The sequence below is a fragment of the Leptolyngbya sp. NK1-12 genome, assembly GCF_032598965.1.
Classification (GTDB): domain Bacteria; phylum Cyanobacteriota; class Cyanobacteriia; order Elainellales; family Elainellaceae; genus Elainella.
On record NZ_CP053586.1, the window covers coordinates 5629318 to 5744660 of the forward strand.

97 protein-coding genes, 2 tRNA genes and 1 pseudogene (2 of these 100 only partly in view) are annotated in these 115343 nt (G+C 50.7%); 48 read left to right on the forward strand and 52 right to left on the reverse strand.

From position 1 onward, the window contains the following. The 3 genes from HJG54_RS24000 to HJG54_RS24010 form a co-directional block, all read left to right on the forward strand. Positions 1 to 1290, forward strand: the 3' portion of a protein-coding gene (locus HJG54_RS24000; protein ID WP_316431748.1) for a caspase family protein. Its footprint begins 447 nt before the window's first position; only the last 1290 of its 1737 coding nucleotides appear in the window; its start codon lies off the left edge, out of view; it ends in the stop codon at positions 1288 to 1290. 103 nt (positions 1291 to 1393) lie between these two features. Further along, positions 1394 to 2554 (forward strand): hypothetical protein, encoded by a 1161-nt coding sequence (locus HJG54_RS24005; protein ID WP_316431749.1) that lies wholly within the window; start codon positions 1394 to 1396, stop codon positions 2552 to 2554. Beyond that, positions 2551 to 6552 (forward strand): WD40 repeat domain-containing protein, encoded by a 4002-nt coding sequence (locus tag HJG54_RS24010; RefSeq protein WP_316431750.1) that lies wholly within the window; start codon positions 2551 to 2553, stop codon positions 6550 to 6552. Before HJG54_RS24005 ends, HJG54_RS24010 begins: the two co-directional genes overlap by 4 nt. An 898-nt stretch (positions 6553 to 7450) precedes the next feature. Here the strand turns inward: HJG54_RS24010 and HJG54_RS24015 are convergent. Further along, positions 7451 to 7630: a hypothetical protein gene (locus HJG54_RS24015; protein WP_316431751.1), complete on the reverse strand. Its 180-nt coding sequence runs from the start codon at positions 7628 to 7630 to the stop codon at positions 7451 to 7453. 31 nt (positions 7631 to 7661) lie between these two features. On the opposite strand from HJG54_RS24015, the gene HJG54_RS24020 reads away from it, so the two are divergent. The 4 genes from HJG54_RS24020 (at position 7662) to HJG54_RS24035 (ending at position 14110) form a co-directional block, all read left to right on the forward strand. After that, a complete protein-coding gene (locus HJG54_RS24020) occupies positions 7662 to 9248 on the forward strand; it encodes a M10 family metallopeptidase C-terminal domain-containing protein (protein WP_316431752.1) in 1587 nt (528 codons plus the stop codon). Positions 9249 to 9406: 158 nt separating this feature from the next. Next, entirely contained in the window at positions 9407 to 9988 is a 582-nt protein-coding gene (locus tag HJG54_RS24025; protein WP_316431753.1) for an NADPH-dependent FMN reductase, read from the forward strand. A gap of 549 nt (positions 9989 to 10537) precedes the next feature. After that, complete coding sequence (locus HJG54_RS24030; RefSeq protein ID WP_316431754.1) at positions 10538 to 12007, forward strand: hypothetical protein; 1470 nt, start codon at positions 10538 to 10540, stop codon at positions 12005 to 12007. Between the two features lie 210 nt (positions 12008 to 12217). After that, complete coding sequence (locus tag HJG54_RS24035; protein WP_316431755.1) at positions 12218 to 14110, forward strand: response regulator; 1893 nt, start codon at positions 12218 to 12220, stop codon at positions 14108 to 14110. 63 nt (positions 14111 to 14173) lie between these two features. On the opposite strand, the gene HJG54_RS24040 is transcribed toward HJG54_RS24035, so the two are convergent. After that, positions 14174 to 16555 carry a PAS domain S-box protein gene (locus tag HJG54_RS24040; RefSeq protein ID WP_316431756.1) on the reverse strand — a complete coding sequence of 794 codons (2382 nt, stop codon included), beginning with the start codon at positions 16553 to 16555 and terminating at the stop codon, positions 14174 to 14176. Between the two features lie 286 nt (positions 16556 to 16841). Between HJG54_RS24040 and HJG54_RS24045 the strand changes: the two genes are divergently transcribed. The 12 genes from HJG54_RS24045 to HJG54_RS24100 all read left to right on the forward strand — a co-directional run bounded on the left by HJG54_RS24045 (position 16842) and on the right by HJG54_RS24100 (position 29600). Next, complete coding sequence (locus tag HJG54_RS24045) at positions 16842 to 17219, forward strand: response regulator (protein WP_316431757.1); 378 nt, start codon at positions 16842 to 16844, stop codon at positions 17217 to 17219. A gap of 356 nt (positions 17220 to 17575) precedes the next feature. Next, the gene (locus tag HJG54_RS24050) at positions 17576 to 18100 is read left to right on the forward strand and encodes a PRC-barrel domain-containing protein (protein WP_316431758.1); all 525 of its coding nucleotides are present in this window, start codon (positions 17576 to 17578) and stop codon (positions 18098 to 18100) included. 167 nt (positions 18101 to 18267) lie between these two features. Beyond that, entirely contained in the window at positions 18268 to 19116 is an 849-nt protein-coding gene (locus tag HJG54_RS24055; protein WP_316431759.1) for a hypothetical protein, read from the forward strand. 54 nt (positions 19117 to 19170) lie between these two features. Next, positions 19171 to 21702: a glycoside hydrolase family 31 protein gene (locus HJG54_RS24060; RefSeq protein WP_316431760.1), complete on the forward strand. Its 2532-nt coding sequence runs from the start codon at positions 19171 to 19173 to the stop codon at positions 21700 to 21702. 21 nt (positions 21703 to 21723) lie between these two features. Continuing rightward, entirely contained in the window at positions 21724 to 23142 is a 1419-nt protein-coding gene (locus HJG54_RS24065; protein WP_316431761.1) for an Nramp family divalent metal transporter, read from the forward strand. Between the two features lie 124 nt (positions 23143 to 23266). Beyond that, a complete protein-coding gene (locus HJG54_RS24070) occupies positions 23267 to 23827 on the forward strand; it encodes a hypothetical protein (RefSeq protein ID WP_316431762.1) in 561 nt (186 codons plus the stop codon). Positions 23828 to 24025: 198 nt separating this feature from the next. Beyond that, complete coding sequence (locus HJG54_RS24075; RefSeq protein ID WP_316431763.1) at positions 24026 to 24916, forward strand: haloacid dehalogenase-like hydrolase; 891 nt, start codon at positions 24026 to 24028, stop codon at positions 24914 to 24916. Between the two features lie 425 nt (positions 24917 to 25341). Next, entirely contained in the window at positions 25342 to 26298 is a 957-nt protein-coding gene (locus HJG54_RS24080; RefSeq protein ID WP_316431764.1) for a metallophosphoesterase, read from the forward strand. Between the two features lie 352 nt (positions 26299 to 26650). Next, positions 26651 to 27286, forward strand: coding sequence for a hypothetical protein (locus HJG54_RS24085; protein ID WP_316431765.1), 636 nt, complete (start codon positions 26651 to 26653; stop codon positions 27284 to 27286). Between the two features lie 117 nt (positions 27287 to 27403). Then, positions 27404 to 27694, forward strand: coding sequence for a WGxxGxxG family protein (locus HJG54_RS24090; RefSeq protein WP_316431766.1), 291 nt, complete (start codon positions 27404 to 27406; stop codon positions 27692 to 27694). A gap of 119 nt (positions 27695 to 27813) precedes the next feature. Beyond that, positions 27814 to 28839 carry an AI-2E family transporter gene (locus HJG54_RS24095; protein WP_316431767.1) on the forward strand — a complete coding sequence of 342 codons (1026 nt, stop codon included), beginning with the start codon at positions 27814 to 27816 and terminating at the stop codon, positions 28837 to 28839. Positions 28840 to 28940: 101 nt separating this feature from the next. Then, entirely contained in the window at positions 28941 to 29600 is a 660-nt protein-coding gene (locus HJG54_RS24100; RefSeq protein ID WP_316431768.1) for a DUF3611 family protein, read from the forward strand. A 671-nt stretch (positions 29601 to 30271) separates the two neighbouring features. On the opposite strand, the gene HJG54_RS24105 is transcribed toward HJG54_RS24100, so the two are convergent. Both HJG54_RS24105 and HJG54_RS24110 read right to left on the reverse strand, forming a co-directional pair. Continuing rightward, entirely contained in the window at positions 30272 to 30478 is a 207-nt protein-coding gene (locus HJG54_RS24105) for a hypothetical protein (RefSeq protein WP_316431769.1), read from the reverse strand. 96 nt (positions 30479 to 30574) lie between these two features. Further along, positions 30575 to 30648: transfer RNA gene (locus HJG54_RS24110), tRNA-Pro, on the reverse strand. A 172-nt stretch (positions 30649 to 30820) separates the two neighbouring features. On the opposite strand from HJG54_RS24110, the gene HJG54_RS24115 reads away from it, so the two are divergent. Beyond that, positions 30821 to 32425 carry a gamma-glutamyltransferase family protein gene (locus tag HJG54_RS24115; RefSeq protein ID WP_316431770.1) on the forward strand — a complete coding sequence of 535 codons (1605 nt, stop codon included), beginning with the start codon at positions 30821 to 30823 and terminating at the stop codon, positions 32423 to 32425. 51 nt (positions 32426 to 32476) lie between these two features. On the opposite strand, the gene HJG54_RS24120 is transcribed toward HJG54_RS24115, so the two are convergent. Continuing rightward, entirely contained in the window at positions 32477 to 33904 is a 1428-nt protein-coding gene (locus HJG54_RS24120; protein ID WP_316431771.1) for an FAD-binding domain-containing protein, read from the reverse strand. A gap of 197 nt (positions 33905 to 34101) precedes the next feature. Between HJG54_RS24120 and HJG54_RS24125 the strand changes: the two genes are divergently transcribed. Then, positions 34102 to 36228, forward strand: a complete 2127-nt coding sequence (locus HJG54_RS24125) for an ATP-binding protein (RefSeq protein ID WP_316431772.1) — start codon at positions 34102 to 34104, stop codon at positions 36226 to 36228. 147 nt (positions 36229 to 36375) lie between these two features. On the opposite strand, the gene HJG54_RS24130 is transcribed toward HJG54_RS24125, so the two are convergent. Both HJG54_RS24130 and HJG54_RS24135 read right to left on the reverse strand, forming a co-directional pair. Then, complete coding sequence (locus HJG54_RS24130; RefSeq protein ID WP_316431773.1) at positions 36376 to 36807, reverse strand: hypothetical protein; 432 nt, start codon at positions 36805 to 36807, stop codon at positions 36376 to 36378. A 587-nt stretch (positions 36808 to 37394) separates the two neighbouring features. After that, positions 37395 to 37946 (reverse strand): dihydrofolate reductase family protein, encoded by a 552-nt coding sequence (locus HJG54_RS24135; protein WP_316431774.1) that lies wholly within the window; start codon positions 37944 to 37946, stop codon positions 37395 to 37397. A gap of 77 nt (positions 37947 to 38023) precedes the next feature. On the opposite strand from HJG54_RS24135, the gene HJG54_RS24140 reads away from it, so the two are divergent. The 7 genes and pseudogenes from HJG54_RS24140 to HJG54_RS35555 all read left to right on the forward strand — a co-directional run bounded on the left by HJG54_RS24140 (position 38024) and on the right by HJG54_RS35555 (position 46172). After that, on the forward strand, positions 38024 to 40027 hold the full coding sequence (locus HJG54_RS24140) for a cation:proton antiporter (RefSeq protein WP_316431775.1): 2004 nt from the start codon (positions 38024 to 38026) through the stop codon (positions 40025 to 40027). Positions 40028 to 40124: 97 nt separating this feature from the next. Further along, a complete protein-coding gene (locus HJG54_RS24145; RefSeq protein WP_316431776.1) occupies positions 40125 to 40772 on the forward strand; it encodes a hypothetical protein in 648 nt (215 codons plus the stop codon). Between the two features lie 579 nt (positions 40773 to 41351). After that, positions 41352 to 41858 (forward strand): globin domain-containing protein, encoded by a 507-nt coding sequence (locus HJG54_RS24150; RefSeq protein ID WP_316431777.1) that lies wholly within the window; start codon positions 41352 to 41354, stop codon positions 41856 to 41858. After that, the gene (locus HJG54_RS24155; protein ID WP_316431778.1) at positions 41855 to 42178 is read left to right on the forward strand and encodes a hypothetical protein; all 324 of its coding nucleotides are present in this window, start codon (positions 41855 to 41857) and stop codon (positions 42176 to 42178) included. Before HJG54_RS24150 ends, HJG54_RS24155 begins: the two co-directional genes overlap by 4 nt. Beyond that, a complete protein-coding gene (locus tag HJG54_RS24160) occupies positions 42172 to 42327 on the forward strand; it encodes a hypothetical protein (protein WP_316431779.1) in 156 nt (51 codons plus the stop codon). The genes HJG54_RS24155 and HJG54_RS24160 overlap by 7 nt, the downstream gene beginning before the upstream one ends. 93 nt (positions 42328 to 42420) lie before the next feature. Beyond that, complete coding sequence (locus HJG54_RS24165; protein WP_316431780.1) at positions 42421 to 44175, forward strand: Rieske (2Fe-2S) protein; 1755 nt, start codon at positions 42421 to 42423, stop codon at positions 44173 to 44175. A 504-nt stretch (positions 44176 to 44679) separates the two neighbouring features. Continuing rightward, a pseudogene (locus tag HJG54_RS35555) lies at positions 44680 to 46172 on the forward strand (SulP family inorganic anion transporter). Here the strand turns inward: HJG54_RS35555 and HJG54_RS24180 are convergent. The 4 genes from HJG54_RS24180 to ltaE form a co-directional block, all read right to left on the reverse strand. Then, on the reverse strand, positions 46169 to 46654 hold the full coding sequence (locus tag HJG54_RS24180; RefSeq protein ID WP_316431783.1) for a DUF411 domain-containing protein: 486 nt from the start codon (positions 46652 to 46654) through the stop codon (positions 46169 to 46171). The pseudogene HJG54_RS35555 and the gene HJG54_RS24180 overlap by 4 nt on opposite strands. A gap of 348 nt (positions 46655 to 47002) precedes the next feature. Continuing rightward, on the reverse strand, positions 47003 to 47782 hold the full coding sequence (locus tag HJG54_RS24185; protein ID WP_316431784.1) for an ABC transporter permease: 780 nt from the start codon (positions 47780 to 47782) through the stop codon (positions 47003 to 47005). Continuing rightward, on the reverse strand, positions 47779 to 48825 hold the full coding sequence (locus HJG54_RS24190; RefSeq protein WP_316431785.1) for an ATP-binding cassette domain-containing protein: 1047 nt from the start codon (positions 48823 to 48825) through the stop codon (positions 47779 to 47781). Before HJG54_RS24190 ends, HJG54_RS24185 begins: the two co-directional genes overlap by 4 nt. Positions 48826 to 49397: 572 nt before the next feature. Further along, positions 49398 to 50471, reverse strand: a complete 1074-nt coding sequence (ltaE, locus tag HJG54_RS24195) for a low-specificity L-threonine aldolase (protein ID WP_316431786.1) — start codon at positions 50469 to 50471, stop codon at positions 49398 to 49400. Here ltaE and HJG54_RS24200 point away from each other — a divergent pair. From HJG54_RS24200 to HJG54_RS24210, 3 genes are all read left to right on the forward strand, one after another. Continuing rightward, complete coding sequence (locus HJG54_RS24200) at positions 50470 to 50598, forward strand: hypothetical protein (RefSeq protein ID WP_316431787.1); 129 nt, start codon at positions 50470 to 50472, stop codon at positions 50596 to 50598. The two genes, ltaE and HJG54_RS24200, sit on opposite strands and share 2 nt — an antisense overlap. 398 nt (positions 50599 to 50996) lie before the next feature. Beyond that, positions 50997 to 51203 carry a hypothetical protein gene (locus HJG54_RS24205; protein ID WP_316431788.1) on the forward strand — a complete coding sequence of 69 codons (207 nt, stop codon included), beginning with the start codon at positions 50997 to 50999 and terminating at the stop codon, positions 51201 to 51203. Between the two features lie 1408 nt (positions 51204 to 52611). Beyond that, a complete protein-coding gene (locus HJG54_RS24210; protein ID WP_316431789.1) occupies positions 52612 to 52782 on the forward strand; it encodes a hypothetical protein in 171 nt (56 codons plus the stop codon). A 176-nt stretch (positions 52783 to 52958) separates the two neighbouring features. Here HJG54_RS24210 and HJG54_RS24215 read toward each other — a convergent pair whose 3' ends face one another. The 9 genes from HJG54_RS24215 to HJG54_RS24255 form a co-directional block, all read right to left on the reverse strand. Continuing rightward, a complete protein-coding gene (locus HJG54_RS24215; RefSeq protein ID WP_316431790.1) occupies positions 52959 to 53813 on the reverse strand; it encodes an MIP/aquaporin family protein in 855 nt (284 codons plus the stop codon). Further along, positions 53758 to 56475 (reverse strand): MGH1-like glycoside hydrolase domain-containing protein, encoded by a 2718-nt coding sequence (locus HJG54_RS24220; protein ID WP_316431791.1) that lies wholly within the window; start codon positions 56473 to 56475, stop codon positions 53758 to 53760. The genes HJG54_RS24215 and HJG54_RS24220 overlap by 56 nt, the downstream gene beginning before the upstream one ends. 63 nt (positions 56476 to 56538) lie before the next feature. Beyond that, positions 56539 to 57360: a hypothetical protein gene (locus HJG54_RS24225; RefSeq protein WP_316431792.1), complete on the reverse strand. Its 822-nt coding sequence runs from the start codon at positions 57358 to 57360 to the stop codon at positions 56539 to 56541. A 248-nt stretch (positions 57361 to 57608) separates the two neighbouring features. Then, positions 57609 to 58586, reverse strand: a complete 978-nt coding sequence (gene egtD, locus HJG54_RS24230; RefSeq protein WP_316431793.1) for an L-histidine N(alpha)-methyltransferase — start codon at positions 58584 to 58586, stop codon at positions 57609 to 57611. 19 nt (positions 58587 to 58605) lie between these two features. Continuing rightward, entirely contained in the window at positions 58606 to 59880 is a 1275-nt protein-coding gene (egtB, locus tag HJG54_RS24235; protein WP_316431794.1) for an ergothioneine biosynthesis protein EgtB, read from the reverse strand. 86 nt (positions 59881 to 59966) lie between these two features. Further along, positions 59967 to 60452, reverse strand: a complete 486-nt coding sequence (locus tag HJG54_RS24240; RefSeq protein WP_316431795.1) for a DM13 domain-containing protein — start codon at positions 60450 to 60452, stop codon at positions 59967 to 59969. A gap of 115 nt (positions 60453 to 60567) precedes the next feature. Further along, on the reverse strand, positions 60568 to 61365 hold the full coding sequence (locus HJG54_RS24245; RefSeq protein WP_316431796.1) for an SDR family NAD(P)-dependent oxidoreductase: 798 nt from the start codon (positions 61363 to 61365) through the stop codon (positions 60568 to 60570). A gap of 101 nt (positions 61366 to 61466) precedes the next feature. After that, on the reverse strand, positions 61467 to 61691 hold the full coding sequence (locus HJG54_RS24250; RefSeq protein ID WP_316431797.1) for a hypothetical protein: 225 nt from the start codon (positions 61689 to 61691) through the stop codon (positions 61467 to 61469). After that, a complete protein-coding gene (locus tag HJG54_RS24255) occupies positions 61688 to 61819 on the reverse strand; it encodes a hypothetical protein (protein ID WP_316431798.1) in 132 nt (43 codons plus the stop codon). The genes HJG54_RS24250 and HJG54_RS24255 overlap by 4 nt, the downstream gene beginning before the upstream one ends. 160 nt (positions 61820 to 61979) lie before the next feature. Here HJG54_RS24255 and HJG54_RS24260 point away from each other — a divergent pair, with 160 nt between their 5' ends. Continuing rightward, positions 61980 to 62165: a hypothetical protein gene (locus HJG54_RS24260; protein ID WP_035999744.1), complete on the forward strand. Its 186-nt coding sequence runs from the start codon at positions 61980 to 61982 to the stop codon at positions 62163 to 62165. Positions 62166 to 62613: 448 nt separating this feature from the next. Further along, on the forward strand, positions 62614 to 62799 hold the full coding sequence (locus tag HJG54_RS24265; RefSeq protein WP_316431799.1) for a DUF559 domain-containing protein: 186 nt from the start codon (positions 62614 to 62616) through the stop codon (positions 62797 to 62799). Between the two features lie 234 nt (positions 62800 to 63033). Here the strand turns inward: HJG54_RS24265 and HJG54_RS24270 are convergent, their stop codons facing one another. From HJG54_RS24270 to HJG54_RS24325, 12 genes are all read right to left on the reverse strand, one after another. After that, positions 63034 to 65241: a sensor histidine kinase gene (locus HJG54_RS24270; RefSeq protein WP_316431800.1), complete on the reverse strand. Its 2208-nt coding sequence runs from the start codon at positions 65239 to 65241 to the stop codon at positions 63034 to 63036. A gap of 56 nt (positions 65242 to 65297) precedes the next feature. Continuing rightward, positions 65298 to 65768, reverse strand: coding sequence for a LuxR C-terminal-related transcriptional regulator (locus HJG54_RS24275; protein ID WP_316431801.1), 471 nt, complete (start codon positions 65766 to 65768; stop codon positions 65298 to 65300). Between the two features lie 177 nt (positions 65769 to 65945). After that, positions 65946 to 67142, reverse strand: coding sequence for a hypothetical protein (locus HJG54_RS24280; RefSeq protein ID WP_316431802.1), 1197 nt, complete (start codon positions 67140 to 67142; stop codon positions 65946 to 65948). Between the two features lie 66 nt (positions 67143 to 67208). Continuing rightward, positions 67209 to 68927: a DUF5995 family protein gene (locus tag HJG54_RS24285; protein ID WP_316431803.1), complete on the reverse strand. Its 1719-nt coding sequence runs from the start codon at positions 68925 to 68927 to the stop codon at positions 67209 to 67211. Between the two features lie 345 nt (positions 68928 to 69272). Beyond that, on the reverse strand, positions 69273 to 69722 hold the full coding sequence (locus HJG54_RS24290) for a hypothetical protein (protein WP_316431804.1): 450 nt from the start codon (positions 69720 to 69722) through the stop codon (positions 69273 to 69275). A gap of 11 nt (positions 69723 to 69733) precedes the next feature. Continuing rightward, entirely contained in the window at positions 69734 to 70357 is a 624-nt protein-coding gene (locus tag HJG54_RS24295; protein ID WP_316431805.1) for a hypothetical protein, read from the reverse strand. Between the two features lie 122 nt (positions 70358 to 70479). Beyond that, positions 70480 to 71385 carry a hypothetical protein gene (locus HJG54_RS24300; RefSeq protein ID WP_316431806.1) on the reverse strand — a complete coding sequence of 302 codons (906 nt, stop codon included), beginning with the start codon at positions 71383 to 71385 and terminating at the stop codon, positions 70480 to 70482. Between the two features lie 106 nt (positions 71386 to 71491). Next, positions 71492 to 72220: a hypothetical protein gene (locus HJG54_RS24305; RefSeq protein WP_035999723.1), complete on the reverse strand. Its 729-nt coding sequence runs from the start codon at positions 72218 to 72220 to the stop codon at positions 71492 to 71494. A gap of 339 nt (positions 72221 to 72559) precedes the next feature. Continuing rightward, on the reverse strand, positions 72560 to 72811 hold the full coding sequence (locus tag HJG54_RS24310; protein WP_316431807.1) for a hypothetical protein: 252 nt from the start codon (positions 72809 to 72811) through the stop codon (positions 72560 to 72562). A 41-nt stretch (positions 72812 to 72852) separates the two neighbouring features. Further along, positions 72853 to 73209, reverse strand: a complete 357-nt coding sequence (locus HJG54_RS24315; protein ID WP_316431808.1) for a hypothetical protein — start codon at positions 73207 to 73209, stop codon at positions 72853 to 72855. A gap of 14 nt (positions 73210 to 73223) precedes the next feature. Continuing rightward, on the reverse strand, positions 73224 to 74207 hold the full coding sequence (locus tag HJG54_RS24320; protein WP_316431809.1) for a transglutaminase-like domain-containing protein: 984 nt from the start codon (positions 74205 to 74207) through the stop codon (positions 73224 to 73226). 293 nt (positions 74208 to 74500) lie between these two features. Further along, positions 74501 to 76153 carry an AAA-like domain-containing protein gene (locus tag HJG54_RS24325; protein WP_316431810.1) on the reverse strand — a complete coding sequence of 551 codons (1653 nt, stop codon included), beginning with the start codon at positions 76151 to 76153 and terminating at the stop codon, positions 74501 to 74503. Positions 76154 to 76366: 213 nt separating this feature from the next. Here HJG54_RS24325 and HJG54_RS24330 point away from each other — a divergent pair, with 213 nt between their 5' ends. The 3 genes from HJG54_RS24330 (at position 76367) to HJG54_RS24340 (ending at position 77871) form a co-directional block, all read left to right on the forward strand. Next, positions 76367 to 77209 (forward strand): DUF1206 domain-containing protein, encoded by an 843-nt coding sequence (locus HJG54_RS24330; protein ID WP_316431811.1) that lies wholly within the window; start codon positions 76367 to 76369, stop codon positions 77207 to 77209. Positions 77210 to 77267: 58 nt separating this feature from the next. Beyond that, positions 77268 to 77771, forward strand: a complete 504-nt coding sequence (locus tag HJG54_RS24335) for a GNAT family N-acetyltransferase (RefSeq protein ID WP_316431812.1) — start codon at positions 77268 to 77270, stop codon at positions 77769 to 77771. A gap of 27 nt (positions 77772 to 77798) precedes the next feature. Then, positions 77799 to 77871: transfer RNA gene (locus HJG54_RS24340), tRNA-Arg, on the forward strand. A gap of 104 nt (positions 77872 to 77975) precedes the next feature. Here the strand turns inward: HJG54_RS24340 and HJG54_RS24345 are convergent. The 3 genes from HJG54_RS24345 to HJG54_RS24355 form a co-directional block, all read right to left on the reverse strand. After that, positions 77976 to 78452, reverse strand: a complete 477-nt coding sequence (locus tag HJG54_RS24345; protein ID WP_316431813.1) for a T3SS (YopN, CesT) and YbjN peptide-binding chaperone 1 — start codon at positions 78450 to 78452, stop codon at positions 77976 to 77978. Positions 78453 to 78492: 40 nt separating this feature from the next. Continuing rightward, positions 78493 to 79068 carry a zinc ribbon domain-containing protein gene (locus tag HJG54_RS24350; protein WP_316431814.1) on the reverse strand — a complete coding sequence of 192 codons (576 nt, stop codon included), beginning with the start codon at positions 79066 to 79068 and terminating at the stop codon, positions 78493 to 78495. A gap of 106 nt (positions 79069 to 79174) precedes the next feature. Further along, positions 79175 to 79381 (reverse strand): hypothetical protein, encoded by a 207-nt coding sequence (locus HJG54_RS24355; RefSeq protein ID WP_316431815.1) that lies wholly within the window; start codon positions 79379 to 79381, stop codon positions 79175 to 79177. 485 nt (positions 79382 to 79866) lie between these two features. Here HJG54_RS24355 and HJG54_RS24360 point away from each other — a divergent pair, with 485 nt between their 5' ends. Beyond that, positions 79867 to 80823: an aldo/keto reductase gene (locus HJG54_RS24360; RefSeq protein ID WP_316431816.1), complete on the forward strand. Its 957-nt coding sequence runs from the start codon at positions 79867 to 79869 to the stop codon at positions 80821 to 80823. Positions 80824 to 80856: 33 nt separating this feature from the next. Here HJG54_RS24360 and HJG54_RS24365 read toward each other — a convergent pair whose 3' ends face one another. The 4 genes from HJG54_RS24365 to HJG54_RS24380 all read right to left on the reverse strand — a co-directional run bounded on the left by HJG54_RS24365 (position 80857) and on the right by HJG54_RS24380 (position 83800). Further along, positions 80857 to 81414, reverse strand: a complete 558-nt coding sequence (locus tag HJG54_RS24365) for a hypothetical protein (protein WP_035999696.1) — start codon at positions 81412 to 81414, stop codon at positions 80857 to 80859. 427 nt (positions 81415 to 81841) lie between these two features. After that, the gene (locus HJG54_RS24370; RefSeq protein WP_316431817.1) at positions 81842 to 82075 is read right to left on the reverse strand and encodes a hypothetical protein; all 234 of its coding nucleotides are present in this window, start codon (positions 82073 to 82075) and stop codon (positions 81842 to 81844) included. A 204-nt stretch (positions 82076 to 82279) separates the two neighbouring features. Beyond that, positions 82280 to 82897: a lysozyme gene (locus tag HJG54_RS24375; RefSeq protein WP_316431818.1), complete on the reverse strand. Its 618-nt coding sequence runs from the start codon at positions 82895 to 82897 to the stop codon at positions 82280 to 82282. Between the two features lie 114 nt (positions 82898 to 83011). Beyond that, positions 83012 to 83800, reverse strand: a complete 789-nt coding sequence (locus HJG54_RS24380) for a lysozyme (protein ID WP_316431819.1) — start codon at positions 83798 to 83800, stop codon at positions 83012 to 83014. Positions 83801 to 84074: 274 nt separating this feature from the next. Here HJG54_RS24380 and HJG54_RS24385 point away from each other — a divergent pair, with 274 nt between their 5' ends. The 4 genes from HJG54_RS24385 (at position 84075) to HJG54_RS24400 (ending at position 93141) form a co-directional block, all read left to right on the forward strand. After that, a complete protein-coding gene (locus tag HJG54_RS24385; RefSeq protein WP_316431820.1) occupies positions 84075 to 85487 on the forward strand; it encodes an AAA-like domain-containing protein in 1413 nt (470 codons plus the stop codon). 302 nt (positions 85488 to 85789) lie between these two features. After that, positions 85790 to 89569, forward strand: coding sequence for an AAA-like domain-containing protein (locus tag HJG54_RS24390; protein WP_316431821.1), 3780 nt, complete (start codon positions 85790 to 85792; stop codon positions 89567 to 89569). A gap of 318 nt (positions 89570 to 89887) precedes the next feature. Then, positions 89888 to 90751: an inositol monophosphatase family protein gene (locus HJG54_RS24395; RefSeq protein ID WP_316431822.1), complete on the forward strand. Its 864-nt coding sequence runs from the start codon at positions 89888 to 89890 to the stop codon at positions 90749 to 90751. Positions 90752 to 90912: 161 nt separating this feature from the next. Further along, positions 90913 to 93141, forward strand: a complete 2229-nt coding sequence (locus HJG54_RS24400) for a sensor histidine kinase (protein WP_316431823.1) — start codon at positions 90913 to 90915, stop codon at positions 93139 to 93141. Here the strand turns inward: HJG54_RS24400 and HJG54_RS24405 are convergent. The 7 genes from HJG54_RS24405 to hpxO form a co-directional block, all read right to left on the reverse strand. Beyond that, on the reverse strand, positions 93134 to 94246 hold the full coding sequence (locus HJG54_RS24405; RefSeq protein ID WP_316431824.1) for an aromatic ring-hydroxylating oxygenase subunit alpha: 1113 nt from the start codon (positions 94244 to 94246) through the stop codon (positions 93134 to 93136). The genes HJG54_RS24400 and HJG54_RS24405 overlap by 8 nt on opposite strands. 163 nt (positions 94247 to 94409) lie before the next feature. Then, complete coding sequence (locus HJG54_RS24410) at positions 94410 to 95183, reverse strand: DUF3865 domain-containing protein (protein WP_316431825.1); 774 nt, start codon at positions 95181 to 95183, stop codon at positions 94410 to 94412. Between the two features lie 514 nt (positions 95184 to 95697). Beyond that, positions 95698 to 96561, reverse strand: a complete 864-nt coding sequence (gene ylqF / locus HJG54_RS24415) for a ribosome biogenesis GTPase YlqF (RefSeq protein ID WP_316431826.1) — start codon at positions 96559 to 96561, stop codon at positions 95698 to 95700. 50 nt (positions 96562 to 96611) lie between these two features. Then, positions 96612 to 98942, reverse strand: coding sequence for a xanthine dehydrogenase molybdopterin binding subunit (xdhB, locus tag HJG54_RS24420; RefSeq protein WP_316431827.1), 2331 nt, complete (start codon positions 98940 to 98942; stop codon positions 96612 to 96614). Positions 98943 to 98988: 46 nt separating this feature from the next. Next, a complete protein-coding gene (xdhA, locus tag HJG54_RS24425; RefSeq protein ID WP_316431828.1) occupies positions 98989 to 100605 on the reverse strand; it encodes a xanthine dehydrogenase small subunit in 1617 nt (538 codons plus the stop codon). Positions 100606 to 100616: 11 nt separating this feature from the next. Then, the gene (gene uraH / locus HJG54_RS24430; RefSeq protein WP_316431829.1) at positions 100617 to 100979 is read right to left on the reverse strand and encodes a hydroxyisourate hydrolase; all 363 of its coding nucleotides are present in this window, start codon (positions 100977 to 100979) and stop codon (positions 100617 to 100619) included. Between the two features lie 508 nt (positions 100980 to 101487). Beyond that, the gene (gene hpxO, locus HJG54_RS24435; RefSeq protein WP_316431830.1) at positions 101488 to 102648 is read right to left on the reverse strand and encodes an FAD-dependent urate hydroxylase HpxO; all 1161 of its coding nucleotides are present in this window, start codon (positions 102646 to 102648) and stop codon (positions 101488 to 101490) included. A 397-nt stretch (positions 102649 to 103045) separates the two neighbouring features. Here hpxO and HJG54_RS24440 point away from each other — a divergent pair, with 397 nt between their 5' ends. Next, the gene (locus HJG54_RS24440; RefSeq protein WP_316431831.1) at positions 103046 to 103465 is read left to right on the forward strand and encodes a DUF29 domain-containing protein; all 420 of its coding nucleotides are present in this window, start codon (positions 103046 to 103048) and stop codon (positions 103463 to 103465) included. A gap of 22 nt (positions 103466 to 103487) precedes the next feature. Here HJG54_RS24440 and HJG54_RS24445 read toward each other — a convergent pair whose 3' ends face one another. Further along, the gene (locus HJG54_RS24445) at positions 103488 to 103772 is read right to left on the reverse strand and encodes a helix-turn-helix domain-containing protein (RefSeq protein ID WP_316431832.1); all 285 of its coding nucleotides are present in this window, start codon (positions 103770 to 103772) and stop codon (positions 103488 to 103490) included. Positions 103773 to 103807: 35 nt separating this feature from the next. On the opposite strand from HJG54_RS24445, the gene HJG54_RS24450 reads away from it, so the two are divergent. After that, positions 103808 to 104047, forward strand: coding sequence for a hypothetical protein (locus tag HJG54_RS24450; RefSeq protein WP_316431833.1), 240 nt, complete (start codon positions 103808 to 103810; stop codon positions 104045 to 104047). A gap of 6 nt (positions 104048 to 104053) precedes the next feature. Here the strand turns inward: HJG54_RS24450 and HJG54_RS24455 are convergent, their stop codons facing one another. Next, positions 104054 to 105979 carry a cyanophycin synthetase gene (locus HJG54_RS24455; RefSeq protein ID WP_316431834.1) on the reverse strand — a complete coding sequence of 642 codons (1926 nt, stop codon included), beginning with the start codon at positions 105977 to 105979 and terminating at the stop codon, positions 104054 to 104056. A gap of 314 nt (positions 105980 to 106293) precedes the next feature. Between HJG54_RS24455 and rpsP the strand changes: the two genes are divergently transcribed. The 3 genes from rpsP to HJG54_RS24470 all read left to right on the forward strand — a co-directional run bounded on the left by rpsP (position 106294) and on the right by HJG54_RS24470 (position 108219). Next, on the forward strand, positions 106294 to 106545 hold the full coding sequence (gene rpsP, locus HJG54_RS24460) for a 30S ribosomal protein S16 (RefSeq protein WP_035999665.1): 252 nt from the start codon (positions 106294 to 106296) through the stop codon (positions 106543 to 106545). A gap of 83 nt (positions 106546 to 106628) precedes the next feature. After that, the gene (locus HJG54_RS24465; protein ID WP_316431835.1) at positions 106629 to 106988 is read left to right on the forward strand and encodes a KH domain-containing protein; all 360 of its coding nucleotides are present in this window, start codon (positions 106629 to 106631) and stop codon (positions 106986 to 106988) included. Positions 106989 to 107253: 265 nt separating this feature from the next. Then, a complete protein-coding gene (locus tag HJG54_RS24470) occupies positions 107254 to 108219 on the forward strand; it encodes a PhoH family protein (RefSeq protein ID WP_316431836.1) in 966 nt (321 codons plus the stop codon). Positions 108220 to 108249: 30 nt separating this feature from the next. Here the strand turns inward: HJG54_RS24470 and HJG54_RS24475 are convergent, their stop codons facing one another. Both HJG54_RS24475 and HJG54_RS24480 read right to left on the reverse strand, forming a co-directional pair. After that, positions 108250 to 108684: a hypothetical protein gene (locus HJG54_RS24475; RefSeq protein WP_035999656.1), complete on the reverse strand. Its 435-nt coding sequence runs from the start codon at positions 108682 to 108684 to the stop codon at positions 108250 to 108252. Between the two features lie 187 nt (positions 108685 to 108871). Further along, positions 108872 to 110236, reverse strand: a complete 1365-nt coding sequence (locus tag HJG54_RS24480) for a lipid-A-disaccharide synthase (protein WP_316431837.1) — start codon at positions 110234 to 110236, stop codon at positions 108872 to 108874. 127 nt (positions 110237 to 110363) lie between these two features. On the opposite strand from HJG54_RS24480, the gene HJG54_RS24485 reads away from it, so the two are divergent. Next, a complete protein-coding gene (locus HJG54_RS24485) occupies positions 110364 to 112643 on the forward strand; it encodes a DUF4912 domain-containing protein (RefSeq protein WP_316431838.1) in 2280 nt (759 codons plus the stop codon). 220 nt (positions 112644 to 112863) lie between these two features. Here HJG54_RS24485 and HJG54_RS24490 read toward each other — a convergent pair whose 3' ends face one another. Both HJG54_RS24490 and HJG54_RS24495 read right to left on the reverse strand, forming a co-directional pair. After that, a complete protein-coding gene (locus HJG54_RS24490; RefSeq protein ID WP_316431839.1) occupies positions 112864 to 113415 on the reverse strand; it encodes a DUF937 domain-containing protein in 552 nt (183 codons plus the stop codon). Between the two features lie 215 nt (positions 113416 to 113630). After that, positions 113631 to 113885: a hypothetical protein gene (locus tag HJG54_RS24495; protein WP_316431840.1), complete on the reverse strand. Its 255-nt coding sequence runs from the start codon at positions 113883 to 113885 to the stop codon at positions 113631 to 113633. A 547-nt stretch (positions 113886 to 114432) separates the two neighbouring features. On the opposite strand from HJG54_RS24495, the gene HJG54_RS24500 reads away from it, so the two are divergent. Continuing rightward, positions 114433 to 115343: the 5' portion of a site-2 protease family protein gene (locus tag HJG54_RS24500; protein WP_316431841.1), read on the forward strand. The gene runs 214 nt beyond the window's last position; only the first 911 of its 1125 coding nucleotides appear in the window; its start codon is at positions 114433 to 114435; the stop codon falls past the right edge of the window.

Consider the following 115343-nt stretch of genomic DNA (forward strand, 5'->3'; position numbering starts at 1 on the left):
AAGGCTCCGCTGCCTCCTGAAGCCCAAAAGCTGTTTGTCAAAGGCGGTCGGATTATGATTGGCTCTTCTCAACCGGATGAGTTGTCCTACGCAGGTAAGCCCTATAGCGCCTTTACCTATGCATTGATCAAGGGGCTGTGTGGAGCTGGAGCCGTCAAGCCAGAGGGATACATCCAGGCAGCGGATTTGGTCAGGTATGTCAGTCAGGTTGTACCAGTATTGACCAATCAGAAACAGCATCCAGTTCTGGATGTTGAGCAGGCAGATAATTTTATCCTGGCGTATTACGCAGGGGGGCAATTGCAGCCGAAGCGCCTGCCGCAGGAATTGGAGGAGCCGCTCAAGGTGGAGTCCACACCTGGCGAGCTTAATGCTCAGCTTGTACATAACCCTAATACTGTGGCTTCAGGGAATCGGGCTATTGCAGTTGGTGGGAACGTCAGCGGCGGTACTCTCGTTACGGGCGATGGCAATGTGGTTGGCAGTGGTAATGTGGTTGGCAGTGGTAATGTGGTACAGCACGGAAAATTTAACTTCAATGCTTACTCTGTAAGTGACTTACACATCGGCGATACCTATTCCTACCAATCACCGAAGCAACAACCTGATAGCCAATCTGGTCAAACCAATGATAATGAAAATGAGAAGTCTAATTCTGTTCGTCGCAAAACGATTCTAGTCCTAGCCGCTAATCCGATCGAGTCAACCCGACTGGCTTTAGATCAAGAAGTGCGTGAAATTGAGGAAGGTCTGCGGCGTTCTAAACATCGAGACTTATTCAAGGTAGAGCAACGTTGGGCGGTTAGAACCTATGATCTGCGTCGGGCGCTACTGGATGTAGAGCCGCAAATTGTCCACTTCTGCGGTCATGGCACTCACCACTCAGCAGCAGGCAGCACTACCGATGCGTCCAGAAAGCTGAGCGTCGTCTCTGAAGAGGTAGATGAAGGCGGTATTGTGTTAGAAGATGAAACTGGCAAGGCCACGCTGGTCAAAGGGCAGGCGTTGACCAATTTATTTTCTCTGTTTAAAGATCAGTTGGACTGTGTAGTGCTGAATAGCTGTTACTCAGAGGCCCAAGCGGAGCTGATTGTGCAGCAGATTCCTATCGTGATTGGCATGAAGCGGGAGATTGGCGACCGGGCTGCGATTGAGTTCTCCAGAGGCTTTTATGATGCTCTAGGAGCTGGACGATCGATTGATGCGGCCTTTGAATTCGGGTGTAATGCGATCGATTTACAAAACATTCCAGAACATTTAACTCCTGTGATTAAGCATCGTAATTGCTAGCGAATAATTCGAGAATTTAAGTTGATCTGTAGTTTCCGGAATTCAGGCTATGTTCATTGGTATTTTCTAAATAAGGGCAATCGAACTCCCCCAGGTGCACCCTATGCCTGTAGATGACACCCTATCCAATCCGATCGACCAGAATGTGCAACAGTCCGGTAAGTTTGGGGTGAATGTTGGCCAGGGGCAGGGAATTCATATCGGTGATGTTTACCAACAGATTGACCCTGAAACCATTAAGCAAATTGTTCGAGAAGAGTTGCGCCTGCCCCAGAAGGAATATGGTAATTCGGTCGGTCGGGGTTTGGCTGCTCTGGCTGAGCTGATGCATCATTCCGAGGCTCGTTCCGCTGTAATTACCTTCGGAGCAGATTTTCGAGCTGCCTGTGAACAGATTGATGTGATTGCGAATTACAAAGAATTACACGATCTGCTTCATACACTGGAGTTTCAATGCTACAGCGGTATTATCCAGGAAGCGAAACGGTTCTCGGATCCTGAGGATGAAACTGCACTGGAGATTCTGATGGAGCACGAATTGACGTTGCAGGGAATTTCAAGGGCAGTTAAGAATGTTGCCGGACGGGAAACCATTGCCACTAGCGAATTGCTGTGGATAAAGCGGCTGGACCATGCTCAGGAAGAATTGCACGCTGCGATCGAAACATTAGACACCCGAAGACTCCAACGAACCATCTGGCTATTAAACCGAATTCTGGCGATTCAACCGTCACGAATCAACACCAATCTTAATGCAGCCGCGAAAGCCCTAAGACTTCCGGCCCTGGTCAACGCGATGCAAGCGATTTGGAACAGCCTGGTAGAAGCCAACTTGGATCAAGAGAAGATTCAACAATTCCAGACGGGTGTTGCAGTGCTGGCAGAGTTGAATCAGCGCTTAACCGCACTGGTCTTCGGACACGACTGCTGGCAGGAATTCGATCTAGAGTTGCGCCGAATTGAAATAAATTTAGACAAAGACTTGATTGAGCTGGAAATGTCTTGGCCCGATCTCAAGGAACGAACAGAGGCCTTGTTTGACCCTACTGCCGATCAGTGGACGCTGGCATTTCAACAAGATAGCCAGAATTTGGATGCAGCACTTCGTGCCAATAATCCTGCCAAAATCAAACGATATTTTCGCATGTATCGTAGACGAGCCAGCGAGCGCTTTTATCAAGTCGATGTCACATTAAGACGGTTGTGTGAAGAACTTCGAGAAGTGGGTGAACCACTCGCGTCTGTGTTGAGGATGATCGAATGAGTAATACAGAAACTACAACTAATCCCACGGTGGATGATATTCGCTTCCCATCCTTATCCTCTCTGCGGGTCGCCCACAGTGAGTTACTCAAGCTCCATCGAGAACAGGGGAACCAGGCGGATGTTTTAACCCAAATTGAGCAGTTTATGCTTAAAGGACGGGCAACCGGAGCCGTTCTAGATAGTGAGGACGATCGCTGGGCGGCGCAGGGCATTCTCGATTACTGGAGTTCGCTCCTCTATCGGGCTGGGCAGGAGCCACCTGACACAACTCTGGTCGATTTCGATCCGTCCCTGGCTCCTGACTTGAGTGACGATCGTTGCCCGTATATGGGCTTAGAGGCATTTCGAGAGCAGAATCAACAGCTCTTTTTTGGGCGGCAACGGCTGGTTGAAAGACTGCTTAGCCACTTAACAACGAACCGCCTGCTGGTTGTGGTTGGCTCGTCTGGTAGTGGCAAGTCGTCGGTGGTTTTGGGAGGCTTGTTACCCAGGCTAAAAGCTGGGGCATTGCCAGATAGCCAGGACTGGATATATTACGAACCGTTAGTTCCCGGTTCCGCTCCTTTAGGGGTGCTGGCGCAACGTTTGCAGCCCCCTGAGAGCGTACCAACGACATGGATTACACAACAGGTCGCGGCCTTTAAACAGAATCCCAATCACCTTGTCCAACTGCTGCAACCGGAGAAGCATCCAGCCGTGTTGGTAATTGACCAATTTGAAGAGGTGTTTACCCTCTGCCAGGATGATGAAGTCCGTCAGGCGTTTATCAGCAATCTGCTCAATTTTGTTCAAACGCCGGAGGCTCAGCATGTCCTGATTTTGACGATGCGGACCGACTTTGAAAGTTACGTTGCCCGGATTCCGAGGCTGTGGGAGCACTTTGAACAATCTGCGGTGCGAGTGTTTCCGCTCGATGCCAGCGAACTGCGAGAAGCGATCGAGAAACCGGCTGAACTGGTGGGTTTAAAGTTTGATGCAGGACTGGTCGATAAGCTGCTGAACGATGTACTGGGTGAACCTGCCGCCCTGCCGCTCTTGCAATTCACCCTGCTCAAACTCTGGGATCACCGTGAACATAATCGCATTGTTTGGGATGCTTACCAGCGGTTGGGCGGTGGACGTTCGGCCCTGTCAAACAGTGCGAATGAGTTTTATAACCATCTGATTCCTGAAGAACAGCTAACGGTAAAGCGGATCCTGCTGCAGATGGTACGCCCTGGCGAAGGGTTGGAAGTGACCAGCAATCGCATTCCCCGCAAAGAGCTATATCGCAAAGGGGAAGCGATCGATCGGGTTGATCGGGTTCTTGATAAATTGGTGGCTGCTCGCTTGGTGCGCCTCACGGACAGTGATGTTCCTGAAAATGCCCAGGTCGAGGTGGCCCATGAAGCCTTAATCCGCAATTGGTCGCGCCTGGTAGATTGGCTGGAGGATGAGCGGGTCACCCTCCGGCAGCGGCTCGATCTAAGGAGAAAGGCAGAGCGCTGGCAGGCTCAAGGGAAGGACCGGAGCTGGTTACTGCGGGGAAGTGCGCTTCAGGAGGCTTTGGGCTATGAAGACCTCAATGACCTCGAAACGCGGTTTGTTCGATCTAGTCGCCAGGATGAACAGCGGCGAAAATTCCTCTCCCAACTTACAACTGGTCTGATTATTGCCCTCTCAATGAGTGTTGCGGTTGTCTCAGGGGGTGCCGCCTGGTTTGCTGATAGAGCACGCAAAAACACCGAAATTCAATCCCTAAGCCTATCTGCCAATAACCTTTGGCTTTCCCAGCTCCAGATCGAGGCTTTGACCAAGGCGCTGAGTGCTGTTCAGCAGTCAGAAGACTACGGAAAAGTAATCGAACCTGAGATCAAATTGCAAGCAAAGGTGACGTTGCAACAAATCCTCTATCAAATTCGCGAGCATAATCGCCTTGGAGGCCAACAAGATATAGTTCGGGCGGTACAGTTTAGCCCCGATGGCGGAACTTTAGCCGTGGCTAGTGATGACGGAACTGTGAAATTGGGGGAACGTGATGGTAAACCGATCACTACGCTTCAGGCTCATCAAGACACGGTTACGGCAATTCAGTTTAGTCCGGATGGGCAAACGCTAGCTTCCGCCAGTTCTGATCAAACCATAAAGCTTTGGAGCCGCACGGGTGAACCGATTGCGACCCTCCAAGGACATCAAGGAAAAGTTCGAGCCGTCCAGTTCAGTCCGGATGGGCAACGCTTAGCCTCGGCCAGCGATGATCAGACGGTGAGGCTATGGACAGGTGATGGCAAACCGATTAAACCACTGGAAGGCCATCAGGGGAATGTTGGAGCTGTGCAGTTTAGCCCCGATGGTCAGGTGCTCGCTTCGGCTGGTGATGACAAAACCGTGAGGTTGTGGACCCGCGATGGTGAACTGGCGGCTACACTTCCAGGACATCAAGATGCAGTGCGAGCCGTGCAGTTTAGCCCGGATGGAAAAATCCTGGCGTCGGCCAGTAACGACAAAACGGTGAAGTTGTGGAGCCGCACGGGTGAACTGATTGCTACACTTTCAGGCCATCAAGAGGGAGTCTCGGCAGTCCAATTCAGCCGCGATGGACAAACACTGGCTTCAGCGAGCCTCGATAACACCATAAAGTTGTGGAGCCGCACGGGTGAGTTAGTGGCCACTCTTCAGGGGCATCAAGGGCCAGTTCAAGCTGTGCGGTTCAGCCCGGACGGACAAACACTGGCTTCAGCAAGCTTCGATAAAACGGTGAAGTTGTGGAGCCACACGGGTGAGTTAGTGGCTACTCTCCAGGGACATCAAGATCCAGTCCTGGACGTGCAGTATAGCCCGGATGGACAAACCCTGGCTTCAGTTGGCCTTGACAGAACAGTGAAACTGTGGGGGGTACACAACAATCATCAGAAGATAGTAGTGCTTCAGGGCAATCAAAGCGAAGTCAAAGGACAGCAAGAAGAAGTTTCAAAAATGCAGTTCAGCCCCGATGGCCAGACTCTAGCTTCAGCCAGCCCTGATAAAACAGTGAAGTTGTGGACCCGCGATGGAAAATTGACTAATACGCTTCAAGGGCATCAAGGAGTAATCCAAGCAATGCAGTTCAGCCTTGATAGCCAAATATTGGCCACAGCCGGCTTTGATGGGATTGCTAAGTTGTGGACTCGCGATGGCAAACCGATTGCTACGCTACCAGGACATAAAAATCTGATTTGGACCGTGCAATTTAGTTCAGATAGCCAAACGTTGGCCACGGCCAGCTTTGATGGAACTGCTAAATTGTGGACTCAGGATGGCAACCTGATTGCTACGCTGCAAGGGCATCAAGGCCAAGTCTCAGATGTAGAGTTTAGCCCCGATAGTAACACTATCGCTACAGCTAGCCTCGATAAAACCGTCAAACTATGGACCCACGATGGCAAACTGCTTGACACGCTTGCAGGGCATCAAGGTCGAGTTTGGGTTGTACAGTTTAGCCCGGATGGCAAAATTTTAGCTTCAGCCGGTGAGGACAAAACCGTGAGGTTGTGGTCCCGCGATGGCAAACCGATTCAGACGCTTGCAGGGCACCAAGGGTTGGTTTGGGCTGTGCAATTTAGTCGGGATGGCCAGACCCTAGCCTCAATCAGCCAAGACCGGACGGTGAAGTTGTGGAGCCGCACTGGGAAGTTAATTGCTACCCTCCAGGGCCATCAAGGGTCGGTCCTGGATGTGCAGTTCAGCCCAGACGGGAAGTTCCTAGTTTCAAATAGTAAGGACGGAACCGTGAAGTTGTGGAGACGCGACGGGGAGCTGCTTGGCACCCTTCAGGGGCATGAGGGACCCGTTTGGTCTGTGAAATATCTCAGCCCAGAGACCTTAATCTCAGCAAGCGCTGATAATACAATCAGGCTATGGGAACTCAATTCAGATCCTCTCAAGCAAACGAGTTGTGATTGGTTGAACAGTTATTTTGCCATTAATCCTGACGCTAATCATCGTGTTCATGACCAAGCTGCAAAACTTTGCCCGTGAGATGGTGCTGCTCTGAAATGATCTACAAATCGCTGGACAAAAGCCAGAGACAAACTATTGGGAGGGAAGCCATTCACCATTTATACAGATATAGTCACCAACTCGGCTGCCGTGAGGATAGGATTCCCCATTGAGGTAACACGGACTGCCATCGCCAGAGGCATAAACTGCTGCAGTATTTGTAGTAAGGGTCAGTAGCAAAAGGAAGATGAGTTGAAGATTTGAAAATTTTGTCATTACCCCAACCTCAATAATGATTTGAATAATTTCAACTTTGATTTTCTACGTGTATCTTATCGATCCATTATCAAGAAGGTGGAACTGGAATCCATTCACCGTTGTTACAGAGTTGATCCCCAAGCCTTGTATTGTGCGGATGCAATTTCCCATCCTTGGGACAAGGTCGCTCACGATTTTGAGGAGGTCTTCCAGAGTCTTGAGGAGGTCTCCTGGGATTTTGAGGATTTCTCTGACCTGCAGGATATTGCCCCTGCTTACTGTCTACTACCAGTTCTTGAGAATATATGGGTGAAATGCCCTCAAGAAACAAGAAGAGCATCACAAAGGCGAGTATTTTCATAGATCAACATAGAACAAAAGTACTTGGATAATATGTAAACAATCTATACGAAATACCGAAAAACAGTTAAGACCACACTTTTTGTAGCGGATGGTTAGGTGTAGCAATCTATGAATCTGAAACCGTATCTGCAATATCTAGCTAAGTGTTAGAAAAATTTGATAAGAAATATTTCAGGCCAGACTTTTTCTATTCAAATAATACAGCCCGACAATACTACTTTACAAGATTGTCAAGTCGCTGAATAGTACCCGCGTGGGGGATGAGCTTTACAAAACTTCTACGTAGATGGGTAGCCCATCGGCAATCCTGCGTTGATTAACGGTGCAGCAGCAAGTTTGCCCTAATGAGTGCGACTGCATCCCACCAAAAACGATCTTCATCGCCTACATTCGCTTTTTTCCGGTCAAAATTTTGTTGTTTTGGCTGAAAATTACCTGTCTGGGTACTGCCAAAACCGATTACATCTTTTATGCTGAATTTATCTCCCCAATTCATAACCCGAATTGCTTGAACCTTAAAAACCGATATGAGTACGAATTCTTTTCAGGGCGCTTTGCAGTTTGATGATTTGCTTTACCCCTATACTCATCCGTTAGAGTCAGAAACCACCTACTACTATGACGATATTCTGCTAACGGGCGCGAAAGCTGGACAGCAAGTCACCCTCACGCTGGAGTCACAGCAGTTTAGGCCCGAACTAGAACTACGCAGAGCCGACAATCTGAGCCGAATCCTTCAGTTTCAAACAGGTCAGGAAGCAGCCCAACTTACATTTACTATGAAACCAGGAGTAGACTATGTTCTACGTGTCACCAGCGAGAACCCACAAGCAATAGGAGCGTATACATTAAAAACTACTGCTGGCACCTTTAATCCGGTTCCGCAATATCAGGCAGAAACATTATCTCAGCAAGGACGACACAGTTGGCAGCCCTATCGCTTAGGCCAGCCAATTACTCTAACCTATAGCTTCATGGAGAAATTACCGTCCTACTACAAGCCAAATCGCAAAGGCCAGTGGGATGATACGACCAGCGTCTTTAAGCCGATGACCCCAGCGCAAAGAGATGCAGTACGATTGGCTCTGCAAGCCTGGGAAAAAGTCTCAGGAATTACATTTAAGGCCGTTCCCGACGACAATTCGGTTCAGTTTCGCTTTGGTACGGCCAAAGAACCGGGTCTCTCTGGTTGGGCTTATTACCCAGACGCAGGTCCTCTGAGGAGAGGAGATACATGGTTGAATCATGCGGATCGTTCAAACCGCAACCCTCTGCCGGGATCCTATGGATTCTCTACAGTTTTGCACGAAGTCGGTCACGCGCTCGGACTCAGCCATCCCTTTGATGAGGACGCCACGCTACCGCTAGCCAAACAAACAGTGCAATATACAGTAATGGCCTATGACAAGCATCCTAATTTACCAGTCGATTATCAACCTCATACTCCAATGCTGTATGATATTCCAGCGATTCAGCAGCTTTACGGCAAGAATCACAAAACAGGCCAAGGCGACACCGTTTATCAATGGAGAGCTAATAAACCGTTTATTGAAACTATTTATGATACAGGCGGTATAGATACCGTGAATGCCCGTAATCAGCAGCAAAATACATGGATTAATCTCAAGCCAGGGCAGTTTAGCTCAATCGGTCAGTTTCATGCTCAGCCCATTTACGAGAATGTGGCGATTGCGTTTGGAGTAATAATTGAACATGCAATCGGGGGAGCGGGAAATGACATCCTGAGTGGTAATCAGACGAATAATAAATTAATCGGAGCTTGGGGCGCAGATATTCTAATCGGTCTGGGTGGCAACGACCGACTAACCGGTGGAATTGGAGCCGATATTTTTGTTTTTCAATCTACCAAGGATGGGATAGACACGATTACTGATTTTGCTCGAGGTCAGGATAGGCTCAATGTCAGCCGCTTGCTCAAGTCAGTCGGTTATGTTGGTGCTGATCCATTCTTAGACGGCGTGCTAACCGCAACCATCTCGCAAGGCAACACGGTAGTCTCATTCGATCGAGATGGCTTTAGAGGAGTTGCCGATGCTGTTCCTTTTGCAATCTTGGAGAATTTCACAAACTTACAAAAGCTTAGCCATGCCTAAAAACAGGTTTGTAGCAGCTTGGCTCTCACAGCGACCAAGGCTATAGATAATCTCAGGGCATTGTTGCGAAAGATACACTCATACTTCACCTCGGGAGTTGGATGCAGAAATTGCATCTGCTTCTATAATCAAAGCAGCCTTCACTCCTTCCCCCTCGTATGAGCTATACTCCTCGAATTTTGGCGTTCGCAGGCAGTGCCCGCAAAGACTCGTTCAATAAGCGCGTGGTGCAAATTGCAGCCAATGGGGCCAGAACAGCCGGAGCCGACGTCACCTACCTCGATTTTCGCGACCTGCCATTACCGCTGTATGACCAGGATCTAGAAGCAGAGCAGGGCATCCCTGAAAATGCGCTCAAGCTGAAGGAGCTGATGAAATCGCACCAGGGTTTGCTGATTGCTTCGCCGGAGTACAATAGCTCGGTAACGCCCTTACTAAAAAATGCGATCGATTGGGCTTCGCGTCCGGTCGCAGGTGAAGCTCCGTTAGCGGCCTTTGCTGACAAAGTTGCCGGCATCATGAGTGCATCACCAGGCGGCTTGGGCGGTCTACGGGGCCTAGTGCATCTACGCTCGATTCTCGGCAATATTCGAGTTTTGGTTTTGCCGGAGCAGGTCGCTGTTATGAAAGCCCACGAAGCATTTAACCCGGATGGAACGCTGAAGGATCCACAACAACAACAGACGGTTGAACAAATTGGGGCAAAGCTGGCGATGGTGGTGGCAAAACTGAATGTATAGATTCTTTTACTCGGTAAGGAACTGCTATGTTCAGTCAATTACCTAACTGCATTGCCCATCCGCCGTGGTAGCAACCGTGAACTGGATTGCTACCCTTTGCCACCAGAATGGATCAATATGACCGATTCGCCCTTGCGCTCCAGTATATTACTAGATCAACTTACTTAAGAATGCCAGCTTTTCTATTTGTTTAGTTTTAAAGCCCGATGGATTCAGATTTTGCTTCAATCCACAATAAATGAGTGTCTCAAGACTTGAAGGATTCCCTTAACTATCAGCTCAGTTACACTACAAGTTACTACAGTAGATCTGAAAAGTGGAGAACTGGTAGAGATTTTGGATAGTTTTTATTAGCGACGATCGAAATAATAAACCTTCTTTACTAAATTGTATTTTGTCCTACCGCAGTTAATAGAAGGTTCGGACAATTTGCTGTTGAATCAGCCAGCAGAATGATTCTATGACGAAAATAAATGCGATAGTGTAGCGACAAATGCTCAACTGAGATGGCTAGATTGATTAGTCGTAAATCCGATTGCTAAGGTACATATGCAGTTTTCTTCAATTGGGTTGAACGTTAACGATATTTTGGCAGCGTTCGGACATAAACCTGGATACATTATCAAGCTTGACTCAGCAACAGCCGCGTTTCAAGGGTTAGGTAATTATCTTAAGGGCAAAGATCTCCCTGCTGGAGGCAGTACCCCTTCTGCGAAAGCATTGGGCGGAGAGGCAATTAGCCACCTTTCTCAGCAAGCGGTTGCAACCGTATCTACCTGGTCAGGTTGGTTTAATGCTTCATCACCGGATGTGATCGATGATGTGCGGGTAGAAACAATGATTCGCTGGGTGCTCAGTCAGTACCCCCGCCGCCGCTATCCTGGGGCAATGATTGGATCTACCAATGGAGCGGCCGTGCATTTAGGGGCAGCACTGGAAATTCCCTGGCTGCCGCAAACGCTGCTGGTTTGTTTACAACATTTTCAGGATCCCGATGAGCCGAAACAGGTGCTGGAGTGGGCAAAACCACTGGTTCAACGTCTGCTTGCCAATAATCCTGATGTTTCTGTTTATCAGATGCACGATCCCAACCAGGACCGGGTGAAAGTGCCTCGCGTTGCGTACTTTCGGCTAAAGCAAACTCGACTGAGCGAGCGATACAAGCAGTTTCTCGTCGAAAACCTGTCGCCCGGTGCGACCCTCTTTTTGCTGGAGTGTCAGTACACCTGGCTATCCACTCGTGTCAGCGATCGCCATTACTTCCAGTTCGGCGGTGCAGGAATGCTCGCGCCAGAGGATTACTTTAACCATAGCGAACAAATCACTGAGTTTCTGACACAGCACGGTTCAAGCCATCAATCCTGGGAACCGCCTGCACCCGACGGCAGATTCCCGGAATCCGAGTGGGGATTTGATCCGGCTTTGCGCGAGGATGTGGAGGCGTTTGCGCGTGAACATGGCTATCGCGTTCGTCGGATTGTCTTTGAGGCTCCGCAGGATTTAAGCCCACTGGTCGCAGATCTGCATCGGTGGTGGTATGCAGATACAGGGCTACCCACCCATCGACTGCTGGTTGAATCCTTCGCATATCTCCAACCCTGGTGGACTCGTCGTCTAGGTCTCGTGCCCTACTGGGCAGTATTCAACGACCAGCGATCGGCAAATGAACTCGATCGCTATCTGGATGGTGCCGAACCATATGACGAAATCTATATGAATCTCTTCTCAAATGGAATTCAAGCTCTGGGACAGGCTCCGATCGAGCGATGGCGATCGATCCTGAATCGGGCAAGGCAGGAGGGTCAGTTTATCGGCGTAGATGAGGATACCTATCCTGCCGATCTCGCTTCCTTTCCGCGCCACTACACAGAATTAAAGAAGCTGAACGGGAACTACTCGATTCCAAAGCCATTGACGCTAGAGCAACTCAATCGGTTTGTAACGCAGGCAGAGGATCGGTATGCAGTGAAGTGGATTGAAGCCATTTCGCCTCAAAGTTATCAACCTCAACCGCGATAAGGAGGAGCAACGCGCGCCTTCTGAAACGCCAATAGGCGGTATGGAAAAAGCAAAAACCGTGATTGACTTAATGCACCCTGAGACGGATAGCAGCTTGCTTCAGCAAAAGTTCATAATAGATCCTGCATCAATAAAGATGAGAGGTTGGGCAGCACTGAATTAGTCCGCCTTCAAATTCTAGACGGCTTCCGCTAATAGCAGGGATAGGATATGAAAATTCTAGCGGTGGAAGATGATGTATGGATGGCGAGTGCACTGGCTGACACGCTGACGCAGCAGAACTACACCGTTGAAATTGCGGCGGATGGTCAAGCTGGATGGGAACTTGCGATTGGAACAGATTATGACCTGATTCTGCTGGATATTACGCTGCCCCGCTTGGATGGCATTACCCTTTGCCGCAAACTGCGCCAGGAAGGAGATCAAACGCCGATTCTACTGCTGACTGCGAAAGATACACAATCGGATAAGGTGATGGGGCTGGATGCTGGAGCTGATGACTATCTAGCAAAGCCGTTCGACTTCCAGGAGCTATTGGCTCGCGTTCGTGCCTTACTTCGTCGTGGGAATTCTGCTCTGCCGCCAGTGTTGGAGTGGGGTAATCTGCGGCTCGATCCAAGTCTGTGTGAAGTCACCTGTAATGGTGAAACCCTGCATCTGACTCGAAAGGAGTATGGTCTGCTGGAGCTTTTTCTGCGCAACCAGCACCGTATCTTTAGCCCCAGTGCAATTATTGAGCGGCTTTGGGCGTTTGAAAACTCACCCAGAGAAAGCACGATCAAATCTCACGTCAAGGCACTGCGGCAAAAGCTGAAAGCAGCAGGCATGGATCCCGACTGTATTGAAACGGTGTATGGTTTAGGCTATCGTCTCAAGCCCTCAGAAGAGGACTCCCAGGAGAATTCCCGGAAGAATTCCCGGAAGAATGCCCAGGAGAATCGGCAATCCGATCGGTCAGCAGAAGCCACGCCGAACGACGTTGAACAGAAAATTACAGCAGCCGTCATGCAGGCACGAGACGCATTCAAAGCCCAGATCGGCGCTCGTCTGACTGTACTGCAACAGACGGCTGAAGCCCTTGCTCAGAGTAACCTCAGCGAAACGCTGCGAAACCAGGCAGAGCAAGAAGCGCATAAACTGGCAGGCACACTCGGCACCTTTGGATTAGCTGAGGCATCGGGTCTGGCAGAAGCGATCGAAGATTTACTGCAAAGCAGACCGCTGACCCAGCAGAATGCAGATTCCCTCCAGCAGCTCGTGACTCGCCTGTATCGGGAATTAGAGCAATCTCCTCCTGCATCCATTTCCTTGCCTGCTCCTCCCGATCCGGCGACTGGCGAACTTCCTCTGCTGCTGATCATCAGCCAGGATGAGCAGATGGCTGAACAGTGGCTCAAGGAAGCTTCGCAAGGAATGCGGGTTGAAGTCATTTTCCCTCCCATTGCCGCAGGCATGAACGGACCTGAGTTGAACCCGATCGTCTTGAAAAAACCGGACGCGATTCTCCTGGATCTGGACGCTGGCGAGCGAAAACAGGACAGCTTGCAGCTTCTATCCGCGTTGTCCAAACAACTGCCGTCTGTTCCCGTCCTGGCGTGGACTGAGCAGGATAATTTATCCGATCGCCTGGAAGTAGTGCGGCGCGGCGGACACGGCTTTTTGCATCCGTCCATGCCCATCGCCCAAGGTATAGAGCATATTGCCCAGGTTCTGCAACCGGTTCATGCTGATGAAGCAGAAATCCTGGTGGTTGATGATGATCCGGTCGTGCTCAATACGGTTCGCGCTCTACTACAGCCCTGGGGGATGCAAATCACGACCCTGGATACCCCACAGCAATTCTGGGAGGTGTTGAACAATGTTTCTCCAGACCTCCTGATTCTGGATGTACAAATGCCCGACATCAACGGCATCGAACTCTGTCAGGTGATTCGGGCTGATCCGCAGTGGAGCAAACTTCCTGTGCTGTTTCTGACTGCTCACACGGACACGAACACCGTGCATCAAGTCTTTATCGCAAAGGCCGATGATTGTGTCAGCAAGGCGAGTATGGGAGCAAAGTTAGTTCCTCGCGTGTTGAGCTGTTTAGAACGTTCGTTCTGACTTTTAAGTATTTTTCTGATCTTCGCATTTTTCTGAAAAGGTTTGCTGCATGGCGTAAAGCGATTATCCCTGGGGAAACTGGGAAGCGATCGCTGTAATCAGGTCACTTGCTGCAACGGGCTTCATAAGGTAACGTGCAAAGCCTGCGGCGATCGCGGCGGCTTCAGCCTCTTCGGTTGCATAGGCAGTCAGCGCAATGGCTGGAATCTGGATTTTTCTCTCAATTTCAAATGATTTGAGATAGCGCATGAGCGCATGGCCATCTTCGTCGGGTAGGGCAATATCGCTAATCAGAAGATTGGGCGTAGTCTGTTGCAGTACCTCGATCGCAGCTGCCACAGAGTGAACTGCAATCACTTCTGCACCGCGCGATTGCAGCAAGGTACTGAGCCACGATCGCACATCTGGATCGTCATCAACGACTAGAATCAGCAGTCCAGAAAGGTCAACCGTTTGGTAATCCTGGGGGAGTTCAGCACTGACGGCGCGTCGTTCATTGCTTTGGAGCAAGGGGAGTCTCACGGTGAAGGTTGCCCCCTGTCCCTCTCCTGAACTTGCCGCTGTAATGGTTCCGTTATGTGCTTCCACCAGATAGCGGGCGATCGCTAGTCCTAAGCCTAAACCTGTGTACGAGCGGGTGCTGGTACTGTCTGCTTGCCGAAAGCGATCGAACACATGGGGGAGAAAATCCGCCCGAATCCCAATTCCGGTATCTGCGACAGTGATTTGTGCCAGCGGTTCCGCCTGCTCGATCCGCTCAAGCTGCACGGTGACTCGTCCTCCTTCCGGCGTGAATTTGACCGCGTTGGCAAGTAAATTCCATACCACTTGCTGCAATCGATCCGCGTCTCCCCACACTAAAATATCGGGCGCGGCAGACTCCTGATTCTCCATTTTGCCAGCAGATGAGTTGAGCAAAAGCTCGAATTGAAGCTGTTTCTCACGGATTTTGGGGCATACTGCTTCCGCTGCGGCGGTAATCACCTCAGCCAAACTGACCACAGCACACGCTAGCCTCAGTTCGCCTCGGATGATCCGCGAGATATCCAGCAAGTCTTCGATCAATTGGGCTTGCAGATTGGCGTTGCGCTCGATCGTCTCTAATGCAAGCGTGGCTCTCTCTTCATCCAGCATTCCCGTTCGCAGCATTCCTACCCAGCCAGCGATCGCAGTCAGGGGAGTGCGAAGTTCGTGGGAGATGATCGCCAGGAACTCATCTTTAGCGCGATTTGCAGCTTCTGCTTCAGCACGGGCAGCCTGTTCATCCTCCAGCAGTTGAGCGCGTTCCGTTTCGGCTCGTTTGCGTTCGGTCACATCTCGCATCACTTTAGAAAAACCTCTCAGCCGCCCTGTCTCGTCGCGCAGAGCGGTCATCACTTCGCTTGCCCAGAACCGAGTACCGTCTTTACGAACGTGCAACCGCTCCTGCTGCGATCGACCTTCTGTGACTGTCATTGTCAATTCCTGCTCAGGCAACCCTTGAGCGATTAATTCAGGGGGAAAAAAGTGGGAGAAATGCCGACCTAAAATCTCAGATTCCGGATAACCTAAGACGGCTTCCGATCCCCGATTCCAGCTTGCCACTCGCCCTTCTGGATCCAGCATAAAAATAGCGTAATCTTGAACGTTCTCAATGAGCGACCGAAATCGTTCTTCACTTGCCTGCAATGCGTCTTGTGCCTGTTTCACTTCTGTATTGTCGCGGAGAATTTTTGAAAATCCTCGCAGGTTGCCCACTGTGTCGTAGAGGGGAGTAATCACTCCGTTTGCCCAAAACAAGGAGCCGTCTTTGCGAACGTGCCAGCGATCGTCCTGTGCCTGACCTTCATTAATTGCAATTTGCAAAGCTTCATCCGGTCTGCCACTGGCAATGTCTTCGGAGGTAAAAATGCAGGAAAACGATCGACCGAAAATTTCTGCTTCCGAGTAGCCCAGAATTCGCTCGGCTCCGGTATTCCAACTGACAAAGCGCCCTTCTGGATCAAGTGCAAAGATCGCGTAGTCGCGCACACCTTCAATCAACAAGCGAAGACGTTCCTCACTTTCACGCAAACGCTCCTGATTTTGAAGCAAAAGAGCTTGAGTGCGTTCGGCTTCGAGTGCGTTTGACTCGGCGTGTCGCTGTGCCGACCGCACCCTAACATTCAGCACACAAATCAGGACAGCCACCAGCACAAAATAAAGGGTTCTCCCAAGATTAGCGGGACTTGCTCCTATGGAAAAAGCTGTCGTTAAGAAGAAGTATTCACTCAAGCCTGTTGTTAAAACCGTCGCAACGAGTCCCGGCTTCAATCCACCGTACCAAGACGAGATGATTACAGCTGCAAGGAAAAATGGATAAATCGTGGGCTGAATTTGCTCCCACAAAAGACGGGTCAACAGAAATGCTGCGATCGAAGACAAGATAGCAACACTATAACGGAGTAGCGGAGTGCGTTGCTGCATCAGCATAGAGACTGTTGATGAAGGGAGACTGCCTGAGCAGTTTGCCTAAAACATCTCTTTTGAGTTTCCCAGGTTTCAGGCATACACTACTATTTCAAATATTAAATTTCAAATATTAAATAGAACTGCTCTAAGTAGGTACTGCCCGATCATATGACTGGTGAACATCGAGAACTGGCTCAAATATAGTCTATCTTAATAAGAGGAGACAAACCGAGAAATCTTAGCAAATCTGGATTGTGCGCGTTAGTTCAGGAGGAACTGAAGAACCTGGAGGAATACTTGCATGATTAGAAAAATACTGGTTGTGGATGACGAAGCTGACTTGAGAAATCTGATTCAGACCTGCCTGGAGCTGATAGGCGGATGGCAAGTGGTAACAGCAGGTTCAGGAGCTGAAGCCCTACGAGAAGCTCAGAATCGTCAGCTTGATGCAATTCTCCTCGATCTGATGATGCCAGGGTTAGACGGGCTGGCGATTCTACAACAACTGCGATCGAGTGACAAAACAAAGCAGATTCCCGTCGTGCTGCTGACTGCGAAAGGGCGGGCGATTGAAACAGGACAGTTTGATGACCTCAATGTACTTGGAGCTATCAAAAAACCGTTCAATCCAGTGAAGCTTGCAGGTCAAATCGAGGCATTGTTGAGCAATGCTCAATGAGTACAAGAGAGCACAAGAAAAATATCATCTATGCTGGGCGATATTTACTCAATTTGGTAGTTGACATTATCTATCCATCCCTATTGCTCTTCAAGCAGATATACTTCCATTGATAGAATTCCTTTAAATTCTGGATTTGTCTACCAGTTCTCCACCTTTGCCCTCTACTGTGATTTATGTGAGCATTACAAGCATTCCCGAATTGCTGTAGCCGGTTAAGCCTGTTTGTTGTTACCGGAGCGTGTCACCTAGAAAGGTTTATTTGCACCCTGCGAACCTGCGAAGGGATGCAAAAAGCAGAGGCACTTGTAGCTCAACGGTAGAACAGGAGAATTACAGTTAATGGAGAAATAAATATGGCACTGATGAAACTGAGTGATTACTATCCCAATCACACAAAAGAGTTGTTTGATGGGCATGATATCACTAACTTTTCTGTGTACGCTAATGATTCTGATAGTAATGATCAGGATAAGGTTGGCTCAGTCGAGGGCGTGATGGTTGACGAGAAAGATGGCCGCTTTCGGTATTTCATTGTGGATACTGGCTTTTGGGTGTTGGGCAAGAAAGTTCTGCTTCCGGTTGGGGTAGCTCGGCTTGACTATGACAAAGAGCGCATCTATGTTGCAGGACTGACCAAAAATCAGGTAGAAGATTTGCCGGAGTTCAATGACGATTTGCGAATTGACAATGACTATGAAGAGCGGGTGCGATCGTCCTATCGCCCTTTGATTTCAGGTCCGACCATTGCCCAACCTCCTGCGGGTGTAGCCTACGACTATATGCAGGAGCCTTATCTTTACAATCAAAATGACCCTGCATTCCGTAGCTATGAGCAGCGGTTGCGCGATCATCGAGCGACACAAGTATCCCGTTTCTAGCAGTTTCCTTCCTCGTGCAGAGTTGATTGTTGTTACTGGGGCGAATCATCTTCGCCCTTTCATTACCCTGCTAACAAGGACCTCATCTATTTAGAAACAGCGACAAAGAAGCCAGTTGAGGTCAGAAAAAATTATTCACAGTTCTGTAGTTTAGGAGATTCACAGCCATGCAATTTGAAGAAACAAAGAAACCTAGTTCTAAAAATTCTTTTGCGAAAGGATGGGCAGTCCGCAGCACGTTGGCGCTGACATTGGTGACTGCCCTGCTAACAGGTTGTGAAACACCCGAACGTCAGGCAGCCACACCGGGGCAAACTAATGTCACAACTGAAGACGTGGCTGAAGATACGAATCGGTATATTGGTCAAATCGTGACAATTAGAAGTGAGCCGATTGACAAGATTGGTCCGAGTACTTTTACCCTTGAAGATCAACAGTTCTTTGGCAGTGAACCAGTTTTGGTGGTAAATGCATCTGGTCGCCCCTTTGTGCTTCCAGAAGATGGAGTGGACATTCAAGCTACAGGTGAAGTTCGCAATTTTGTAATTGCAGATGTGAATCGTGAATATAACCTCGATTTGGATGCAAATGCTTACACAGAGTATGAAAATAGACCTGCGATCATTGCCCAATCACTTGCGGTTGCACCAGAACCGGGTGAGCTAACCAGCAATCCGCAGCAGTATTACGGTCAACAGCTTGCCGTAACGGGTGAAATTGAAGAGATTCAGGGAGCCAATGCTTTTACGCTAGATGAAGATCAGCTTATCGGCGGACAGGAGCTGCTAGTGATTCGAGCCAATCCTGCCACTGCAAATCAGCCTACCATTGAGGATGGCGAAACGGTTGCAGTCACAGGAACGCTGCGTCCGTTTGTGGTGGCTGAACTGGAGCGCGAATACGGCTTCAGTTGGGATACAGGAATTCAACAGCAGTTGGAGGCAGAATACACAAATCGACCTGTGCTGGTCGCTGATGGTGTTTATCCTTCCGCAATTCCTGATGGCGCACTGTAAGGCAATATGAAGCTCTCCTGAATCAGCTTCTGACCAGGCTTTAACAGACGGGTGATGATGAACATTCTCAAGCAAGTATCTCTCAAGCTGCGTTTAATTCGCGTCGAACGATTCCTGGGAGCGATCGTCTATTCGCTGCGGCGATCGTGGCTGGAATATCAATCGCGCCAGCCAGGACTGAAGGCGATCGAATTACCAGGAGCCATTCAAACGGTTAAACAAACAGCAAGGGGTGGACATTTTAGTTTTGGGCATCTGGAGTTAGAGCTAGAATTTCTAGCTTCCGATTTTGTGCGCGTTCACTGGATACCCGGAATTACACCTGTTTCCTATGCCATTGCCAAGTCGGAATGGGAACCTGTTGAGGTAACGTTTGAGGATAGGGGCGAGGATAAGAGCGATTCCCAAGGGAATGGCGAAGCCGAACGTTGGATTGTCAGTAGTTCTATGCTCAAAGTGATTGTTAATCAGAATGGTAGCTTGGAAATTCAAGATGCGAATAGGCAGGTTATAAGAAAAGAACGATCGCCTCGACGAGAAACTATTCTGCATTCTCAAGAACCTGATAAAGGAGTGGGTTGGATACACGAAGCAGAACTACAACCCGAAGAAAAAATTTATGGTTTGGGAGAACGTGCCGCACCACTCAATTTGCGAACTCCTCTGACTCAAGCGGAAAAAACCAGCCCCTACCGGATGTGGAATTACGATCCGGGTGGATACCATACCTCAGGAACCGATCCCCTTTACATGGGCATTCCGGTTTACCTAGGGGTGCATTCGCAGGGCAGCTATCTCGTCTTCTATGAAAATTCGTATCCAGCAACATTTAGCTTCAAAGAAATGGCAATCGCCAACTTTGAAGGCGGGGCACTGCGCTACTACATCAGTGTGGGTTCTTTGCCTCATCTCCTGGAGCGGTACACCGAATTAACAGGTCGCCCGCCTTTGCCGCCACGCTGGGCGTTTGGCTATCATCAATCACGCTGGGGATATGAATGGGAATCTGCTTTACGCAAAACGGCAAATCGATTTGTCACGCATGATCTACCGATCGCTGCAATGCATCTGGATATTGATTGTCTGGATGGGTTTCGCGCCTTTACCATTGACCCTGATCGCTTCCCAAACATGGCAGAATTTGCTCAGGAGTTAGCCGAGCGGGGAACTCGTTTAATCACCATTATTAACCCTGGCATCAAAGCAAGCCGTCAAAATCGCCTGTTTCAGGAAGGGCGAGAACAGAAGATGTTCTGCACTCAGCCGAATGGGAAACCTGCGCTGGCTCCAGTTTGGGCAGGAATGTGTGCCTTTCCCGATTTTACGAACCCGCAGGCAAGACACTGGTGGAGCCGTCAGTGTCAGGATTTGCTGGATCTAGGCATTGCCGGATTCTGGCATGACATGAATGAGCCAGCTGTTTTCGCGCTATGGGGAGATCCTTCACTGCCAGCGCGCTCGACCTATCACAATATGGAAGGGAGGGGAGGGGCTCATCGAGAAGCTCATAATCTCTATGGTTTCCTGCAAGCGCAGGCAGGCTATGAAGCTCTACGAACCTATCGCCCAGAGCATCGGCCGTTTATTGTGACGCGATCGGGCTGGGCGGGAATACAGCGGTATGCCTGGTCATGGACGGGTGATATCGAAAGTAGCTGGCAGGCGTTACGCCAAACCATCCCCACCATGCTAAATCTAGGTTTATCGGGAATGCCCTACAGCGGACCCGATATTGGTGGTTTTCAAGGCAACCCCTCGGCAGAACTCTACATTCGCTGGTTTCAAACTGCTGCCTTTTTCCCGTTTTGCCGCACCCATTCTGCCAATAGCGTCAAACATCGCACGCCCTGGAGCTTTGGAGAACCAGCCCTCAGCATTGTTCGGGATCTGCTGAAACTGCGAGAAAGGTTAATCCCCTACTTCTATACGCTGGCGTGGCAAACCAGCCAAACCGGACATCCTCTAGTTAGACCTGTATTCTGGGCTGATTTCACCGATCCAGAACTGTGGAGTATTGATGATGCGTTTCTGCTGGGTGACGCGCTGCTGGTTTGTCCAATCGTCCACCGCAACACAGAAACTCGATCAATTCGGCTGCCGAAAGGACACTGGTATCACTTCTGGACGGATGCGATCGAAGCAGGCTCAAACGAAATTCAACTGCAAGCTTCACTCAATCAAATCCCGCTTCTAGTTCAGGCAGGTCGTATGCTGCCTATGGTCGAAAATCAGCAGCTTGTGTTGTACTTCTATCCGTCTACGGAAGGAATGGGTGAAGGAGCAGTATACAGTGACGCTGGCGACGGGTATGGGGAAGGGCGAGTCGATCGATTTTATTTAACTCGTCATTCCACCAGGTTTGATAGTTTTGAACTCGTTCGGCAGCAGGAGGGACAGTACCCTTTTCCCTACCAGGGATTTCGGATTTGTTTGCACGGCATTAGGATTGCTCAGGTTCAAACGAATGATACTGCGATTGTCTGCAACGGAGATTGGTTTGAAGTGGATAATTTTGATCGCATTCAAATTCAAATCGATGAAGCCTCAGGAACGACTGCACTTTCAACGATGCTCATTCACCGTTAAACAGAGCCAGGAGTCAATTAGATGAACCAGCGGCAAGTTCAAACTTCAACGAAAGCATCGCATTTAGAGTTCCATTCAGATTCACAAAATCAGCAAATTCCTCAGCCGCCAAAGGGTGCGGAACAGTTGAAATGGCTGGGTCCTAGCTTTATTTGGATGCTTTCTGCTGCGGGTTCTGGTGAGCTTTTATTTACACCCAGAATTGCTGCCTTTTATGGCTATACGCTGCTCTGGGCACTCCTTGCAGCCGTAACCCTAAAGTGGTTTATCAATCGCGAGGTGGGACGCTTTACCGTTTGCACAGGCGCAACAATTTTAGAAGGATTCAAACAGCTTCCCGGACCCAAAAATTGGGCAGTCTGGCTGATTCTTGTGCCTCAGTTTGCGGTTGCCATTTCGACCGTAGCAGGCATGGCAGGCGCGGCAGCTACAGCACTGATTCTAGTAACCGGGGGAACCGCTCAACTCTGGACGGTGATTATTATTTTGGTGGCGGCGGCGATCGTGTTTCTGGGACAGTACGATGTGGTGGAAAAATTCTCCTCGTTTGTCGGCATTGCCCGCACGCTTGCCGTCGTCACAGCTGCCGTTTTTGTCTTTCCTAATGTCCGCGAATTAGCCACTGGTATAGTGCCACAGATTCCGCAGGATGTGCAGTATCAGGAAATTCTCCCCTGGTTGGGCTTTATGCTGGCAGGCGCAGCCGGAATGATGTGGTACTCCTACTGGGTCGATGCACGTGGATATGGAGCAACGGCATTAAAACAGGAACAGCCACTAGAAGTAAAACAGCTTGACTCCGAGCAGCAGCAGCGGTTGCAGGGCTGGGTTCAGCTGATGACCTTCTCGAATACGCTGGCGGTCGTGGGTGCACTGCTGGCGGCACTGGCATTTTTGATTCTGGGCGGGGAGCTGCTGCGCCCTCAGGGACTGGTACCCCAGGAAAATCAGGTAGCGGAAACGCTGGGCAATCTGCTGGGCGACATCTGGGGACCGTTTGGCTTCTGGTTCATGATTGCGATCGTCTTTATCACCTTTTGCAGTACCACGCTCTCGGTGCAGGACGGCTTCGGGCGGATGTTTGCTGACGGGACACAGATCTTGCTGCAAGGGTTTGGCGTGCGGCAGGGCCGTTGGACGAACGAGAAGTTTCTGCGGAAGTTTTATATTGCCGCTCTGCTGGCAATTTTGCCGATTGCCGTGTATCTCCTCCTAGGTAGACCTGTGGTCTTATTGCAGACGGCGGGCGCGATCGAAGCTGCCCATATTCCCGTTGTTGCCGGGTTAACGCTATTCCTGAATCGTCGGATGCTGTCTCGCAAGTTACGCCCCTCTGGATTTACCTTCTGGGGAACCGTGCTTGCAGGGGCATTCTTTGCAGTGTTTGCCGTGATTTATTTGCTGCAACTGGTCGGAGTTCTTGGCTCTGGTGGCACTTGATTAGCAAGTGCGAGTTTCCAAGTCCGCTCAACATTTCTTTCTGTTCATCAATTTCTTATTGTTTAGAGGGTTAATCGGTATGAAATCACAAATTTCAAATTCCAGGAAACTGCTTTCATTCGCTTTGGTTCTTTCCCTGATTCCGCTGGCATCCTGCCGAGTAGAGCAAGAACAAGCCGGGGAGCTACCGGATGTGGATGTGAGTGTTGAACCCGGACAGTTACCCCAGTACGACATTCAGGGTCCTGATGTCAACGTGGGCGTGACAGAGCGCACTGTTACCGTGCCCAAAGTTGTCGTGGTGCAGGAGGAACAGACCGTTCAGGTTCCTTACATTGATGTCGATGTTCCTGGGGCAGAACGGCAAGAGCGCACTATTACGGCTGAAGTAGAGGTTCCTTCTGCTGGCTACAATCTAAGTGTTCAGGATGTCTATACGGTTAATAATGAGCTATGGGTTATTTCTCGTCTTGAAGAAACGGATCCAAATGCGCCAAGAGCTGTAACACGAGTTTCCGATCGGATTGTGATTAATGCTCCCACTATTCCTGTGCGTCATTACATTATTGGAGAACGTCCGAGCGGAGTCTTCAACGAACAATATGAGTTTATTGGTAATCGTCAGCAGATTCTTCCTCAGCTTGAAGCGGGACGACAACTATACGAGCGGGAAGCAACAGGCTAAACCATGCTTGACTGGATCACAAACACGATCAATGCTCTAAACCACTGGGAATCACCCTGCTGATGCTGCTGAAAAATATTTTCCCGCCTATATCTTTCGGAGGTGATGATGCCGCTGGAGGATTTACGGTGACGCAGGGCCAGCTAAATTTCGTTGGTGAAATCCTATTGAAGTCACAAAATGGAGCGATATGAAGCCATGACTCAAGTTAAAAAAACAGACTTTAGGAAGCCTCAAGCGACAAAGCCTGTCTGCAACCGAATCGCGGTAGTTTTCGATTTTGATGACACCCTTGCACCCGATACCTTTGATGAACTGATCAAACGATTAGGGCTAGATGTCAACGAATTCCGCCAGCAGCATTATGAATCGTTGAAAGAAGCCGGATGGGACCACGTTGCAGCTCGATTTTATTGCTTGATTCAGGAATCTAAGCGGCGAAAGGAGAAAATCACGAAGGATTATTTGGTTCAGTTTGGACAAGACCTCCAGCCCTTCAAGGACGTGACGGAGATGTTCGATCGCTTGCAGCAGAAAGTGCAGGAACTCAATCCACAAATTGAACTAGAGTTTTACATCATTACCGGTGGATTTGCTGAGGTCGTTCGGAATACCTGCATTGCCTCCTACTTCAAGAAAATTTGGGGATGCGAGTTTCACTATGCTGAAAACAGTGAAATCGAATTCCTCAAACGCAGCATCAGCCACACCGAAAAAACTCGCTATCTCATGCACATTGCGAGCGGAGCAGATCAGGTTGACGGGGATGGACGATCGTTTGCCTATCGGGATGTGTCAGAGAACCAGCTTCACGTTCCCCTTTCGCAAATGATTTATGTAGGCGATGGGGCATCAGATGTTCCCTGCTTCTCAGTGCTGAACGATGAAGGCGGTATTGCGATTGGGGTTTACAAAGGCGATACCGTCGAGAAGTGGAGCCAGCATATTGAGGTGACAGAAAGCCAGCGAGTCACAAATCTTGCTCCCGCAGATTATCAGGCAGAATCAGAGTTAATGCGATCGCTGAACCTGGCAATCGAAAGCCTGTGTAAACAAATCTCGCTCCGACAGCTTAGTAAAGGAGAGTAGGAGTAGACACTGTAGATCGATTAAGACTGAGGAATTGACTGGGTTTGAACGTTGTTATTTTTCTGCTCCTATTCGTGATTCACCTGGCACTTCCCGCGTTATCTCTGGTATTGCAAGTTCCGTCTTTTGCTTTAGGTCGTGAGAGTTGGATTCTTCGCTGGCAGAATGATGCAGGCTGATCCACTTTTCAGTTTAGTTTATTATTCTTTTCATAATCGCGGCTGTTCTTGAACTAGCGATAACTTTGTTCAAACCAAATCGAAAAGTTTGATTTCTGAATTACAGCCTTTTTCAGGCTAGTGAAGTACGAAAAACGGGGTGCCAGCGCCCCTGCATGGGGGCGAAGCCTCCACGCCCCATACCCCACATGAGTGAAAAACGCTGTATTTAAGACTGATGAAATAGAAGAAGTAAGCGATCGACCGATGATTAAGTACTTGTGGCGACGAATAAAGTATCTTCTGTTCGGTGTGGCAGCCTTCCTACTCGCACTATTAATCTGGAGTGTGATAGAACCCTACTACCTCGACCGAGAAGGGGTCACTGCCGAAATCCCTTCGTTGCCGCAGTCCTGGCAAGGAAAGAAAATTGCGGTCGTTGCAGATTTTCAGATTGGCATGTGGATGGCAAACACCAGAACGGTGGCAGAGGCGATCAATCAAATCATTGCGGAGCATCCGGCGGCGGCTTTAATTGCGGGTGATTTTGTATACAAGCCTAGTGACAATTTAACACCGGAACTCGATCGGGTTATTCAGCTTGTGCGCCCCCTGATTGCTGCTCAAATTCCCACTTATGCGGTTCTGGGCAATCATGACTATGGGGCGAAGACCCTGACCGAAGCCAGCGCAGCAGGCAAACAGCGAGCCGCTCAAATTCAGCAGGCACTAGAGGCGATCGGTATTCAAGTATTGCAAAATGAGGCGATTGTCCTTCCGAACGCGGGTCAAGCTTCTGAACATGAAAGTCTCTATTTAGTTGGTATTGGAGCCTACCTTCCAAAACAGTCTCAGCCGCAACAGGCAATCGCCCAAGTTCCTGACAGTGCAACTCGCTTTGTCCTGATGCACAATCCCGCATCCTTTGCGGAACTTCCTCCTGGCACAGCCCCGATCGCAGTTGCAGGGCATACCCATGGCGGACAGATTCGGATTCCGTTTCTGCCGCAGTGGTCATGGATGACTCTGGTAGAGGATAAGCCGAGCTGGTCATGGCTCTCCCAAATCAGAGGAGATATTGTGCGCGTATCTGGTTGGATTCCAGGTTATGGCAATGCAGACAATCGTCTCTACGTTAATCGTGGAATTGGGTTTAGCCATCTGCCGATTCGTTTCAACTGTCCACCAGAGTTAACCGTATTCACCCTGCAACCTAAAACATAAATCTAAAGCTTATTCAGTGATCAAGCTTCTATATTCAATGAATCTCAATCGATGGACAGAGATGAATTCCACACTTGTCTTTTATTCTAATACTAAGCATCTAGCCAAATTGCAAATATCAGGCTGTAAAAGAAGTTTTCACAAATTCATAATATTCAATCGATCAAACCTTTTGGCACGAAAATTGGATATCCATTTCAGCTCCAATCCACAGATATGTCTGGGCTGATTGGTTAGCGCCCTGCTGAATCGATTGGTTCAATTTATGTCTTTAATCTATTCCTACGTTTGGTTACTTCGTTTTTGTGAATCATCTTTGCGGATCAATTGTTGAATTTAAAGGAGTATAACTATGTTGCAGAATCGCATGAGTATGAAGAACATTGTAGTTGCAGGAACGATTGCAGGAAGTACTTTGGCTAGCCTTGCCGCATTGATTGCTCTGCCCAAAGCAGTTGCTTCTCCCTTAAATCCTTGCCCCGGGATTTACTACGAGGAGCCGTTCAACAGCACACGTATTTCTCCCCAGGGTTGCCCACCGAACGCGGCTACTCAGGGATTGACTCCGAGCGAAGCACAAACTCCCGCAGCACTTCCCAACCGCACAATTCCATTGGAAGCAGGACCAACTCCCCTACAGCCACCACTGCCTGAGAATCGGGCGGAACCTGTCGCAACGGTCGCTTTATCAAACAACTCTTTTGACGTAAGACTAACAAATAGAACGAATGCTTTAGTTACCTTTGAAGTTGTTGGTCAGACGCAACGCCGCTATCTCGAAGGAGGGCAAGAAGTCATTTTACAAGGCATTTCAGCCCCTGCCACAATCACTTTTGTTCGTCAAGATGACGGTTTTGTAGAGGTAGTTCCTATTTCTACTTCAGAGCCCGGTTTGCTGGCGGTTCAGTTAGATGAAGATGCAAGTCCGCTTGACGCAAATCAGGGAGTTTTGCGGATTCAACAGGATGGGCAAGTTTTTCTGAACTAGTTTCTAGATATTTGCCGTGAACAAAAAGTGATTGCTGTAGAAGCAGTGGATTTCTTCAAATTGAATTCTTTCAGTAGTTGACTCAATAATCAAGCTCGTTTCTTAAGGAGAACCAAGATGAAAAGCTCAAACATGTTGAAGTTGATCAGTGCAGGTGTTGTAGCATGCACCGCCGCTATTGCCCCTTTGTCATTGCCAACTCAAGTACAGGCTACAACGAATACAGCTCCAGTCATTGAGCGTGAAGGTGCATATGAAAATGATGGCTTTGACTGGGGCTGGCTGGGTCTATTTGGCTTGATTGGCTTATTTGGTTTGGCAGGGTTAGGAGGCAGAAGCCATCAAGATACAACCATTCGTCGGGAAGAAGCACCTACCTATCGAGATCCCAATTCAACGCGATACTAACGAACGGCTGTTGAGGAAACTGAGTTCGAGGAAAGCGGGGAGAGGAAACGCGGAAGGACTGTGAGGGCAAACAGCTTCCGCATCTTAACATTCCCGCATTTTTTACAGGAGGTGGAGCTTTGACACTGACACGGTGGCTAGGCTTATTCGCAATCATTGCCTCTCTCTACATCCTGTGGCAAATCCGCATGGTTGTATTCCTCTTTCTTGCCGCAGTGGTGGTTGCCACAATACTAAACCGTTTAGTAAGACGGTTCAGGCAGTCCCACGTCAAGCGGGGCTATGCAATCTTGTTGTCGATTGGCATTATTCTTGCTCTATCTAGCATCCTGATCGCATTGATACTCGTCCGATTCATCAATCAGTTCGACCAGCTTCTAAGTTTAATTCAGCTCTCAATTAGCCAGCTTCAGTACTGGAGTTATGAATTTCAATCCAGCATTCTAGATGGGATGCTGGCAAATCTTCCGAGTTTGTCCATCTTTACCCAGCAATTACAGACTGCTGCCAGCTGGATCATCACAAATGTTTACGCTTTTATATCAGATTCACTGACCCTCATCCTAAATGCATTGTTTGTATTTGTATTGTCGATTATGCTGCTTGCAAACCCACAGCGATATCGACAGGGATTAATCCATATTTTTCCTGCCTTTTATCGTCAGCGTGCTGATGAAATTTTGTCTAGATGCGAAGTAAAGTTGGTGCATTACGTCGCAGGCATCGCGTTAAGCATGGTTTTTGTTGGCATTACTTCCACGATCGGGTTACTGATTCTGAAAGTTCCGCTTCCCGTTGTCAATGGCCTACTGGCTGGATTATTTGCTTTTATTCCTTATATCGGTGCGATCGTCAGTGCCATCCCCCCAATCCTATTGGCGTTGCTGGATACACCCTGGAAGGCTGGAGTTGTTCTTCTTCTGTACTTCATCATTCAACAAGTAGAAGGAAATTTTGTGACACCAATCGTCATGCGGCATCAGGTTGATTTGCTCCCAGCCACAACATTAGCTTTATTAACCGCTTTCGGAATCTTCTTTGGTCCTTTAGGCTTATTGCTAGGATTACCAACTCTAGTGATTGCTCAAACCTGGTTAGAAGAAGCGGTTGTGCATGACATTCTAGACCACTGGAAAAGCGAATAGAAGTGCCGCTAATTTCCGACATTAGGCAGACGTAGCTAAGTTCATAGTTCGATAGTGTGATGTGTGGAGAAGCTAATTTAATTAAGGTAGATATACAAACGATGCAAACTAACCTGGAAATAAAATCCCCCAGTAATCATCTTGAGCGAATTGCGACGATTCTACGAATCACTGGATGGTCAAGCTTTGTGGTTCAAACTGCGCTTGCTGCTGCCTCCAGTGTATTACTGATATTGGCGATTTCTGGACGAACATTTAATCAAGCGATCGTCGCTCCACCTGGAATTCCTGGAACTGCGATTCCAACTCCAGTGACTGAAGCAACAACGCCTGGCTTGGGTATTGGCATTTTTTGGGCAGTGTGTGCGGTTGGGGTATTGCTGTTCGGGATCTATCTTGCTTTTCGCCTGATTCGTTTCTCCAAGCGCCTTCGTCATCCTGACCCTGCGATTTACCCTCATCGAGCGAAGGTGATGCAGGTACTGCGGCTTGCAGTTGTTACGGGACTGATAGGAATACTATTGGCGATTCTGGGAACGGGAACGACGCTTGCGGTGCTGCTGGCAAAATCGATTGCTCAGCCCCAAGGGGTTGCCATTTATGACCCAAACCGAATCATTCGATCGTTGGATGTCTTCGTAGCTGCTGCCAACACAACGGGGATAACAGCGCATTTTGTGGGAGTCATTACTTCGCTGGGAGTATTTAACTGGCTGCATCGTCCTTCAGATCCCGCTTCACTGAGCGTATTCAACTGGTAACATTGTCCTTACAGATCTCATTGTCCTTACAGATCTCGTTTAAATTAGCTTATGGTGCTAGTGTACAGCCTCGTCTGATGCCTAGCGTCTATCAAAAAAACAGTCTCAACGCTCTATTCGGTCTGTTTTTGGAAGAAGGTCATCCCTTGCCACAGCAAACTCAACTCAAATCTGCCAGTTCTCTCAGTGGGAGTCTACCTGGTTCGTCTGGAACGCAAAAGGTGGGCGATTGAGTGCTTTTTCAGGACCATCAAACATCGCTTTGGACAATCGACCTGCCTGTGAGTCTACCGTTGGTTAGTCTTGACTTTAGTTGCCTATCTCTTGGCGCATTGGATGGGCCCATGGTTATTGCCACCTCAACTGGACTGGGCACAGGCAAGTGATTTAGCGTTGTCCATCTTGTTCCCCTCTGTGGTCTGGTGCCAATTGCTGAAGTTGATTCAACGTCGAGGTGATCTTGCAGGGCAATTTGGGTTTGAAATTATTCTCAAACGCCTACCTGATTGGGCTTACCGATAATGGTGCAAGGTGGTGAAATAGTCAACTAGACAGCAAATTGTCAAACTCAATCAGTTTCTGGAGATGAGCTGCTCTACTAAACGAGTGAGGCGGTTAGCGGTATCAGTTTGCTGCTTAATATTCTCGGCCTGAAGCTTGGCGGTTTCTGCCTACTGTTCCACAATGCCCGCGATCCGCTCTACCCGTTCACCCAATCGCTCAAGCTGAATTTCGCTGCGCGTCAGATTTTCTGAGAAGTGTCCCATTTGAACCGTTAGTGCTTCGATGCTCTCGCTCAAGCGAGTGAGGCTCTGACGATGAATATCGGCAAAGTCTACCAGAGCTTCCAAAGTGCGTTCCATATTGGTTTTTGCCATCAGTCAAGCCTGACGTTGCAGTTGGTGCGGTGATTTCCTGACGGCTTCAAACTTTTTAAAATGCTAAAACCCGCTAATATAGCGGGTCTCATTCAATCGGAGCGGCGGGATTTGAACCCACGACCCCTACTACCCCAAAGTAGTGCGCTACCAAGCTGCGCTACGCCCCGATTTCTTATGGTTTGAACCATTATAGGGTTTGAGCCATCAGTTTCACACCTGGTTGAGCAGGCATGGCACTAAAGCTCTACCAGTTTAGCTCACAAAGGACATTTGGATCAAATTGACCGAACTTTCTCATTGCCTCTACGATCAGCAGATGCCGTATTCCTGACTCTTGCCATGCGTTTTGATAACTTAACAACCTATCCCTACTCTGCTGGCCGTCGGGTGGTGATGGGGCAGCGATATGCGGCGGCTACCAGTCAGCCTTTGGCAACCCTGGCCGGGATGGAAATGTTTTGGGCGGGCGGGAATGCGGTGGATGCGGCGATTGCCATGGCGATTACCCTGACGGTGGTGGAGCCGACCTCGAATGGAATTGGCTCGGATGCGTTTGCTCTGGTTTGGGACGGGCAACTGCATGGTCTAAACGCTTCGGGGCGCAGTGCTGAAGCGCTGGGTCAGGTGCAATTCAACGAGTTGCAGGCCATCCCGGCCTTGGGTTGGCTACCTGTGACCGTGCCGGGAGCCGTTTCAGCGTGGTGTGCGCTGTGGCAGCGGTGGGGCAAGTTGCCGTTTGAACAGTTATTTGCGCCCGCAATTCGCTACGCCGAGCAGGGATTTCCGGTTTCGCCGGAGACGGCTCGCGCTTGGCAGGCGGTGGAATCAGTGTATGTGCCCCTGACGGGTCGAGAGTTTCAGCCATTCAAACAAGTGTTTTTTGCCGCCGATCGTGCCCCTAGAGCTGGAGAGATTTGGGCCAGCCCAGCCCATGCCGCCACCCTGCGAGAGATTGCCGCCACGGGTGGAGAGAGCTTTTACCGAGGCAAGTTAGCCGAAAAAATGATCGCCTTTGCCAGCGATACGGGCGGCCTATTCACTCCAGCCGATTTATCCCAGCACCAGGCGGACTGGGTTGGGCCGATTTCAACCACCTACCGCGACCTGACGGTATGGGAAATTCCGCCCAACGGCCAGGGCATTGCCGCGTTGATGGCGTTAAATCTGCTGGAAGGGGTGGAGTTGGCTCGCTATCCGCGCGAATCGGCCACAAGCTTTCACTGGCAAATCGAGGCCATGAAGCTAGCCTTTGCCGATGTCTATCAACAGGTCGCCGACCCGGCCTGGATGCGGGCCAGCCCTGCTGCCCTACTAGATAAAGCCTATGCTGCCCAACAGCGTCAAATCATCCGCGATCATGCCAGCCCTATCTCAGCGTCCATTCCCAGCAGCGATACGGTCTACCTGGCGACTGCCGATCAAGACCTGATGGTGTCGTTTATCCAGTCCAACTACGAAGGATTTGGCAGCGGCATCCTGATTCCCGAAACGGGGATTGCCTTACAAAATCGCGGCCTCGGCTTTAGCCTCCAACCCGGTCATCCCAATCAAATTGCACCGCGCAAACGCCCCTTCCACACGATTATTCCGGCATTCCTGACCCAGGACAATCGACCCCTTGGTCCGTTTGGTGTCATGGGTGGTCACATGCAGCCCCAGGGTCACGTTCAGGTTGTTGTCAACCTCACCGACTATGGCCTCAATCCCCAAGCGGCCCTAGACGCCCCCCGCTGGCAAGTCAAGCTCGGCTCCGACGACTGCATCATTGTGCTAGAGCAAACCGTCCCCCGCTCCCTGGTGTTGGAGTTAATCGAACGCGGCCACACCGTCCAGCTCACCGCCGAACCCCGCACCTTCGGCAAAGGCCAAATCATCCTCCGCCACAACAACGCCCTGATCGCCGCTTCCGAACCCAGAGCCGACGGCCTCGCCCTAGCCGGCTAACTCCCCCATCTCCCTCGTTCGGCGAGGCTCACGAGCCGCCCCCCCATCTCCCTACGTCTGCTTTTGCTGCTGATAAAGCTGCTTAAACTGCTGCTGCTGCTGCTTGTGGTCCACAATCGGGGCTGGGTAGCCGCAGCGTTCGCGGTCGGAGCTGGAGATTTTGCCGCTGACTAGGTCTGCGGTATCGAGGCTGCGCAGTTCGGGCAGCCATTCGCGGATGTATTCCCCATCGGGGTCAAACTTTTGGGCTTGACTGGCGGGGTTGAAGATGCGCAGGGGTTTGGGGTCCATGCCGCTGGAAGTGCTCCATTGCCAGCCGCCGTTATTGGCCGATAAATCTCCGTCAATCAAGCGCTGCATGAAGTACTTTTCGCCCAGGCGACCGTCTACAATCAGGTCTTTGGTGAGGAAACTGGCAACAATCATGCGGCAGCGGTTGTGCATCCAGCCGATGGTATTCATTTGCCGCATTGCGGCATCGACGATTGGGTAGCCGGTTCGGCCTTCACACCAGGCTTGAAAGTAGTCGTCGTTGTTGTCCCAGGGAAACTGCTTGAACTGGGCACGGTACGACCCTTCGGCCAGCTCTGGGAAGAAATACATGGCGTGCTGGTAGAATTCGCGCCAGGCTAACTCTTGCTGCCAGGTTTGGATGTTCTGGCGAGTTTCGTCACTGCGGCTCTCGACAGCGGCGGCTTCGGTGGCGGCCCAAACGGTGCGGATGCCAATCGTGCCAAATTTGAGGGCAGCACTCAGGCGCGAGGTGCCATCTATCGCCGGAAAGTTGCGCTGCTCTCCATACTCTTGAATGGCGCGGCTACAAAAGGCGTTTAGTTTTTCCTGGGCGGCGGCGGTACCAGGTGCGAGGGGCAGTTCGGTGTCCCAGAGGAAACCTAGATCCTTGGCGGTGGGGAGGGCAATTGTCTCGGCTTTGGCGGTGGAAATTTCGGACTCAGATAATCCGCTGGCTTGAGTCAGGCCGACTACTGGCTCGGCTTTGGGCTGGCTTTTCCAGTTGCGCCAGAAGGGGGTGTAGACCGTGTAGGGCTGGCCGGAGCCGGTCATTACCTGCGTTGGGGCGTGCAGCAACTGGTCCCAAAACGCCTGGACTTCTACCCCCGCTTCCCGCAGAGCGGCGGCAACGGTGCGGTCGCGTTCTCGGCCATAGGGTTCGACATCGCGGTTCAGGTAAACGGCTTGGGCCGAAAGCGCTTTGGCTAGGGCGGGCAATCGCTCGATGGGCTGGCCTTGCAGAATCAGCAACTGGCTGCCTGCATGGGCGTAGCTTTCCTGGAGTTTGGCTAAACTGCCGATTAGATAGGTAACTCGTGCCGGGGCCACATCATCCCGCTGCAAGATGTTGGGATCGAGGCAGAACACACCGATTACTTTGGAACTACGCTGACGCGCGGCATCTAGACCGATATTGTCTACTGTGCGCAAATCACGGCGATGCCAAAACAAAATTAAATCAGTCATGGGGCAGGCGGAGAACAACTTTATTGCAAACTCTATTCAGGATAAAGCGACTCGGCTGGGTTGGGATGCTGCGCCAGAGGGAGAAGCCATTGTCTTAGAACCATTGTCTTGGAACCTTTATGCTTTGGCTGCGTCACTCGCAGGTGGGGACGCTATTCTAAATTAGAGCGGTGTTTCAGCGCCCGCTCAACGCCACTATGCCCAAGCCCCCTGTCCGCCATTTTCTATCCTTCTTTTCTTCGAGGCTGCCACTGCGGGCCGTGCTGATCATCCCGTTTGTGCTGCAAATTTTGCTGATAGCCGGGTTGATTGGGGTTCTCTCGTTTCGCAATGGGCAAAGCGCGGTGAAAACGCTGGCGATGGAGCTAGAGTCCGAGATTGGGCAGCGGATTGAACAAACCCTGGAAACCTATCTAAAAATGCCGCAGTTGGCAAACCAGGCTACTGCTGATCTCGTCCGGCAGGACCTGTTGGATGTCCAGGATATTGAAGCACTGCGGGTGTATCTGTGGAATCAGTTCAGTCGGTTTAATAATCAATTTTTAGCTACCGAACCGGGCAATCCTTCTCCCAGCCAGCAGCCAGACGATATTTCTTTTCTGGCGATTGGTACCCAGCAGGGCAACTATGTGGATGTGGGCTATGACCCCCAGAACGGCCAGTTGACCCTGAGCATGCTAAACCGGCAGCAAGATGAAACCCTGCGTACCTGGAAGTTGAACCAGTGGGGCAGAGAGGTAGATGCCAAGCCAATCGACGAAGTTACGCCTTACGATCCGCGCAGTCGTCCCTGGTACCAAGATGCTGTGAAGGCAGGTCGTTTGATTTGGGTTGGTCCTTACACCACAGTTGGCACAGAAGATTATGTGATTTCAGCCGATCAACCCCTTTACGACCGCAGGGGCAATCTAGTGGGTGTCACCGATGCCACCCTCAGCCTACTCAACATCAACAAGTTTTTAGGCAGCCTCAAGGTGGGTAAGACCGGCCAAGTTTTTGTCATGAAGCTGAATGGTGACCTGTTGGCTACGTCAATGAAGGAAACTCCATTCAAGCATGATGGCGGTGAGCTGCGCAGCATTCGGGCCAGCGAGAGTACCGATCCCCTCACCCGCGAGACGGCTGAATTTCTCCGCCGTCGATTTGGTGGGTTTGACCAGATTAGCTATCGGTTGCAACGTCGCCCGCAGCAGTTGGAGTTTCGCACTTCGGCTGGGAAACAACAGTTTGTGCGCATCGAGCCGTTTCGCAACCAGGAATACCGAGGGGTCGATTGGCTGGTGGTGATCACGGTGCCGGAAGATGATTTCATGGCGCAAATCCGAGCCAATACCTTGACGACGGCCTTGCTTTGCCTGGTGGGATCCTTGGGAGCAATTGCCTTTGGGGTTGGGGCGGGTCGCTGGCTGACTAAACCAATCATCCAATTGAGTCGGGCAGCAGATGCGCTCGCTCAGGGAGACTGGGACCGTCCGGTGACGATTCAGCGCTCTGGTGAGTTGGGCGTGCTGGTGTACGCCTTCAACCACATGCGGCAGCAACTCAAACAATGGCACCGGCAGATTCAGGAATACTCGCGTGGCCTAGAGCAGAAAAACGACCAGCTCGAAACTCTAGAAGCCGAGCTGCGACGGCAGTTGAATTTGTTTTTGCACGCCGTTTCCCACGATTTGCGCAACCCGGTGTTGGGCACTTCAATGGTGTTGAATAACCTCAGCAACCAGCCCGGTGACACGATCACGCTGCCGCGCAAAGTGCTAGAGCGGATGCAGGAAAGCAATCAGCGCCAGTTAGACCTGATCAATTCGCTAATCGACACCCACGCCGCCGAAATTTGGGGGATTACGCTGCATCCCAAACCCCTAACCCTGAGGCCGCTGGTGACTTCGGCAATTGCCGATCTGCTGCCCATGATGGAACGCGAGCACACCCAGCTCGAAAACCAGATTCCTGAAGATCTGCCCTTGGTTGAGGTGGACCCCTTGCAATTGGCGCGAGTCTACCAAAACCTGCTGGCCAATGCCCTCAAACATAATCCACCGGGGCTGAAGATTGTGCTGGATGCCCAACCAGAGGGTGACTGGATTCGCTGCACCGTCGCAGACGATGGGGTTGGGATTGAGCCAGAACAGTGCGAGCGGCTGTTTGACCCTTATTTTCGCGGCAAGTCAAAACCCAAATCGGTGGGGTTGGGGTTGGGACTGTACCTCTGCCAGCAAATTATTGAGGCTCACGGTGGTCAGATCGGCGTCAGGAGTCAACTCAAGCAAGGAACGCTGTTTTGGTTTACGTTGCCGGTCAACTCAAAGCAGATCAGCGGATGAACTCCTCTATGCGTAAGTCCTGATGAAAATGGATCTCTTTGAATTTGGCCTCGATGGGTTTAGGCAAAGCAGATCATCCAATCGCTTGTGTCTGCTCTTCTGCTGTACTAGACCCCAACAGCAATTGTCAGGACAGTTCAAGAAGACTTATGGAGAAACCCGAAAGAAAACGATCGGGATACGGTCAATTGGTTCTTCGGTCTGAGGATCGAGTAATGTTTCTGTTAACGTCTCGGTGGCAGGATCAAACGTGTAGCGAACCTTGAATGAGCGATCGCCGGTTTCAGCCGTTTCCCCTACCTGGCAATCTAGGTTCCAGGTCCCGACTAGAGACTCCTGCTCTACACTCAACTGAGCCAGGACAGTAGCAGGATCGCCGTACTTGCAAGGCCCGTGCCAGGTGTCCCGCCCCACCACCTTAAACCCAGATTCGGCGGGCAGGATCGAACGCAGTGAATTACCGCCATCTACTTCATCCACACCCTGCCATAAGCCAACATATAGATCTTCTGGTGCTACTGCCTCCTGGGCTAATAGCGAGTTACTTAGTAAGGCTAATGTTGCTCCTACGGTACCCACAACACTTGCAACAGGAATTGCAAAAGTAATTGCAACAGTTCTGTTTAATCTATGTTTCATCATAATCCTCCAATTTTTATCAAAAGAATAAACCATAAAATCATCTCAGTGGAAGTGTTTCTGAATACATACTCTTACAGAGAGAAAAACTGTCTCTTAGGAAAAACGGCGTTGCTGAATTGGGGTATGAATCATGGCGTTGCTGTACCGTTGATAGCTCCCTTTTCTGGGATGCCCGTTAGGGCTATATACTGGGGGACTTTGAAAGGTTCGGTTCCCCCAGAATTGGGGGCTAGGGCTTCGTTCGTGGAACGCGCTCCGCGAGCGACGTGAGACTTCGGCGTGAGCACTGCCCCTATGGGGCCAGAAAAATCAGTCGAACGCTCAGCCGAACGGGGCAATTCATATCTCTATTCAGCAACGCCGAAAAATCATCGTTATATAACAACGGGAATTTTTGGCGGGACTTATCTATATTTCTATCTAAGTAGAACAACATAATTAAACATGAAACCCAAAGGAGGCGTTGTCGCTGCCCTTCGGGAGACAACACCCTGATCTTGGTTTTAATTAAGTTGAATTACTTATTACTCTGGAGGGAAAACCTGATATCGCAGCTCTGCAAATGCATGGCCGTACACTGTCGCTGATAGTAGTTTTAATGGCGGTGTGACAATTCGACGCGGCAGTAGAGGTGCTCCACTTCCCAGGGTCACTGACGTGATTTGAACGATGATTTCATCCAGCAATCCGTGATCATAAAATTGACCAACCAAGTCCCCGCCACCTACCAGCCAAATGTTTTTGCCACCTGCTGCTGCACTCATTTCTTGATGCACCGGACGGACATCGCCTTTAACAAATTTGATATCCGCGCCTGGAATGGTCGGTAGACTTCGGGAGGTAAACACCCAGGCGGGCTGCTCATAGGTCCATACCGGATTGGAATGATCATCGCTGGGATGGCTGAGAATCCATTCGTAGGTTGTTGCACCCATTGCTATGGCACCAACTTCGCGAATGAAATTCGAGTAGCTGCCATTTTCGGGTTCGCCAAACTGAAACAGCCAATCCAAAGAATTTTCTGCATCGGCAATGAACCCGTCTAAGCTAGTGGCAGTGTAGTATTGAGTCTTCATTTGAAAGATTTTAATGCGACACACCTAATTCAATAACCATACTCAACAAACCCTCAACAAATCCTCAACAAAAATAAATGGCTGGAGAGTTAACGCTGATTGTAGAAATGGTGACTGTGTTGGGATCTGCCGCTGCTGGAGGATACTTAGCCAGTCGTTTGGGTCAACCAGTGCTGCTGGGCTATCTCTTGGGGGGAATGCTGATTGGCCCAACGGGGTTGAAGCTAATCACGCTTGAAGGAGATATCCAGGTTCTTGCCAACATTGGAGTAGCGCTGCTGCTGTTTGCCCTGGGGATTGAGTTCTCCCTCAAAGACTTGCTGCGAATGCGGAGGATTGCTCTGGGAGGTGGCTCGCTGCAGATTCTCCTCACCATCGCCTTGGGAGCGGGTTTAGCCTATGCAACCGGCTGGGTCGCTACGATTCCGAAGGCTATTTTTCTGGGCGCAGTTCTGTCGCTCTCTTCCACTGCCGTGGTGTTGAAAAGCCTGATTGAACGCAACGAGGTGCAAACTAATCACGGTCAGATCATGCTGGCAATTTTGATTGTGCAGGATTTGGGCGTGGGCCTGATGCTGGCGATCCTGCCTGCTCTCACCCAACCCAACAATGCCATCGGGATTGCCCTATTGATGGCGCTGCTGAAAGCCCTGCTCTTTCTGGGAGGAGCAATTCTGGTCGGGAAATGGGTGATTCCGCTCGTGGTGCAGTTGCTGGTCCGCAGTGGTTCCCAAGAACTGTTTCTGTTGGGCATTCTGGTGCTCTGCTTGGGGATTGCGCTGCTCACTTCGGCGTTGGGTCTGGGGATCGAAATGGGCGCATTTGTGGCCGGATTGATGATTTCTAATGTGGAGTATGCGGATCATGCGCTGGACCGGATGCTGCCGATGCGGGATGTCTTCGCGACGCTGTTTTTTGCCTCAATTGGCATTTTGATCGACCCTGGCTTTTTGCTGGCGAATAGCTGGGTGTTGGTTGGGCTGGTGGCTGTAACGATGATTGGTAAAGCGGTGATTGCAACGGGGGTGGTGAGGTTGTTTGGCTATTCGCTCAAGACGGCGCTCACTGTTGGCCTGGGGATTAATCAAATCGGAGAGTTTTCCTTTGTCTTAGCGGGAGTGGCGCAAAGTCAAGGGCTGTTTCCGCCTCGTTTATACGGGCTAACTGTGGGCACAACGGCGGCCACGTTGCTGATTACCCCCTTTCTACTGCGGGCAACCCCCCATCTGCTGACTGGGTTGGAGCAGTTTTGCTGGTTCAACAATCTCCTCCAGTTAAACCATGCGCCGCGTCTGTTTGGGCTGGAGGAGGAACTGAGCGGGCATGTGGTGGTTGCGGGCTATGGCAGAGTCGGGCAAACCTTGGTGCGGATGCTGTATTTTCAGGGCTATCAGATTTTGGTGATTGATAACAATGAAGCGGTGCTGCAATCGCTGCGAGACCGGGGCATTTCCTACCTGTTTGGCGATGCCTCCAGTGGGCTGGTTTTAGAAAAGGCCGGTCTATCTCAAGCCAAGGCGATGGCCATTGCTCTGCCTGACCCGATGGCTACCCGTCTCACCCTCAACCGCGCCCTCAGTCTGGCTCCGGATCTGGACATTACCGTGCGAGCGCATGGCAATCAGGAGATCGATGTGCTCTACCAGCTCGGTGCTCAGGAAGTAGTGCAGCCAGAGTTTGAAGCGGCTCTAGAGATGGGTGCCCATATGCTGTTGAAACTGGGAGATGCCACGTTTGAGGTCCAGCAGGTGGTGAACCGCTACCGCACGGGCCGCTATCGAGACATTTTGCCGGAACGGGCTGAATATTGGGGCGCAACCGATCTAGAAGCGGCAATCGAGGGGCTGCAACGGCACTGGTATGGGCTGCCTTCTGACTCGCCTTTGGTGGGGTTGAACTTAGCCCAAGCCAACATCCGCCGCTTGACAGGAGCTACGATCATGGCGGTTGAACGTCACAAACACCTGCATCGCTATCCTACGGGAGATCTGAGGCTAGAAGCGGGCGATCGCCTGTTGGTGGTGGGCAGTCTTGAGGAACATAATGCGTTTGAAAAACTGTTGAAGGCAGAAACTTTTTAGCTGAGGTCGTAACGGTTTGGCTGTTATCTTTGACTGTTATCTGTTTGACAGTTTGACAGTTAGCTGTAGGAGCTTTACGTCAAGTCAGGAAGGACGAATGACCAATACAATTGACCCGTGGCACCAGTTCGTTGCTGCGCTACAAAACGATATTTTGCCAATCTATGCACGGCATGAGGACGAATTTGATTATCCCAGAATTCACGGTAGACTACATATTTGTCGAAGTATTGTGTTGGCTGAAGTGATGGCATCGCTGTACACCCCTTTTGCTGAAGTCGATCGATTTGCAATTCGCTATGCTGTGGCCTTCCATGATTCTGCTCGGCAAGATAACGGTGTGGATATTTGGGAGTCGGCGAGCGCAGAAAATTGCTTCAATTACCTCAGGAAAACTCTAGCTATCGAGGATGTATGGGCCAGATCTATTTCGCAGTTGATTGTCAAACAAGGAACACCGCAAAGTATTAATCAACAAATTGCAGATGACGCAGATACGCTTGAAATCATGCGCTTGACAAAACTTGCTGGGTTTAAGCCAGCTTATTTACATTTTGGACAGAATATTCCTGAGTTGGGTGAGCTGAGAGAATCACTAATCAATGAAGCTTGGCAGCTGATCGATATCACGGAGCAGATCAAGGGGCGACTGTCGCCGCGGACCTATCTTGAAGATGTCATGGCTCTTGCTCAAGCTTATCCACTTTTAGCAGCGGGACTACACCATTTGAAAGCAGTTAGTTGAGCTACAGCCTTTTTCAGGCTAGTGAAGTATGAAAACGAGGTGCCAGCGCCCCTGCGTGGCGGCGAAGCGCCCACACCTCCTACACCTCACATGAGTGAAAAACGCTGTAAGCGGTAGATAAACGTTGTGTTGTACTATAGCAGGTTGAATCTAGTGGATAGTTGAGCGCTAATGTTTCTGAGAGCAAGCTGGCTGCTGCTAATTTGAACTGTTCGACGGCTAAGTTGGCCTGCAGCTACTGCGATCCATTCGGGTTTTACATCAACATTAAAAGACTTGAAACATTTCTTGGTTTCAGCAAAAGGGCGAGTAGAATAAGAAGTCTGGAATCAAAGGGAGAGTATCTGTATTCCACAATTTCCATAGCTCCACGCCTCCTAGAGCCAGGATCTCTGGCTGAGATTGCCTATGAATTTCACATAAATTGCTCAAGAAATTGACAAGCTAAAGAAATTGACAAGCTTCAGATTGAACTACTGCTGACAGAAGGTATTGCTTCACTCAATGAGTTCAATCTTGAAGGTAAATTCAAACGTGAATGGGATTGATAATCATTATTGAAACAGAAAGGTTCTGGAAATGGTCAGTCAGAAAACGATCGAAATCGTTAAGGCAACGGCACCGATTATCAGAGAGAAAGGTGAAGAGATTACTCGGCGAATGTATGAAATCACCTTTGAAGAACGACCTGACTATAAACGCAGTTTTGAAACAACCTGGATGCAGCATCTGGATGGAGGTGGGCAGGCTCACAAACTAGCTGCCGCCGTTTATGCTTACGCTACTCACATTGACCGCCTCGATGAGCTGGCGACCGCAGTAGATGCCATTGCCCATCGGCATGTAGACACTCACATCCTGCCTGAACAATATCCGCTGATTGGCGAAAAACTGTTGCAAGCGATGAAAGATGTGTTGCAAGATGCTGCTACAGATGAAGTAATTGCGGCATGGGCCGAAGCGTATGAGGCTCTAGCAACCCTCTTTATTCAACGAGAAAAGGCAATCTATCAACAAGAAGACCAAGAACTGACTCAGCAGTTGGCAAAAACGAACCCCTTGAGTGCGGCGGAGAGACTATCATGAGTAGATTCATTCAAGCGGCGAGGCTGACGTTGGGCAACGAAGGTCAACGGCTCAATGTACTGGGCGATAGCCAGCGAGTGATTCTGACGGGTGAGGATACGGGTGGCCTATATGCTCTGATTGAGAACTTTAATCCCCCAGGTATGAGTATTCCGCTTCACCTGCATCACAACGAAGATGAGACGTTTAATGTTCTAGAGGGTGTGAGTTTCGGATTGGGGTGGAAACAATTACAGCAAATACGGGGACGACCGTTTACTTGCCGCGCAACATGCCGCATGCGTTTGCCATTGTTGGCGATAGACCTGCCAAAATGCTGATTATGCTGATGCCGGCGGGGCTAGAGAAGTATTTTGAAGAACTCAGTCAACTCCCATCTGGTGAATCACCTAATATGGAAGAGGTGATGGCAATCTCCGCTCGATACGGCATTGAGCTGCTGTTTGGCCCTGAACATGCACTCGTTTGATCCCCTACCGGACGAGCCAATTTGAGCCGCAAGATTGAAGCTGATTAAAGACTCTGATTAAAGACTCTTTTGAGAGAAAACTGGGGGCTGCAAATGCATACGGCAACAGAAGGCTATGTTCGGGCTGCCTCAGTAGAACAGGTGCGCAAGGCGGGGCGCTTAGTGGTGGCCATCGGTGGCCATACTGTTCTCTTGATTCATGAGCATGACCACATCTATGCGGTGGATAATCGCTGTCCCCACATGGGGTTTCCGCTACATCGGGGCACGGTGAAGGATTGTATTCTCACCTGTGATTGGCACTATGCCCGCTTTGATCTGATGAGTGGGGGCACGTTTGACCTCTGGGCTGATGATTTACCGACCTTTCCGGTGCAGATCCAGGATGGTGAAGTGTGGATTGATCTAGCGGCCCACACCAATTCCTTGGACCATCACCGGCAGCGGCTGCAAGATGGTTTAGAGCAGGGCATTTCGTTGGTGATTGGTAAATCGGTGATTGCCCTGTTGAGTCAGGGAAACTATGCCACGGAAGCCTTTCGGATGGGATTAGAGTTTGGGGTGAGGTATCGCCAGAGCGGCTGGGATACCGGTTTGACGATTCACACCTGCATGATGAACCTGTTGCCCTATCTGGAGGCAGAAGACAAACCGCGGGCCATGTATCACGGTTTAGCCGCAGTGGCTCGCGATACGAGCAATCAACCGCCCCGGTTTCCGATCCAACCGTTACCGGAGTCCAACCATCTAGAGAAGTTACCGATGCTGCAAACCTGGTTTCGCCAGTTTGTGGAGGTGAGGGATGCAGACGGGGCCGAGCGCTGTTTGGCGTCTGCGATTCAGGCTGGGGCTTCCCCAACCCAACTGGCTCAGATGCTATTCACAGTTGTGACGGACCATCGCTATCTGGATGTGGGCCATTCGCTAGACTTTACGAATAAAGCGTTAGAGGCCCTGGATGCGACGGACTGGCAAAATGCAGAGCTGGTTCTAACCAGTTTGGTGGCTGGCTATACGCAAGCCTCGCGGATGGAAGAGTCTCGATCGTGGCGGTATCCGGTGGATCTGGTGGCAATTTTGGAGCAGGCGTTTGCCGCGTTGCCAGCAGCGTTAGCGGCAGGACACAGTCAACTGGGGCGGTGGGATGGGCGTGACTCGCTGGTTTCAGTTTTGCTGGGAGACGATGCTGCGGCGATTGCTGCGGCACTCCTGGATGCGCTGCGTCAGGGATGCTCTGAGGTGGAGTTGGCCGGAATCGTGACCTATGCTGCGGCTCTACGGATTGCCCAATTTAGCACGAACAATGATTTCAGCGATTGGGATAGTGCTCACCATACCTTTACCTTTGCCCATGCAGTGCATCAAAGCATGAAACGAGTGGCGTCGCTGGAGCTGTTACGTGGTGTGTTTGATGCGGCGATGAGTGTGTATCTGAATCGGTTTTTGAATGTGCCTGCGGCTCGCCTGCCCAAGTCTGACAAAACTGTGGATAATCCGGCGGAACTGTTACAGGAATTGCCGGGGCTATTGGATCGCCAGCAGCAGGTGGAGCGAGTTGGGGAATTGGTGGGTTGCTATCTTTACAGTGGAGGCAAGCCAGAAGCAGTTTTGGCTCTGTTAGGCAAGCTGCTGTTGCGCGAAGATCGACAATTTCATGTGATTCAGGAAGTGGAAGCGGCGTTTCGGCAATATTCCCAGTTGGGTAACTCTGCTACTGGGATCAATGTGCTGGTGGCGGCATCGCGCTATCTGGCTGCTCATACTCCGACGATGCGCTCGCAGGAGCAAACGTATCAAATGGCGGATCGGCTGCATCGGGGCGATCGGGTGTTTGAGGCTGCTGACTGAATCATCTGATCTAGCTTTTTCCACTCTGGTAAGGTACGAGGGGTGTGGGAGCTTCGCCCCACGCAGGAGCACGGCCCTTGCATCCCATTTTTTGTACTTCATTAGCCTGAAAAAGGCCGTATCAATTTTGAATTTTAAATTTATAGCCCTGAGGGTATGGCGGCGTTGGGGTTTGAGCAACGTTGGCTGTAGGGCTGGCTGTAGCGCTTCCAGTCTGCTATTTGTGTCTATGTTTGTGGCAAACGGAAATTGCCGTGGTGCGGGTACGACTGATTTGAGAAACTTCACATTATCATGTGTATTAAATTTGAGAATATTATGTGTTATTAGTATCACTAATTTTCCATTTTAGTATTCAATCTAAATACTCATATATTCAGATATATATCTGAAATTAACTTTTTAACAGAATTTATATTCGCTCAGCGTGTGTTTTCCATCTGGAAGGGGGTTATGCAGTTTGACGCCGCAAAACTGAAGAAACTGAAGACGCAACCGGTGCGATTGCTGCACTCGAAAATCACTCGCAAATTTAGCCCAACAACCGTGAGAACTGAAATTTTGGCGGGGGTGACGGTGGCTTTAGCGCTGATTCCCGAGTCTTTAGCATTTGCGACAATTGCGGGTGTTAGTCCGATGGTGGCGCTCTACACGTCTTTCTCGATGGCGGTGGTCATTGCCTTTACGGGAGGGCGGATTGCCATGATCTCGGCGGCGACTGGCTCGATGGCATTGCTGATGGTGAACTTGGTGCAGCAGCATGGGGTGGAGTACCTGTTTGCGGCTACGATTTTGACGGGGATTTTGCAGTTGCTAATCGGGATTGGCCGGTTGGATCGGTTTTTTAGCTTTATTCCGCCAGCAGTGATTGCTGGTTTTGTGAATGCGTTGGGGATTTTGATTTTTGTGGCGCAGCTCCAGCAGCTTCCGGGCGAATCTTGGCCGGCTTATGGGATGGTGGCGGCTACGCTGGTGATTGTCTATTTGTTTCCGCGTCTGACGAAAGCGATTCCTGCACCACTGGTGGCGATTGTGGCGATGACGGCGGTGGCGATGGCAGCCAAGCTGGAGATGCGACGGGTGGGTGATATTGGCGAAATTACGCGCAATTTGCCGACGCTGCACCTGCCCCAGGTGAGTTTTTCGGTTGAAACTTTGGCGATTATTCTGCCCTATGCCGTAACGTTGGCAATTGTGGGTTTGCTGGAGTCGCTGCTGACGGCGGCGTTGATCGATGAGATGACGGATTCGCCTAGCTCAAAGAATCGCGAGGTGCGCGGTCAGGGAATTGCTAATATCGTCACGGGTTTTCTGGGTGGTATGGCTGGGTGTGGGATGGTTGGGCAGTCGATTATCAACGTGCGCTCTGGAGCGAGACGCCGGTTATCGACCTGTGTGGCGGGGGGGGGCTGCTGTTTTCGATCTATATTCTGCGGGATGTAGTACAGCAGATCCCGATGGCGGCCTTGGTGGGGGTGATGATCATGGTGGCGTTTGAAACGTTCGATTGGCAATCGTTGAAGGAGTTACGGAAAGCGCCTCTGAATGAGGCGTTGATTATGCCGATTACTGTGGCGGTGACAATCTGGACGCATAACTTAGCGTATGGGGTGTTGGTCGGCGTGGTGTTGAGTGTGTTGATGTTTGGCTGGCAAGCGGCAAAGATTTCTTTAATGGCGTCGATTAACCGCGAAGGAACTAAAGTCTACCATGTTGCTGGACAGTTGTTTTTTGGTTCGGCAGCCCAGTTGAGCACTAGTTTTGACTATCAAAGCGATCTCGATATGATTGCGATTGACTTTAGCCATACTCATGTCTGGGACTATGCCGCGGCTCAAGCTACGGCTAAAGTGGTAGAAAAATATCAGCGGTTGAATAAACGGGTGACGCTGATTGGTTTGGACTCACAAAGTTATGGCTTGATGACGGCGGCGGGTATTCCTACAAGCTTGCTGAATCTGAAGCAGGGGACGGGGAGACGGATGAAGGAAGCCTAAAACGAATATTGATTGAATACGGCTTGATTGCCTTGCTGATCGAATGAGAAGACGGTGAAGGAATCACGCTGGTCCCCGGATTCCATGCCGGGTGTGCCGATTGGCATCCCTGGAACGGTAATTCCGACTAGGTTGGGCCGTTGGGCGAGGAGGCGCTGGATATCGGCGATGGGAACATGGCCTTCGATGACGTAGCCATCGATAATGGCGGTGTGGCAGGAGCTGAGCTGGTCGGGGACGCCGTATTGCTGTTTCAGGCTTTCTAGATCGTCTGTCTCAATGCTCTGGGGCTGGAATCCGGCTGCGGCGAGGTGCTCAATCCAACGGCCACAGCAGTGACAGGAGGGGTCACGGTAGACTACGGCTGAGGGTTCAGACTCGGCCACGGCGGTTTGCATGGGCCAGAGCAGGGTGGCTAGCGTGAGCAAACTGGTGATCCAGCTAAGGATGAGAATCTGAACTAGGTTTTTGATTCTGATCATGAATTCGTTTGATGATGGATTGACTTGATGATGGATTGACTGTGCTTTGATCCTAGCGTGCATGTTTGTGCTGAAGATCAGAAGCTTGATTGGTGCTCTAGCGATCTGACTTTATCCAACCTCTTGTACGGTTTTTGCCCGACTTTTTCAGACTGACAGCCGTGGGTTCCTACCTTAATCTGAACACTAGATTGATTTCACGGAACTTCATGCAATGATGCAAAGAACGCTTTATCTGTTTCTGTTGCTTGGCAGGGCGGTTGCTACCCTCGGAATTACTTCCCTGCCTATGTTGGTAGTGCCCCAAATTGAGACCTCTGCTGCCAAAACGTCTGTACAACTTGAGCGCTATTTGATTAGCTTGGGATAGATGGTGCGGGCGGCCAGCACGGAAAACAGCAGCAGGAGTGCGATCAACCAGGCTAGCTTGAGCGGCCACAGGTCGGGTGTGGCGAGATTCCAGCGGAGTAAATCGGTAAGGGAGGAGAGGGGTAATACGGCGGCGATGCGTTCGAGAACGGGCGGTAAGGTTTCGCGGGGAAAGTAGGTGCCACAGAGAGTGAACATGGGCACGATTAACATGAAAATCGGAACGTTGATTTGGTCGATTTGCTGGACAAGGCCAGCGGTTAATAGACCCATTGCGCCAAATACTAAACTGCCGAGCAGCATAATCGGCAGGGCAAAGAGTAGGTTCCAGCCGGAGTACAGCCCCCAGAGCAGGGCTATTACTCCGGTGAGGGTGCCGGCAATCATGCCTTTGGTGGTGGCCCAGAGCCAGTCGCCTAGAAAGACTTCCGTGAAACTCAGGGGTCCGGTTAGAAGGGCGCTCCAGGTTTTCTGATAGTTGAGGCGAATAAAGCTGGCGTAGGCTCCTTCAAAAAAGGACTGAAACAGGACGCCAATTGCCATCATGGCGGGGGCAATGAATTTGAGATAGGGAATGGCTTGGCCGCCGTACATTACGTCCCCGATCAGTGGCGTTAACCCGTAGCCAAAGGCAACCAGGTAGATGATGGGTTCTGAGAGGGGCGGAAGGCAGTTGACCAGCCAGGTGCGTTGGTAGACTCTGGCATGGCGATGCCAAACGGTGTAGATGCCCCAGAGGGTGATGGGTGAAAACTTCATTGCAATCGGTCTCCGGTTAAGCGCAGAAATACGTCTTCGAGGTTGGCTGGACGACGGAGCAGGCGTTGGGGACGCAGGGATTCGAGCTGTTGGTATAGGGCATCGGTTTCGGTGGGAGGCAGAGCCACTAGGTAGCCATTGCCGAAGGAGCGACACCAGGTATGGTTGGTCAGGGTTTGAAGATGGGTGGTGTCAATGCCTTCAATTTCGGCGACTTCTTGACCGATGGTGCGTCGAATCAGTTCAATTGGTGTGCCTTGGTCGATCACTTGGCCTTGTTGCAGCAGCATTAGCCGGTCGCAGAGGCGTTGGGCTTCGTCCATGTAGTGGGTGGTGAGCAGGACGCCGCAGCCCTGTTCGCGCATGTAGGTGACGAGTTTCCAGAAGTCTTGGCGGGCGTCGGGGTCGAGGCCGGTGGTTGGCTCGTCGAGGAAGACGATCTGAGGCTGGTTGATCAGGGCGCGGGCGAGGACGAGGCGGCGTTTCATGCCACCGGATAGTTCGTCGATTGAGTTTTGGGCGTAGGCTTCGAGGTTGACGAGGGCCAACAGTTCTCCGGCGCGGACGCGGGCGGTTTTGCCGACAATCCGGTAGTGATGGGCGAAGTAGATCAGGTTTTCGATGACGGAAAAGTCGGGGTCGAGGTTGTCTTCTTGGGTGACGATGCCCATTTTGGCGCGGGCGATGGGACCACGGCCCTGAACGGAAATTTCACCGAGCTTGACGAAACCGCGACTGGGGACGACAGATCCATACAACATGCCGACGGTTGTGGTTTTGCCAGCGCCATTGGGTCCGAGTAGACCAAGGATTTCACCGGGGTTGAGGGTCAAACTGACGCCTTGGACAACGGGCTTGCTGCCGTATTGTTTCCATAGATCGTAGGCCACCAGCGCGGTTGCGCTGATTGGGGACTGAATGGTTGCCGCACTCATAAAATCTGCCTGTTTGATGTTGTTCTGCCCGTCCTTAGCTTCTAGTGCCTGGCTAGAATCTGCATCCTCCAACAGCACGAACCTGGATCCGGCTGGGCTGTCACCCATGATACTACAAAATACTACAAATCGGGATGCTTTTTGAGGCGCGTTGTTGGAGAATGAGACCGTTTGTACTAAGGAGAGCAGTAGATGGTGAATAGTGTTTCGGTGAGGGGCTTCGACGCGAGCGCTCAGCCGAGCGGTGAGGGGTGAGGGGTGGGGGGTGAGGGGCTTCGACGCGAGCGCACTGCCCCCATGGGGCCAGAAAAATCAGCCGAGCGGTGGGGGTGTTGACTATAAAGCGCTCGGGTTAGTAAATGAGGTTTAAGAGGCTAGAATCGGCTCCAGTCCTGCTCTTTCCTGGTCCTCCTACCCTGACCGACGGTGCATACACAAGTCGAGGATCCCCCCTAGCCCCGCTTGTATAAGGGGGAAGAGGCGAAGCCTGTGCGCAGCACCTACCAATTAGGGATTGGAGTCCCCCTTATCAAGGGGGATTTAGGGGGATCTCAATCTTGATTTACAAATTTTGAGAGGTTACTGGTAAGCTCAACGGAATGGCTTGATTTAGTGTAAGTCTTAGTGTAAGAGTGTAGACGTTTTGCTTCTCTAAAAGATTGCACCTCTAAGAAAGACGATCAGCCGTAATTAACCGATGCGGATGGCTGGGTGGACGGGCTGGTTTTTTTGAGGGAGGCCATTGCGGTAGCGATGATTTCGAGTGCTTGGTCGATTTGGGCAGTATTGACCATGAGATTGGTGACGGCGCGAATCGAGTGACTGCCGACGGCGAAAACGGCGACGCCCTGTTCGAGGAGGTGGGCGGCTAGGTCGGGGGCAGGAATTTCGGCAGTGTGGAATACGACAATGTTGGTTTGGACATCGGCTGGATCGATGAGGATGCCGTCGATTTGTTGCAATCCAAGGGCGAGCCGTTTGGCGTTGGCGTGGTCGTCTTGGAGGCGCTGGCGCTGGTGTTGCAGGGCGTAGAGTGCTCCGGCGGCAATGATTCCGGCTTGTCGCATACCGCCGCCCAACATTTTGCGGAATCGTCTGGCTCGCTGCATGTGGGTGGCTGAACCGACGAGGGCGGATCCGACGGGCGCACCTAATCCTTTGGAAAAGCAGACGCTGAGGGTATCGAAGGGTTTGGCGTAGTCGGCTTCGGAGATGCCGGTGGCGATGCAGGCGTTCCAGAAGCGGGCACCGTCGAGGTGCAGTTGGAGGTTGTGCTGGCGGCAGACTTGTTGGATTGCTTTGATCTCAGCAAGGGGAAAGATGCGACCACCGCCGCGGTTGTGGGTGTTTTCGAGGCAAACGAGTTTGGTGACGGGAAAGTGAACGTCGGCGGGGCGGAGGGTTTGCTGGAGTTGGGTGGCGCTGAATATACCGTGATCGCCTGGGATTAAGCGACACATGACGCCAGACAGGGCGGCTGGGCCGCCGGCTTCGTAGTAGTAGATGTGGGCTTCGGATTCTAAAATCACTTCGTCGCCGGGTTCGGTGTGGAGTCGGAGCGCGACTTGGTTGGTCATGGTGCCGGAGGGCATGTAGACGGCGGCTTCTTTGCCGAGCAAATTGGCGACGTAGGCTTCGAGTTGTTGGACGGTGGGGTCATCGCCGAGGACATCATCGCCGACTATGGCGTTGGCCATTGCGGCTCGCATTTCTGGGGTGGGTTGGGTGACGGTGTCGCTGCGGAGGTCGATCATGGTATGGGGGTGGAGGGGTGGAGGGGTGGAGGGGCTTCGCCGTGAGCGGCTCAGCCGAACGGTGGAGGGGTGGGGCGTGTTGCCGATTTTTCTAGTCCTGATTTTTCTGTCCTTGGAAGGGCAGTAGGGCAGTAGCAGTTGGGTAACGATTACTTTTTACTTTTACTTTTACTTTTTACTTTGAAGTGCGCTGGTTGGTATGGACCCGGACACTAGCACTTTAGCAAGTCAGTTTAAAAGTGACAGGGAAAGTTAAAAGTGACAGGAAAAGGGGGTAAATACAAAAAGCCCCAGTCGAGCGCGTGACTGGGTGCTTGATCCCGTTTTACTGGGAGTAATCTATCAGGGGAAGCTGAGATTTTGCTGAGAGGGGCGAGGGATGGGGTTTCTCAGGTTTCTCAGGTTTCTCAGCTAAGAATTAGATTGAATTCAGGTGAGTGTCAGAGTGGTTTCAGGTGGGTGGCGGATCATAACAATCAAGCACTGAAAAAACTCGTTTCTATCGGTGCTTAAGGAGATACTGTAATGAGACGTTTAGTTCTGGCAGCTCTATCTACTCTGGCTCTTGCTACCATTGCTGCTCCGACGCTTGCCCTAAGTCACCAAATCGAAAACCGGGGTGAGACAACCGCGAGTAAGTTGAATGAGCGTTTCCGCAAAGAGCGGCAGGAGATTCTAGATAAACTGAATGAGCGCTTCCGTAAGGAGCGGCAAGAAACATTGGATAGCTAATCAGAGTGCTACTGGATTAGTTAATTCAAGTTTGCTGAAGCAGTCTAATTTCTCAATTTTGGAGTTCTAAGTCAGTTTTTTAGTCCGGCAGTTGCTGTCGGGCTATTTTGTGTGAGTCAATGCCTGGATACCGTTTGATTTTGAATGAATTTGTGAATCCAAGGCGGCATAGGTCATTCAGCCCGATTAAACGATCAATTAAAGGGTCAAGGGAGTGGGGATATTTTGCCCATCGCAAACGAGATGCTTGCACTACAAATTTCAGGTTAGTGAAGTACGAAAAACGCGGTGCAGGGGCAGTGCCCCCCATACCTCCTATACCTCACATGAGTGAAAACGCTGCATCTGATTTGGATAGAGCGGGATGACCGAATTGGAGAAGATTTCAGTGTGCTTATCGTGAGTCTTGCTTGTCTAATTTTTAGTCTTATATTTAGATGAGTAGACTTCTATTGAGTCTAATTCTGCAACTATTAAGATTAACGTGAGACCGATTGAGGTTAGCTGGCGGCTAGACGTCGCGCCTACACAGAAGACAAAACCCGCCTGCACAGGTTTATCGTCCTACCTAGAGTCGGTGCAGGCTGCTTAGTTTGTGGAGTTGAAGTGAGGGATGTAGGAGGCTTTTCAAACGGGTTCTTACGCGGCTACTTGAATTCGAGAACAATTTGGACGCAGGGTTTCCCTTGAATTGACTCAATATAAGACTCATTGATTTGCTATAAGACTCAATTTGATAGATACAAGTCTCAAAATGGGACGAGTGAGATGGCTGGAGGAGTTGTGAAAATGGGATCCAGTGCGCTGGCGGGAGCTAGGGCTTGGCAGAAGTTGGCTGCTGCAAAGTTAATGGATTTTTGGGTGACAAATGACTAGGGTTAAAGAGGAGTATTTGCCTGGAATAGTGGAATTGGTGTTGTCTAGAATGAGGCAGGTTATAGGCTAGTTGAGAAAAACACCTGCTCGTTTCTACGCTCCGCTACCGGCAAAAGCAACCGATTTCTCTGCTTCAATCCTCTAAAAAAGGCGACAAAATTTAGTCCAATTTTAGGCCAGTCATTAAAATAGAAGACCCAAAAGCCTTAATTATCAAGAGCTTCAAAAATTTGATAGACTGCGTAGACCGCAGACGGGCAAGGCCAGGATTAGGGATCGCCGCAGTTGATGCTTGAAGCTGCTTGCGGGTAAAGGCGGTCAGTTTTTTGCTAAGCAAACCGCCGCATCATCCCCGGTTTGTCCAGGAGGTTGTTTCTTAATACAGCCAACCCGTTGGCGAATAATACCATTTCCCTTTGATTGAGCTACAGATCACCCAGCTCAACAGGCTACATCGTGCAGGTTCCGTAACTCAAAACTCAAAACTCAAAACTCAAAACTCAAAACTAAGAACTGGTATTACGCTTTCCTCTTGCCTCAACTCGATCGCCTCGTTTCGAATCTCTTCCGTTATCTCTTGCAAAGCTACGGCTCGATCGTTGCAGAGGGGGATGGGCTACTGGCGATTGAGTCAGGCTTAGGGCGGCTGTGGGCAAACGTGGTTGTAGTATTTGCAGCGGTTTTGAATGGCGGAGGTCGCTGAGTAGATGTCGGTTTCTGATGAGTTTAATTGCTGTTTCCGGAGTTCGGCTAGAGGTTTGGAGTTGCTGAGATCACGGCCGAAGCCCCGTTGCGTAGGGCACTCTCAGTCAATCCCATCTCAGCAATTTGGCTGATGGGGTTGCCCGATTGGGTGACAATCCGAACAGAACCGATTTACTACCCCTTTCTAGCAGCAAAATCATCAATAAAGCGAGCATTACTGTACCCACAGCGATGATGATGGCAGGGAATATGGGATGGATGATAGAGCTTACAGCAATAAGATTGACCCGTGCCCACAATTCCCAATCGATAGAAGTACGCCGCCAGAGCAGCCCCCAAAATAGGCGCAATCCAGTAAATCCATTGACTCTGCCAATACATCGCCAGTACCGCAGGAGCCAGCGATCGCACCGGATTCAAACTAGCTCCTGTCAACCGCGCCACCTGAAGATAGAGCAACGCGACAGTAACCGCCGCCGCCCACCCCGTATAGCGCATCCAGCGCGAATTCACCAGCACCAGCACCACCAGCATCAGCACAAACATCGCCACCGTCTCGACACCAAGTGCAATCGCCGGATGCACCCCCATACCCGGAACCGTCACCGCCCCACGAATACTGTGAAACAAATCCGGAAACAGCAGTCTTACCAATCCCGTTCCCAGAAATGCACCCATTCCCTGCATCAAGACATAGACCAGCGCATCCTGAGCCGAAATTTTATTGAGTATCCAAAACCCCAACGTCATCGCTGGATTCAGGTGCCCTCCAGCATACTGACCCAGTTTGGAATACACCACCCCCACAATCCCCGCGATTACACAAACCGCCTGTAGATACATGCGATATCGAAGGGTAGGAATCCACTGCACAATCGGCGAACCGGCACCAAAATTCCAGCAAGCCCAGGTAAAGGCATTGAAGATCAGCAGAGTCACGCCCACCAGTTCACAAATGTAGGCTTTTCTGCGGCTAGCTTGGCGCTGCTGAAGCGTGTGATAAGTCAGAGATTGGAGTATAGGAGTCATGGTATTCACTGCACTGTTGAATTAATTTGGCGATCAGGCCCGTCCAGCCCGTCTGGTGGCTAGCTCCAATTCCGGCACCGTTATCGCCGTGGAAATATTCGTAGAACAGAATCAGATCCCGCCAGTGGGGGTCAGACTGGAACTTTGAATGGCCGCCATGCACCGGACGCTGCCCCATCTGATTGCGCCCGAAAATATGCGTCAACCGCTGCGCCAGCTCCGCCGCCACCTGCCAGAGATTCAGCATCTGTCCAGAACCCTGAGGGCACTCCACCTGAAAATCATCACCCAAATAATGATGAAACTGCTGCAACGCTTCAATCAACAAGAAATTCACCGGAAACCAGACCGGCCCCCGCCAGTTGGAATTTCCACCAAACAGACCACTGCTCGACTCCGCCGGCTCATAATCCACCCGATGTTGCTGCCCACCGGCCTCAAAAATATAGGGATGCTCGGCATGATAACGAGAAACCGAGCGAATCCCATAGGGACTGAAAAACTCAGCTTCATCCAACATCCGCTCCAGAATCCGCCGCAGTTTTTCAGGATGAGCAATTGCCAACAAGCGCCGCGCCCCCATGCCCTCTGTTTCCAGAGACGCAATATTACGGCAGAGGTCAGGCCGATTCGCAACAAACCACTCCAAGCGCTCCTTAAAACCAGGCAACTGATTCAGCAGCGCCGGCTCCAAGGTCGAAACCGCAAACAGCGGAATCAATCCCACCAGCGAACGCACCTTCATCCGCAGCCGCTCACCATTCGGCAAATGCAGCACATCATAGTAGAACCCGTCCTCGTCATCCCAGAGCTGCGCCCCATCGCCGCCAATGTGGTTCATCGCATCAGCAATATAGAGAAAATGCTCAAAAAACTTAGTCGCCATATCCTCATAAGCCGGATTCTGCTTCGCCAATTCCAAAGCAATCGTCAGCATATTCAGGCAATACATCCCCATCCAGCTCGTGCCGTCCGACTGCTCGATATGGCCTCCCGTCGGCAAAGGCGCACTGCGATCAAACACGCCAATATTGTCCAATCCCAAAAAGCCGCCCTCAAACACATTGCTACCTTCCCGATCCTTGCGGTTCACCCACCAGGTAAAGTTAAGCAGCAGCTTGTGAAACACCCGCTCCAGAAATAACCGATCCCCTTTTCCGGTCATCTTTTGTTCAATCTTGTATACCCGCCAAGTTGCCCAAGCATGAACCGGCGGATTCACATCTCCAAACGCCCACTCGTAAGCCGGAATTTGTCCATTCGGATGCATATACCATTCGCGCGTCATCAAATCGAGCTGCGTTTTCGCAAACTCCGGATCGATCATCGCCAGCGGAATCGTGTGGAAGGCTAGATCCCAAGCCGCAAACCAGGGATACTCCCATTTGTCGCACATCGACAGCACATCTTCCGTTTCCAGATGAATCCATTGGTGATTGCGACCTCGGCGTCGTTCTAGCGATGGGGTCGGCATGGTTGGATCACCCTTCAGCCAGCGATCCACCGAATAGGAATAATATTGTTTATTCCAAAGCATCCCCGCAAATGCCTGCCGTTGGACTGCACGCAGATCCTGGCTCATTTCATAGGGCGCAATCCGAGCATAAAACTCATCTGCCTCCTGCTGCCGCTGCCGCAAAACTTGATCAAACGTTTCTACCGCAAATGCCGATTCAGAGACCTCACCTGTATCTCTTCTGAATCTGAGTCGAATCACCCGCGTTTCACCCGCAGCAATCCGCATCTGATAATCAACCGCTGCCTTTGTTCCCACCTGCGCCGGATTCACCGCCTCCGGCTGACCATGAATCAAAAAATTATGGATACCATCCTTGACATAGGCAGAGGCATTCGGCGCTCCATATAACTGCTGATGATTTGTTTCATTCTCCGTAAACAGCAGTGCCATATTCGCAGCCAACGACTGCTCGCAATCCAGTAGATACCGTCCCAAAACCGGATGAACCGCCTCAATCGCCGCAAACGGCCGCTCTTCCAGCTTGCGCAATATCGGTTTGGCCGCCTGCTCATCCCACGACCAGGTATTGCGAAACCAGAGAGACGGCAACACATGCAGCGGATGCGCCTCTGGTCCCCGGTTGGTGACGCTAATTTGGATTAAAACATCCTCCGCAGCGGCCTTCGCATATTCCACCTGCACATCAAAGTAGCGATCCTCGTCAAATACGCCGGTGTCAATCAGCTCAAACTCCGGATCGCGGCGCGATCGGCGTCGATTCTCCTCCACCAACTGCCCATAGGGATAGGCCCGCTGCGGATACTTATAGAGAAATTTCATATAGGAATGGGTAGGAGTACTGTCCAGATAAAAGTAATACTCTTTGACATCCTCCCCGTGGTTGCCCTCCGTGCCCGTCAACCCAAACAGCCGCTCCTTCAGAATCGCGTCATTGCCATTCCAGAGCGCAATCCCAAAACAAAGCAACTGACGATCGTCAGAAATGCCCCCAATCCCATCCTCACCCCAGCGGTAAGCCCGCGAACGCGCCTGATCGTGAGAGAAATAATCCCAGGCTTCACCATAGGGACTGTAATCCTCCCGCACCGTTCCCCACTGCCGATCGCTCAAATATGGTCCCCACTTCTTCCAGGCTACCTGACCCGCGCGAGCGGCTGCCAATCGTTCGTGTTCTGCCGTCATAGTGTTCTACTCCCATGTCAACTCCGCACCTAAAGTACAGAATATTAAACCCAAACCCAAGATTCACCAGAGAATCTCAATTGCATGGTTCAAAAATCGCTGAAGCTGGTCGATCCGATTGCTTTCTAACCCAGTTTGATGCAGCGCTGAAGCCGTCAGAACCGCTCCTACCCAATGGTGAGTATGCCAAACTCCGATGCCAGCCAGATCGGGCAGGTCGGCAATCGCTGGATAGGGATAGGGACTGACATACCAGTAGGGTTCGGGATAGCTAGTATCCCCTGGCGACACCCCCACCCCGATTGTGCGAGAGCCATCCGCTTGAACCGATCGATCAATCAAAGTCGCCATATCAAAATGATGAGGCCAGATATACACAGCAGAAGCCGCCGTTCTCGTCGCAATCCCTTGCAGCAGCGCATTACTGATCGCGTAATAATCTGCAAGAGCCACACGCGCATCCGCATCCGCCGCATCAAATGGCGCACCATGAGCAATCGGAGCATCAGGAAAATCATCGGGCGGATAGGACAGCAATTGAATTTGGCTGGTATCTGCCCCTAAAGGAGCAATCGCCTCCTTTAACCAATCCATTACCTGTATCAACGTTTTCCCATCCAGGGGCAACTCAGCAATAGTGCCTCCCTGCCCATCCAACACCCGCAATACCAGATTCACCGGATCAAGCCCTACTCGAAACGCCTGCTGCGCCTGGATCAGATTTCCGACAAAACTCTGGAGTTGGGCATCCCAGTAGAGGCTAGCCTGACTACCATCCGGCTGAGGCACCGCCAGAGCCGCACCCACTGCCGCAATCGGTTGAATCGCATAATGAAGCTGTAACCGAGCCGTCGTTAACGATTGAGGAGATGAAGTAGAGATCATAATAGGTAAGAAAAGTTGATGGATAAAAGATAGGAGCAAAGCATCCGCACGAGCAGTCTAATACCATTTCCCTTTAATCGGGCTACAGATTACAGCATTCGATGGGTTGCGGTATGCAGCTTCCGTAATTCAAAACTCGGTTCGGCTGACTCACCGGAAGCCAAAACTTAAAACTAAGAATTGGTATAAAATTGCATCAGCACCACTCCACACAGACACTTTGCAACACGTTCTGCACCACACTCGATTCAGATCAGATGCAGATAATGCAAGCTAAACAGATGCTCTGGATCCGTCCACACCGATTTAACCCCATATCCAGCAGCTGCCGCTAACATCTGGAATTCTTCAACCGTGTACTTATAGGAATGCTCCGTCCGCAGCCTCTCACCGGCACGAAATTCGAGTTCCTGATCGCCCAAATGAATCGTTTGATCCATCAGGCTAATAATGTACATCTCAATCCGTCCAATCGGATTATAAACGGCAGTATAGGTAAAATTATTCAAATCAAAATCACTGCCTAGCTCCCGGTTCATTCGCACCAGCGCATTCAGAGCAAAGGCGGCTGAAATCCCCAGAGCATCATCATAAGCAGGTTCCAGAATCTCCTTGCTCTTTTTCAGATCCACCCCAATCAGCAGATCGCCATGCGGTTCTAGCAGCACCGAGACATTACGCAGAAACTGCACCACTTCAGCCGGTTCCAAATTGCCAATCGAAGAACCAGGAAAGAAACCAACCTTGTGTTTATGCCGCAGCGCCGGAATATCAGGTAAGGCAATCGGCTGTGTGTAGTCGGTGCAGACCGCAATCGCCTCCAAGCCTGGATAATCGGCAACCAAGCGATTGCAGGACTCCTGCAAATGCTGCTTAGAAATATCCAATCCCAGATAAGTTGCCAATTGCGGCATGGCATCCAGCAGAATCCGCACCTTCTGACTACTGCCGCTCCCAAATTCAATCAATACCCCATCCCCGATCAGCATGGCAATTGCTGCAGCATTGTCCTGTAAAATCGAAATCTCAGTGCGAGTCAGGTAGTATTCATCCAGTGTACAAATCGCATCGAACAATTCCGCTCCCCGTTTGTCATAGAGAAATTTAGGCGGAAAGGTTTTTTGCGGTTGACGCAATCCCTGCAAAACTTCGGCTCGAAAATCATCCAGCGGCGGATGCAGATCGTAGAGCACAACAGGAGACTTGAGATTGAGCGTTGCTGTCATGGTGTTTGATAGTAATAGGTTAACCCGCGAGGCGAATGCCACTAAACTGCCAGCGAACCGCAGGCGGAAAGAAGTTGCGATAGGTCGAACGAATGTGGTTAGGAGGCGTGGCACAGGAGCCGCCCCGCAGCACCATTTGATTGCACATAAACTTGCCGTTATACTCCCCAACCGCGCCCGCCGCCGGCTGAAATCCCGGATAGGGCAAATAGGCGCTCTGCGTCCACTCCCAAACATCGCCAAACAATTGGTCCGGTCGAGTCAGTCCCTGAGCCGCAATCGGATGCAGATACCCGGTTTCCAGAAAATTACCCTGTACCGCAACTCCCGCCGTTGCCACCTCCCACTCCGCTTCGGTTGGCAAGCGTTTTCCCCGCCAGCGGGCAAAGGCATCCGCCTCATAAAAACTGACATGACACACCGGCTCATCCAGATTAACTGGACGCATTCCCGCCAACGTCATCACCCACCACTCACCGTCGATCGGCTCCCAATACAAAGGAGCCTGCCATTGAGCCGCTTGCACCATTGCCCAACCCTCCGCCAGCCAGTATTCCGGCTGACTGTAGCCGCCAGCCTGCATGAATTCCAGGTACTCACCGTTGGTCACAAGCTGCGCCGCCAGCCAGTAATCTTGCAAATAAACCGAATGCTGGGGAGATTCATTATCAAAGGCAAATTCGTTGCCCGCGTAACCAATAGAATACAACCCACCCGGATAGTCCAGCCAATGCTCTTTAGTAGAGCTAGGAACAGGCGACGCAGGCAAATCTGAACGGTAGGCAGAACGCAATGGATTCAGCGCCAGGATATGCTTAATATCCATTACTAACAATTCCTGGTGTTGCTGTTCATGATGCAGCCCCAATCGAATCAGAGCTTCCACCGCCGGATCGAGCGAGGAATTGAGCGAAGCATCGAGCAGCGAACGCATGCCATCATCCACATAAGCCCGATACCGATAAACCTCCTCCACCGTTGGACGCGACAGCAACCCCCGCTGCGGTCGCGGATGACGCTGCCCCACCGCCTCGTAGTAGGAATTAAACAAATAGCCATACTGAGGATGAAAAACCCGATAACCCGGCAGATGGGGCACCAGCAAAAAAGTTTCAAAAAACCAGCTAGTATGGGCCAAATGCCATTTCGGCGGACTCACATCCGCCATACTCTGGATCACATAATCCTCGATAGCCAGAGGTTGGCAAATTTGTTCACTCAACTGCCGCACCTGTTGATACTGCTCAATCAGCAGCCGTGTTTCTCGCTGCAATGCGAAATTCGACAAAATCATAGATTGAGTCTTATCCTCAGTAGAATGACCATTCATATTCGCGATTCCTTCCAGAAAACGTAAGGACTGCCGTGTCTACTATACATCTAGCGGAGCGTAGCCGCACCAAACGTTGCGTTAAATCTGCGACACCAGATCGCCGCCGACGCATAGTCAGACAAGTTGACGTTGGCAGGAATCTCATACCGCTGTGCTCCCTGAAACTGTTGCAGCGGCGCGATCACCACATAGCTATCTGCCGTTAGCGCATAGGCCGGTGGCTGAGTTGAGCCGAGCACATCCGCATCCTGATGCAGAATCACCACCAGATCAGGCCCCATCTCAGACGTTTTGAAATCCTCCCCCAGTTCAATAAATTGCTGCCCATTCTCAGTCCCAACCCGAACCGTTCCCGTCGTCGGGTGTTCTCCAGCCGCAAACGTGCCCGACTTCGTAGCGACCTCGGTCGCAGGAGAGGCTTGACTAACCGCCTCAGCCGGTGGCGACGACTCCGCGCTAGTAGGCTTTGATTCAGCGCAGCTAACCACCAGAAAAGCCGCAATCACCAGCATGCCAAAATGTTTCCGCTTCATTATCGTTACCTCATTTTTTTAACTAAGTGTTCACCGACCCGTAGCCCATTCACAATAGGGGTCAACGTTAGATCTACCGCTCCCTTCGCAGGAAAAGAGTCATTTCCATAAACTTCTATTGCTCCTGATAATTCCAGAGCAGCCCACCATCGACCACGAACGTAGACCCCGTGATGTAATCCGCATCCGATGACGCCAGAAACTCCACCAGAGCCGCCACATCCTGAGGCTGACCCAACCGCCCCAGTGGAATGTTGTGCAGCAACGCAGCCAATTTTTCTGGATCGTTCAATAGCTTCGTGTTAATTGGCGTTTCAATCGCCCCCGGTGCCACATTGTTGACTGTGATACCCAGCGGCCCCAGCTCCACCGCCAGGTTACGGGTCAGCATTTTCATACCGCCCTTACTGGCGCAATAGGCCGTGAAATTCGGAAAAGGCAGTTCCTCATGCACCGAACTAATGTTGATCACTTTGCCCGTTCGCTGCGTCGCTACCAAATGGTTGACAAACGCCTGCGTTGCAAAAAACACGCCCTTTAAGTTGACATTCATCACCGCATCATAATCTGCTTCCGTGACGTTCTCAAACGGCGCATGGTTTTCAATGCCAGCATTGTTCACCAGGATATCCAACTGACCAAAATGCGCGATGCTCTCCGCCACCAACTGCTGCACTTCCGCCACGCTGCTCAAATCAGCCTGCACCGTGTATCCCTGAGACTGCGGACACTGGGCCATATGGCACTGTCCCCCCATCGCCTCAACCTTAGCCAGGGTTTCCTGCGCCCCCTCTGGATGAGAGCGATAATTAATCACCACCTTGGCCCCCGCTGCCGCCAACCGGATCACAATCGCCTGCCCAATCCCCTGACTGCTGCCCGTCACCAGCGCCACCTTACCTGCCAATTTCATCAACTCACCTCCCATAACGCTTCAGAACAAGCCGTGTGGATTCGATTACACTCCAGAATGAGCTGCTTGCCTGAGAGCTTGCTGAGGCAGTTCTAATGATTTTATGAGAGAGATGATGGGTCCGTTCCAATCCGCAACTGTCGCACAATTTCCTCCGCCAGGTTTTTCGACCAGAGCGAATCAAACGGACAGAGGATCTGGCGATTTTCCGGCGACAGCCAAACCAGCGCATCTTCCACATCCGCGAGGCGATAGGTCTCGTTTAGCAGGATGCAGGTGAGCAAGCGATGCACCACAATCGCCTGCTCGTCGGTGAGCACAATCATGCGTTTCCTCCTTGGTCGTGTTTGGCCAGGATAACCAGGGCTTTATCGATATCGCGGACTTTGATGCTGCGCAGGGCCGTCAGCAACGAGCGAATCAGGACGACTTCATCGTCGGAGAGGGTAATCATGGCTTTTACTCCATAGGGATCTAACCCAGATATGACAAAGGTTCTGGGCGTTTTTTGATCTGAAAGCATCATACAAGAAAAATTCTTTGCTGGCAATTGCCTTATAGCCATATATGTATATTACCCTCACCGTTATTTTGCATAAGAGAAAATAGGGCTTATGCCGAAACGTAAGCCCCAAGTCAGGATCTATGTGTCTGAGGATGTGGATAAGCTCCTCAAGATTATTGCTGCTGTCAAAGAGATCTCGGTCAATGCGCTAATGAACGAAGCGATCGAAGACTATCTGAACAAGCCGGAGATTCAGCAGATTATCGACAAGCATCGCTTAGACGAGCTTGACTAGGCTTAAGCATCCAACTCAGATTGCAGCTCTGCTCAGATTTGATCTGCTGCTTGTCGAAATGGCTCAAAGCCGATTTCATCACCAATTGCTCTTGGGATCATTCACCTGCAAGCCCTGCCCACCAAACACCGGCTGCCCATCAATATTCCTCTATATCCTATCCAGCTCAACTATCCAACTCAATTAGAAAGCATGTCATTTTTGCAAATTTGCCCTCATCCCCCAACCCCTTCTCCCTGTCTGAAGGAGAGCCGGATTGAAGTCCCTGTCCCTTTTTGGGGCTACCATGTATATACATTTATACATAAGTAGTTTAACTGATTTCGTTTCAGTCTTTATCGCCCCCTAAATCCCCCATTCTGGGGGACTTTGATTAGACAAAGTTGATCATTCGATCCGGTAAGCCCAGTGATCTGGCCCAGTGATCTGGCTCGGAAGTCCGCCATCTATGGGGCCTAGCACCTGCGAGTTCAAGAAAAGGGGGCTGAGAGGCGCTCAGCAAGTCGAGCGTGACGCTGCCCGCACCGAGCAACTGCATCAACTGGGATATCGAGTCATTCGCTTTAAGAACCAAGCTGTGATGTCAGACTTAACGGCTGTCCTTACAGAAATTGTCAAAGCTATTGACCCCTAATCCCGCTCGACTCAAAGTCCCCCAGAATGGGGGATTTAGGCTTCGACGTGAGCTCAGCCGAACGGGGGCTGAGAGGATTTGTGTATACCCAGTAGCTTTTGGGGAGAGGGATTTAGGGTGAGGGCTACAAAGGTGACATATTCCCCTCAATTATTTGGCTCAACGGTGAAGGCTTGACTGTCCAGTTCTTGACTGTCCAGTTCGAAGCATTCAAGCTTTCGCCAACAAACCTCTCTAAGCATCAGTCGAACCGACTTCTAAACGAATAGGAATTTGAATCACAAACTCCGTTCCCACCCCAACAGTAGAAAAACAGTCCAATTTTCCCCCATGCTTCTCAGTAACGATTTGATGGCTAATCGACATTCCCATTCCCGTTCCCTTACCCACCGGCTTCGTCGTAAAGAAAGGATTGAAAATATACGGCTGCACCGCCTCCGATATCCCAGGACCATTATCAGCAATGGCAATTTGTATCCATGCTGCATTCACTATTGAAGTACGAATCACGATTTGATTCGGGTTACTCTTGATCTCCTGATACGTCCGCTTTACGTTGCCTTCCTCCAACGCATCAATCGCATTCACCAAGACATTCATAAATACCTGATTTAGCTGGCCCGGATAGCATTCCACCAGCGGCAGATCACCATAATCTCGCATTACTAGAATCTCCGGACGATTCCCATTCGCCTTCAGCCGGTGCTGCAAAATCAACAGCGTACTCTCCAGCCCCTCATGGATATTCACCTCTTTCACCTGAGCCTCATCCAACCGAGAAAACGTTCGCAGCGATTTGACAATTTCCTGAATCCGTTCCGTTCCCAGCTTCATCGAGTTGAGCAGCTTCAGCATATCCTCGGTGAGAAACGTCAAGTCAATTTCCTCAACTTTAGCTTCAATCGCCGCAGTAGGGGTAGGAAATTCCTGCTGATAAAGCTGCACCAGTTCCAAAAGATCCCGCGCATACTGACTCACATGCGTCATATTCCCATGAATAAAATTCATCGGGTTATTAATTTCATGCGCCACCCCAGCCACCAACTGCCCCAAACTCGACATCTTCTCAGCTTGAATCATCTGCGACTGAGTGCGTTGCAGCTCTTGTAGGGTATTACTTAATTCAATGGTGCGTTCCTCCACTCGTTGCTCCAACTGTTCATTCGTTTGTGCCAACGCCGTGAATGATTCCCGCAACTGCTGTGCCATCCGATTAAACGAGCGGGCCAAAACCCCCAACTCCCGAACCTTAGACGGGTTCACACTTTGATCAAACGCCCCATCCGCAATCGCCTCAGATGCCTGACTCAGGCGCAAAATCGGCTGAGCAATCCACTGCGACGTGTAGATACCCACAATCGTGGCCATCATCAGCGCAGCCAGACAAAGCAAAATTGTAGTGCGAGTGTTCGCGTCAATTTCTGCCATAAAGTCTGATTCTGGAATCACCACAACACTAAACCAGTCAATGCCACGTCCATCTTGAAGCGGAGAAATCTGCACAAATTGACGCTCACCATTGATTTGCACCTCTAGCTGTTGAACTTGAGCAATTTGACCAAAACTGCCAAATCGGTCAATCAAAGCGTTTGCAGTAGCCCGAATCACCGAATTCTCAGTGTCCTTCGCAGCTACAAGGTTTAGCACTTCTCCTTGAATTTTGTAGGGTTGCTCAACCACTGAACTGGCAATTAGCTTCCCAGAGCGATCGACAATAAACGTTTGCCCAGTCTGTCCCACCGCCACCCGCTTAAGAAACTCATGGATGCGAGCCAGCCGAAAATTGTTATTTTGTACCCCTAAAAACCGGCCCGTCTTACTGTAAAGCGGTTGAGACAAAGAAATCGTTGCTCTTGAACCTGATGCCGCTATAAAAATCTCGCTCCAAGTTAGTTCACCGTTTTCCTGTGCGGCTCTGTACCAAGGGCGCGTGCGTGGATCAAACTCCTGTGTTTTAAGCTGCTCAACCCGTCTACCCTGGTGATCCAGCCGATAACTCTGGCGCTTGGGGAGGTCGGAGGCTTCTCCAGTTCGGGCCACAATCAATCCCTCTTCCAAACGCTCCACCAGCACATTCGCTCCTGTAGCAGTCCCCGTTTGCAAAAAATCGACCGTGCCCTGATTCACCAACCGCCAGTAGAGCTGCTCCAGCGCAGGCATATCTGTGATACTAATTTGCCCTTCCGCGATCCCAGCCGCAATCATCTGATTCACAATGTAGGGCTTCTCTAGATACGTGAGAATTTGCTGATTGATGTTACTGCTGATCTCACTCCGCAGTTGAGACGTGATCGTGTTGACTGATTTTTGACCATTACGAATTGCCAAATAACCAGTCAACCCAACCGCTACAGAAATTTGCAGCACAAAGGGCACAATTAGAATCAGGCGCAGAGACAGCTGCTTGAACACAGACTGCCGGACCGGGACTTTTAACGCCATAGCTTCAGAGAAGAGAAACAGCCGGCTTTATAATTCCCTGCAAAATAATATAAATCTCAACACTTTGAGCTGTTGAGCAGCGCAGAGCACCGATAGACCATTGCCGCCCGACTGTCTACCCCCAGTTTGGCAAAAACCCGGCGCAGATGAGTTGAAACCGTCCACTCACTAATCTTTAATCCATGAGCGACCTGTTTGTTTGAACACCCCTGAGCAATCAATTGCACAATCTGAAATTCCCTTTCTGTCAACAAGGCTGTCCCATCTGAAGCGCTTGCTTGATTAGAATCATCTTCCACAATCACACACTCTTTTCCCTGCATCCTCAATTGCCCCACGGCGGAATCTATAAAACGGCTGAGAGGAAACTTGAATGCCTGTCCCGCGACAGATTCGAACTGATTTTCAGGACAGATGATTAGGTAATGATAATTTTCCAGATAAAAATCACCTAAAACATTGCAAAATCGGCATTCACTGCTTGCCTGTATGGGTCGGGTAGGCTGGATAGACTGGATAGACTGCATAGCTGCTGCTGCTCCTCTGTAACGACATCTCTGTAACGACATCTCTGTAACGGCATCTCTGTTATGAGCAGATTGAGAACTTGATCCTAGAGAGAAAGCGCAGCGCTGGGTAGTACCCATGAGGGTACCTTTTAAAAAAATTAGAAGTTCATGCTCTTTGAGAAACAGTATTTTTGTCTACAGCTTTAGAATTGGTGGTTCTAAAACAACTAGCGGTGGCCCATAGGTCGGTGACGGAACCATTTCTGGCAGAAGATCAAGCTTGTCGTATAGACGCTTGACGGTTTCCGAGAGTTGATTGACGCCTTGCCTCCAAAGCCTCACATCGCTGAGGGGAGTGCCACTGCTTTCGATTCTGGCCGCTGCAACCTTGCTGTAACTGGCCGCGACTTGATCATTGTTGATTGGATGACCGAACGCGGCGGCTGCCAGTTGCTTCGCATATTTCTCGTTGATCAGGAATTGAAAATAATTGTCTATGACAGCAGTAGGATTGGTTGTCTGAACACCGGCCAGGGCCAGCAATTTTTGTAATGCCTGTTTGACGGCAAGCCTCTCCTGCTGCAACCGAGTTGAGTTTGCTGTTTTCCAAAGCCGATCAAACTCAAGGAATACATTAGTGTGAACAACTCCTAACGGCAGCGATCGTTCGATTAAAATTACCGCATGAATCAACTCATGAAACAAGGATTCTGCAACTAGAAATTCCAGTCGATCTTGGTCCTTGGGTATTTGTTTTTTCAGCTCCGGACGGTCCAATCTGAGTGGATTGACTTCAATCAGAATCCGGTGCGTAATCACAGTTTTCCCCTTTACAGTGTTTTGAGTGGGTGAAAATTCTAGCGTTTTTCCGCCATCGGCTAGAGATGCCACCGAAAATTGAACCGCTAACGCCCAAATATGCTGATTCCCCCCAATCACTTCCCGCCGTACTTCCTTGAACACACACGCACCTTTGCTGACTTTACAAGGTAGCGGAATTGGGGCGATCAGAGCATAAAGCTCCGGATCGCGGGCTTTGATTAGATTTCTGACTTGTTTGGGGCGAATCGTGACCGATTTACCCAAAGCCCCTAATCCAGATTCCGTTTCCAAAGCAATCCGCATCAATAACCAGGTTTTGTCGCCAATAACACCATCAATGCCCGACCCTTTTAGCCCCTGGCGCTGTTGCCAACGGGCAATCGCCTCAGCAAATCCCTTCTCATCTGGAGGATAGGTTGTGAACCCAGGAAATCCGACCAGAGCGGCAATCTGCTCGTATTGGGCAGCCCAGCCCAACTCCTTACCATAGTAGCGATTTAGTCGCACTGCTTTCTCCACATCAATTGCGGCTATAATTTGCCCCAACCCTTCGTCGGTTAATACATACATAACGGGTCTCCCACGGACACTTGCCTCATAATGTGAGTACAGAGCATTCCAGAGCATTCCAGAGCATTATTGACCAAGTCGCTTCTTAGCCTTTTCCCAGGCTTCTGCCCGCCAACGATAGACTTCGTCAATATCAAGACCACCCCCCATTAACTGTGCTCCCGTTCCAATGATGAACTGACCCACGTCCGGACGAACAGGAAATGGACCGCGACGCGACAACTCAAGGAAAAAAGCAGCCTGAACCATTTCAAAAATAGGACGATTATTTTCAAAGAAATCTTTCCGAAAATCATCGAAACGCAGATTAGATAGGCAATACTTCGCTGTATACGAGCGATAAGCTTGCTCAAGGGCAATTGCCATATCTCCCTGAATATGGGCTGCCACTCCTGTAACAATACTCTTGAGTACCTGATTTGCAAATCCAGACACAGAGTTCCAACTGGGCCGACCAGCAGTTTGAAAATGATTGATCCACAGTTGACTGATCTGATTTAGCTTCCCTTGCCAGAAATTTTGGAGTGATTCGTGGTATAGATTGTAAAAGATAGGAATAAAGTGTAGGACAAAGCCTGGATGTTCAAATCGTTGGACTTCCGCAATCTCGTAATAAGTAATTAGTTCATAAAGTTTTGCGAACCAATATTTGTTATCCAGAATCGTTTCTGTGAATCTTCCGCGTGCATCAAGTGCACCCACGCTTCTCAAAAAGCTTTTAGCAACATGGGCACTCAATCCAAGAGTTTTACGAGCCGCATCAAGTTCAATCTTCAGTGCATCCTTCAAAGCGTAAGGACAGCTTGGCTTCGGCGTGTAAATTTCAATGACCACCCCTCTGTTGGTAGCTCGCCCTTCAACAGTACTGTTGTCAGTGATATATGTACCCGGAGAGGCTGAACCGACAAAAATTGTTTGCGATCGGGCATTTTTCCCCAACAGTTCATAGACACGTTTGGCTCGACCTTCTCGGAGAAAGTTGTTATTTTTTTCTTTCCCAATGCAATCGCTATATCCAATGATGCGTAATCGATAATTTGGATTCGATTCAAACTTGCTCAGCCAGTCTTTTAAAAGTTGCTCTTGTTTCGTAGCTTCTTTAACACCACGCCAATTCACTCCAAAATCAGCAATCTCCAAACCACGGGTTGTTAAACGAACGTCAACCGGCAAGTGCCCCTTCTGAGTTTTTGAAGTTTTTATTTCGCCTGGTTTGTAGCCAGAACAAACATTGCCGGATGTTGCTTGACCCACCCCCAAACCATTCAAAGCTGCTCTGCGAGCAACTGGCCTGCCAGATTGTGAGGCGAACCACTCCCAGCGGGCTTGACTGAGTTCACATTGAACTTTAGCTCGCTCTTGGGCTTCAGAACCGACCGCATATCCCTGGGGAAAAGGAAACTCCTTCAGTTCTGGAAAGGCGTGCAGAATACCTTGAAGAGATGCAACAAGCTGTTTCTTGCTAATTTTCCCCATGCGGTATTTTCCAACCATCTTAGATATCAGTTTTTGCCCTTGCACCAAGCGCGAGATCACTTCCAGTTTTCGCTCTAGTTTTTTCACCTTCTCTAACGGCGTCAGCGATTCTCGACTGAGCGTCCTCAAGACGGTTACCCCCGCACAATTGCGTTTGTATTCCTCTTGCAATCCTTTGCCAATCGACTCCATAGCTTGTCGGTAAGGTAAAACCTCTCCAGACGGTCTCACTGAACTGGAACCCGGATCACGATCAGAATGTTCTGGATCCGAAGCTTGTCCTAATCCTTGTGTCGATATGTATGCCATGAGTTCTCCTAGCCATCACTCAGTTACTCACCCGAGCGCTTTATAGTAAACCCCCTACCCCTCACCCCCTACCTCTCACCCCCTACCCCTCACCCCTCACCGAAACACTATTCACCATTTACTGCTCTCCTTAGAGCTTGTTTGTAAACAAAGATTGAGATCCCCCTACATCCCCCTTAAAAAGGGGGACTTCAGAGATTTAACTCGGTTCCCTCCTTATTTAAGGAGGGTTAGGGAGGATCAGATGGGAAGTCGATTCTAGCCTCTTAAAATTCATTTACAAACAGTCTCTTAGTAAATGCCCGCCCAACAGTAAATGCCCGCCCAACCCGATCCCAACGATTCCTACAGCCGATTGGGTGCACCGCCGTAGATATGGTTGTACCAGTAGCGTCCCAGAATGCGTCCACCTACCTCAGTTAGCAGTTGTTCTGGAGCGGTAGCAGAGAGATTCCGAATCACAATCTCTAGCGCGCATCCCTCTTCTAACCGCAAATAAACTGGAAAGCCAGATAAGCCCCAAGGGTTGATGATATGTTGAAAGGCAAGATAGGGATCGCGAGGTTGACCATTGCAGCGAATTTGCCATTGATAGCCGGGTGTTCTCACCTTGGTTGGATCGCTGGCGTATTTGTTAGTGAATTGAGCAAAGTACATCAACATGCCGCAGTAATTGCGATGCAGCTCATAGCGAGCTAAAACCAATTCTTCACCCAAAGGCGGGGCTGATTTTATAGTTGACTCATCAAAAAAGCCAGCATCTTGAGGAATCCCGCAACTTTGACAAATGTTCATGGCACCCCCGTTCATGGCAATCCTGTTCCATACCCCAATAATTTGTAACCGTGCAAGACGAAATAAAGCTGAGCACCCTCATAAAGGGAGCCTGTAGAGATTTCCTCAATCTCAATCCGAATTGTCGATCGCGGCGTGAACATCATCGGTTTAGCAAGCGGACGGAAGGGGCGATCGCCACTCGCTTCCCCTAGCCCTGCAAGGTTATGAATCGGCTGATTCTGCAACTCTCGTCCACTGCCGCTGTCAACAATGCTGTATTTGAAATCGATCCCGCACATCCGCAGCGCCCAACATCGCATCAGCACCCGTGGATCGATGATGGGTTCAATAATATGTTTGAGCACCCAGTCAAATGCGGAATCGGATAACGCCGAGACGATCGGGATTGGCGTGGGCGTGGGAGTGGGTGTCGGAATGGGTGGCAACGCGGACAAATTGAGCGGGGCCGGAATGAAGCTATACCCGATTGCCACCGCCACAAACGCTCCTTCAACGCTGATGTTGAGTACATCCTGCACCCGGTTCCCTGGTTTGCCCAGGAGTTTGAACGTTGCAACATAGTCGTAGGGAATTTCCTTGATGCTCGGCTCAGCCTTGATCGGCATTGAGGTTTCCGACGAGACTCGATTCATCGATCTCATTGCTGTTGGTGATTGTTGGAATTGCATATTCCTGACCTTATTCCATAAACTGTTTAGTGGTCTGAATTAGATGCGGTAGGAAGTGCATCTGCTTAGTTGATCAGGCCTAGTTCCTACCACGGTGCCTTCCAAATTTCTGGCGTTTGACTCGGTGGATTGAACCAACGAGTTGTGGGAGCTTGCTGCGGCTCATACCTCTCCAGCCCACTCATGTTATTTTGCCGAACATAACCTTCCATACCCTGCATCTCATCCTCCTCACCATATCCCTGCAATTCTTCATCCTCAGTTAATCCATCTAACTCTTCTTCTCCATGCCCCTGTAGATCTTCTTCCGCGAGTCCCTGTAGCTCCTCATCTTCTCCGTAGCCATAGAGTGCTTCGTCTTCCGCCAGTCCCTGCATCTGATACAAGGTTCCATCGGGAGCTTGATATAAGGCTCCCAACCCGTTATGGCCAGCGATTCCCGCCTGTTTCAGAAATGGGGTTGCGGCTGTCAAAACTGCCGATCCGCCGGGAACAAACGGCGCGATTTTTTGGGCCAACGGCAATGTTTTCTGCACAAATCCGCGCAGTTTCTTCTTCCATTTCTTCCAGAAGCCAATTGGATTCCCTAAACCATCTACGCCCTGCACCCATTGGTAGACGTTGCCATCTGGCCCCATGCGAGTTTCCCCCAAATAGCTACCGAAACCCATGACTTGCGTCAAATCATCGGCTCCCATGCCCTCCTCATCTCCACTCAATCCCTGCATTTGGTATAGGCTCCCATCCGCAGCTTGATATAGGGATCCCAGCCCGTCGTAGCCCGATCCTGGGCTGACTAGTTTCAGGGCCTGCGCAGGCGGATAATAGCGGGCAGCCGTCCGAACGGCCCGTTTCCCTAGTTTCTTCAATTTGTTCCAAAAACCAATCGGATTGCCCAATCCATCAATGCCTTCTACCCACTGATACAGATTGCCGTCCGGTCCCATTCTGGTTTCACCCAGATAGCCAGTGCCCATCATGTGGTTCATCATGTTTTCTCCCGGATAATTCTTCGTTGTGTCCCGATTAAGTGTTCATTGTGCTTGATAAGCGTTGGTCTACAGTGGATCCTTGTTACTGCGTTGATTACTGCACTGTCTACTGCACATCCCGCGTCAGGTAGCCATCCAAAACAACCCAGATTCTAAATACACCTTCCACTTGCGATAACGCTTTTGGCACTCCCTGGGGAAATAACATCTCAACTCGGAAGTTTTGTTGCGGTTCAATGATGACGGGTTCAGCGAAGCGAAATGTAGCCATCGGATCAGGCTCTCCATGATTGGAGATGACGCTGCTGCCTGAATGAACACCTGCCCCCGATGGGAAGAAATACGTGGGCATTTCGATCATTGTTTTCTCGCCGACTAGCAGTGTAGTGACTGAGTTATAGATCAACTCAGACAAAACTAAGCTACAACCTGAACAAACTCGATTACACTCAGTTTGGATTAGATCGATGAATTGATTTTCAGCCGTTTGATCCTTAGCTGAACCGCTGTAAGTTCTAGCCATTTCTAAAAGTTTCTGGCGATTCAGTTGGTTTGCGGTTGAGCAAATCGCTGAAACCACTACCCGCATCGCCCGTGCCTCAAATGTATTCAGGCTAGGTAAAACACCAGATGCTTGTAAATTCGTTTCTAACCGAGTTTTATTTTGCACATCGACAAAAAACCGGATCATTCTTGGATCGGTCATAGCCTCCATGAATGTTTGCGGCTTGTTCGTATCGCTCCTTGGTTGCTCAGGTGAAGGACGACCTTTCACGAAAAAGGCATCGTAAATTGGAAAGTGGAGTTTTTCCTTAACGCCTTGAACTTTTCCCATGAATCGAACTCCTTGTTTAGTTATGGGATTGTAAAAAACACTCATCAGCAATCAATTCAGGCATAAATTATTTCGGTGTTGCTGAATGAGAAATGATTTATTTAGAGTTTCGTTTCCTCCTGCCCCCGTTCGGCTGAGCGCTCGACTGATTTTTCTGACACCGAAGGCTTTGACCTGAACTGAGTCGAAGGTGCAGTGCTCACGCCGAAGTCTCACGTTGCTCACGGAGCGCGTTCCACGAACGAAGCCTAACCCCCCCGATTTTGGAGGACCTTGAGTAGCTCTAGCCCCCCAGAATTGGGGGTGGGGGGCAAAATCATCTTAAATTCAGCAACGCCATTATTTCTTCATACATCGGCATGGATGTTGTCTGGATAGCATTTGAGACGTTTCACTTAGGTTTATGTCCTGCACCTGATACAGCGTGCCATCTTCCCCTAGAAAATACTGTCCAACCTCCAGATCCTCTGCTTGGCCTAATCCCTGCACCTGATACAGCGTACCATCTTCTCCCAAAAAGTAAGCGGCATCAGACGGACCAGGATTCACAATCATCAACTCATCCAACCCCAGCGGTTGTCCCCATGACATGTTGCCTTCCTCAAACAGTACTTCAACGATTTAAAGTCTCATTAGCCTTCGATTCCCTTTGCAGTAATCCGATAACTTCCTCCCACAATATAAAGCTGAGTACCTTCCACATTACTGACCAAGCGAGGCGGAGCTTGCATGAAATGAATGTATGCCTGTGGCTGTCCTGATTGTCCCTTATCCGATCGATAGATCACGCCCACTAATTCACCTAGGTCTACAACAACGGGTGGTATTAATCGAGAATGTTTAACCGTGATTGATTGCGATGCCTCAACGTGATTGAACTGTCGGTAGAGGGTTTTGCCCTGGTGAATACTTTGACCCAGAGAGCCAGAGTGGATGAATTGGGCTGAAGGGGAAGAATCCACTCTTTGCAGGCGCTTCATTGGCTTCATATCAATTCCCTCAATCACTGCTGAGCAATCGGCGCAGAAGTCGGAGCAATGGGAGCCACCGAGGCAACCGGTTTCACTTTTCCCACGGCACGTAGTGCAACAGGCCGAACAGATTGTGTGGAAGGTTGCATTTGAGGGCGATGACCCGATTGCGCCGGTAAAGGGATTGGCGATGTGGGCAAAATTCCCCATTGTTGTAGCGAGCGTTCTAACCCTCGTGCCGTCTTCGGATAGGGACGCGCCGATAGTCCACGCGCCCAGATGAAATTGAGCTTTTTGGCTAAGCGAGGCTTTTGGCGGAGCAGTTGCCGCTGGTGGAGTAGATCCAGGAGCGCTTTCATGCGGGAGTCGTTCGGCTGAATCCCTCCCTGCCTTACGGATTGAATTAGACCCGGCAGCCAGTTTGGTGAGGACATTGGTGCAAGCCCATAGGAAACTGGAGGTGAATGCATCATGGTGGCTTTTCTCTCCATAGGAATCACTTGTTTGACAAACGTTTGAGGTTCCCAGCCCATGGGGTAGGGCATGGTGGCATCGAGCGGAATCCAGCGCCCTTGATGAAAAACCTCTAGGTAAATATGGCTAAACAGTTTAGGTCGCAGTGGATCAGGTCCTGTGATCACAAGCCGTACCGGATGCCCAATTGCCTCCAGCATAGAACCCAGTAAAATTGCCATGTCGTCACAGTCACCTGCCCGTAGTTCCAACATTCGTCGGGCTGAGTGCAACACCTCTACCCGAAAGGGATCTTTGGTATAGCGAACGTTTTGCTGCACCCACTCAAACAGAGCTTTGATTTCTCCTAGATAATCCTTAGGTCGAATTGCCTTTTCCAGCAGAATATCGATCGCCTTCTGACGCACATAGAAGTCTTTCGCTCCCGCTTGAATTAACACCTGGATATGGTTCAACGTGGACTGAGTGCCCAGATAACCCTTCGGAATCAAGCCCAAGTTCACCTGGGGCAAACTGAGCGGCGGAGCAGCATAACGCCTCATAGGTGGAACTCGATTAAGTGATTACTGCTACCAGATTAGAAATGTTGGAGATTGAGCGACTAGTCACATAACCTTGGTCGGCTGAACCAGGTAGCACATTCGAGTGACCAGAGCACAGGGGGCTGAGAAGATTTCTATGCGAATACGGCTTTGCCAAAATCGACATCCTCAGCGTTGTGTTTCAGAAAGCTTTAGAAAGCTACAGCGTTTTTCACTCATGTGAGGTATAGGGGGTGTGGGAGCTTCGCTCTCACGCAGGGTCACTGCCCCTACACCCCGTTTTTCGTACTTCACTAGCCTGAAAAAGGCTGTAAGCTGCTGCGCAAAATAAAACCAGAGACTAGCAATATTACCAGCGTTGCTAAAACCAGCCACGATAGTCTTGTTCTGTGATGCTGCAATTGGAAATATTGGAATAGATATTGGAATAGGTATTGAAATGAATGAGGATGGCTGACTGAGTGAAGTTGCGCAATTTCCTGCTCCACCCAATTCAAATTAAACAGCATTTGGTAGATTCGGTTATAGGGATAAAGCTTACCCTGCCGCTGCACCGCTACCCCCGAAAGCCTCAGCAGCATTTGCTCCATACTGCCATCCGCCACCAGCGAACCCCTCAGCAGCATTTGCCGATAAAGGCGCAGCAATGGCAAACTCCGCGCCTCATCCCCCAACAGCCGATCCCGAATCGTGCGCAGATGCTCCGGTTCATCCTGCGCCTGCCAATCAGTGAGAATTTTGGCCCGCACGATGGCTTCAACCGCTTTCGCCTCTTTCCCCTTGGCAATAAACACCGCAGATGCCGCAATCAGACTGCAAAGCTTTTGGGTCAAGAACGGCTGCCCGCCCGTCCAGTTCAGCACCTCTCGCAACACCGTCTGCGGATTCGCTGCCTTACCCGCCAAGCCCTGAAATAACGGCTGCACCTCATCGATTTGAAAGCCATCCAGCGCAATCGCCCGTCCGATATTAAACGGAGTTCGATTCCGGTCCGCAATTAAATCCGACGCGGTAGCAACCCCCAAAAACGCAAACGTCAACCGCTTGTACTCCGGATAATCTGCCCGTCGGTTATAGCAATTACGCACAAACGAGAAAAAATCATTGCGAAACGGAAACTTGAGAATACTGTCAATTTCATCGATGAAGATCACAATATTTTGGTCAAATTCCACCAGCAATACATCTTCAATAAATTCACTGAACCGCTGCACCGGAGCCAGCAACTCCCGCTCCTGCCACCAAGCGCTAAAGTTAATTTTACCAGTCAACCCAAAGCCACGAATCAGTTCTGAGACCACGCCGCCATACCATTCCGCCGAAGTCACATCACTGCCGATCCGCATCATGTCAATCGAAGCACATTTGACTCCCTGCTGCTGTAACCGTTTCATCATCTGCACTCGCAGACTCGACTTACCCATCTGCCGAGAGTTCAGCACATAACAAAACTCGCCATTCTGCAAGCTTTGATAAAGTTCGTGATCTGCTTGGCGCACAATGTAGGTAGGATGCTGATATTCCAAACTTCCCCCCACTTTGTAATAGCTAGGATAGGCCGATTCGAGTCCAATTCCTTGATTGGCTGTAGATAGGTTCCAACCCTCAATTCCTTGCTCGCTCAGAAAATCGACTTCCAAAGCAATTTGCACTTGCGTTGATTGCGTATTCCACAAAACCGCATCTTCAGTGGATTTAATTAGTTTTCCACCCCAGAACACCCGAAAGAAAATATCAGGATACTGATCCAAAAATAATTCCTGAAAATAAGTCTCATCAAACTCAATCTGAAACGCCCCCTGCTCATTTGTGATTGCCGTACCCAGCAGATCATCAAACAGCGGATCCTTGTCCCAAGCCTCTACCCGCATCCCTCCAAGCGGTTGTCGGGTCTGGCGTTCAACCACCACCCCCCAAATCCGATATCTGCGCTTGCCCTGAATCATAAACAGCCTCAATCAGCAGTCGATCAAGCCTAGGGGCTGATTTGAGAGTAGCCTGTTTTGCCGCCCGTTGCCATCTGCCAGATAGCCCCTATCACTCCAAAACCTATGCAGCACCCATCGCAGTACCTATCCACCCATTTCTCTACCTTTAGAAGCTTATACCCTCCCTTACAACCAGGCTAATTTAAGCTTAAAAACTACTTTAGACCTGCCATGACCCGACGCAACCCATCGGCCCCAGTGCCCCAATCTATTCAGCAGGCAACTCGCCATCCCTGGTTCGAGCGTCTCTCTCGGTTTGGCATTGCCGCCAAAGGAGTCGTCTACTTCGTGGTAGGGCTACTGGCAGCTCAGGCTGCCTTCGGTGCCGGAGGCCGAACTACCGATACCCAGGGCGCGCTGCGCGAAATCGTAGTACAGCCGTTTGGTAAATTTCTGCTCAGCTTAATCACCATCGGTATTATCGGCTATGTATGCTGGCGGTTGGCCCAAACCATTCTCGATCCGGAACATGCTAACGAAAGTATAACTCCCAAGCGCGTTGCCCAGCGGCTAGGCTATGCCTTCAGCGCAGCAGCCTACACCGGACTCGCGATCACCGCCGTCAAGCTGATTCTTGGCAGAGGTGGAGGTGATGGCAACGCCACCCAAGATTGGACCGCCCGCTTTCTTGCCCAACCCTTCGGTCAATGGCTAGTCGGTTTAGCGGGTGTAGTTGTGATTGCAGTCGGACTTTCCTACCTCTATGAAGCCTATACTGCCAAGTTTCAGCGCCAATTCAAACAGCAGGAAATGAGTCCGACCGAACAACGCTGGGCCAAACGAGCTGGTCAATTCGGTATTGCCGCACGGGGCATTGTATTCGCCATCATTGGCCTATTTTTTGTCCTCGCGGCCCTCCAATCCGATGCCAGTCAGGCCAAAGGCTTAGGAGAAGCACTGGCAGTTCTAGCTCAACAACCTTACGGAGCATGGCTTTTGGGCCTAGTTTCATTGGGACTAATTGCCTACAGCATTTACTCACTCGTAGAAGCCCGCTATCGACGCTTTCTTTGATTCTGAGGTGCTCCATGAGTCGGCACAGCAGTAACACAAACTAGAGTAAAATCTTTGAGTGATAGCTGATCAGAGAGAGCTGAGCCGCTTGGAAATTCGCGAAGACAACCTGACCGGCAAACAAATCGCCGACCTGCTCCGGGAACATCTCGAAAATATGTATGAGATCACCCCACCCGAAAGTGTCCATGCGCTCGATTTAGAAGCATTACGGTTACCCGACATTACCTTCTGGACTGCCTGGAAGGGCGATGAATTACTTGGATGCGGTGCTCTAAAGCAGCTCGACTCCAGTAGTGGTGAAATCAAGTCAATGCGTACCGTCAAGGCCCACCGTCGTCAAGGAGTTGCCTCCAAGCTTCTTGCCCACATCATTCAAGTAGCCGAGCAACGGGGTTATGACTATCTGTATTTGGAAACCGGGTCCATGCCAGAATTCGCTCCAGCCCGCGCCTTGTACACCCGGTATGGCTTCAAGGATTGCGGCCCCTTTGCCGACTACACGGATGACCCAAACAGCGTGTTTATGATGAAACAACTCTGTAGGTTTACGCTTAGCTGATAAACTGCTATGATGGGAAAGGTTTGAGGGCATGTAGCTCAGTGGATAGAGCATCAGATTCCGGTTCTGAGGGTCGGGGGTTCGAATCCCTCCATGCTCGTTGAAGATAGCGTTAAAGATGGTTATGATTGCTGTTGAACCTGTGTATTCTACTCGTTGAAGCGAGCAGTGACAATTTTGACAATTTTTTCAATATCACCCCATCTACATCAAGCGATCAACGGCTCGCTGTCCGCCAAATTTCTCGACGATGATATCGTCGTAGGTGTCGGCAATTGTTACAACCGACAAAATACAAGTCTGTAGCTCCATCAAATCCATATTTTCGCCTCCTAACACGCTGTGGGCGAATAGGATTTCGTTGGCATTACCGAGTTGAAACGCACCAAACCGCATGCGGCTATTTTCCAATAGTAAATAGTGCATCAACGCTGCGTTTACCTGGCTATCAACCGTAACGCAACTGCACGCCTTGACGATTGCCAGATCTCCACTTTCCCAGGGATGCACATCCCACGCCAGCACCTCCACGCTAATCAAAGCTGAACCGTAGGTGACATAGAAGCTGGGCTGATTCGTAGCAACTTGTAGTGCATCTCGGAACAGGATGGAGGTGGTGAGGTAATCTTCTACTTTGCGATAGGTAAGCGCTTGGATGGGATTGGTGAAACTAATAGTCATGTATTCTCTAATCCAGTTTCAACCTAGCTCTAACCCAACTCTAGCCTAGCCGATTGCCGCAGCTCGAACAAAACCGATCGTCAGGTTTGACAGATGAACCGCACTGATTGCAAAAGCGCTTGCTGTCCTGCTGGGCAGAGGCTTGGTGGGTTGTTTGGTTTGCCGCGGCAGCCGATCCCATCCGCATCTCCATATCACCCATCCGCATTTCCATTGGGTTCATATTCATTGACATGTTGCCCATTGTCATCGGTTTCATGGGCTGCATTTCCATGGGCTGCATGGGCTGCATGGGTGGCATCGAGGCCAGTTCTGGCATTTCGACTTGTTGCATTACTAATGGTTGAGCCGTCTCAACTGTGCCTGCGTTCACCCAATGAATGCGATTGCCCTGGATTTGGATGAATCGATCGCCGTCTGCCAGGGGAATTTTGATCACAATCCCGCTCGCCGTTTGAAACGCTTGGGGAGATCCATTCCAACGTCCGGTCTGGAAACCAGTACTCGCCTGCTGCTGCTGCCCTGGGCTGCTAGAAGCAAGAGTAATCACGGTTTGGCTACCCTGATTATCTAAATAAACTCGTTGACCACCGCCGAGATCACATCCATAGGCCATGAGAAGCACCTGCACTCTACTCTTCCATTGTGAAAGGTGGGCGGAATTACTTCAGGGTTCTTAATGATTCTTTCTGAAACTGCCTTAAAAGGGCCGCTGACTCAACTCACGCAATCGCTTGTTCGAGACTACGCCATAATTGGGCCATCTCTTGCCAAATATCATTAAAACTAATACCAAAGAGAAACTGCAACGCGAGGAGAACTAGTCCGAGGGTAATCAGCGTGCCGAGTGCTGCCCTCACCACCCGTACCAGCAGTGAGAAAATCAACCCGGCCACAATTACCGTAGCAACAATCAACACTAGATCCATAGCTTCTTCCGCAGAGTTACAGCAAAGCAATATTCAGTATATCGAGATTCAGTATATCGAGACTCGAATCCGCAGCGAAAGACAATCTGAATACAGTTTTATGGATCGCGCCGAGCGATTATCACAGGAGCCATCAACAGCTGACCGACAACACTCTGGAGTAAGCCGCGCCTACACAGGCCAAACTCGCCTATGCGGGTTACTCAGCTAATCAGGAGAGTCGGAGGGCGCTCGACGAAGCTCAGCCGAGCCACCGACTTAGTATTGCAAGCACAAAGTATCGCTCCGGATGCGATTGATTGAACCCTTAGCTCCACAGATCCACCATTCCTAACTCATACTGAGTTTATCTATAAATTGATTCACTTTATCTTGTCATGGCGCAGGATCTAAGCTAATCAATGAAGATAGATTGAAACTAGATTGAGTAACAGATAAAGTTACTTCTGATGATACAAACTTAGTAAACTACCCGGGAATTTATTATGCAGACAAAACAACTTGGCAACTCAGATCTACAGATTACTCCGATTGGCTATGGTGCTTGGGCAATTGGTGGTGGTAACTGGCAGTTTGGCTGGGGATCACAAGATGATCAGGATTCGATTGCGGCAATTCAGCGGGCGCTAGACTTGGGCATCAATTGGATCGATACTGCTGTCGTTTATGGTCTAGGACATTCTGAAGAGGTTGTGGCAAGAGCACTCAAGCAAAGCCAGCATCATCCTTACATTTTCACTAAATGTTCGTTAATTTGGGATGAGCAAGGCCAACTAGGACGGAGCCTGAAAGCCGAATCAATTCGGCGAGAAGTAGAAGCCAGTTTGCGCCGTCTACAAATTGAGGTGATCGACTTATATCAGATTCACTGGCCCAATCCAGACCCAGAGATTGAAGAAGGTTGGGAAACGCTGGCGAAACTGAAGCAGGAAGGAAAAGTGCGCGACATTGGGGTATCTAACTTTAATGTCGAGCAGATGCAGCGCGCCCAAGCAATTGCGCCCATCACGTCGCTGCAACCGCCCTACTCGTTGATCAAACCGGAAGTAGAGCAGGAGATATTACCTTTCTGTCAGCAGCAAAATATTGGCGTGATTGTTTACTCGCCAATGCAATCGGGATTACTAACTGGGGCAATGACCAAAGAACGGATTGCCAATTTACCAGACAACGACTGGCGCAAAACCAGCACGGAATTTCAGGAACCGCGCCTATCGCGTAATTTAAATCTAGTTGAATTGCTGCGACAAATTGGCCAGCGCCACGGACGCTCACCCGCTGAAGTCGCCATTGCCTGGACATTGCGGCATCCAGCTGTGACAGCAGCGATTGTAGGTGGACGCAACGCCAAACAGGTGGACGGAATCATTGGGGCCGCAGAGTTTCGTCTGCGTGAGGCGGAACTAGACGAGATCAACACATTCCTGCATCAAAATCCTTAAGTCCTTAATGTTCTACCTCACGCAGCCCCAACTCTAGGATGACTTTTTGCGGCCTCTACCAGTAGATTTCGTCGTCGTAGCCGCGCGAGTTCCCTTCGTCGTTTTGCTTTTTGGTTCCGCTTTAATTGTGGCTTGGGCAGGAGGTTCTGCACTAGCTGCCGCCGTTTTACGCCGGCCTCTGGGTTTGGGAGCTTCTTCCACCGGTTCAGCCGCTTTGCTCGACTTACGGGTTTTGGGTGCAGGAGCTTCTGTCACTTCAGCCTCGACCGATGCAGTGCGGCTACGCTTTGCCCGAGTTTTGCCTGACGATTTACGTCTGGGAGGATTACCCAGGGAAATATAGCGCTTCACGGTGGTAACGGTGGTGGGAATCCCTTCCTCTGCCAAAATTTTCACGATGTCTTCGTAGTTATACCCTTTAGCCATCGCGCTTTGAATTGGCCCACGCAGTTCATCAATTGCTTCTCGCAAAGACATTTCTGCCTTTGGTTTTTCAGAGAGATCCTGCAACATAGAACCGAGCTGGTCAATGGCGGTTTTAGAGACATTGGCCGATTTGGGTCGATTGCGGGTTGCTGCCGTTTTTGCCATTTTTAGATACTGAGAGTAAATTACTTGAGATTATTCTATTGCTAATTTGACCAATTGTGTATACTTGACATTCTAAAATTTGTCTCAAGTTTTATAGCCAATGTCAATATATCTTGATTGATATCGGCAAGGTTTGTCATAACTGATGGAAAAACAATGGTTTTGGGTCGTTGACAGAGGATGGTCCAGAAAAGCGAAGATTGGTTGATGAAGTCAGCGAATCAGATCAAAAATTATCTGGTCTCAAAAATCATCTGGTCATCTAGAAATAGGAGATGAGTGACTGGATTGTTAACTAATCGCCAATTTACTGCATCATTCTGATTCTATCCGTTGCATCTGTTACTGATGTACCTGTTGAGCGTGGAGGTCTGACTAGAATGGAATTTTGGTAATCAGATCTGGTAGTCAGATCTTGGTAGTCAGATCATTGTTCTTGAGCTGGGAAAAAGCTTGCCCCTTGCTCTGTGACTAGATAGGTGCCATCAGAGTATTTCAAAATCATCTCGACGTGCTCGTCGGGTTCATTCTCGATAATCTCGTAGTTGGTAGCCTGAACTTCTTGCAGCGCCTCGGCTGCTCGCTCATCTCCCTGTTTCGCCAAGATCGTCAGTGCATTGATCAGAGTTTGGTGAACAGTTCGTTGGATTCTCTCAGACATAGGATGCCTCACAAAGCGCATGAGTGCATATTTTACAATATAGCCAACGCTACTAATATAACTGAATACACAAAAGCGGGCTAGATGCCCGCCACAGTAACCTCGCAGTAACCTTACAGTAAACCCGCAGTAAACCCACTATCGCAAACTGACTATCGGTGCCCTATTTCTGTCCAATCCGGATCTAATTCTCTCAACTCTTCTTTATTGTCCACAATGATTTACCCGATCGTCTCGCAAAAATAGTCCTCGCTCTGCGACTCGTCGGGCTGCCAATTTGGCGAACCGACTAGAGCCAATGTAAACCCAGCGATCAAATTCTTTGGCTGCAGCTCTGTAGCGTCCTGCATTCAGATGCCTCAACAAATCAGACTGCTGGAAGGTCGTTTCACCCAAGTTGTAGGTGAAGGAAACGAGTGCAGAAAACTGATTCGAGGTCAGCGGCACATTAACCAGTCGTTTTACCGTCTGCTCTGCTTCTCTCACGTCTGGTTCCACATCGGGGGGGAACCCTTCGAAGCGTTTGATGATGTCGATGCCGTAGGGATTCGTTCGAGCATTGGCTCCAACCCTAATCGATAAAGCAATTGAATCGATACGAGGACAACGGTCAAGCATGTTGACTTTCTCTAGCTTAATCTTCTGTCCAATAAACCAGTGACTCAAGCGGTTAATGCCACTAAGAACAACGGCTAGCAAAGAGGCCGACATCTGTTCCATCAGTCCGATTGGGGTGCTGAGGAGTGCTTGTTCTAGGGGATCGCTATTCCAATGGGCTTGGGGTTGAGTCGGTTTGGCCTGGGTCAATTTGCTAGATTCCATTGGAGTTTTTCCTCCTCCTGAGCGTTTCATAGTTCTACAAGTGATTCGCGACTCGGCGTAGATTGAATCAACGAAAAAACGAGGTCATCAACCCGATAAATTAAGCAATTCCCGCTAATCGTTTTGTAGAAACAGTTTTCTCTCAGCAGCTCGCCGCACCACCAAATCCGGCTTACGGTTAGGGCCAACATAAACCCAACGATCAAATTCACGAGCCGCAGCTTGATAGCGACCTGTATTGAGATACTTCAGCAAGGTTGAGCGTCTGAGGTTGGCTTCGCCCAAACTGTACGTCAGTGAAACAAGTGCCGAAAATTGGTTGGCCGTCAGCGGCACCTTAACCTGGCGCAGAACTGCCTGCTCAATTTCTCGAATCGTTTGTTCTGAGTAGGATGGCAGCGGTTCAAATTGGCGCAGCAGTCCTAGTCCTTGCTGGTTAATGCGGGGTTTGGTTAGCCAGGCCGATCCAATGGCTCGATGGGTGCTGTTTGCCCTTCCTGGCTCGGCTGGGTGATCGGCAGTTCCATCTAACCAGTGGTTGACCCAATCATTGATGCGCTCAAGCAACGGCACAGGAGAATGTGGCGGCAGAGAGCTGGCTGGCTTTGTAACAGCAGGGGTAGAACCAGGAGATTGGGTAAAATCTTGGTGAAGAGGACGTAGAGTCACCAGAGGCGGCGAGAGCTGCACGCTATAATCGCTGGAGTTTTGACCGTATAACTCATCAGCGGTATGACCGTATAGCTCAGATTGGCTTTGCTGCGGTGCAACTGCTGTGACAGTATGAGTTGTAACGGTATGCGCATCTGGACAAGCGGCAAAGAACTGGTGCTTTGGCAATGCCTGCGGCTGGTTCTTCTCGGTACGAGCAGTTGGAACAATCCTTAAAATGTTAGACAACATAGGCGGTGATGCAAAGAAAAGACAATTTAGGTAAATTCCGTTGAGGTAAATTCCGTTGAGATTCAGAATACGGAACTCAGAGCTAATTCGGATAGGGGCAGTACGGGGCAGTTTAGGGCAGTTCAACCGCGTTTAGTGAAATCATCCAAATTGCCGGATCGCTTTTCAACCAAACTGCTGACCAACTAGTTCTAAATTTTTGACAATTGACGTGAGAAGCATACGTCAATCCACCATCAAGGCCACCATCAGGGCCACCATCAGGGCAATACCTATGAACAAACGCCGCAGCCGCAGCGTCCAGGCAACGCTAGCGGGCATTGAACGATTAGAAATTGAGCGACGCAAACGGGGCTTGACGTTAGAAGCCCTAGCACGCGCTGCTAATGTGGCTCCGGATACGCTCAAACGCCTGATTCGTCGGGATCGGGTGGACCGCAATTCGGTGCGCGACATTGTTAGCGCTTTAGAGCTAGAACCGATTGATATTGTTGATGCGCAGGAGTGGAACCAGTGGTACGACCCGCAGGCCACTAAACAGGCGGAAGCAACTGCTGTAACCATCCTTCCGACAGCCGCCCCTACCCCAGCACCATCTCCAGCCTCACCCCTAGCGTCAGCGCCCGTTGTAGTCGATGCTGCTCCAGCCCTCCAGCTAGAATCGCGCCCGTCTGATCCAACCGAACCGGACTTTAGCCTCTACATCGAGCGACCGATTCTGGAAGATACCTGTAGCCAAACCATCGAGACTGCGGGTGGCCTAGTGCGGATCAAAGCTCCCCAGCATATGGGCAAAACCACCCTCCTAACCCGATTGCTCTGGCAGGCCAGCCAACAGGGGTATCAAACCGTCTGCCTCAGCTTTCAGCTTGCCGATCGGGCCGTGTTCTCTGACCTCAACACCTTTTTGAAATGGTTTTGTGCCGTTGTCAGCCGCGAACTGGGCGTCAGTCATTCCATCGATCAGGTATGGCAGGATATTTTTTCCGGCAGTTACAACGCGACTTTCTACTTTCAGGATTATCTGCTCAGTTCGTTAAACCAACCGCTGGTGCTCGCCCTCGACAATACCGATCTGGTGTTTGAGCACGAAGAAATTGCCGCCGACTTCTGCAAACTCTTGCGCAACTGGCATGACTTGCCGCGCCGCAGCGATCGCCACAGCCCCGTCTGGCAGAAACTGCGGTTAATCATCGTCCACGCGACCGAAATCTATGGTGCTCTCGACATCAATGCCTCTCCCCTGGCAGGGGTCGGGGTTCTGGTGGATTTACCCGAATTCAGCCTGGAACAGGTGCAGGATTTGGTACAGCGCTATGGTTTCTCCTGGAGTACTGCCGAAGTCGAGCAGCTTACCCATTTAATCGGCGGTCATCCTTACCTGCTTCAGCTCGGATTGGAACAAATGCAGCGCCAATCCGTCAGTTTAGAGGAGTTTTTGCAAACGGCCCCGACCGAAGCCAGCATTTACAGCAACCATCTGCGGCAGCAGCTCAGCCATCTAGAACAATCCCCAGAATTGATCCAAGTCTTTCGCGACGTGGTCATGGCCACCGAACCCATTCAAGTCAAACCCGCCCACGCCTTCAAACTGCAAAGCATGGGCCTAGTTCACCTAGAAGGCAACTTCATCAAGCCACGCTGCCTCCTCTACCGCCAGTACTTCCTCAACGTCCTCCCCATGTAAGGGCAAAGCATTTGCCAAACCGTCTAAAACGCAAATACACAGATCTATCGGCACAGGTAAGGGCAAAGCATTTGCCAAACCGTCTGAAACGCAAATACACAGATCTATCAGCACAGGTAAGGGCAAAGCATTTGCCAAACCGTCTAAAACGCAAATACACAGATCTATCAGCACAGGTAAGGGCAAAGCATTTGCCAAACCGTCTAAAACGCAAATACACAGATCTATCAGCAAATGCTTTGCCCCTACCGAATCAACGCCCACCTTCCCCACCTTCCCCACCTTCCCCACCTCCCCCACCCATGCCCACTCCCCCCTACGAATACCGCGTTGGAGCTACCCTACCAGCGGATGCCCCCAGCTACGTAGTGCGTCAAGCAGACCGGGATCTGTATCAGGCACTGAAGGCCGGCGAGTTTTGCTATGTGCTGAACTCACGCCAGATGGGAAAATCAAGCCTGGAAGTGCGGACGCGCAAACGGTTAGAGGCCGAAGGCTATGCCTGTGCCCTGATCGACCTGACTCAAATTGGGGCGCAGCAGGTGAGTGCTGACCAGTGGTATGCGACGCTGGCCCATCATCTAGCGGTTAGTTTGGGGCTGGACTGCCATTTGGTCACCTGGTGGCAAGAACGCCGCATGTTGACGCCGCTGGCCCGCTTGGGCGAATTCATCGACACGGTGCTGCTGACCCAGATCGAGCAGCCGGTGCTGATTGTAATTGACGAAATTGACAGCGTCCTCAGTTTGGGCTTCCCTACAGATGATTTCTTTGCCTTTATCCGCGCCTGCTACAATCAGCGGCCCCAAAAGCCAGCCTACCGCCGTTTGACCTTTGTGCTGATTGGCGTGGCAACACCGTCCGATCTGATTGCCGACCGGGATCGCACGCCCTTTAACCTGGGGCGGGCCATCGAGCTACATGGCTTTCAGCTCAACGAGGTACAGCCCCTGAGTGATGGTCTAGAAGGAATCGCCGCGCAGCCGGAACAGGTGCTGGCCGAAATTTTGCGCTGGACTGGAGGACAACCGTTTCTGACCCAAAAGCTCTGTCGGCTTCTAGTCGATACCCAAGCCAAATCATCGGACCCGATTGCTGCCGGAACAGAAACCGCTGCAATTGAAACATTGGTGCAAACCTATGTGATCGATAACTGGGAGTCGCAGGATAACCCAGATCATCTCAAAACCATTTCTCGGCGAATTCGCGAAAAAGACAAACCATTTCTGGGCCGCTTACTGCGGCTCTATCAACAAATTTTGCGCCTAGGAGCAATTCCAGCCGATGAGAGCCGCGAACAAAGCGAACTGCGGCTATCTGGACTAGTGGTCAAGCAGGCAGGCCAGCTCACCGTCTATAATCCGATCTACCGCGCTGTGTTTAACGAACAGTGGGTGCAAGAGGCACTCGCCGATCTGCGGCCCTATGCCGAAGCCATACAGGCTTGGTATGCCTCTGGCTGCAGAGATGAGTCACGGTTGTTGCGGGGTAGGGCACTGCTAGATGCGCTGGCTTGGGCGGAGGATAAGGAATTGGGCGAACACGATCAGCGATTTCTCACCCATAGCCAAATGATGGCCGAACGCATGACGCGCGAAACAGCAGAGTTACTGTCGCAGCAGGCCAAAAGTGAAGTCGCCAAAATCCTCACCCGCTTCGCCCCCGAACTGACCCAAATCGCCCAAAATCCGGCGGGGTTGATGCAGGAAATTCAAGCCTGGGCTGGCTCCCAACCAGCGTTGACCGAACAGCTTTGTCAGCTTTTGATCTCAGAGTCAGAAGCGCGGATCCCGGCAGGCAGCGAGGCGGGCTGGGTCGAGCATTTGGTGCAAACGCGCCTAATTCAATACTGGGAAACCCAAGTCTCGGCTGAACCGCTGCGGCTGCTACGAGATACGCTGTTGAGCGACGAAAAATGTCTGGAGCTATTGCGTCTCTACCAAAAGATTTTGCGTCAAGAAGCGGTGATTGCTGACGATAGTGCTGAACTGCGAACGCTGATTAACCTGGGCCTGGTGGAAAATCAGGCGGGCGAGTTAAACGTGGCTAACCGCATCTATGCCAGTGTATTCCATCAGGAATGGGTCGAGCATGAGCTAGCGGCCCTGAAGGAACGTCCAGTGATTCGACAGCGATACGAAGTAATCAAAAAACTGGGAGAATCCGAGTTTATTCAAACCTTTCTGGTGAAAGACAGAGATCTACCCAGCCAGAATCAGTATGTGATTAAGCAGATTGATTTGATCTTACAGTCAGCAGAACGGTCGATAGAACCTCAAACAGAACTGTCCCAAAAACCATCAGCAGAACTCTATGAAATGTTGAGTGTCCGCTTCAAGCAGCTCGAAAAATTGAACGGTCACGGTCAAATTCCTAAACTGTTGGCCTCCTTTGAAGAAGATGGCAAGTTCTACATCGTTCAAGAATTTATCGAAGGCAGCAGTCTCAGCGACGAGATCCGCCCCAACCAGCCTTGGAGCGAAACGCAGGTGATTCACCTGCTAATGGATATTCTAGAAATTCTGGAATTTGTCCATCGCCAAAACCTGTCCCACCTCAACCTGCAACCCGCCAACCTGAAGCGCCGCCAGCAGGACGGCAAACTCGTGTTGATCGACTTTGGAATTCTGCAGGGGGTGCCCGAACTCGCTGATTTTTCTGGCCGTAGGACAGTACGCTTCGAGCAGCCTTTAGAACAGCGGTTAGGCCAGATCAGCCGTTTAGTGGGAGTACCCAGCTACTACCCGCCAGCCGGATTGGTCGATCGCACTGTCCTACAGCCAGAAAAATCGGAATTTAGCCGCGACCTCTATGCGGTTGGCATGATTGGAATTCAAGCCCTCACCGGCATTCAACCCAACTATCTCACCATCGACCGCAAGACTGGCGAAATTATTTGGCGCTTCACCATCTCCGATCAGCCGATGGTGCCCGTCAGTGAAGGTCTCGCCCGCATTCTGACCAAACTGGTGCGCCATGATCCGGATCAACGCTATCTCAGCGCCACGGAAGTACTCGACGATCTGCGCGCCCTGAATCAGCCCACCGCAACTCCCTCATCCTCAGCATGGTTAACCAATCGCCCGGTACTGTTCGGCAGTTTGGCCGCTGTGCTGGTGTTGCTGTTGGGTGGAATTTGGAGCTACTACCGCTCCGTACAAGCGCAGCAAATTGCCTCCTGCAATACAACGATTACCTCAGCCCAGTCGGATGTGCAGCTAGTCGTAGCGGCCAATCGCGTCTTAGAAGCCTGTAGTCAGGTAATTGCCCGTCAGCCCAACGATACTCAGGCATTGAAAAACCGAGGTCAAGCCCTGATGCTGTTATGGAAGCACGAATCTGCTGATGCAGCCAAAATTCTGAATCGAGCCGTAGAGGACTTTCAGACCGCGATCAAGATTCGCAGCAGCGATCCTCAAGCGTTCTTCTACCTAGGATTAACCCAGTTATTGCAAGATAATCCTACCTATTCCGAAACCTATCGCCAAGCCATCAACCTATATCTAGAACAGGATGCAGCAACGCTGTCGGCATCCGACTGGCCGATTCTAGCCGAACTACTCGCTTTTTTAATTAATCAAAACCCGCTCACCCAAACCGACTACGAACAGGCGAATGTCCTATTTGAAAAAGCCCAGACCATCAATCCTGCCTCGGTGAATTTAATTTACAACCACGGTTCTTTCAATGCCAGAGCCGGCAACTACCGGGACGCCATCCAGATCTTTAGCGATCAAGTGTTAGCGAAAGAGGCCCAAGCCCAGAACTATCGAGCTTGGCTCAGCCAAGCCTTTGCCGCCTTGCTTCTAGGCCGATCCGGCTTTCCTGACGCCCTCAACGCCTTCAAGCAAGCGCTAGAGCTAAAGCCCACCGATCCACTAGCACAGCGATACAGAGCCGAATTAGAAACTTGTCTGGCTAATCAACAGAATCAAACTACCTGTGCTCTAGACCGGTTCACCCCGGTCGATTTGGGCAATGCCTTTCCCACTGTCTTCCCGCTGACACCCCTCTACAACTGTGAGCAATATCCAGTGTTGGCACTCGTTGAACGCAACGATGCAAAACCGCTGTGTGAATAAATTGTTAGATTTTAGAGTTTGGAGTTTGGATTTTAGATTTGAATGATAAGTTTTGAATCTACAGCCCTGTGGGCATGGCTACGCTAAAGAGTCTGGCAGCCTGATAGCATGGTGGTTGCAATCAGTCATTTGTCGTGTCTTTTTTTTTGCTCCAATTACCGCTATTCAGTGGGTCCACCAAATTAAACGGTAGATGCAGTGCGAGCATCTAGCCTGCACCAGCGAGACCTTACACTGAGTGATTGCGCTCTAGACTATTTGACAAATGCCAGGCCCCTGGTCAATTCAAAATCTAAAATTCAAAATCAGTCTCCAACCATGTCTCAGCCTACTCCCCGCAAAATTCTGGAATCCCTTTTGCCCCACCTGCGAGTTGCTGCTGCCTACGCTCGCCAGATCCAGGCTCAGATTGTAGCCCATCCGGCTAAACAGGCCGATAACTTTTTCGCCGCTGCCCTTAGCGATGCCGATCTTTCGATTCAGACCTTTGTAGAAGTGGCGTTGCTAGGTCTGTTTCCGAATATTCGCTTCTACGGTGAGGAATACGAAAAGTCCTATAACACCAAATACTTTCGAGCAATTGATCTGGGACCCCAGGATGATTACCTAGTGACGTTGGACCCGATCGATGGCACCCAGTTTTATCTCGATGGCCACTCCAATTATCAAATTATTCTCACCGTGCTGAATCAGGATGATTACGAAGCGGTGCTTGCCATTACTCCCGCCCAATATACTTACTGTTATGCGCTGCGAGGCCAAGGCTGTTGGCAGGGTCACTTAGACGATCCGCTAGACGCCTGCCAGCCGTTGCAGATCTCCCAACCCGATCCGACCCTTTTCCTGGGCTGGGCAATGGGCCATTTGACGCCCTTCCTGTCAGACCGTTACAGGGTAATCGACATTGCCACCTCCTATTCCAACCAGGTGCAGGTTCCCTTGATTAATGGCATGTTAAGCGGTGAAGTCGCAGGAGCGGTGCTTAAAGCCGGACAGTGGATCGACAGTGCGGCTCTAGCCTTTATGGCCAAAGAAGCAGGTGGCCTGGTTACGACGCTGGAGGGTGAAGCTCTACCCCCGCTTTCCACCTGTCAAGACTATCGCCGCTCCGGACTGATCATCGCCGCATCCCCATCTGTCCATCAGGATCTGTTGGCAGCAGTGCAAGCAGCCAGCCAATAGTTATCAAGCCGCCAATAGTTATATCGGTCCTATTAGAACCCATTCCCCTTACTATTGAGAGTTCTCATGTCGGTACGGGAATTTTAGTGTAGGTCAGTGGCAGTTCCCAAGTTAGAGCTAACGGTATGAGCCGAACTCGCAAGCTAAAGTTGAGGTAAGTGGTGTTCAATCGGAAAAAATGGAACGGTAAGGTTAAACACCGCAGGCCGGTATCCCTGCGAGCCATTCTTTTGATACCATTTGTTTTGCAAATTGCTGGAGCGGTGGCGCTGACTGGATACTTATCGCTTCGTAACGGGCAACAATCCGTCAACCAGGTAGCTAGCAGGCTGAGGAACGAATATAGTAACCGGATCAATCAACATCTAGAGAGCTATCTGGTATCGGCTCGGCATCTCAGCCAAATGAATGGTACTGCAATGGAATTGGGACTGCTCAATCCCAAAGACTTAGATGGGTTAGGGCATTTGTTTTGGCGGCAGATGCAAATTTATGATGCTGGCTACATCAATTTTGTGGCTGACGATGATTTTGTAGCAGCTGGTCGTTTCTATCCAAATAGTCCTATCACAATCGATCTAATGTCTCCTCGAAAGTACGGGACTAAAGATGTCTACAGTTACACCACCGATCAGGTAGGCAATCGACTGCGGTCTCAGACAGTAGTGCAGAATTATGACTTCAAGCGAGAACGCTGGTATCAAGCGACTGTTAAAGCGGGTAAGCCAACCTGGACACTGTTTCAATGGGAAGTTGAGCCTTACTATCTTTCCCTGGCTGCCAGCTATCCGGTGTATGATGCCAAGCGCAACCTCGTGGGAATTAGTTGGACCGAGCAACGCCTGTGGGAAATTAGCCAATTTTTGCAACGGCTGAATGTTAGCTCAACGGGTGGAACCTTCATCATTGAGCGCAATGGCCTACTAATTGCCAGTTCAACCAGAGATGAACCCTTTGCGATGGTGAATGGCAGACCCAAACGCTTAAGCGCCAGCGAGAGTCAAGATCAACTGATTCGTTCAACAGTCAACTATTTGCAGCAACATTTTGCTGGGCTAGACCAGATTCAAAAAGCAGAACAGGTCGATTTTCAGAGCAACGGTGAACGACAGTTTGTGCAGGTGACGCCCTGGCAAGATGTGTGGGGCATAGACTGGTTGATTGTTGTGGTGATGCCTGAGTCAGACTTCATGGGCCAAATCAATGCCTACACACGCACGACGATTTTGCTGTGTCTTGGAGCCTTGGCGCTGGCAACCTTACTGGGACTATATACCTCCCGGTGGATTGCCAAACCGCTGCTGCAATTAAACCAGGTATCTAAAGCAATTGCTGCCGGACAGCTTGATCAGTCGGTGAATGAGTCGAACCGAGTTGGAGAAATTGGCGAACTGGCAAAATCCTTCAATCAAATGGCTCAGCAACTGCGGGCCTCATTTGGAGCACTAGAGCAAGCGAATCGCGAGTTGGAACAGGCCAATGAAGAGTTGGAAACTCGTGTACATGCCAGAACCGAAGAATTGTTCAGTGCCCTGCAAGACCTGAGACGCACTCAAGCTCAATTGGTGCAAACTGAAAAAATGTCGAGTTTAGGACAAATGATTGCCGGTATTGCCCATGAGATTAATAATCCGGTGAATTTTATTCACGGTAACCTCAACCATGCCCGCGACTATATTCGGGATTTGTTGGCAGCCGTACAGCTTTATCAGAAGCACTATCCCTCACCCGATGCAGAGATTGTGCAGCATTCGGAAGACGTAGATTTAGACTTTTTGACAGGAGACCTGCCAAAGTTACTAGATTCAATGCAAGAAGGCACGCGGCGGATTCGGGAGATTGTTTTGAGCCTGCGCAATTTTTCTCGGCTAGATGAAGCAGAAAAGAAGCATGCTGACATCCATGAAGGCATTGACAGCACGCTGCTAATCTTAGAGCATCGGTTGAAACCGAAATTGGATCGGCCCGGTATCGAGGTGATTAAACAATATGGTCAACTGCCGTTAGTTGAGTGTTATCCAGGTCCCCTCAATCAAGTATTCATGAATATTTTTGCCAACGCCATCGATGCACTTGAACCCTGTTTGCAGTTCACCAGTTCAGTTTCTCGGCCAGCTACGCTCACAATCACAACCTCTACTGTTCAAGATCAGGTGTGGATCTGTATTGCAGACAACGGTATGGGGATGACCGAAGCGACTCGGTCAAAACTCTTCGATCCCTTTTTTACCACTAAACCCGTAGGTCAGGGCACCGGCTTGGGGTTATCGATCAGCTACCAAATTGTGACTGAACAACACCACGGTTCCTTGAGCTGTACCTCGGCCCCCGGCGAAGGGACCGAATTTGTGATCGCAATTCCGATTCGGCAGCTCCCTAACCTCAACTAGCATCTAGCTGCAAACTCTGCGACCAGTTCCAATGAAAGTGCCGGATGCCCTGCTCTAATGGATCGGCGAACTGGAGCACACCATAGGCTTGGGAGCGCACACTCGCCTGAAGTAAATGAACCGCCGCAAAGTCCTCTTGCAGCACCTGATCAAAATGCAGCCGGAACTGATCCGCACAATAGGGAAATAGCTCGCTCTGGGCTGGTGTCTGGTAAATCAAGACTTCAAAGCGGGTTCGTTCAGCCGCCAAAGGCGTGACTCGAAAAATCGAAACGTTGTCGTTGGCTGTATTCACCATCCAGTTGGGAAACACAAAGCCTTGGTAAGAATAGGAATCGGTGGCTCCCGCAAACGAAGGATGGGTCTCGCTATCGGATCGATATCCCACCTGAATTTGATAGTGGCGTCCATCGGGGCTGGTATGAATCTGCTTTGGATCGAAACACTTAAGGCTGCGAGCATGTACCGTAGACAGGTGATAAGACTCCAGGTAATTCTCGACAAAAAATTTCCAGTTGACCGAGTGCTCATACTCCCAGTGATCGACTTGCCGCAACTCTTCCCAAGCGTGGGGATACTGACGCAGATAATCCCCAAATCCGGCTAAATACTCCTGTAGGGATTCCTGTAAAAAACGGCGATCAGCAGCCAGGTGAACAAACACAAAGCCACCCCAGGTTTCGACCTGTACTGGAGCTAGGGCTACGGTGGAACGATCTAAGTTGGGAAAACAATCGGCTTGTGGCAGTGCTTGCAGAGCACCATCGTAACCAAAGCTCCAGCTATGATAGCGACAGCGAATTTGTTGGCAATGTCCGTGTCCGTCAAGCAGCCGAGCGCCCCGGTGTGGGCAGACATTATGCATCGCCTTGATTGCCCCGGTCTGGGAGCGAATTAGTAAAATCGGCTGGGTGCCTACTGTGCAGGTCAAATAATCGCCAGCGTTAGCCAGGTCCGCCTCGCGGCCAACAAGCTGCCAGGAGCCGTGCCATAGGGTTTCGTACTCGCGCTCCAGAATTTGCTCAGAGAAGTAGCAGTAGCCCGGTAACCCTTGGGATGAGGCAGCTGTGATATGCGGTAATTTGCAATCTGTTTGGGAAAGCATGATTGAACTGTCCAATAACTTTTTAAGCCAGCGTTGAGTTAAGCCAGCGTTGGGTAGATATGAGAGCAAAAGTGCGGGCATCTTGCCCGCCAACGAAACGCTGTTACTGTAGTATCTACAATTAAGTATCTACAATTAAGTACCTACAATTAGGTATCTACGCTTAAACAGCTGCATTAACGCTATTTTGAACTTGCTCCTGAACATGCATTGGTTGGCTAGCTTGGGCATAATTGAGTAGCATTGCTTCCACGAGTAAGTTATGCCACCAGGCATCCACAATGGTCATCACAGCACGAAAGCCCTGCTGAAATTGGTGAAAATCGTTTGGAGTTAGGTAGGCTGCAATGGCGGTTTGCAGTTGCTTTTCGTGGGCTGGCTCCCACTCGTTGAGGTGCATCTCAAAAAAGTAGTGCAGGGGTTTGGGCAGTGCCCCTTCCATGAGAAATTCAATCAGGCGTTTAACTAATTGCAGTTCGGCAATTGAGGTAGCTTCAACTGCATACATCGCCCCCAAGCTGTAAGCAACTGGCTGATCGAACACCAACTGCAGCGCTTTCAGCAGAACCAGAGTAGCTTCAGAAGGAGATGCATTCAGGACAGGCACGTTTAATCCCATCTCCAGCCCTTGGGCTAGCAGGTCTGCATGGGAAATGTTTTGAGTTTGGCTACCTAGTTCCTCGGCAATGTTTTCGCTCAGTACTTCTGACACCGCTGTCCAACCCGCCGCTAACGCTTTGTTCCTTGCTTGATCAATCATCCCAATCAGCTCTTTGGGAAAGATGGAGTACTGCTGCACGATGAAGGTCAATTGAGGTACGGTCAGATGGGCGGTCAACAGCATGACTGGATTTTTCTGCGAATTGACGGCTGCGTAATCCTGCAACATTGAGCAATTCAGCGATTCAATCAGCCTATCGAATGATTGGATGGTCATATCTTTTATCAGCACAAGTAAATACAAGATTTCACGAGTGGGTGAAAACCACAGAGCGGGCTATTCCTCATCAGGGAATTTCTGGAGCTTTTAATCAAGCTTAATGAAACTTAGATTTTCTAAGTAATACTACGTAAAACTCTAAAAGAATTTAAGTCCATTTGGAAACCATTGACAATCGTAAGATTGCGTAGACGCTGCGCCATCCAGCTTCTAAAATTTCCCTAGGTTTACTATTGTGCTGGGATCTAAAAACGGTGTATCATATCAGGCCTGCACTGGCAGCAATTCTCCAGCTGTTGATTAGCGCTTCAAAAGCAGGGGAAATGGTCTATTTGGCAGAGCAGCACTGAAAAACGCAACAGATGATTGCTTGCGCTACATGTTCAGGCATCTGCAAACAAAAGCTGCAAACAAAAGCTGTGGCATAGCCATGCCAACAGGGTTAGTCAGTATAAAAACCTGCTGTTTTGTAAAGCATCGATTAGTTTGTGAAGCATCGATTAGCAAGTTTTTAGGAGGGCGGTAATTCCAGGGCAATTGCTCCCAATATGCCTTTACGAAAATCATTCAAGATCTGGCGAGCCGTGCGTTCTGAATCGCCTTGATATTTCTGTTCGGCCAAAACGGCAATATAGCTTTCGCCGGTTAGATCCGTTGGATCGAGTCCATACCGTTGCTCGAGGGTTGCCAACACTTCCACCCCAGTCAGACGCGGAGCCACCCGTTTGAGCAGGTCTACAAAGGCGGCTGCGACTCGTTGGGTGTCGTAGGCTGCTTCACCAATGTCATCACAGATCGCCAGCTTAAGGGCCGCAGTTTGATCGGTGAGTTTAGAGGGCAACACCCCAGGGGCGTCGAGTAATTCGATTTGATCCGAGATGCGGACCCAGCGCAGTTGCCGCGTTACACCCGGACGGCGAGCACTCTCTACAACCCGACGGTTCAGCAGCCGGTTGATCAGGGCTGACTTGCCCACATTGGGAAACCCGATCACCACCGCTCGAACTGGACGCGGTAACATGCCCCGATCCCTTCGTCGTTGATTGATTTGCTCACCAATGGCCTGAACCGCTTTAGCCACTGCAGGCACTCCCTGTCCTTGGTTGGAGTTAGTAAAATACGGCTCTTCTCCCTGCTCGCGAAACCAATGAATCCAGGCTTGGTGGACTGCAGTTGGAATCATGTCTACGCGGTTTAGGACCAACACCCGGCCTTTGTTACCAATCCACTGAGACACCTGAGGATGCTGAGTCGCTAGCGGAATGCGGGCGTCTCGTACCTCTAGGACTACATCCACTTTTTTGAGCTGCTCAGCTAACTGCCGCTCGGCTTTGGCGATGTGACCGGGATACCACTGGATCGGAGGAGAAGTCATGGGCAACAGAAGCAGGAACTTCTCCCCTATCTTAGGATAGATAGCGCCAGCTAAACGGATGCGGTAAGCTGCGAATCAGCCGGCACTCGACTCTGGGCGCGGACATATTCGATCGCTCGTAGGGTCGCTTCTGGTGTGGCCGGAGCCGCCAGCGGCACGTAATTGACCTGTCCAAAGGCAGCAACTGCCGCTCGAATTGCTTCTCGAACTGACATAGCCAGCATCAGCGGTGGTTCACCAACAGCTTTACTGCCATAGATCACACCATCTTGAGCGGCTCGTTCTAGTAGATGCACTTCAAAGTGTTCTGGAATTTCGCTAATGGTGGGAATTTTGTAGGTGCTAGGTGCATCGCTGCGAAAACGTCCCTGCTCATCCCAAACCAGTTCCTCCATCGTTAACCAACCCATTCCCTGGACAAATCCACCTTCGATCTGGCCCCGATCCACTAGAGAATTGATCGATTCACCTACATCATGCACAATATCTACCTGACGCAGCTTGAAGGTGCCTGTAAAGCCATCGACTTCTACCTCACTAACGGCAGTGCCATAGGCGTAGTAGTAGAAGGGCTTGCCGGTGTTGGTGTTGGCGTCCCAGAAGATTTCGGGCGTGCGGTAATAGCCGGTAGCCGATAGGCTGATCCGTTCATTGTAGGCCTGCTGCACCACATCGGTGAAAGCGACTCGTTGGGATGGATCGGTGGCGCAAAAGATCCAGTCGTCGGCAAAGATGAGTGCTGTGGGGGCGAGGTTCAACAGGTTTGCCGCGACTGATGCCAAGCGGGACTTGATGGTTTCGCACGCGTCTTTGACAGCCTGCCCGTTCAGGTCGGAACCACTAGAAGCTGCCGTTGCCGAGGTGTTGGGCACCTTATCGGTGCTGGTAGGCATCATCCGAAACCGCTCAATCTTGACACCCAGGGTTGTAGCGGCTACCTGCAGCATTTTGGTATGCAGCCCTTGCCCCATTTCGGTACCGCCATGATTGAGCTGGATGCTGCCGTCGGTATAGACCAGAATCAACGCTCCAGCCTGGTTGTATTGCACCTTATTGAAGGAAATACCGAATTTGACTGGCGTGATTGCAATGCCGCGTTTTTTGTAGGGGTTCGCTTGATTGAATTGGGCAACGGCTGCCTGGCGTTCGGCAAAATTTGCTTTAGTTTTGGCCTCGGTCCAAACCCGAGCGATGCGATTATCGAAAATTTCCTGGCGGTAATGGGTAGTGTTGGTTTCACCTGTACCGTGATAAAAGTTGCGCTCTCGAATCACCTCAGGTGGTATCTCTAGCGTTCTAGCGATGCGATCGACAATATCTTCAATCACAATCATGCCCTGGGGGCCGCCAAAGCCGCGAAATGCTGTATTAGACGCTTTGTTCGTTTTGACAATCCGTCCCCGCACTTCCAGGTTGGGAATGTAGTAGGCGTTATCAACATGCAGCATGGCTCGCAGCAACACTGGCGGTGATAAATCCAGACTCCAGCCGCCGTCGCAGTAGAGGTCCAGGGCCAAGGCGGTCATTTGACCATCTGCGGTGAAGCCAACCTGATACTGGCCAAGAAAGCCATGCCGCTTGCCGGTAAGGATCATGTCGTGCTGGCGCTTCAGCTTGATCCGCACCGGACGCCCGGTTTTGTGAGCCGCAATGGCTGCCACGGCTGCAAACGGATTCGCCTGGGATTCTTTGCCGCCAAAACCACCGCCCATGCGTAGACAGGTAACGACGACCTGATTATTGGGAACGCCCAGCACTCGCGCTACAATCGTCTGGGTTTCGCTGGGATGCTGGGTTGAGGCATAGACTTGGTAGTGCCCTTCGCCGTCAGGAATCACCCAGCTCGTTTGAGTTTCTAGGTAAAAATGGTCTTGGCCGTTCATCTCGACAGTGCCGGTGAGGGTGTGTTCGGCCTGAGCAAGGGCTAATCCTGGTTCACCGCGCCGAATTACCTGCGGTTGGGTATGAAACGACTCGGCCTGAACTGCCGCCTGGATCGACAAGATTGGCTCGATTGGTTCGTATTTCACCACTACCTTGGCGGCGGCTTCCCGCGCGGCCTGTTCTGTTTCACCCACCACCCAAACTACGGCCTGTCCCCAATAGCTAATTTCAGTCGGAAACAGCGGTTCATCCTGGACAATCACGCCTGTATCGTTCTGTCCGGGCACATCGGCGGCTGACAGTACCGTGACGCAGCCTGGCATTTGATGGGCTGCCGTCCAGTCAATTTCCAGAATGCGAGCCTTGGCATGGGGAGCCAGGACCGGATAAACCGACAGCATTCCGTGAGGTGGCCGTTGTTCATCGGTGTAAACTGCTTTGCCAGTCACATGACCTACGGCACTCTCATGGCTTCTCCGCTTTCCTACTCCGCTCATGCGTTCTAGCCTCCCAATCCAGTGATAGTTTTGATTTAGTTTTGATTTAATAATGAACAGCTTGGTTGATACGTTGATTTTCGTTGATCTCGACAAAGAATTTTTCCAGCAGATTGCCAATCAGCATCCGACGATAGTCTGCCGTGCCCCTCAAGTCGGTCAAGGGGGTGAATGCAGCTTGCAATGAGGGTTTGACTTGTTGGATCGTGGGCCAACTCCAGGGCTGCCCAATCAGCATTTGCTCAACCTGAACCGCCCGGACCGGAGTAGCGGCCACACCGCCATAGGCTAAGCGAGCATGCACAATCTGGTCGGCAGCATCAAGATCAACGGTAAAGGCAGCTGCCACAATACTGATATCATCGGTGCCGCGTTTGCCGACTTTGTAGGACTGGCTGAAGCGTCGCGTCGCGCTGGGCGTAATCTGTGTGGGAATGTGAACCGCCCGAATCAGCTCACTGGACTGCAAATCGGTTTGCCGGTACCCTTTGAAGAAATTCGCCAAGGGCATAACCCGATGGCCTTGAGCCGATACCAACTCCACTTCTGCATCAAGCGCTAGCAGCACCGGAGGTAGATCTCCAATCGGAGATGCCGTACCAATGTTGCCGCCGATGGTGGCGCGATTACGCACCTGTCGAGCCGCAAACCAATGCAGCATCTCATCCAGGCTGGGGAATACGCCGTGCAGGTTCGCCTCGATCTGACTGAGGGGAACGGCGGCTCCAATCTCCACTCCAGCTTCGGTGCGGCGAATTTGCTTCAGGTCTGAAACAGCCTCCAGAGAAATCAACACCGGAAAGGCACGGCGATGGTGGCTCATCTCTAGTCCTAGATCGGTTGCTCCGGCGACTAAAGTGGCTTCAGGATGCTGTTGCAGCAGGGCAAGGACATGGTTCAACTCGGTTGGACGATAGAACTGCTGCTGATCGGTGCTGTAACTAATCGATCTGAGGTCTGCTGTGACTGCTGTTAACCGTTGACGGAACGGATCAGATTCTGAGTCGAATAGATCAACTGACTCGTAATCTAAAGTATTTAGAACTCCATTCTCAGTTTTATTTAAGAACTCATTGGCGGTTGTATAAGTTACTATCTTTTCAGAATCATTAATTGAGCTATTGGTTGAGCCATTTGCAGCCTCATTCGCGGCTCCATTTGCAACCCCGCTCGCTGAGCTGATAGCCAACTGGGCAGCGCGTCGAATTGGCAAATACCCCGTACAGCGACACAGATTGCCTTCGACTGCCGCATCATCTAGTTTGCCATCATAGTAAGCTGCAAACATGCTCATGATAAATCCAGGGGTACAGTAGCCACACTGAGAGCCACCCGTTTTCACCATCGCCGCCTGTACTGGATGCAGTCTATCCTTGGCTAATCCCTCGACTGTAACCACTTCCCTTCCGGCAACTGCACCTAGGGGAATTAAGCAACTATTCACCGCCTGATAGCAGGGGTTGCCATTCGCGTCTTCCCCAATAATCGCCACCGTGCAAGCTCCACAATCTCCATCGCCGCATCCTTCTTTTGTGCCAGTGCGTCCGCTCTGCTGCAGATATTGCAATAACGTCAGGCTGGGTGAGATATTTTGCAGCTGAACCACTTCTCCGTTGATGGTCAGCCTGAGTTGGGTGTTGGGTGTTTCGGGTGAATGGGTCATTTGATTGCCTCTCAACTGCCTCGGTAGGTGCTGTAGGACCAGGGAGAAACCAATAGCGGCACATGGTAATGGGCATCAGTGTCGGCCACACCAAACCGGATCGGAATCCGATCGAGGAAGAGGGGCTGGGGCAGCTCATTGTGCTGCTTAAAATAGTCGCCGGTATGAAAGACTAGCTCGTAGATCTGCGGCTGCAGTGCTCCATCGGCTAGCAGAGGAGCATCGGTGCGGCCATCGGGGTTGGTTCGCACGGTTTTGATCAGGGTCTTTTGATCCGTCGCAGCATCCACTGACCAAAGTTCAATTGTCAGGCCAGCCGCGGGAAGCCCACGGGCCGTATCAAGGACATGAGTAGTGAGTTTACCTGGCATCATTAAAACCAAAAAAAGGAACAAACTAAAAACAAATAAGTTTTGTAATCGGGCATAGCGCATTGTAATCAGAAGAAGGTATTCGGGAGCGTTACTAAGGAGAGCAGTAAATGGTGAATAGTGTTTCGGTGAGGGGCTTCGACGCGAGCGCACTGCCCCCATGGGGCCAGAAAAATCAGCTGAGGGGTGAGGGGTAGGGGGTGAGGGGTGAGGGGTGAGGGGTAGGGGGTGAGGGGTAGGGTGTTGACTATAAAGCGCTCGGGTTAGTAAACAGTTTATTGAAGACATGCGGCCCAATCTACTACAACCTTCACCTAAAACTTGTCAGGATAGGTGCATTATCTGATACAGAATTATTTCTAATCTCAAGGAACAGATAGAGTTCGGCCAGTGCTTCTGCTCAGGAACCTAGAAAAATCCTACTTGCTCCAATTCCCTACGGCTGAGAAACTCAACCTTCTTTAAAGGACTAGAGGTGGAAAGAGTAAACTATTCTCTCCACCCTGCTCTCCTATTTCAGCGGTCCTGCCAAAATCGTTTTACAGATGGCATTGGTGACAGCGGAAGGCGGTTCGGTGCGCAACTGGTCGTACCACTGTTGAGTCACGGCTGGGTCTTTGCCGTGGATTTGGTCAGTGCGTTTGCGTGCCTTGAGCACAACGGCACTGGTGCGCTCCATCCGTTCGGCCTCGTAGCGCCGCAAGGCATCTTCTACTCCCAGATCGGTAGACAGCAGGTAGTTGGCCAACACAAAGGCATCCTCTAACGCCTGACAGCCTCCCTGTCCCAGATCAGGTGTGGTGGTGTGAGCCGCATCCCCCAATAGCGCTACCCGACCGCGAACAAACCGTTCCAGGGGTCCGACATCATGAATTTCGATCCGGTTGGTTTGATTCGGATCAAGCCGCTGAATCAGGTGCTGCACCGGCTTAGCCCAGCCTTTGAAGTACTCCATCAGTTCAGCTCGGATCCCATCTGGATGGATTGGTGTCCCCTTTGCCAGCGGTACATCAAAGAAGAAGTAGAAGCGATTGTCGCTCACTGGCATCATAGCGGCGCGCTTGTGTTCACCAACATAAATCACCCAAGTGTTGGGCGGAGCTAGGTCGGCACTCGCGGGCACCAACCCATTCCAGTTGACATAACCGGCGTAGCGCGGCTCCACCTCTCGCTCTAGCACATAGCTGCGCAACACCGAACGAATTCCGTCCGCAGCAATCAGCAGATCGCCAGTAGCGCGATGTCCATCAGCAAAAATGGCGGTTACGCTTTGGCCATCCTGCTCAACGCCAACGCAACGCGAATTCAGCCGAATTTTACCGGGAAAGGCTTCTAGCAGAAAGCGCTGTAAATCGCGCCGAGCGACGGGATAGGGACGTTGACCGACGGTTTCAATCAGCGGGTACAGATCAATGTGATTCAGCAATTCGCCGGTGCAGTAGCGGTATTGCATCTGATCCATCTGACCGCCACATTTCGAAATTTGATCACCCAGCCCCAAACGGTTGAGAACCTTAACCCCATTGGACCAGAGGGAGATGCCTGCCCCCGCCGGACGCAATTCCCCGACCCGATCGTAAATCTCGACTTGATATCCGGCCTGAGCCAGCGCAATGCCTGCGGTCAAACCGCCAATGCCCGAACCAACGATGACAACCTTCAAGTTGTGCATACTGTTTTCCTCATGCGTTTTGGTGCTGAATCAATTGGGTGCTGAATTGCTCGTTGCGGGGCAGGTACGTTAACTAGTTGTTAAATTTCAACTGTTTTTAAACTTTAACCATTCTCGGACTCGATAACGCTTCAGACATAACAACACCCTAGATACTGTATGGCGGACGCTCTGTATACAGAATACAAAGCCAGTCAAAATCAATTTTGTAGTCTGCTATACAAATAGATTATGCTCTCAACCACCGATGTAATTGATTGCTGACATGAATTGCTGCTATCACTAGCGGTCAACGCTGCATTGATCGATTTTTCGGCAGGATACAGCGCGGCCTTGCTGGCTATATTATTTAGCCAAGCTTGGATAAATAATTAGGAAAGGGTAGAGTATCGATTGGATGACCAGCCATAACACCGACTTTCACGCCTGGACTCAAGAGCAGGCAAAATTGCTTCGGACAGGGCAGTTTCACAAGCTGGATCTGGAGAATTTAGCTGAGGAAATTGAATCATTGGGCAGGCAGGAACGGCGCGAACTGCGGAATCGACTATCGGTTCTAGTCGGGCATTTGTTGAAGTGGCAGTTTCAGCCCACAGGACAAGGCGCAAGCTGGCGGGCAACGATTAAGGCGCAACGTCGAGAAATCAACCGATTAATCCAGGAAAATCCTAGCCTGAAACCCTACCTAACCGAAGCTGTGGCAGATTCCTATGACGAGGCCTTAGCACTGGCAATTCGAGAGACCGGGTTAGAGCAATTTCCGGAGCTATGTCCTTATTCGGTTGCACAAATCACAGACGAAGAATTTTTGCCTTGAGGAAGACGTTCAGCTAGCCAAATCACTCCTCATCAGGCACATACTCCAAACAATCTCCTGGCTGCACGCCGTAAACCTTGCAAATCGTATCTAAAACAGATTCTGACAAGTAGACTGTTGGATCCCGATAAACTCTGTAAGCTGTGGGTTGTGAAAATCCAGTCCGCTTCCAAAATTTATAGTTGGTGTTATCTCCTTTAGAAGCGGCGACAGCTTTGACCTTGTTACGGATGGCCATTCCATATAAACCAGACACAGCAATAGCACGTAGACTACCGTTGCTCAGAACTTCGGTAAATAGACTCATTTTTCGATAGTTTTGAAAATTGATACTGTTAAAATATGATACTATCGGAAGGTAATTTGCTGATTCATTGGTTTATGGACGCCATCCATCAAGTCATTCGCTCAAACTATGCGCTACTGGCGGACGCGATTCAGGCTGAGCTAATGTTTTTGTCAACCTTGTCAGAGCTGATCGAAGACCCAACCTTCCGCGAGTCCATAGCCGAAGTAATCTACAGCCTTGGTGAACTGTCGGACACAATTGATTTACAGCGGCGCTATTTGAGGTCGCGTTAGGGACGATTATTCCGCCAAAGCTTGAAGAATTGCGGCAATTTCGCTCCAGTAGATACGCTTGAACGGCTCATTTTCACCCAGATTGTACTGCTCGACCAAGCCCCGACTGCGCACTGAGATAGCGTCTCTTTCTTTGATCACTACCGTGGCATCCTCTGGCACCACCCGACTGAGCGTCAATTCAATATCGGTCGGATCATCGAGGATCAAGATATCGCTGTGGTCGTAGAACAGCCCTTCCTGCTCAAATACTGATTCGCGGTACTCGGCAATCAGCAAGTCAAGCTTGGGATTGCGCAACAGACTCTGGACTCTGGTGTTGTAGGAACCAGACAGATTTTTTTCGGAGCGATTAATGAAAACCGCATCGCGGCAGATGGCTCCAATCACCCAATTGGGGTGTTGCAGCAAAATCTGATCGATTAGCTCTTGCAGTTCGTCTACAGGCAAATAGTTGAACGTGATGATGGGAATACGAGCATCATCTCCGGCTTCAAAAAAGGTATGCAGGATCGGCAGCGTGACATCGACGCATTGACCAACCGCAGGCTTGAGGTGCATGTAAACCCCTGGAGCCGCGTTAATTTCCACAATCCCAAACTGACCTTCACGCCATGAGCGACTGATATCGGGCGTCAGCACATCGATTCCCAAACAAACGAGCTGAAAATGCTGGGCGATATCCTGAGCCAACACAATATTGTCAGGATGGATCAAGGGCGTAGCATCAATGCCCATGCCGCCAGAGGAAAGGTTGGCTACCTTGCGCAGAAAAACTTTGCGATCGGCTTCCAAGACGCTATCTAGCGACAGCCCTTGCTCGGATAGGTAGCGTTCCATTGCCGCATCAGAGATAATTTTGCCCATCGGGGAAGTGGGGGTGTCGCGTCGTTCGGGGCGGCGATTTTCCCGCGCGATCAGTTCATCGATCGTTGAGACGCCATCTCCGATCACCGAGGCCGGACGCCGTTCCATCGCCGCAACAAACTTGCCGTTGACACAGAGCAGGCGATAGTCGGATCCAGCAATGCTCTGCTCCACAATCACCGCAATCGGCTGATTTTCCAGGTGGGCATCTACGGCCCGGTCAAAAGCGAATTCTAGCTCCTGCTCATCCCTCACCTCTGCCGTGACGCCAATTCCCTTGTGGCCCACCACCGGCTTCACCGCCACCGGATACCCAACTCGCCGCGCCGCTATCAGAGCTTCATCCACCGTAGTGACGATATCACCCTTGGGCACCGGAAACCCCAGCGTTGCCAGAAACGCCTTACAGTCGTCCTTGCGAGTCGTGAAGTCCGAATCGAGGTGGCTATCGCGATCAAACGTGGTAGCAATGCCCCGCACCAGTTTTTTGCCATAGCCGTATTGCATCAAACCCTCATCCGCCAGGTAAAAGGCCGGAATCCCAAGCCGATGGGCAGACCGGAGCAAGGCATAAATGGTCGGTCCACCATACACCGACCGCCGAAACCGGCGCTGCAGTCGTTCGATCTGATCATCCAACCCATAGGGCAGGTCTTGTGTAATCGACTCTAGCCAGTCCCAAACCGCATAGGCGACGCTGTAGCTGGTAGACTCGTGAATCGCTTCAATGGCGATGCGGGTGGATTTATTTCCTGGGGTGAGGCTGTAGTGTTCGAAATGCAAATCCATATCCAGCTTGCCGACCTCGATTAGCGTGCGGCCAAACAGGTCAGCGTAGGAGTCGCATGTCACAGATGCGAGCTGGGGATAGCGTTTCCCAATCCCGATCAGGTAGTCTTCGATGGGCAGGGGGTCTTCATAACCCGTCAGGGCAAAATCAAAAACTAAGGCACCATACTCCAGATAGGGGTTGGGTCCGGCATAGAATTTGAAATTGTAGAGATCAAAGACATCCGTTCTTCTAGCATTTACCGGATTGGGGTTCAGCGGCTGATCTAAAACCATAGGCCCACAAGTAACGTACAGACTCCGCTTTGATCCTATCGGTAGAATTGCAAAATTCACTGTGCATTTAGATGCATTGTTGCGTTCCATAAACAAAAACAGCAGCAAAACCGCTGCCAATCCAGGTTTTTTCTGCGCTATGATTTGAAAGGTCAAAATTCCTGGGTTTTGATGGAGTGGCTATTGTTAGCCCTTAAGTCTTAAAATTGGAAGACTGTGGGTTAGTTTGGCGATTTCGATAACATCTTCTCTTGACTAACCCACAAGGTTTTTAGTTTTCTTTTGTAGTTTTCACAGGAGCACCATTTTCAGGCATGATCAAACTGCGATTGAAGCGGTTCGGCAAAAAATTTGAGGCCAGCTATCGGATTGTGGCGATGAATAACGATTCTCGTCGAGATGGTCGCCCGCTAGAAGAGTTGGGGTTCTATAATCCCAGAACTGACGAAGTGAAACTGAATACGGAAGCCATCGTTAAGCGGCTAGAGCAAGGTGCCCAGCCCACCGATACAGTACGTCGTCTGCTGGAAAAGGCAGATATTCTCAAGCCAAAAGCTCGCGCCTAGTAGCCCCAATCGCCCATCAATCATCCGCCCACAGGGTTGGTTAGATCACTCCACTACAAACAGTGCCTGATTTGAACGTCTCCTTGTCCTCCCAACCATCTACAACAGCCCCAGACTACGAAGGATTGGTTCGCTTCCTCGTGCAGCCTTTCCTTGACTCACCAGATTCTCTGCGGATTGACTGCGAAATATCTCCCCGCACGATGCGAGTCCTAGTTCGGTTAGCGATTGAAGGGGAGGACAAGGGACGGGTATTTGGGCGAGGTGGGCGCAATATTCAAGCGGTGCGTACCGTTCTGCAAGCCGTGGCTCAAGCGGCTGGTCATTCGGCTCATCTAGAAGTGTTTGGCAGTCAGGCGAGTGGCCCTACCCCACGCGAGCATGGCAGTGACGATAGACCGCTGCGTTCCCGCTCTCCCCGCCGCCCTTCTAGAAGAAGCTAAACCTTAAAAAGTTTTGAGTTTTGAGTTTTAAGTTTTGAATTCGATCCCGTTCGATTTTCTTAAGTTGGTAAGACCAAATCTTTTTAAGCCTGTCTTAATGAGGCTGACATTCAAAATTTAAAACTCGGAACTTATCAGAACTTAAACAGTGGGCTACAGACAGTAGGCTACGCACCAAATTTGAACTGCTAATCGAAACGAATTACTGACATTCCAACTCAAAACTCAAAACTCAAAACTCAAAACTTTCCCTATTTTGGGATGCATGGTCACAACATCCACGATTGAATTACCAACTCCCGAGAGCGCCATTGCGTTGGCCGGATTTCAGGAAGAAAACCTGAAGGTACTGGCGCAGCAAACTGGAGCCAGTTTTGTGCTGCGCGGCCAATCGCTGCATATCTCCGGTTTAGAAAAGCAGGTGGCCTTGAGTACGGAACTGGTGCGTTCGCTCGAACCCTACTGGAGCCAGGGTAAACAGGTTACCAGTGTAGATATCCTAACTGCTCGTCATGCTCTGAATACGGATCGCCAGGATGAGCTGCAAGCGCTTCAGCAAAATGTGCTGGCCCGCACCCGTCGAGGGGAAGAAATCCGGGCGAAAACCTTTCGGCAGCGCCAGTATGTACAGGCAATTCAGACCCACGACCTGATCTTCTGTACCGGACCAGCTGGAACAGGAAAAACCTTTTTGGCGGCAGTGGTGGCAGTTCAAGCGCTGTTGGCGAACCAATATGAGCGACTGATCTTAACGCGCCCTGCAGTAGAAGCAGGAGAAAAGCTGGGCTTCTTGCCAGGAGATTTGCAGCAAAAGGTCAACCCCTATCTGCGTCCGCTCTACGATGCCCTCTATGAAATGCTCGATCCGGAGAAAATTCCTAGCTTGATGGAGCGGGGCGTGATTGAGGTAGCTCCCTTGGCCTATATGCGGGGCCGCACGCTGAACAATGCCTTTGTGATCTTAGACGAAGCCCAAAATACCACTCCGGCCCAAATGAAAATGGTGCTGACGCGGCTGGGATTCCGTTCCCGCATGGTTGTGACGGGCGACACCACCCAAACTGACTTACCCAACTATCAGCAATCTGGTCTATCGATGGCTCAGAAGATTCTGCACAACGTCGAAGGCATTGCCTTTTGCCAGCTCACGAAAGCCGATGTGGTGCGCCACCCGCTAGTGCAGCGGATTGTTGCTGCCTATGAAGAGCACGAGAAAGCAGGGGAAAGTTGAGTTCTGTCTATGTTTCCCTCTGTCTGTCCTTCACGTCGTGAATCGAAATATCGGGTTTTGATAAGCAGCCCAACCGGTTGCTAGCCCAGCTAAGGAAAACAGAGCCAGCAGAAACAGAGATTGCAGACGATTGAAGCCTGCGTTTTGCAGATCGAGCCGCGCCAGTACTTCTGCAGAAACGAGGACCAGAAAGTAGCCAAAGGTTCTGAACCAGACCAGGGCAACTGTAATTCCAAGCGCACCCACAACAATCAGCGTGAAATAGCCAGTATCAGAGCGCAACCAAGCTCGCAGGAGGCGTCGGAAGCCGTCAAATAGCGTGGTCAACAGCAAAGCTTGAATCAGAGTAAATGAAAACACCAAAATCCAAACAATCCGAGGTGCCGTAGCGTGGATCAGGAACCAGCTAAAGGTACTGTGAGCTGCAAACAACAGCGCCAGAGAGAGCCAGGGAAATTTTGTCACAGATGCTTTTCTCACAATTCTTCACCTGATTTCAAGGTTGTCTAGGACGTTAGACCACGATCAAGGTTGCGCATCTCGTTGGGGCGTCTGGCGGCCTGCCCTGCCCGCCAATACCCGCAAATAATCTACTCAGATCCTACAGTGTTGGCATTTCCCTGGTGAGCCACCAGGGAAAATTGTGCCCTCGCTACCCAGAGGCAGCGGCCTGCAGGAGAGCCTGGGCTAGCTCCGCTACTTTTTGAGCCGCTCCGGTTTCACCGCGCACCTGCTGGAGCTGCTGCCGAATCTGGGCTAGTTGTTCTGGGTGATCCAGCCAATCGAGGACCATGTCCGCTACTTGTCGGGGATGGAGTTGGCCGATTAGCTCCGGAACAATCATGGCACCAGCCCAGATATTGGGCCAAGCTAACAGCCGCTTTTGCCGGAGGAACCAGCGATTGATCAGCTTAGCAAAGACCGTACCGACACCGGGTAGGTTGGCGAGTAGCCCTGGTAGGCCATCCCAGGCGCGCATCGCATCGAGTTGCTGAGTGGGAATCAGCACAATCATCGGTATAGCTAGCGCTCCCAACTCGGCGGTATTGGCTCCTACGGTAGTGAGGCACAGGTCGCATTGAACCAGCAAGTCATAGGCCGGAACCTGGGTCCATAGCTCGATTGGTAGCCCCTGTTGGGTCTTTAAATAGGGCTGGTCGGCTATCCAGACTAGCTCAGCGGCGACATTGCCAAACTGAAGCAGCACCGGATTTTGGGCTGGGTTGGCAAATCGGGCTAATGTAGCCAGATCCAGCGTTGGTGCCACCGGAATCACAAAGCGAACATCGGGACGAGATTGCTGCACCTGTTGGGCAACAGCTAGGGCTAACGGCACCCCCTGAGCCAGTTTGGCCGGTTTGGAACCGGGGAGCAACCCAATCAGTGGCGTAGCTCGGTGAGTTGGGGCAGCAGTAGGATGCACATCGGCCATCAGGTCGCCCACTACCGTAAGTTTGTCGGCATATTGGGCTGGGGCATGCTGCACCAGACTAGGATTCATCACCGCAAACCGATCCACCCAGCGATGCCAGCGGGTTTCCCACTCCGCGTAGATCAGAATCTTGTAGCCCAGCCGTTTGCCAATCACCACCGGAAAGAATTGATCACCGCCTAGAAAAATGACTAGCCCGCGTTCGGCCCAATCCCAATCTTCGGCAGTTTTTCCCCAGAGCAAAAAGGGAAAGAAATGCTCGGCAGCCTGCACTCGGTCAATTTCTGGATAGGTTCGGGCAATAATGGCTTCCTGACCACTCGCATTGGCACAGGGAGACAGAATTAAAGAGATCCGCAGCGAGTCGGGCTGTAAATTGGGCTGTAAATCGGGCTGTAAATTGGGTTGTAAATTTGGGTGTAAATTGGACTGTAAATTAGGCTGTAAAGCAGGCTGTAAATTAGACTGGGCCGCGATTTGCTGACGCAGGGCTTTCACCACCGGACGCACCCAGGTTGTGAGTTCACCTGGTCCATTGGAAAGAATCAGCACATCTAGCCCATTGAAACGTTGACCTAGCGCCATAATGGTTTTATTCTTGGGCCGTCCTTAAATTATTCCTACTAAATGAAAACATTTGGCTGGCTGGCTGTATCATGGGCGTGCCTCCGATCAAACCTTCTATTGAATGTATTGAGTAGGTTTACTGGACATGATGCGACAACCTCCCCCTTCATTAACGACTTTAGCGGTTTTACTGGCCTTATCAACGGTTGCCGAGGTGCCAATGCTATCGCTGCGGCAGGCAGCTCTGGCCCAATCTCCGCCATTGGCCTCGCCTGCTGAGGTTCCTGCCGGCACAAACGTGCGAATCAACAGTTCAAACAGTATGGCAGCTGTCAGTCAGGTACAGAAACAAAACTTTGAAGCCCAGTTTCCTAATGCTAAGGTCGAGGTGAAGCAGACGGGAACCGCGGATGCGCTGCAAGCCTTGCGAGATGGCAGCATCGATGTGGCGGCAATCGGTCGCCCCTTGACGGCAGAAGAAAAGGCTGAGGGCCTGGTGGAAGTGCCGGCCACCCGACGCAAAATCGCCATAGTAGTAGGTGCAAATAATCCATTTCCGGGTGATTTGACCGATCAGCAGTTTGCTCAGATCTTTCGGGGTGAAATTACTAACTGGTCACAGGTAGGCGGACCCGATAAACCGATTCGGGTAGTGGATCGGCCTGCTAGCGATACCCGACAAGCTCTGCAAGCCTATCCGGTATTTCAGGCGGCTCCCTTTCAAGCTGGCGCAACCGCCGATCCAGTCGATGATGAGAACGTGGATGCCATGATTCGCCAGCTGGGCGATGACGGTATTAGCTATGCGATTGTGGATCAGGTTGCCAATCAATCGGACGTGCGGATCGTCACGATCTATGGCACTCCACCGACCGATCCCAGCTATGCCTTTTCCCAACCGATGGTCTATGTCTACAAGCAGGAGGCCAATCCAGCGGCGCAGGCGTTTCTCGGCTATGCCACCGCACCAGCCAATCAGCAGACCCTAGCCGGGTTGAGTGTGGAAGAAGCGGCAGCGGCAGCAGCAGCGGTTAGCAAGGGCGGCTTTAATATTTTCGATATTTTTAAGCCCAAATCCGAACAGGCAGCTTCCCCCGACGCAGCCGCCTCTCCCGACGGTACCACCTCTCCCCCAGCGGCGGCCTCTCCGGATGCAGCCGCCCCACCACCGGATGCAGCGGCCAGTCCATCTCCTGCGCCTGCTGATCCCAATGCAGCGCCCGCACCAGATGGCACCGTAGCTCAAGCTCCAGCCGCCGATGCAGGGGCTACTCGAACTGGATTACCCTGGTGGCTCTGGTTGTTGTCAATTCCGGCCTTGGGAGTTTTGCTGTGGCTGCTGCTGCGCGGCTCGGATCGCTCTACTGACGAGGCGGCTTCTACTCCGGTGGCGGTGGCGGCACTTGATGCAGACCGAGCTGGAGACAATAGCCGGATTGTCCTGGTGCCGCGCGACAGTCAGGATGCCTATGCCTATTGGGAAGTCCCCGAAGCGCACAGGCAGCGGATTCGCCAAGAAGAAGGCGGCCAGCAGCTAGCCCTCAGGCTTTATGATGTGACCGGGCAAGACCTGGAACGCCATCCGGCCCACAGTATTGACCAGTTTGAGTGCAATGAATCGGATCAGGATCTGCACATTCCAATTCCCCAAACCGATCGGGAGTATATGGTGGAGCTGGGTTATGTCACCTATCAAGGCCGCTGGTGTCGCTTGGCTCGTTCGGCTCCGGTATATATCGGCCCAGATGGTACGTCCCAAACCCGTCCTGATTTTGGAGACCCCCCTCCAGCTAGCGAAGTTCCTCCTCCAACGCTGCCCAGTTTCAACGAATCGTTTCAGTCGGGTGGCATGCCGCTCATGGACAATCCGCCGAGCGAATCTCGGTTTGAGACCGGACCGGACGTGCGCATCGATGACTTCAGAACGGACGCCCGCGATGATTTGCCCAGAGCCGAGTTCAGCGATAATTTTCGGGTAGAGGGCCTGAGTACCAGTAGCCTAGAAGAGCAGTTGGGTACTGGTGCTGCCCTGGGCATGACAGGACTGGCTGGAGCAACCGCCCTGGGAACGGCTGCCGAAGCAGCTCCACGTCAACGGGTTGTGAAGCGCAGCCAAATTGTGCTGGTGCCGCGAAATTCGCAGGAAGCCTATGCCTACTGGGATGTGCTGGAGCATCATAAGGAAATTGCCAAGCAGCACGGTGGGGAAAGCTTTATTTTGCGGATCTGCGATGTCACGGGCATCGAGCTGGAGCGGCAAGCGCCCCACAGTATCCAACAGTTCAACTGCGAAGAAACCGACCGGGATCGCCATGTCACAGTGCCGGATATAGGCGAGTATGTAGCTGAAATTGGCTATTTGGCGAATAACGGGCGCTGGCTGCGCATTGCGCGTTCGGCTCCGGTCCATATTCCGCCCCGCTAGGGCCAAAGTTATTGACTACTGGATTGATGAATTAAGTTGCTCATTTGAGCTTGTTTGGGTAGAGACGATGGAGGCGCTGTGTAGCCAGGATTCTATCGCTCTACCCAATTTCTGTTTATGTATGTAGGAGGACCATTGAAAATCAGGCAACATGAAGCGCAATCAGACAAAATTAGACAAAGTCAGACCCGGCCAATCCTAATAGAATCGGCCAAAACTGCTAGCGTGGAGGATTCAAAAATCGAGTCGCAAATCTAAACACATCCCCTAGATCCACGTCCTGATCGCGATCGCTATCAAGGAAGGTGGTGAGCAATGGGTTGCTGGCTAGCCCGCCCATACTCATTCCTGTTCCCGACTTGGGGGCACCCATATTCAGTAACTGCATCACCACCGGAATCAGGGCGGGCAGCATGGACTGAATCGTACCAGCTCCGATTCCGGTTCTGCGCGAAACAGTGTCTGCAATTTGCTGTTGGAGTTGCGGTGTTAACAGCGAAGACAGGCCACCGAGGCCACCAGCACCGCCTGTGAGTTGGCCAGAGGCAAGCTGCCCCATCAAACTACCCAATCCACCACTGCTTGCCTGTTGCTGGAGCGCTGGTCGCAGTGCCCCTCCCAAACTAGACATCACCGTTTGCATGGCCGATGGTTCAATATTGTTGCTAGCAGCTAGCTGCTGGACTGTACCGGTGATTGAACTCAATTGATCTACACTAGCGTTTTGATTCGGATTATTAATCGCACTCAATACATCAAAAAACAGTCCCATCTTGACTAGACCTCGTAAATAGCAAAGGACAAACTAAGAACATTTTGCAGCAGTACTAGCCGATATCGGATTGATCCGGCTGACTGATTAGTATTTAGTATCGTTGATTGCCGCATACTGGCCTAGTTTTAACCTTTTCTCAAACCTTTACGAAAGTCAGATCGAACAGCTGACCAGGTCTGAACCAGCTAGATCGGTTGGTCTTGAGCAGGATGTTAAGCAGAAATGGATTCGGCCTTTGGTTGGGCCTGTGCCTCGACAGCCAGTGGCTGCAAGCTATAGCCAACCACCGGAATGCCTTGGCAAAAGAACCCTTGCTTGGGGCGAATCTCAAACGCGGGTTCCCGACCGCGCTGCCATTCCAGTTCAGTGATAATTTTGCAGCCATGTTCAGACGGAATCAGCTGCACAGGGGTTTGACGCGCCCGCGATACCAACAAATGAGTGGGTTGAAATGGGGATTGAAGCATGGGAATAACCTCTAAAGAGAAATGGTGAACAAGAGAAGACAATAAAGCGAAAACCCGTCAAAACCGATGGAACGCGCCATCAGCCGCTGAAGATTGGGTCGGCGATGCACCGGTAATCTTCCTGGTGGATGAATACTGGATCAATACAACGCTGAGCTGGGATTTTCCTGGATGAAGGGCTGGAGTGGACCGGATTGAAATTCACCTTACCTGGCGAATTCTCAGAGCCGCTGTCCGGTTACAAAATTTTCAACCACCTGTCAGAAACTCTTTTAAGAGAGTAGCAAAGTGGTTTCTGCTTTGTCTGGGGCAAGCCGTCCGGTTTTGGTAGGGACAGCCGTACTCAAAAAGGCAGCAGGCGGACTATAGAGATTGATATGACCCTCCATCTCCCTCTATGGGTGGGAAGACCGCACTGCTGCTAGCGGGAATCTCTGCCCAAACAACGATTAACTTGTCATTACATTCCGTTACGATGGGAACATAGCGAATTAATAAACTGAACATCAAATTTGCCTGATCAAGGTCAGGTCTGGAGGTGAATCCCATGAATGGCAACCTTCGCATCGGTTCCCTATTCGGTATTCCTTTTTATGTCAATTTTTCCTGGTTCCTGATCCTAGCCCTGATCACGTGGAACTATGGCCAGCAGCTTGGTGCTGAATTTCCTTACCTGGGTGGGGGTGCCTGGCTTTTGGGATTGGTGACCGCTTTGCTGCTGTTTGCCTCCGTCCTGGCCCATGAGCTGGGGCATAGTCTGGTAGCGCTGCGTCAAGGAATCCCGGTCAACTCCATCACGCTGTTCATTTTTGGTGGATTAGCCAGCTTGGGCGAAGAATCGAAAACTCCGGTTGAAGCCTTTTGGGTAGCGATTGCGGGGCCGCTAGTCAGCCTGGTGCTGTTTGGCCTGCTGACTGTGATCAATACCTCTGTTAGTCTGTCTGCCCCCCTAGCTGCTGTGGTGGGTTCGCTAGCGCTAATCAACTTGGTCTTGGCTCTGTTTAACCTATTGCCTGGTCTGCCATTGGATGGTGGCAATGTGTTGAAGGCGCTTGTTTGGAAGATTACTGGCAAGCCATACAAAGGCATTGCCTTTGCTAGCCGAGCTGGCCAGTTTTTAGGTTGGGTTGGAATTTCGCTGGGATTGTTGAATTTGCTGGGCATCAGCAATGTTGGTAGTATCTGGACGCTGTTAATTGGCTGGTTCTTGCTGCAGAATGCTGGTCGCTATGCTCAGGCTGCTTCGGTCCAAGAACAATTGAGTGGTTTGACAGCGGCAGACGCGGTTGTCTCTAATAGCCCGATTGTGGCAGCAGAAAGTTCCCTGAGAGAGTTTGCCAATAATCACATTATCGGCAATCCGACCAGCTGGCAAAAATACTTTGTCGTCGATCAAGATGGTCAGTGGATTGGTGAAATCTCAGTGAATGCGATGAAAGCGATTCCGACAAACGACTG

Excerpts from the sequence above, each read along its gene's own strand:
- HJG54_RS24485 (WP_316431838.1), top strand. The coding sequence starts at position 110,364 with ATGATGCGACAACCTCCCCCTTCATTAACGACTTTAGCGGTTTTACTG.
- HJG54_RS24075 (WP_316431763.1), top strand. The coding sequence starts at position 24,026 with ATGACTCAAGTTAAAAAAACAGACTTTAGGAAGCCTCAAGCGACAAAG.
- HJG54_RS24320 (WP_316431809.1), bottom strand. The coding sequence starts at position 74,207 with ATGAGGCGTTATGCTGCTCCGCCGCTCAGTTTGCCCCAGGTGAACTTG.
- HJG54_RS24260 (WP_035999744.1), top strand. The coding sequence starts at position 61,980 with ATGCCGAAACGTAAGCCCCAAGTCAGGATCTATGTGTCTGAGGATGTG.
- HJG54_RS24355 (WP_316431815.1), bottom strand. The coding sequence starts at position 79,381 with ATGGATCTAGTGTTGATTGTTGCTACGGTAATTGTGGCCGGGTTGATT.
- xdhB (WP_316431827.1), bottom strand. The coding sequence starts at position 98,942 with ATGAGCGGAGTAGGAAAGCGGAGAAGCCATGAGAGTGCCGTAGGTCAT.
- HJG54_RS24085 (WP_316431765.1), top strand. The coding sequence starts at position 26,651 with ATGTTGCAGAATCGCATGAGTATGAAGAACATTGTAGTTGCAGGAACG.
- HJG54_RS24345 (WP_316431813.1), bottom strand. The coding sequence starts at position 78,452 with ATGACTATTAGTTTCACCAATCCCATCCAAGCGCTTACCTATCGCAAA.
- HJG54_RS24330 (WP_316431811.1), top strand. The coding sequence starts at position 76,367 with ATGACCCGACGCAACCCATCGGCCCCAGTGCCCCAATCTATTCAGCAG.
- HJG54_RS24395 (WP_316431822.1), top strand. The coding sequence starts at position 89,888 with ATGTCTCAGCCTACTCCCCGCAAAATTCTGGAATCCCTTTTGCCCCAC.
- HJG54_RS24155 (WP_316431778.1), top strand. The coding sequence starts at position 41,855 with ATGAGTAGATTCATTCAAGCGGCGAGGCTGACGTTGGGCAACGAAGGT.
- HJG54_RS24240 (WP_316431795.1), bottom strand. The coding sequence starts at position 60,452 with ATGAAGCGGAAACATTTTGGCATGCTGGTGATTGCGGCTTTTCTGGTG.
- HJG54_RS24290 (WP_316431804.1), bottom strand. The coding sequence starts at position 69,722 with ATGAACATTTGTCAAAGTTGCGGGATTCCTCAAGATGCTGGCTTTTTT.
- HJG54_RS24135 (WP_316431774.1), bottom strand. The coding sequence starts at position 37,946 with ATGAAGACTCAATACTACACTGCCACTAGCTTAGACGGGTTCATTGCC.
- HJG54_RS24140 (WP_316431775.1), top strand. The coding sequence starts at position 38,024 with ATGGCTGGAGAGTTAACGCTGATTGTAGAAATGGTGACTGTGTTGGGA.
- HJG54_RS24250 (WP_316431797.1), bottom strand. The coding sequence starts at position 61,691 with ATGATTGTGCTCACCGACGAGCAGGCGATTGTGGTGCATCGCTTGCTC.
- HJG54_RS24440 (WP_316431831.1), top strand. The coding sequence starts at position 103,046 with ATGACCAGCCATAACACCGACTTTCACGCCTGGACTCAAGAGCAGGCA.
- hpxO (WP_316431830.1), bottom strand. The coding sequence starts at position 102,648 with ATGCACAACTTGAAGGTTGTCATCGTTGGTTCGGGCATTGGCGGTTTG.
- HJG54_RS24265 (WP_316431799.1), top strand. The coding sequence starts at position 62,614 with ATGGGGCCTAGCACCTGCGAGTTCAAGAAAAGGGGGCTGAGAGGCGCT.
- HJG54_RS24310 (WP_316431807.1), bottom strand. The coding sequence starts at position 72,811 with ATGTCATGGGGACAACCGCTGGGGTTGGATGAGTTGATGATTGTGAAT.
- HJG54_RS24015 (WP_316431751.1), bottom strand. The coding sequence starts at position 7,630 with ATGAATTGGGGAGATAAATTCAGCATAAAAGATGTAATCGGTTTTGGC.
- HJG54_RS24045 (WP_316431757.1), top strand. The coding sequence starts at position 16,842 with ATGATTAGAAAAATACTGGTTGTGGATGACGAAGCTGACTTGAGAAAT.
- HJG54_RS24495 (WP_316431840.1), bottom strand. The coding sequence starts at position 113,885 with ATGCTTCAATCCCCATTTCAACCCACTCATTTGTTGGTATCGCGGGCG.
- HJG54_RS24405 (WP_316431824.1), bottom strand. The coding sequence starts at position 94,246 with ATGCTTTCCCAAACAGATTGCAAATTACCGCATATCACAGCTGCCTCA.
- HJG54_RS24055 (WP_316431759.1), top strand. The coding sequence starts at position 18,268 with ATGCAATTTGAAGAAACAAAGAAACCTAGTTCTAAAAATTCTTTTGCG.
- HJG54_RS24295 (WP_316431805.1), bottom strand. The coding sequence starts at position 70,357 with ATGAATCGAGTCTCGTCGGAAACCTCAATGCCGATCAAGGCTGAGCCG.
- HJG54_RS24370 (WP_316431817.1), bottom strand. The coding sequence starts at position 82,075 with ATGTCTGAGAGAATCCAACGAACTGTTCACCAAACTCTGATCAATGCA.
- HJG54_RS24470 (WP_316431836.1), top strand. The coding sequence starts at position 107,254 with ATGGTCACAACATCCACGATTGAATTACCAACTCCCGAGAGCGCCATT.
- HJG54_RS24185 (WP_316431784.1), bottom strand. The coding sequence starts at position 47,782 with ATGAAGTTTTCACCCATCACCCTCTGGGGCATCTACACCGTTTGGCAT.
- HJG54_RS24390 (WP_316431821.1), top strand. The coding sequence starts at position 85,790 with ATGCCCACTCCCCCCTACGAATACCGCGTTGGAGCTACCCTACCAGCG.
- HJG54_RS24270 (WP_316431800.1), bottom strand. The coding sequence starts at position 65,241 with ATGGCGTTAAAAGTCCCGGTCCGGCAGTCTGTGTTCAAGCAGCTGTCT.
- HJG54_RS24360 (WP_316431816.1), top strand. The coding sequence starts at position 79,867 with ATGCAGACAAAACAACTTGGCAACTCAGATCTACAGATTACTCCGATT.
- HJG54_RS24165 (WP_316431780.1), top strand. The coding sequence starts at position 42,421 with ATGCATACGGCAACAGAAGGCTATGTTCGGGCTGCCTCAGTAGAACAG.
- HJG54_RS24285 (WP_316431803.1), bottom strand. The coding sequence starts at position 68,927 with ATGGCATACATATCGACACAAGGATTAGGACAAGCTTCGGATCCAGAA.
- HJG54_RS24025 (WP_316431753.1), top strand. The coding sequence starts at position 9,407 with ATGAGCTATACTCCTCGAATTTTGGCGTTCGCAGGCAGTGCCCGCAAA.
- HJG54_RS24100 (WP_316431768.1), top strand. The coding sequence starts at position 28,941 with ATGCAAACTAACCTGGAAATAAAATCCCCCAGTAATCATCTTGAGCGA.
- HJG54_RS24060 (WP_316431760.1), top strand. The coding sequence starts at position 19,171 with ATGATGAACATTCTCAAGCAAGTATCTCTCAAGCTGCGTTTAATTCGC.
- HJG54_RS24150 (WP_316431777.1), top strand. The coding sequence starts at position 41,352 with ATGGTCAGTCAGAAAACGATCGAAATCGTTAAGGCAACGGCACCGATT.
- HJG54_RS24455 (WP_316431834.1), bottom strand. The coding sequence starts at position 105,979 with ATGGTTTTAGATCAGCCGCTGAACCCCAATCCGGTAAATGCTAGAAGA.
- HJG54_RS24410 (WP_316431825.1), bottom strand. The coding sequence starts at position 95,183 with ATGACCATCCAATCATTCGATAGGCTGATTGAATCGCTGAATTGCTCA.
- HJG54_RS24315 (WP_316431808.1), bottom strand. The coding sequence starts at position 73,209 with ATGAAGCCAATGAAGCGCCTGCAAAGAGTGGATTCTTCCCCTTCAGCC.
- HJG54_RS24275 (WP_316431801.1), bottom strand. The coding sequence starts at position 65,768 with ATGCAGTCTATCCAGTCTATCCAGCCTACCCGACCCATACAGGCAAGC.
- HJG54_RS24280 (WP_316431802.1), bottom strand. The coding sequence starts at position 67,142 with ATGTATGTATTAACCGACGAAGGGTTGGGGCAAATTATAGCCGCAATT.
- HJG54_RS24200 (WP_316431787.1), top strand. The coding sequence starts at position 50,470 with ATGGTATGGGGGTGGAGGGGTGGAGGGGTGGAGGGGCTTCGCCGTGAG.
- ylqF (WP_316431826.1), bottom strand. The coding sequence starts at position 96,561 with ATGACTTCTCCTCCGATCCAGTGGTATCCCGGTCACATCGCCAAAGCC.
- egtB (WP_316431794.1), bottom strand. The coding sequence starts at position 59,880 with ATGATTTTGTCGAATTTCGCATTGCAGCGAGAAACACGGCTGCTGATT.
- HJG54_RS24020 (WP_316431752.1), top strand. The coding sequence starts at position 7,662 with ATGAGTACGAATTCTTTTCAGGGCGCTTTGCAGTTTGATGATTTGCTT.
- HJG54_RS24005 (WP_316431749.1), top strand. The coding sequence starts at position 1,394 with ATGCCTGTAGATGACACCCTATCCAATCCGATCGACCAGAATGTGCAA.
- HJG54_RS24160 (WP_316431779.1), top strand. The coding sequence starts at position 42,172 with ATGCTGATTATGCTGATGCCGGCGGGGCTAGAGAAGTATTTTGAAGAA.
- HJG54_RS24215 (WP_316431790.1), bottom strand. The coding sequence starts at position 53,813 with ATGACTCCTATACTCCAATCTCTGACTTATCACACGCTTCAGCAGCGC.
- HJG54_RS24190 (WP_316431785.1), bottom strand. The coding sequence starts at position 48,825 with ATGGGTGACAGCCCAGCCGGATCCAGGTTCGTGCTGTTGGAGGATGCA.
- HJG54_RS24375 (WP_316431818.1), bottom strand. The coding sequence starts at position 82,897 with ATGGAATCTAGCAAATTGACCCAGGCCAAACCGACTCAACCCCAAGCC.
- HJG54_RS24385 (WP_316431820.1), top strand. The coding sequence starts at position 84,075 with ATGAACAAACGCCGCAGCCGCAGCGTCCAGGCAACGCTAGCGGGCATT.
- HJG54_RS24255 (WP_316431798.1), bottom strand. The coding sequence starts at position 61,819 with ATGATTACCCTCTCCGACGATGAAGTCGTCCTGATTCGCTCGTTGCTG.
- HJG54_RS24115 (WP_316431770.1), top strand. The coding sequence starts at position 30,821 with ATGCGTTTTGATAACTTAACAACCTATCCCTACTCTGCTGGCCGTCGG.
- HJG54_RS24010 (WP_316431750.1), top strand. The coding sequence starts at position 2,551 with ATGAGTAATACAGAAACTACAACTAATCCCACGGTGGATGATATTCGC.
- HJG54_RS24305 (WP_035999723.1), bottom strand. The coding sequence starts at position 72,220 with ATGGGAAAAGTTCAAGGCGTTAAGGAAAAACTCCACTTTCCAATTTAC.
- ltaE (WP_316431786.1), bottom strand. The coding sequence starts at position 50,471 with ATGATCGACCTCCGCAGCGACACCGTCACCCAACCCACCCCAGAAATG.
- HJG54_RS24040 (WP_316431756.1), bottom strand. The coding sequence starts at position 16,555 with ATGCAGCAACGCACTCCGCTACTCCGTTATAGTGTTGCTATCTTGTCT.
- HJG54_RS24080 (WP_316431764.1), top strand. The coding sequence starts at position 25,342 with ATGATTAAGTACTTGTGGCGACGAATAAAGTATCTTCTGTTCGGTGTG.
- xdhA (WP_316431828.1), bottom strand. The coding sequence starts at position 100,605 with ATGACCCATTCACCCGAAACACCCAACACCCAACTCAGGCTGACCATC.
- HJG54_RS24490 (WP_316431839.1), bottom strand. The coding sequence starts at position 113,415 with ATGGGACTGTTTTTTGATGTATTGAGTGCGATTAATAATCCGAATCAA.
- HJG54_RS24050 (WP_316431758.1), top strand. The coding sequence starts at position 17,576 with ATGGCACTGATGAAACTGAGTGATTACTATCCCAATCACACAAAAGAG.
- uraH (WP_316431829.1), bottom strand. The coding sequence starts at position 100,979 with ATGATGCCAGGTAAACTCACTACTCATGTCCTTGATACGGCCCGTGGG.
- HJG54_RS24205 (WP_316431788.1), top strand. The coding sequence starts at position 50,997 with ATGAGACGTTTAGTTCTGGCAGCTCTATCTACTCTGGCTCTTGCTACC.
- HJG54_RS24225 (WP_316431792.1), bottom strand. The coding sequence starts at position 57,360 with ATGATCTCTACTTCATCTCCTCAATCGTTAACGACGGCTCGGTTACAG.
- HJG54_RS24220 (WP_316431791.1), bottom strand. The coding sequence starts at position 56,475 with ATGACGGCAGAACACGAACGATTGGCAGCCGCTCGCGCGGGTCAGGTA.
- HJG54_RS24065 (WP_316431761.1), top strand. The coding sequence starts at position 21,724 with ATGAACCAGCGGCAAGTTCAAACTTCAACGAAAGCATCGCATTTAGAG.
- HJG54_RS24480 (WP_316431837.1), bottom strand. The coding sequence starts at position 110,236 with ATGGCGCTAGGTCAACGTTTCAATGGGCTAGATGTGCTGATTCTTTCC.
- egtD (WP_316431793.1), bottom strand. The coding sequence starts at position 58,586 with ATGACAGCAACGCTCAATCTCAAGTCTCCTGTTGTGCTCTACGATCTG.
- HJG54_RS24180 (WP_316431783.1), bottom strand. The coding sequence starts at position 46,654 with ATGATCAGAATCAAAAACCTAGTTCAGATTCTCATCCTTAGCTGGATC.
- rpsP (WP_035999665.1), top strand. The coding sequence starts at position 106,294 with ATGATCAAACTGCGATTGAAGCGGTTCGGCAAAAAATTTGAGGCCAGC.
- HJG54_RS24145 (WP_316431776.1), top strand. The coding sequence starts at position 40,125 with ATGACCAATACAATTGACCCGTGGCACCAGTTCGTTGCTGCGCTACAA.
- HJG54_RS24445 (WP_316431832.1), bottom strand. The coding sequence starts at position 103,772 with ATGAGTCTATTTACCGAAGTTCTGAGCAACGGTAGTCTACGTGCTATT.
- HJG54_RS24325 (WP_316431810.1), bottom strand. The coding sequence starts at position 76,153 with ATGATTCAGGGCAAGCGCAGATATCGGATTTGGGGGGTGGTGGTTGAA.
- HJG54_RS24380 (WP_316431819.1), bottom strand. The coding sequence starts at position 83,800 with ATGTTGTCTAACATTTTAAGGATTGTTCCAACTGCTCGTACCGAGAAG.
- HJG54_RS24300 (WP_316431806.1), bottom strand. The coding sequence starts at position 71,385 with ATGATGAACCACATGATGGGCACTGGCTATCTGGGTGAAACCAGAATG.
- HJG54_RS24105 (WP_316431769.1), bottom strand. The coding sequence starts at position 30,478 with ATGGCAAAAACCAATATGGAACGCACTTTGGAAGCTCTGGTAGACTTT.
- HJG54_RS24090 (WP_316431766.1), top strand. The coding sequence starts at position 27,404 with ATGAAAAGCTCAAACATGTTGAAGTTGATCAGTGCAGGTGTTGTAGCA.
- HJG54_RS24245 (WP_316431796.1), bottom strand. The coding sequence starts at position 61,365 with ATGAAATTGGCAGGTAAGGTGGCGCTGGTGACGGGCAGCAGTCAGGGG.
- HJG54_RS24350 (WP_316431814.1), bottom strand. The coding sequence starts at position 79,068 with ATGGCCTATGGATGTGATCTCGGCGGTGGTCAACGAGTTTATTTAGAT.
- HJG54_RS24365 (WP_035999696.1), bottom strand. The coding sequence starts at position 81,414 with ATGGCAAAAACGGCAGCAACCCGCAATCGACCCAAATCGGCCAATGTC.
- HJG54_RS24035 (WP_316431755.1), top strand. The coding sequence starts at position 12,218 with ATGAAAATTCTAGCGGTGGAAGATGATGTATGGATGGCGAGTGCACTG.
- HJG54_RS24120 (WP_316431771.1), bottom strand. The coding sequence starts at position 33,904 with ATGACTGATTTAATTTTGTTTTGGCATCGCCGTGATTTGCGCACAGTA.
- HJG54_RS24030 (WP_316431754.1), top strand. The coding sequence starts at position 10,538 with ATGCAGTTTTCTTCAATTGGGTTGAACGTTAACGATATTTTGGCAGCG.
- HJG54_RS24125 (WP_316431772.1), top strand. The coding sequence starts at position 34,102 with ATGCCCAAGCCCCCTGTCCGCCATTTTCTATCCTTCTTTTCTTCGAGG.
- HJG54_RS24450 (WP_316431833.1), top strand. The coding sequence starts at position 103,808 with ATGATACTATCGGAAGGTAATTTGCTGATTCATTGGTTTATGGACGCC.